Annotated in this window: 97 protein-coding genes (2 of these 97 only partly in view); 66 read left to right on the forward strand and 31 right to left on the reverse strand. The window is 68.8% G+C overall.

The window, feature by feature from the left end; translation table 11 throughout:
- Positions 1 to 694 carry the 5' portion of an FkbM family methyltransferase gene (locus CAL29_RS07730; RefSeq protein ID WP_094852311.1) on the reverse strand. 56 nt of this gene lie to the left of the window's left edge, so only the first 694 of its 750 coding nucleotides appear in the window; it begins with the start codon at positions 692 to 694; its stop codon lies beyond the left edge, outside the window.
- A 5-nt stretch (positions 695 to 699) separates the two neighbouring features.
- Positions 700 to 1113 (reverse strand): NUDIX domain-containing protein, encoded by a 414-nt coding sequence (locus CAL29_RS07735; protein WP_179283943.1) that lies wholly within the window; start codon positions 1111 to 1113, stop codon positions 700 to 702.
- A 349-nt stretch (positions 1114 to 1462) separates the two neighbouring features.
- Between CAL29_RS07735 and CAL29_RS07740 the strand changes: the two genes are divergently transcribed.
- Positions 1463 to 3127, forward strand: coding sequence for a rhodanese-like domain-containing protein (locus CAL29_RS07740; protein WP_094852313.1), 1665 nt, complete (start codon positions 1463 to 1465; stop codon positions 3125 to 3127).
- A gap of 8 nt (positions 3128 to 3135) precedes the next feature.
- On the opposite strand, the gene CAL29_RS07745 is transcribed toward CAL29_RS07740, so the two are convergent.
- Positions 3136 to 3519, reverse strand: a complete 384-nt coding sequence (locus CAL29_RS07745) for a GFA family protein (protein ID WP_256977253.1) — start codon at positions 3517 to 3519, stop codon at positions 3136 to 3138.
- Positions 3516 to 4451 carry a LysR family transcriptional regulator gene (locus CAL29_RS07750; RefSeq protein ID WP_094852314.1) on the reverse strand — a complete coding sequence of 312 codons (936 nt, stop codon included), beginning with the start codon at positions 4449 to 4451 and terminating at the stop codon, positions 3516 to 3518. The genes CAL29_RS07745 and CAL29_RS07750 overlap by 4 nt, the downstream gene beginning before the upstream one ends.
- Before the next feature lie 216 nt (positions 4452 to 4667).
- On the opposite strand from CAL29_RS07750, the gene CAL29_RS07755 reads away from it, so the two are divergent.
- From CAL29_RS07755 to CAL29_RS07815, 13 genes are all read left to right on the forward strand, one after another.
- Positions 4668 to 6137: an aldehyde dehydrogenase family protein gene (locus CAL29_RS07755; RefSeq protein ID WP_094852315.1), complete on the forward strand. Its 1470-nt coding sequence runs from the start codon at positions 4668 to 4670 to the stop codon at positions 6135 to 6137.
- Positions 6138 to 6257: 120 nt separating this feature from the next.
- Positions 6258 to 7241: a Bug family tripartite tricarboxylate transporter substrate binding protein gene (locus tag CAL29_RS07760; protein WP_094852316.1), complete on the forward strand. Its 984-nt coding sequence runs from the start codon at positions 6258 to 6260 to the stop codon at positions 7239 to 7241.
- Between the two features lie 42 nt (positions 7242 to 7283).
- A complete protein-coding gene (locus CAL29_RS07765) occupies positions 7284 to 10277 on the forward strand; it encodes a xanthine dehydrogenase family protein molybdopterin-binding subunit (RefSeq protein ID WP_094852317.1) in 2994 nt (997 codons plus the stop codon).
- A complete protein-coding gene (locus tag CAL29_RS07770) occupies positions 10274 to 11137 on the forward strand; it encodes an FAD binding domain-containing protein (protein WP_094852786.1) in 864 nt (287 codons plus the stop codon). The genes CAL29_RS07765 and CAL29_RS07770 overlap by 4 nt, the downstream gene beginning before the upstream one ends.
- Entirely contained in the window at positions 11134 to 11646 is a 513-nt protein-coding gene (locus CAL29_RS07775; protein ID WP_094852318.1) for a (2Fe-2S)-binding protein, read from the forward strand. The genes CAL29_RS07770 and CAL29_RS07775 overlap by 4 nt, the downstream gene beginning before the upstream one ends.
- Positions 11647 to 11648: 2 nt before the next feature.
- Positions 11649 to 13202, forward strand: coding sequence for an AMP-binding protein (locus CAL29_RS07780; RefSeq protein WP_094852319.1), 1554 nt, complete (start codon positions 11649 to 11651; stop codon positions 13200 to 13202).
- 22 nt (positions 13203 to 13224) lie between these two features.
- On the forward strand, positions 13225 to 14676 hold the full coding sequence (locus CAL29_RS07785; protein ID WP_094852320.1) for a UbiD family decarboxylase: 1452 nt from the start codon (positions 13225 to 13227) through the stop codon (positions 14674 to 14676).
- Positions 14673 to 15281: a UbiX family flavin prenyltransferase gene (locus CAL29_RS07790; protein ID WP_094852321.1), complete on the forward strand. Its 609-nt coding sequence runs from the start codon at positions 14673 to 14675 to the stop codon at positions 15279 to 15281. Before CAL29_RS07785 ends, CAL29_RS07790 begins: the two co-directional genes overlap by 4 nt.
- 16 nt (positions 15282 to 15297) lie before the next feature.
- Positions 15298 to 16104 carry an enoyl-CoA hydratase/isomerase family protein gene (locus tag CAL29_RS07795; protein ID WP_094852322.1) on the forward strand — a complete coding sequence of 269 codons (807 nt, stop codon included), beginning with the start codon at positions 15298 to 15300 and terminating at the stop codon, positions 16102 to 16104.
- 12 nt (positions 16105 to 16116) lie between these two features.
- Complete coding sequence (locus tag CAL29_RS07800; RefSeq protein ID WP_094852323.1) at positions 16117 to 17811, forward strand: GMC family oxidoreductase; 1695 nt, start codon at positions 16117 to 16119, stop codon at positions 17809 to 17811.
- A 63-nt stretch (positions 17812 to 17874) separates the two neighbouring features.
- Positions 17875 to 19251 carry an MFS transporter gene (locus CAL29_RS07805; RefSeq protein ID WP_094852787.1) on the forward strand — a complete coding sequence of 459 codons (1377 nt, stop codon included), beginning with the start codon at positions 17875 to 17877 and terminating at the stop codon, positions 19249 to 19251.
- 1 nt (position 19252) lies between these two features.
- Positions 19253 to 20449, forward strand: a complete 1197-nt coding sequence (locus CAL29_RS07810) for an alpha-hydroxy acid oxidase (RefSeq protein WP_094852324.1) — start codon at positions 19253 to 19255, stop codon at positions 20447 to 20449.
- Entirely contained in the window at positions 20446 to 22125 is a 1680-nt protein-coding gene (locus CAL29_RS07815) for a thiamine pyrophosphate-binding protein (protein WP_094852325.1), read from the forward strand. Before CAL29_RS07810 ends, CAL29_RS07815 begins: the two co-directional genes overlap by 4 nt.
- A 45-nt stretch (positions 22126 to 22170) precedes the next feature.
- Here the strand turns inward: CAL29_RS07815 and CAL29_RS07820 are convergent, their stop codons facing one another.
- Positions 22171 to 23049, reverse strand: a complete 879-nt coding sequence (locus CAL29_RS07820) for an NAD(P)-dependent oxidoreductase (protein WP_179283944.1) — start codon at positions 23047 to 23049, stop codon at positions 22171 to 22173.
- Between the two features lie 93 nt (positions 23050 to 23142).
- Here CAL29_RS07820 and CAL29_RS07825 point away from each other — a divergent pair, with 93 nt between their 5' ends.
- Complete coding sequence (locus CAL29_RS07825) at positions 23143 to 23679, forward strand: hypothetical protein (RefSeq protein ID WP_094852327.1); 537 nt, start codon at positions 23143 to 23145, stop codon at positions 23677 to 23679.
- An 11-nt stretch (positions 23680 to 23690) separates the two neighbouring features.
- On the opposite strand, the gene CAL29_RS07830 is transcribed toward CAL29_RS07825, so the two are convergent.
- Positions 23691 to 24584 carry a LysR family transcriptional regulator gene (locus CAL29_RS07830; protein ID WP_094852328.1) on the reverse strand — a complete coding sequence of 298 codons (894 nt, stop codon included), beginning with the start codon at positions 24582 to 24584 and terminating at the stop codon, positions 23691 to 23693.
- Positions 24585 to 24776: 192 nt separating this feature from the next.
- Here CAL29_RS07830 and CAL29_RS07835 point away from each other — a divergent pair, with 192 nt between their 5' ends.
- The 3 genes from CAL29_RS07835 (at position 24777) to CAL29_RS07845 (ending at position 27197) form a co-directional block, all read left to right on the forward strand.
- Positions 24777 to 26039 carry an alpha-hydroxy acid oxidase gene (locus CAL29_RS07835; RefSeq protein WP_094852329.1) on the forward strand — a complete coding sequence of 421 codons (1263 nt, stop codon included), beginning with the start codon at positions 24777 to 24779 and terminating at the stop codon, positions 26037 to 26039.
- A 73-nt stretch (positions 26040 to 26112) separates the two neighbouring features.
- Positions 26113 to 26607, forward strand: coding sequence for a DUF1090 domain-containing protein (locus CAL29_RS07840; RefSeq protein ID WP_094852330.1), 495 nt, complete (start codon positions 26113 to 26115; stop codon positions 26605 to 26607).
- A gap of 221 nt (positions 26608 to 26828) precedes the next feature.
- Positions 26829 to 27197 carry a response regulator gene (locus tag CAL29_RS07845; RefSeq protein WP_094852331.1) on the forward strand — a complete coding sequence of 123 codons (369 nt, stop codon included), beginning with the start codon at positions 26829 to 26831 and terminating at the stop codon, positions 27195 to 27197.
- 83 nt (positions 27198 to 27280) lie between these two features.
- Here the strand turns inward: CAL29_RS07845 and CAL29_RS07850 are convergent, their stop codons facing one another.
- Both CAL29_RS07850 and CAL29_RS07855 read right to left on the reverse strand, forming a co-directional pair.
- Positions 27281 to 29473 carry an ABC transporter permease subunit gene (locus CAL29_RS07850; RefSeq protein WP_094852332.1) on the reverse strand — a complete coding sequence of 731 codons (2193 nt, stop codon included), beginning with the start codon at positions 29471 to 29473 and terminating at the stop codon, positions 27281 to 27283.
- 2 nt (positions 29474 to 29475) lie between these two features.
- Complete coding sequence (locus CAL29_RS07855) at positions 29476 to 30501, reverse strand: amino acid ABC transporter substrate-binding protein (RefSeq protein WP_094852788.1); 1026 nt, start codon at positions 30499 to 30501, stop codon at positions 29476 to 29478.
- Positions 30502 to 30757: 256 nt separating this feature from the next.
- Here CAL29_RS07855 and CAL29_RS07860 point away from each other — a divergent pair, with 256 nt between their 5' ends.
- Positions 30758 to 31894 carry an aminotransferase class V-fold PLP-dependent enzyme gene (locus tag CAL29_RS07860; RefSeq protein ID WP_094852333.1) on the forward strand — a complete coding sequence of 379 codons (1137 nt, stop codon included), beginning with the start codon at positions 30758 to 30760 and terminating at the stop codon, positions 31892 to 31894.
- Positions 31895 to 31942: 48 nt separating this feature from the next.
- A complete protein-coding gene (locus CAL29_RS07865) occupies positions 31943 to 33268 on the forward strand; it encodes an O-acetylhomoserine aminocarboxypropyltransferase/cysteine synthase family protein (protein ID WP_094852334.1) in 1326 nt (441 codons plus the stop codon).
- Between the two features lie 68 nt (positions 33269 to 33336).
- Here the strand turns inward: CAL29_RS07865 and CAL29_RS07870 are convergent, their stop codons facing one another.
- From CAL29_RS07870 to CAL29_RS07885, 4 genes are all read right to left on the reverse strand, one after another.
- Positions 33337 to 34665, reverse strand: a complete 1329-nt coding sequence (locus CAL29_RS07870) for an LLM class flavin-dependent oxidoreductase (RefSeq protein WP_094852335.1) — start codon at positions 34663 to 34665, stop codon at positions 33337 to 33339.
- 71 nt (positions 34666 to 34736) lie between these two features.
- A complete protein-coding gene (locus tag CAL29_RS07875; protein ID WP_094852336.1) occupies positions 34737 to 35936 on the reverse strand; it encodes an acyl-CoA dehydrogenase family protein in 1200 nt (399 codons plus the stop codon).
- A gap of 24 nt (positions 35937 to 35960) precedes the next feature.
- Positions 35961 to 37187 carry an acyl-CoA dehydrogenase family protein gene (locus tag CAL29_RS07880; RefSeq protein WP_094852337.1) on the reverse strand — a complete coding sequence of 409 codons (1227 nt, stop codon included), beginning with the start codon at positions 37185 to 37187 and terminating at the stop codon, positions 35961 to 35963.
- A 22-nt stretch (positions 37188 to 37209) separates the two neighbouring features.
- Positions 37210 to 38649 carry an FAD/NAD(P)-binding protein gene (locus CAL29_RS07885; RefSeq protein ID WP_179283945.1) on the reverse strand — a complete coding sequence of 480 codons (1440 nt, stop codon included), beginning with the start codon at positions 38647 to 38649 and terminating at the stop codon, positions 37210 to 37212.
- Between the two features lie 312 nt (positions 38650 to 38961).
- Here CAL29_RS07885 and CAL29_RS07890 point away from each other — a divergent pair, with 312 nt between their 5' ends.
- From CAL29_RS07890 to CAL29_RS07905, 4 genes are all read left to right on the forward strand, one after another.
- Entirely contained in the window at positions 38962 to 40380 is a 1419-nt protein-coding gene (locus CAL29_RS07890; RefSeq protein WP_094852339.1) for an LLM class flavin-dependent oxidoreductase, read from the forward strand.
- Between the two features lie 220 nt (positions 40381 to 40600).
- Entirely contained in the window at positions 40601 to 41359 is a 759-nt protein-coding gene (locus tag CAL29_RS07895) for a MetQ/NlpA family ABC transporter substrate-binding protein (RefSeq protein WP_256977305.1), read from the forward strand.
- A gap of 3 nt (positions 41360 to 41362) precedes the next feature.
- Positions 41363 to 42451 carry a methionine ABC transporter ATP-binding protein gene (locus tag CAL29_RS07900; RefSeq protein ID WP_256977255.1) on the forward strand — a complete coding sequence of 363 codons (1089 nt, stop codon included), beginning with the start codon at positions 41363 to 41365 and terminating at the stop codon, positions 42449 to 42451.
- Positions 42432 to 43103, forward strand: coding sequence for a methionine ABC transporter permease (locus CAL29_RS07905; RefSeq protein ID WP_094852341.1), 672 nt, complete (start codon positions 42432 to 42434; stop codon positions 43101 to 43103). The genes CAL29_RS07900 and CAL29_RS07905 overlap by 20 nt, the downstream gene beginning before the upstream one ends.
- Positions 43104 to 43154: 51 nt before the next feature.
- On the opposite strand, the gene CAL29_RS07910 is transcribed toward CAL29_RS07905, so the two are convergent.
- Both CAL29_RS07910 and CAL29_RS07915 read right to left on the reverse strand, forming a co-directional pair.
- Positions 43155 to 44546 (reverse strand): GntT/GntP/DsdX family permease, encoded by a 1392-nt coding sequence (locus CAL29_RS07910; protein ID WP_094852342.1) that lies wholly within the window; start codon positions 44544 to 44546, stop codon positions 43155 to 43157.
- Complete coding sequence (locus CAL29_RS07915; protein ID WP_094852343.1) at positions 44543 to 45091, reverse strand: gluconokinase; 549 nt, start codon at positions 45089 to 45091, stop codon at positions 44543 to 44545. Before CAL29_RS07915 ends, CAL29_RS07910 begins: the two co-directional genes overlap by 4 nt.
- A gap of 282 nt (positions 45092 to 45373) precedes the next feature.
- Between CAL29_RS07915 and acnA the strand changes: the two genes are divergently transcribed.
- The 3 genes from acnA to CAL29_RS07930 are packed head-to-tail and all read left to right on the forward strand — an operon-like array spanning position 45374 to position 50414.
- Positions 45374 to 48181 (forward strand): aconitate hydratase AcnA, encoded by a 2808-nt coding sequence (gene acnA, locus CAL29_RS07920; protein WP_094852790.1) that lies wholly within the window; start codon positions 45374 to 45376, stop codon positions 48179 to 48181.
- A gap of 45 nt (positions 48182 to 48226) precedes the next feature.
- Positions 48227 to 49123: a GntR family transcriptional regulator gene (locus CAL29_RS07925; protein WP_094852344.1), complete on the forward strand. Its 897-nt coding sequence runs from the start codon at positions 48227 to 48229 to the stop codon at positions 49121 to 49123.
- 43 nt (positions 49124 to 49166) lie between these two features.
- The gene (locus CAL29_RS07930) at positions 49167 to 50414 is read left to right on the forward strand and encodes an MFS transporter (RefSeq protein ID WP_256977256.1); all 1248 of its coding nucleotides are present in this window, start codon (positions 49167 to 49169) and stop codon (positions 50412 to 50414) included.
- A gap of 4 nt (positions 50415 to 50418) precedes the next feature.
- On the opposite strand, the gene CAL29_RS07935 is transcribed toward CAL29_RS07930, so the two are convergent.
- Both CAL29_RS07935 and CAL29_RS07940 read right to left on the reverse strand, forming a co-directional pair.
- A complete protein-coding gene (locus CAL29_RS07935; RefSeq protein WP_094852346.1) occupies positions 50419 to 50763 on the reverse strand; it encodes a YnfA family protein in 345 nt (114 codons plus the stop codon).
- Positions 50764 to 50873: 110 nt separating this feature from the next.
- A complete protein-coding gene (locus tag CAL29_RS07940) occupies positions 50874 to 52562 on the reverse strand; it encodes a sigma-54 interaction domain-containing protein (protein ID WP_094852347.1) in 1689 nt (562 codons plus the stop codon).
- A 114-nt stretch (positions 52563 to 52676) separates the two neighbouring features.
- Here CAL29_RS07940 and CAL29_RS07945 point away from each other — a divergent pair, with 114 nt between their 5' ends.
- From CAL29_RS07945 to CAL29_RS07980, 8 genes are all read left to right on the forward strand, one after another.
- Positions 52677 to 53102 (forward strand): PaaI family thioesterase, encoded by a 426-nt coding sequence (locus CAL29_RS07945; RefSeq protein ID WP_094852348.1) that lies wholly within the window; start codon positions 52677 to 52679, stop codon positions 53100 to 53102.
- Between the two features lie 33 nt (positions 53103 to 53135).
- Positions 53136 to 56456 (forward strand): acetyl-CoA carboxylase family protein, encoded by a 3321-nt coding sequence (locus CAL29_RS07950; RefSeq protein WP_094852349.1) that lies wholly within the window; start codon positions 53136 to 53138, stop codon positions 56454 to 56456.
- A 5-nt stretch (positions 56457 to 56461) separates the two neighbouring features.
- The gene (locus CAL29_RS07955; protein ID WP_256977257.1) at positions 56462 to 58936 is read left to right on the forward strand and encodes a CoA transferase; all 2475 of its coding nucleotides are present in this window, start codon (positions 56462 to 56464) and stop codon (positions 58934 to 58936) included.
- Between the two features lie 31 nt (positions 58937 to 58967).
- Positions 58968 to 59987: a Bug family tripartite tricarboxylate transporter substrate binding protein gene (locus CAL29_RS07960; RefSeq protein ID WP_094852351.1), complete on the forward strand. Its 1020-nt coding sequence runs from the start codon at positions 58968 to 58970 to the stop codon at positions 59985 to 59987.
- Positions 59988 to 60253: 266 nt separating this feature from the next.
- A complete protein-coding gene (locus CAL29_RS07965) occupies positions 60254 to 61150 on the forward strand; it encodes a LysR family transcriptional regulator (protein ID WP_094852352.1) in 897 nt (298 codons plus the stop codon).
- 222 nt (positions 61151 to 61372) lie between these two features.
- Positions 61373 to 62401: a tripartite tricarboxylate transporter substrate binding protein gene (locus CAL29_RS07970; RefSeq protein WP_094852353.1), complete on the forward strand. Its 1029-nt coding sequence runs from the start codon at positions 61373 to 61375 to the stop codon at positions 62399 to 62401.
- Positions 62402 to 62438: 37 nt separating this feature from the next.
- Complete coding sequence (locus CAL29_RS07975; RefSeq protein ID WP_094852354.1) at positions 62439 to 63806, forward strand: acyclic terpene utilization AtuA family protein; 1368 nt, start codon at positions 62439 to 62441, stop codon at positions 63804 to 63806.
- A 2-nt stretch (positions 63807 to 63808) separates the two neighbouring features.
- The gene (locus CAL29_RS07980) at positions 63809 to 64147 is read left to right on the forward strand and encodes a DUF4387 domain-containing protein (protein WP_256977258.1); all 339 of its coding nucleotides are present in this window, start codon (positions 63809 to 63811) and stop codon (positions 64145 to 64147) included.
- On the opposite strand, the gene CAL29_RS07985 is transcribed toward CAL29_RS07980, so the two are convergent.
- Positions 64132 to 64659 (reverse strand): Rrf2 family transcriptional regulator, encoded by a 528-nt coding sequence (locus CAL29_RS07985; RefSeq protein ID WP_094852355.1) that lies wholly within the window; start codon positions 64657 to 64659, stop codon positions 64132 to 64134. The genes CAL29_RS07980 and CAL29_RS07985 overlap by 16 nt on opposite strands.
- 270 nt (positions 64660 to 64929) lie before the next feature.
- Between CAL29_RS07985 and CAL29_RS07990 the strand changes: the two genes are divergently transcribed.
- The gene (locus CAL29_RS07990; RefSeq protein ID WP_094852356.1) at positions 64930 to 66147 is read left to right on the forward strand and encodes a globin domain-containing protein; all 1218 of its coding nucleotides are present in this window, start codon (positions 64930 to 64932) and stop codon (positions 66145 to 66147) included.
- 102 nt (positions 66148 to 66249) lie between these two features.
- Positions 66250 to 68697, forward strand: coding sequence for a catalase (locus CAL29_RS07995; RefSeq protein ID WP_094852357.1), 2448 nt, complete (start codon positions 66250 to 66252; stop codon positions 68695 to 68697).
- Between the two features lie 96 nt (positions 68698 to 68793).
- On the opposite strand, the gene CAL29_RS08000 is transcribed toward CAL29_RS07995, so the two are convergent.
- Positions 68794 to 69696 carry a LysR family transcriptional regulator gene (locus tag CAL29_RS08000; RefSeq protein WP_094852358.1) on the reverse strand — a complete coding sequence of 301 codons (903 nt, stop codon included), beginning with the start codon at positions 69694 to 69696 and terminating at the stop codon, positions 68794 to 68796.
- Between the two features lie 134 nt (positions 69697 to 69830).
- On the opposite strand from CAL29_RS08000, the gene CAL29_RS08005 reads away from it, so the two are divergent.
- A complete protein-coding gene (locus CAL29_RS08005; RefSeq protein ID WP_094852792.1) occupies positions 69831 to 70700 on the forward strand; it encodes an HpcH/HpaI aldolase/citrate lyase family protein in 870 nt (289 codons plus the stop codon).
- Between the two features lie 34 nt (positions 70701 to 70734).
- Positions 70735 to 71943, forward strand: a complete 1209-nt coding sequence (locus tag CAL29_RS08010) for a CaiB/BaiF CoA transferase family protein (RefSeq protein ID WP_094852359.1) — start codon at positions 70735 to 70737, stop codon at positions 71941 to 71943.
- Between the two features lie 61 nt (positions 71944 to 72004).
- Here CAL29_RS08010 and CAL29_RS08015 read toward each other — a convergent pair whose 3' ends face one another.
- Both CAL29_RS08015 and CAL29_RS08020 read right to left on the reverse strand, forming a co-directional pair.
- Entirely contained in the window at positions 72005 to 73063 is a 1059-nt protein-coding gene (locus CAL29_RS08015) for an extracellular solute-binding protein (protein WP_094852360.1), read from the reverse strand.
- Between the two features lie 25 nt (positions 73064 to 73088).
- Entirely contained in the window at positions 73089 to 74018 is a 930-nt protein-coding gene (locus tag CAL29_RS08020) for a polysaccharide deacetylase family protein (protein ID WP_218831820.1), read from the reverse strand.
- Positions 74019 to 74462: 444 nt separating this feature from the next.
- Between CAL29_RS08020 and CAL29_RS08025 the strand changes: the two genes are divergently transcribed.
- The 8 genes from CAL29_RS08025 to sodC all read left to right on the forward strand — a co-directional run bounded on the left by CAL29_RS08025 (position 74463) and on the right by sodC (position 80993).
- Positions 74463 to 75533 (forward strand): ABC transporter ATP-binding protein, encoded by a 1071-nt coding sequence (locus tag CAL29_RS08025; protein ID WP_179283946.1) that lies wholly within the window; start codon positions 74463 to 74465, stop codon positions 75531 to 75533.
- Between the two features lie 57 nt (positions 75534 to 75590).
- On the forward strand, positions 75591 to 76517 hold the full coding sequence (locus CAL29_RS08030; protein ID WP_218831821.1) for an ABC transporter permease: 927 nt from the start codon (positions 75591 to 75593) through the stop codon (positions 76515 to 76517).
- Positions 76510 to 77358, forward strand: coding sequence for an ABC transporter permease (locus CAL29_RS08035; protein WP_094852361.1), 849 nt, complete (start codon positions 76510 to 76512; stop codon positions 77356 to 77358). The genes CAL29_RS08030 and CAL29_RS08035 overlap by 8 nt, the downstream gene beginning before the upstream one ends.
- Positions 77348 to 78703: a Zn-dependent hydrolase gene (locus tag CAL29_RS08040; protein WP_094852362.1), complete on the forward strand. Its 1356-nt coding sequence runs from the start codon at positions 77348 to 77350 to the stop codon at positions 78701 to 78703. The genes CAL29_RS08035 and CAL29_RS08040 overlap by 11 nt, the downstream gene beginning before the upstream one ends.
- The gene (locus CAL29_RS08045) at positions 78690 to 79481 is read left to right on the forward strand and encodes a GntR family transcriptional regulator (protein ID WP_094852363.1); all 792 of its coding nucleotides are present in this window, start codon (positions 78690 to 78692) and stop codon (positions 79479 to 79481) included. The genes CAL29_RS08040 and CAL29_RS08045 overlap by 14 nt, the downstream gene beginning before the upstream one ends.
- A gap of 4 nt (positions 79482 to 79485) precedes the next feature.
- Positions 79486 to 79956, forward strand: a complete 471-nt coding sequence (locus CAL29_RS08050; protein WP_094852364.1) for a RidA family protein — start codon at positions 79486 to 79488, stop codon at positions 79954 to 79956.
- A 44-nt stretch (positions 79957 to 80000) separates the two neighbouring features.
- The gene (gene hpxZ / locus CAL29_RS08055) at positions 80001 to 80378 is read left to right on the forward strand and encodes an oxalurate catabolism protein HpxZ (protein WP_373559704.1); all 378 of its coding nucleotides are present in this window, start codon (positions 80001 to 80003) and stop codon (positions 80376 to 80378) included.
- A 96-nt stretch (positions 80379 to 80474) separates the two neighbouring features.
- Positions 80475 to 80993, forward strand: a complete 519-nt coding sequence (gene sodC, locus CAL29_RS08060; RefSeq protein ID WP_094852365.1) for a superoxide dismutase family protein — start codon at positions 80475 to 80477, stop codon at positions 80991 to 80993.
- A gap of 63 nt (positions 80994 to 81056) precedes the next feature.
- Here the strand turns inward: sodC and CAL29_RS08065 are convergent, their stop codons facing one another.
- From CAL29_RS08065 to CAL29_RS08085, 5 genes are all read right to left on the reverse strand, one after another.
- Entirely contained in the window at positions 81057 to 82376 is a 1320-nt protein-coding gene (locus CAL29_RS08065; protein ID WP_094852366.1) for an NAD(P)/FAD-dependent oxidoreductase, read from the reverse strand.
- A gap of 87 nt (positions 82377 to 82463) precedes the next feature.
- Positions 82464 to 83855: an MmgE/PrpD family protein gene (locus CAL29_RS08070; RefSeq protein WP_094852367.1), complete on the reverse strand. Its 1392-nt coding sequence runs from the start codon at positions 83853 to 83855 to the stop codon at positions 82464 to 82466.
- A gap of 107 nt (positions 83856 to 83962) precedes the next feature.
- On the reverse strand, positions 83963 to 84643 hold the full coding sequence (locus CAL29_RS08075; protein ID WP_094852368.1) for an amino acid ABC transporter permease: 681 nt from the start codon (positions 84641 to 84643) through the stop codon (positions 83963 to 83965).
- Positions 84644 to 84660: 17 nt separating this feature from the next.
- Positions 84661 to 85455 (reverse strand): amino acid ABC transporter ATP-binding protein, encoded by a 795-nt coding sequence (locus CAL29_RS08080; protein ID WP_306430677.1) that lies wholly within the window; start codon positions 85453 to 85455, stop codon positions 84661 to 84663.
- A 93-nt stretch (positions 85456 to 85548) separates the two neighbouring features.
- Positions 85549 to 86346, reverse strand: a complete 798-nt coding sequence (locus CAL29_RS08085) for a transporter substrate-binding domain-containing protein (RefSeq protein ID WP_094852369.1) — start codon at positions 86344 to 86346, stop codon at positions 85549 to 85551.
- A gap of 176 nt (positions 86347 to 86522) precedes the next feature.
- Here CAL29_RS08085 and CAL29_RS08090 point away from each other — a divergent pair, with 176 nt between their 5' ends.
- Positions 86523 to 87443 carry a LysR substrate-binding domain-containing protein gene (locus tag CAL29_RS08090; RefSeq protein ID WP_094852370.1) on the forward strand — a complete coding sequence of 307 codons (921 nt, stop codon included), beginning with the start codon at positions 86523 to 86525 and terminating at the stop codon, positions 87441 to 87443.
- A gap of 44 nt (positions 87444 to 87487) precedes the next feature.
- Here CAL29_RS08090 and CAL29_RS31815 read toward each other — a convergent pair whose 3' ends face one another.
- From CAL29_RS31815 to CAL29_RS08115, 4 genes are all read right to left on the reverse strand, one after another.
- On the reverse strand, positions 87488 to 90814 hold the full coding sequence (locus CAL29_RS31815; RefSeq protein ID WP_218831822.1) for a mechanosensitive ion channel domain-containing protein: 3327 nt from the start codon (positions 90812 to 90814) through the stop codon (positions 87488 to 87490).
- Positions 90815 to 91302: 488 nt separating this feature from the next.
- A complete protein-coding gene (locus CAL29_RS08105; protein WP_094852372.1) occupies positions 91303 to 92499 on the reverse strand; it encodes a PQQ-dependent sugar dehydrogenase in 1197 nt (398 codons plus the stop codon).
- A 146-nt stretch (positions 92500 to 92645) separates the two neighbouring features.
- Positions 92646 to 93701 (reverse strand): hypothetical protein, encoded by a 1056-nt coding sequence (locus CAL29_RS08110; RefSeq protein WP_094852373.1) that lies wholly within the window; start codon positions 93699 to 93701, stop codon positions 92646 to 92648.
- A 113-nt stretch (positions 93702 to 93814) separates the two neighbouring features.
- Positions 93815 to 94804, reverse strand: a complete 990-nt coding sequence (locus CAL29_RS08115; RefSeq protein WP_094852374.1) for an acyl-CoA thioesterase domain-containing protein — start codon at positions 94802 to 94804, stop codon at positions 93815 to 93817.
- Between the two features lie 188 nt (positions 94805 to 94992).
- On the opposite strand from CAL29_RS08115, the gene CAL29_RS08120 reads away from it, so the two are divergent.
- Positions 94993 to 96495, forward strand: a complete 1503-nt coding sequence (locus tag CAL29_RS08120; RefSeq protein ID WP_094852375.1) for an ABC transporter substrate-binding protein — start codon at positions 94993 to 94995, stop codon at positions 96493 to 96495.
- A gap of 10 nt (positions 96496 to 96505) precedes the next feature.
- Here CAL29_RS08120 and CAL29_RS08125 read toward each other — a convergent pair whose 3' ends face one another.
- Together CAL29_RS08125 and CAL29_RS08130 are read right to left on the reverse strand one after the other, a co-directional pair.
- Positions 96506 to 96955: a PaaI family thioesterase gene (locus CAL29_RS08125; protein ID WP_094852376.1), complete on the reverse strand. Its 450-nt coding sequence runs from the start codon at positions 96953 to 96955 to the stop codon at positions 96506 to 96508.
- Positions 96952 to 97524 (reverse strand): TetR/AcrR family transcriptional regulator, encoded by a 573-nt coding sequence (locus tag CAL29_RS08130; protein WP_094852377.1) that lies wholly within the window; start codon positions 97522 to 97524, stop codon positions 96952 to 96954. The genes CAL29_RS08125 and CAL29_RS08130 overlap by 4 nt, the downstream gene beginning before the upstream one ends.
- Before the next feature lie 537 nt (positions 97525 to 98061).
- On the opposite strand from CAL29_RS08130, the gene CAL29_RS08135 reads away from it, so the two are divergent.
- The 17 genes from CAL29_RS08135 to CAL29_RS08215 all read left to right on the forward strand — a co-directional run.
- The gene (locus CAL29_RS08135; protein WP_094852378.1) at positions 98062 to 99225 is read left to right on the forward strand and encodes a porin; all 1164 of its coding nucleotides are present in this window, start codon (positions 98062 to 98064) and stop codon (positions 99223 to 99225) included.
- A gap of 483 nt (positions 99226 to 99708) precedes the next feature.
- A complete protein-coding gene (locus tag CAL29_RS08140) occupies positions 99709 to 100068 on the forward strand; it encodes an NADH-quinone oxidoreductase subunit A (protein WP_094852379.1) in 360 nt (119 codons plus the stop codon).
- A gap of 36 nt (positions 100069 to 100104) precedes the next feature.
- On the forward strand, positions 100105 to 100584 hold the full coding sequence (locus tag CAL29_RS08145; RefSeq protein ID WP_094852380.1) for a NuoB/complex I 20 kDa subunit family protein: 480 nt from the start codon (positions 100105 to 100107) through the stop codon (positions 100582 to 100584).
- Between the two features lie 51 nt (positions 100585 to 100635).
- On the forward strand, positions 100636 to 101262 hold the full coding sequence (locus tag CAL29_RS08150) for an NADH-quinone oxidoreductase subunit C (RefSeq protein ID WP_094852381.1): 627 nt from the start codon (positions 100636 to 100638) through the stop codon (positions 101260 to 101262).
- A 2-nt stretch (positions 101263 to 101264) separates the two neighbouring features.
- A complete protein-coding gene (locus CAL29_RS08155; protein ID WP_094852382.1) occupies positions 101265 to 102518 on the forward strand; it encodes an NADH-quinone oxidoreductase subunit D in 1254 nt (417 codons plus the stop codon).
- Between the two features lie 93 nt (positions 102519 to 102611).
- Entirely contained in the window at positions 102612 to 103106 is a 495-nt protein-coding gene (gene nuoE / locus CAL29_RS08160; RefSeq protein WP_094852383.1) for an NADH-quinone oxidoreductase subunit NuoE, read from the forward strand.
- The gene (nuoF, locus tag CAL29_RS08165; protein WP_094852384.1) at positions 103103 to 104470 is read left to right on the forward strand and encodes an NADH-quinone oxidoreductase subunit NuoF; all 1368 of its coding nucleotides are present in this window, start codon (positions 103103 to 103105) and stop codon (positions 104468 to 104470) included. The genes nuoE and nuoF overlap by 4 nt, the downstream gene beginning before the upstream one ends.
- 15 nt (positions 104471 to 104485) lie before the next feature.
- Positions 104486 to 106813 (forward strand): NADH-quinone oxidoreductase subunit NuoG, encoded by a 2328-nt coding sequence (nuoG, locus tag CAL29_RS08170; RefSeq protein ID WP_094852385.1) that lies wholly within the window; start codon positions 104486 to 104488, stop codon positions 106811 to 106813.
- Positions 106813 to 107886: an NADH-quinone oxidoreductase subunit NuoH gene (nuoH, locus tag CAL29_RS08175; protein WP_094852386.1), complete on the forward strand. Its 1074-nt coding sequence runs from the start codon at positions 106813 to 106815 to the stop codon at positions 107884 to 107886. Before nuoG ends, nuoH begins: the two co-directional genes overlap by 1 nt.
- Positions 107887 to 107906: 20 nt before the next feature.
- Entirely contained in the window at positions 107907 to 108395 is a 489-nt protein-coding gene (nuoI, locus tag CAL29_RS08180) for an NADH-quinone oxidoreductase subunit NuoI (RefSeq protein WP_094852387.1), read from the forward strand.
- A 16-nt stretch (positions 108396 to 108411) separates the two neighbouring features.
- On the forward strand, positions 108412 to 109056 hold the full coding sequence (locus CAL29_RS08185) for an NADH-quinone oxidoreductase subunit J (protein ID WP_094852388.1): 645 nt from the start codon (positions 108412 to 108414) through the stop codon (positions 109054 to 109056).
- On the forward strand, positions 109053 to 109361 hold the full coding sequence (gene nuoK / locus CAL29_RS08190; protein ID WP_094852389.1) for an NADH-quinone oxidoreductase subunit NuoK: 309 nt from the start codon (positions 109053 to 109055) through the stop codon (positions 109359 to 109361). The genes CAL29_RS08185 and nuoK overlap by 4 nt, the downstream gene beginning before the upstream one ends.
- Before the next feature lie 17 nt (positions 109362 to 109378).
- On the forward strand, positions 109379 to 111442 hold the full coding sequence (gene nuoL / locus CAL29_RS08195) for an NADH-quinone oxidoreductase subunit L (RefSeq protein ID WP_094852390.1): 2064 nt from the start codon (positions 109379 to 109381) through the stop codon (positions 111440 to 111442).
- On the forward strand, positions 111439 to 112941 hold the full coding sequence (locus CAL29_RS08200) for an NADH-quinone oxidoreductase subunit M (protein ID WP_094852798.1): 1503 nt from the start codon (positions 111439 to 111441) through the stop codon (positions 112939 to 112941). The genes nuoL and CAL29_RS08200 overlap by 4 nt, the downstream gene beginning before the upstream one ends.
- A 13-nt stretch (positions 112942 to 112954) precedes the next feature.
- Positions 112955 to 114433, forward strand: coding sequence for an NADH-quinone oxidoreductase subunit NuoN (gene nuoN, locus CAL29_RS08205; protein ID WP_094852391.1), 1479 nt, complete (start codon positions 112955 to 112957; stop codon positions 114431 to 114433).
- Positions 114434 to 114463: 30 nt separating this feature from the next.
- The gene (locus CAL29_RS08210) at positions 114464 to 114802 is read left to right on the forward strand and encodes a DUF2818 family protein (protein WP_094852392.1); all 339 of its coding nucleotides are present in this window, start codon (positions 114464 to 114466) and stop codon (positions 114800 to 114802) included.
- Positions 114803 to 115290: 488 nt separating this feature from the next.
- Positions 115291 to 115343: the 5' portion of a catecholate siderophore receptor Fiu gene (locus CAL29_RS08215; RefSeq protein WP_094852393.1), read on the forward strand. Its footprint extends 2257 nt past the window's final position; only the first 53 of its 2310 coding nucleotides appear in the window; the start codon lies at positions 115291 to 115293; its stop codon lies off the right edge, out of view.

Consider the following 115343-nt stretch of genomic DNA (forward strand, 5'->3'; position numbering starts at 1 on the left):
TGCCGACGTAGCGCAGCTTGTACATGGCGGGACGGAACAGCGCCAAGGGGCTGTTGTCCGCGATGCCGAGCCGCGGATACAGGTCCTGCCGGACGAAGAAGGCGTTGTTGCCCATGTCGTCGCAGCACGCCAGTTCATACCCCTTGGCCTTGCCCAGGCGATGGAGCGACGCCAGGCTGGCGCCGTAGTAGGTCGAACCGTCCCAGGCATGTTCGGGATTGAAGCGCATGACCCAGCGCTCGGGCGGCGCGTAGTAGGGGTTGTATTCGATGACGACGATGAGCGGACGGAAAGCCGTCAGCCCGCGCCAGACCCAGTAGTCGTTGCCGTCGATGTCGATGGAAAGCAGGTCGAAGTCCGCGGGGACGCCGGCCTCGGCCAGCAGCGCGTCGATGCGGTCGGGCTGGACCTGTTCCTGGCGCAAGCGGACGTTGGCGGCCGCGCCGTAATGGTCCCGCAGCTTGCCGTAGCGGTAGGCGCTGCCTTCGACCAGCAGGCCTTGCCAACCCTGTTCGCGCAGCAGCAGCGCCGTATTGCTGTTGCGCAGCCCGTCGCTGGCGCCGATGTCGACGCAATAGCGGTTGGCCGGCGCGATGCGTTCCATCAGGCGGGCGAGGATGCTTTCTTCCGTGCCCTGCGCGTACAGGCTTGGGGCGAGGCCGGACAGGTCCAGCGGGGGCGGCATCTCCTGCATGGAAATCAGCCGCCTTGGGAAGGGAGAAACACGTCGGCGCGATGGGCCAGGTACCAGGCCAGCGAACGGGTGACCGGTAGCTGCCGGATCTCCGGCAACGTGAAATAGCCGGCGCCCGCGCCCTCCAGGACGCGGAAGTCGCCCCATTCGACGGGGCGGGGGAGCAGCATCAAGGGCGCTTCCTGGCCGTCGCCGCCGGTGCGCCGGCCGATCTCGATGAACTCGGCCGGGCTGGCGGCGATGCCCAGTTCTTCTTCCAGCTCGCGCGACGCGGTGTGCGTGTGGTCCGCGTCCTCCGGCTCCACCGAGCCGCCCCAGAAGCTCCAGCACAGCGGGCCCAGGGTGGCCGCGCTGTCGCGCATTTGCAGGAGGGCGCGGCCGGCGCGGTCGCGGACGAGAATGCTGATGTTGGTGATCAAGGCTGCGGATCCTGGAAACGGGGCTCGACAGGGGAGGGGGCCGGACACGCGCGTCGCCGCGCCGGCGCCTCCCGCCGGGACACGCGCTAGTTTCGCCGGAATCCCGCGCGCGTTCAAATTCGCCTGAACCGGCTACCCGCCGGCGGCCTTGCCGGGCGGCCGCTTGCCGCCCCGGCGCCTCGAGCTTTGAACAGCACCTTGAACAAGCACCTTACACAGGCACCTTGAACAAGCACCTTGAACAGCGCCTTAAACATATGCGCAGTCGGTCTTTTGCGCGGGCGCGAAGGCTGCCTATCATCCTCGGACATCGTCATCCCCCTTGTCTGTCCGCCCTACGGAATCGCCCATGACCCAAGCCTCGCCGTCCTCTTCTTCCCCTGCCGTCCTCACGCCCAAGGACTTGCTCGGCCTGCTGGGCGCCGCCGACGAGCTGGCCGTCCTGGACGTCCGTCCCCATGGCGTCTATGCGCGCGGGCATCTGCTGTTGTCCGCCTCGGCGTCCTATTGGAGCCTGGAGCTGGAAATCGATCGCCTGGCGCCGCGCCGCGATACGCAACTGGTGCTGGTCGACGACGACGATGGACTGGCCGGGCGCGCGGCGCGCAAGCTGGCCGTGCTGGGCTATACGCGCGTGGCCCTGCTACAGGGCGGCATCGCGGGGTGGCAGGCGGCCGGCCAGCAATTGTTCAGCGGCACCAACGTCCTGAGCAAGGCCTTCGGCGAAGTGCTGGAGCACGAGCTGGGCACGCCGTGGATCGACGCCGCCGACCTCAAGCAGCGCCTGCGGCGAGGGGACAAGCTGGTGGTGGTCGACAGCCGCACCCCCGAGGAGTTCGCCAATTTCAGCATTCCCGGCGCGTACAGTCTGCCCGGCGCCGAACTGGTCTATCGCATCGGCGAAGTGGCCCCGGATCCCGACACGCTGGTGGTGGTCAACTGCGCCGGCCGCACGCGCAGCATCGTGGGCGCGCAGACCTTGATCAACGCGGGGATACCCAACGAAGTGGTGTCCCTGCGCGACGGCACGATGGCCTGGCTGCTGAACGGCGACACCCTGGACCACGGCAAGATCCGTCCGGCGCCCGCGCCCTCGGCGCGGACGCTGGCCGAGGCCCGGGCGCGCGCGGAACGAGTAGCCAGCCGCGCCGGCGTCGATCGCCTCGACGATGCCGGCTTGCAGCGCCTGTTGTCGCAGCCGGGGCGGACGGTGTATCGCTTCGACGTGCGCGACCGCCAGGAGTATCTGGCCGGTCATCTGCCGGGCTGGCGCTGGGCGCCGGGCGGCCAGTTGGTGCAGGCGACGGACGAATACGCGGCGACCCGGGGCGCGCACATCGTGCTGGCCGATTGGGATGGCGTGCGGGCGCTGACCACGGCGGCCTGGCTGGCGCAATTGGGCGCATTCCAGGTCCACATCTATCCCGTCACCTTGCGGCCGGGCGCGGCGCTGGAGACCGGCGAGGAGCCCGTGCGCGTGCTGCGCGCCCACGTGGAGGACGCGCCGGCCGTGGCGCCGACCGAATTGGCGAGGTGGCTGGAAGAGGGCGATACCGCCGTGTTCGACATCGAAAACAGCGTGGCCTATGCGCGCAGGCACATCGCCGGCGCGCGCTTCGTCGGCGCGCATGCGCTGGAGAGGACGCTCGCCGCGCTGCCCGCGGCGACGCGAGTCGTGCTGACCTCGGCCGACGGCCTGCTGGCCCACAGCGTGGCGCGGGAATTGCAATCCGAAGGACGGGCGGTGCATACGCTGCGCGGCGGCAACCGGGCCTGGTTCGACGCCGGCCTGGAAACCGGCGCCGGCCGCGAGGGCATCGAGACGGGCGAGGAGGACACCTGGTACGGCCCCTATGTCTACCGCGATCTCGCCGAGCGCGACGCCAAGTTCCGGGCCTATCTCGATTGGGAAATCGGCCTGGTGGCGCAACTGGAACGCGAGCCGCGCGTGGGGATCAACCTGAAGGGTTCGTTGCGCGCCGAGCCGCGGCAGTCCGGAGCCTCTGCTTCATAGCCCTTGCTTCATAGCCGGCTGCCGTGGATCTTCACCACCGGCACGCTGTCGGGATCGAAGCCGTCCAGGCAGCGGGTATTGACCGCCCAGCCCGGGAACGGCTGCATCCCCGCCGCGGCCTCCGCGGCGGTGGGATGGCTGGGCTTGCGGAAGGGCAGGATGCCGCAGGCCGGACAGAAATAATCCGCGCCGGTCATGCTACCCCAGCGGTAGACCGACAGGTTCTCCAGCGGCGTGAGCAGGCGGAACGCCTCCGGCGCCACGCGGAATATCAGCGCCCCGCGCCGGCGGCAGACGGAACAATCGCAGGCGCGCACGTGGTCGATGTCCGCGTCGATCTCGAAGCGGACGGCCTTGCAGTGACAGGAGCCTTGGTAGGTTTTCATGGTCATAGGGGGCGATCGGCAGGGGCCGCGTGCGGCCTGAGCGGCGCGGACAGGCCGCGGACATGGCGGGTCATCACTTCCATGAATGCCGCCGCTTCCGCGCTCAGCGCCCGCCGGGGATGCGTGACGCAGACGACCTGGCGGAACAGGTGCGGCGACGACACTTCATGCAGCCGCAGCCGGCCGCGCTGCACGCGGTTGCGCACGGCGACGCGCGGCAGCAGGGTGGCGTAGGCGGTGCGTTCGACCAGCTTGATGATGGAAACGATCGAATCCATTTCATAGGTCGGCGACAGGTCAATGTCCTCGGCCTGCGCGAAGCTTTCGAGGATGCCGCGCAGGCCGTGCCGGCGCGTCGGCAGCGCCAGGTCGAGCATGGCGGCCTCGCGCAGGGGCACGGTCTGGCCCAGCTCGTGCCCGTGCGCGCTGCCGGTCACCAGCACCAGGTCCTCGTCGACGATATGCTCGACCGCCAGGGACAGGGGACGGCGCGGCTTGTTGATGAAGGCGGCGTCGAGCTGGCCGCCGGCGACCAGGTCTCCCAGGGTGGCGCTGTACCCATCAGTGACCGTGATGGTGACCTTGGCGTGCTGGGCGGCGAACTCCTCGATGGCGTCCGACAGCACCCCTTGGGCGATGGACGCGATCATGCCGACGTTGACGTGGCCCTTGAGTTCGCCATCGGTGCGCAGGAGCTGGTCGCGGGCGTGCGTGAAGTCGCGCATGATGGGCAGGAAGGTGCGGTACATCTGCCGCGCCGCCGCCGTCGGCCGCATGCCCTGCTGGCTGCGCTCGAACAGCTTGCGGCCGATTTCCTCCTCCAGGCGCGCCATCTGCATGCTCAGCGCGGGCTGCACGATATTGAGCCGCCGCGCCGCGCGCGTCACGGTGCCCTCCTCGTACAGGCATATGAAGTACTGGATCTGTCGCAGTTCCATGGGTGTTGCCGGTCTCGTGGCGTGATGCGCCGGGAGGCGCCCCGCGTCCAGGGCCAGCCCCGGGGAGGCGCCTGGATCCGCGGTCGATATTATCAGTTTATGTGATGGAGCAGATAATTAAAGATTAACTGGCGTGATATTGGCGGCGTCCTCCCCTAGACTGGCGAACATCAAAAGAGCGGGCCCGCAGGCCCGTCGACCAGGAGACAGGTCCGCATGAACGCCGCCGATATTGCCTTGAATTCGATCGCGGGACAGTGGGCGCCCGCGCTCGGCGGCCGCGTCGGCGAACGGCGCGATCCCGCCACCGGCGAACTGGCGGGGCGCTACGCCGACAGCGGCGCGGAAGACGCCGAGGCCGCCATCGCGGCCGCGCGCCGGGCCTTCTTCGAGACGGCTTGGGCGCAGAGCCCGCGGGTGCGCCAGATGGCCATGTTGCGCTGGGCCGACCGGCTCGAACGGCGGGCCGCGCAACTGGCCGACCGGTTGACGCTCGAAAACGGCAAGGTGCTGGCTCAATCGCGCGGCGAGATCGCCGGCGCGATATCCGAGATCCGCTATTACGCCGGCTTGACCCGCCATATCCCCGGCCACGTCCTCGAAGTCGAGCCGGGCGCGTTCGCCACGCTGCTGAGGGAAGCCGCCGGCGTGGCCGGGCTCATCATTCCCTGGAACGCGCCCGCCGTGCTGCTGATCCGCGCCCTGGCGCCCGCGCTGGCCGCCGGCTGCACGGCGGTCATCAAGTCGGCCTGGCAGACGGCGGGGTTGAGCGCCGCCCTGGTGGCGCCCCTGGTCGAGGACGCGGACGTGCCGGCCGGCGCGGTCAACCTGCTGACCGAAAGCGGCAGCGCGGCGGCGCAGGCCCTGGTGGCGTCGGCCGACGTGGAGGTGATCAGCTTCACCGGCTCCAACGCGGTGGGGCAGCGCATCATGGCGGCGGCCGCGCCCACCATGAAGAAACTGTCCCTGGAGCTGGGCGGAAAATCCTGCTGCCTCGTGTTCGGCGACGTGGACGTGCAATGGGCCGCGCCGCGCCTGGCCGCGGCCGCCACCATCATCTCGGGCCAGCAGTGCACGGCGGCGCGCCGCGTTCTCGTCCATGGATCGCGCTACGAGGAAATGAAGACGGCCTTGCGGGACGCCCTGGCGGCCCTGCGCGTGGCGCCGGGGAATGCGCCGGGCGCGCAGATCGGACCGCTGATCGATCCCGCCGCGGCCGCGGCGGTGCAGGCGCGGATAGAAGCCGCGCAACAGGCGGCCGACGAAGTCGTGCTGGCCGGGCGCCGGCTGGACGGCGAGCTGGCCGCGGGCTGCTTCGTCTCGCCGACCCTGGTCGCGCATCGCGATACGCACGCCTTCTTCGTGCAGGAAGAAATCTTCGGCCCGCTGCTGGTGCTGGAGCGCTTCGAGGACGAAGCCGAAGCCGTGGCGCGCGCCAACCATACCGACTACGGCCTGTCGGCGAGCGTGTGGACGCACGACGGCGCGCGCGGCATGCGCGTCGCCCGCGCCTTGCGCAACGGCACGGTCTGGCTGAACGACCACAACAAGCTGTTCGCCGAGGCCGAGACCGGCGGCTACCGGCGCAGCGGCATCGGCCGCCTGCACGGCTACGACGCCCTGATCGATTTCATGGAAATCAAGCACATCTACCAGGAAGCGGGCGTGGTCCCGCGCACGACGTAGGCGCGGCGGGCGCCGCGGGGCGCGCAAATACGCGCAAACACGCCCAAACACGCACGAATACACAAGACAGACACAAGACAGGACCGCGGCGACGGTCCGCAATCGAGGAGACGAAGCGATATGAAGAAGCGCATGGAGAAGTTCTGGCTCGCGGGCCTTGCCGCCCTGATGGGCGTGGTGGCCTTGACGACGGCCGGCGCGGCCCGGGCGGCCTATCCGGACAAGGCCGTCCGCATCATCGTGCCGTACACGCCGGGCGGTTTCAACGACACCATGGCGCGGCTGTTCGCCAAGAAGCTGCAGGAAGCCTTCAAGCAGCCCTTCATCGTGGAGAACAAGCCGGGCGCGGGCACCATCGTGGGCACGGAGCAGGGCGCGCGCGCCGCGCCGGACGGCTATACGCTGACCATCGTCGGCTTCCCGCTGGTGGCCAACCAGTTTCTCTACAAGAAGCTGCCCTACGACGCGAAGGATTTCGCGCCCATCATCGTCGGCGCGCAGACGCCCAACTTCCTGGTGGTGAAGGCATCGTCGCCGATCAAGTCGCTGGCGGACTTCGTCAAGGAAGCCAAGGAGCGGCCCGGCAGGATGAACTATGCGACCGCCGGCACGGGCACGTCCAATCACCTGACCATGATCTATTTCGAACAGCAGGCCAAGGTGTCCCTGGTCCAGGTGCCCTACAAGGGCAGCGCGCCGATGGTGACCGACCTGCTCGGCGGCCAGGTCGACATCATGTTCGACAACAGTCCCAACGTCCTGCCTCACATCCTGGCGGGGAAGATGCGCGCGCTGGGGGTGACCAGCGAGAAGCGCTCGGCGCTGGCGCCCGACGTGCCGACGGTGGCCGAACAGGGCTATCCCGACTTCAGCGTGGCGGTGTGGTACGGGCTGGCCGCCCCGGCGGGCACGCCGCCGGCCATCGTCTCGGCATTGAACGAGGTGCTCAACAAGGCCCTGCAATCGCCCGACGTGAAGAAAGTGTTCGCCGACCAGGGCGTCGAACCCGTGGGCGGCTCCGTCCAGGACTTCCAGGCCTTCTTCGAGGGCCAGATCAGGAAGTGGGGCGCCGTGATACGCAACGCCGGGATCCAGGCGGAATAAGCCGGACGCGCTTATTCCCACGCATCGGCAGCGGCCATCGACATGGACACCGGCAATCGACCCCACCTTCCCGCGGCGGACATCGCGCCGCCCCGGCCGCACGTCGGCCAGGGGCGGGAACGCGTGGAAGACCAGGCTATCCTGACCGGCCGCGGGCGCTACGGCGACGACGCCGCCTTGCGTCCCGGCACGCTGCACGCGGCCATCGTCCGGTCGCCGCATGCGCATGCGCGCCTGACCGGCATCGACGTCGCCCAGGCGATGGCGCTGCCCGGCGTGCGCGCCGTGCTGGTGGGCGCGGACCTGGCCGCCTGGTCGCGCCCCTTCGTCGTGGGGGTCAAGCAGCCGATGGAGCAATGGTCCCTGGCCGTCGACAAGGTGCGCTACGTGGGCGAACCCGTCGCGGTGGTCGTCGCGGAAAACCGCTACCTGGCCGAGGACGGCGCCGACCTGGTGCAGGTGTCCTACGAGCCGCTGGCGGCCGTGGTCACGGTGGAGGACGCTTGCGCGGAGGGCGCGGCGGTGCTGCACGAGAAGGTGGGCAGCAACGTGGTCAGCGACCGCTCGTTCCGCTACGGCGATCCGGAGGCGGCCTTCGCCGCCGCGCCGCATCGCATCGGCCTGACCATCCGCTATCCGCGCAACTCGTGCACGCCCATCGAGTGCGCGGTGGTCGTGGCCGAGTACCTGTCGGCCCAGGACGGCTACGACGTGCAATCCAATTTCATGGGGCCGTTTTCGCTGCATACGGTGATGGCGCTGGCCTTGAAGGTGCCCGGCAACCGGCTGCGCCATCGCACCTTCCCGGATTCCGGCGGCAGCTTCGGCGTCAAGCAGGCGGTGTTCCCGTACGCGGTGCTGATGTGCCTGGCCGCGCGCAAGGCCGGCGCGCCGGTGAAATGGGTGGAGGACCGGCTGGAGCATCTGGCCGCGGCCACCTCCGCGACCGGCCGTCTTTCCCGTATCGAAGCCGCCGTCCAGGCCGACGGCCGGATCACGGCGCTGTCCTATGACCAGTACGACGATTGCGGCGGCTATCTGCGCGCGCCGGAGCCCGCGACCTTCTACCGCATGCATGGCTGCCTGACCGGTCCCTACGACATTCCCAATCTGGCGGTGCGCAACCGGGTGGTGCTGACCAACAAGACGCCGGCGGGCCTGGTGCGCGGCTTCGGCGGTCCGCAGGTGTATTTCGCGCTGGAACGCCTGATGCAGCGCATCGCGCGCGAGCTGGATATCGATCCGCTGGAACTGTACCGGCGCAACTTCATCGCGGCCGATGCCTTTCCCTACCGGGCGACGGCCGGCGCGCTGCTGGATTCCGGCAACTACCAGGGCGCGCTCGACCTGGCGCGGTCCCGCGGCGGCCTGGCGGAACTGCTGGCGCGGCGCGACGAAGTACGGGCCCGGGGCGGCCTGTACGGGATAGGCTACGCCGCCATCGTCGAGCCCTCGATTTCCAACATGGGCTACATCACCACCGTCCTGCCGCGCGAGGCGCGCGAGAAGGCGGGGCCCAAGAACGGCGCCATCGCGTCGGCGACCGTATCGGTGGATCCGCTGGGCGGCGTCAACGTCGTGGTGGCCTCGGCGCCCGCGGGACAGGGGCACAAGACGGTTTGCGCGCAGGTGGCCGCCGATGTCTTCGGCGTGGATCCGGCGGTGGTCTCGGTCAATATCGAATTCGACACCCAGAAAGACGGCTGGTCCGTGGCGGCGGGCAATTATTCCAGCCGCTTCGCCGGCGCGGTGGCGGGCACCGTGCACCTGGCGGCGACGAAGCTGCGCGACAAGCTGGCCGGCATCGCGGCGCACCAGTTCGGCTGCCCGGTGGACGACATCGTCTTCGGCGAGGGCAAGATAGGCCGGCGCGGTGAGCCCGACGCCGCGCAACCCTTCGCGCGCATCGCGGCCAATCCCCATTGGGCGCCCGCGCTGCTGCCGCCCGGCGTCGAGCCCGGCCTGCGCGAAACCGTGTTCTGGACGCCGCCGCAGCTCAGCGCGCCCGACGACGAGGACCGCGTGAATACGTCGGCCGCCTATGGCTTCGCCTTCGACGTGTGCGCGGTGGAGGTCGACCCCGCCACGGGGCGGGTGCGCATCGACCGCTACGTCACCACGCACGACGCGGGCCGGATACTCAACCCGGCGCTGGCCGACGGCCAGATCCGCGGCGCCTTCGCGCAGGGCCTGGGCGCGGCCCTGATGGAGGAATTCCGTTATGGCCAGGACGGCAGCTTCCAGTCCGGCACTTTCGCCGACTACCTGGTGCCGACCACCTGCGAGGTGCCGGAGCCCGTCATCCTGCACATGGAGACGCCCAGTCCGTTCACGCCGCTGGGCGCCAAGGGCCTGGGCGAGGGCAACAACATGAGCACGCCCGTTTGCGTGGCGAACGCGGTGGCGGACGCCCTGGGCGTGGACGACGTGACGCTGCCGCTGACGCCCGCCCGGGTGATGAGCCTGATCGGGATGGAAGACCCGCCGCCCTCGGCCGGCGCGGGCAGGCCGGCGCCGGCCGCGGGCAAGGCGGGCAAGTCGCTGTCCGCGCGCGGCGAGGTCAGGCTGGCCGCCGCGCCCGAGGCCGTGTTCGCGGTGCTGATGGATCCCGTCGCGCTGGCCAAGGTGATCCCGGGCTGCAATGCCTTGACCCCCGCCGGCGAGAACCGCTACCGGGCCGACGTCACCGTGGGCGTGGGCATGATCAAGGCGCGCTACGCCGCCGAGGTGGCGCTGTCCGACCTGGATCCGCCGCGCAGCCTGCGCCTGTCCGGCACCGGGATCTCCAGCGTCGGCACCGCCAAGGGCAGCGGCCTGGTGACGCTGGCGCCGCAGGACGGCGGCACCTTGCTCACCTACGACTACGAGGCCGAGGTGTCCGGCAAGGTGGCGGCGGTGGGCGGACGCATGCTCGAAGGCGCAGCCCGCATCGTGCTGCGCCAGTTGTTCGACCAACTGGGACGCCAGGCGGGCGGCGGCGCGGCGGCCGGTTCGTGGTGGCGGCGCCTGCTGGGCCGCTGGAGGCGCAAGTCGTGAAACCCCAGGCTTTCGACTACATCCGCGCGGAGTCGGCCCAGGATGCGCTGGACGCCCTGGCCGAACTGGGCGCCGACGGCCGCATCCTGGCCGGCGGCCAGTCCCTCATGGCCGTGCTGAACATGCGCCTGGCCCAGCCCACGGCGCTGATCGATATCTCGCGCACGGCCGACCTCGACTACGTGACGGTCGGGCAGGGCTGGATGACCATCGGCGCCGCGGCGACGCAGGCCAAGGTCGAGTGGCGGCCGGACCTGGCGGCCGAAGTGCCCATGCTGGCGCAGGCGATTCCCTTCATCTCGCATTTCCAGATCCGCAATCGCGGAACCGTATGCGGATCGGTGGCGCACGCGGATCCCAGCGCGGAACTGCCGCTGGCGCTCGCGGCGCTCGGCGGGGAGGTGGTGCTGCGCACGCGCCGCAAGCAGCGGACCGTGCCGGCGGAGGATTTCTTCCAGGGCATGTTGATGACGGCGCGCGCCCCGGACGAACTGGTGGCGGCCGTGCGCTATCCCCTGGCGGCGCCGGGCGCGCGCTACGCCTTCGACGAGTTCTCGTCCCGGCACGGCGATTTCGCCCTGGCGTCCGTCGCGGCCGTGGCGGACGACAAGCAGGTGACGCTGGCGGTCGGCGGCGTGGCCGATCGTCCCACGGTGCGGCGCTGGCCGCGCCTGCCGGCGGCGGACCTGGAGACGGCATTGAACGATCTCGCTTGGCAGCTCGATGCGCAGGACGACGCGCACGCCACGGCGGTGTTTCGCCGGCACCTGGTGCGCACGCTGGGCGCCCGCGCGCTGCGCAAGGTCATGGGCGCCGGCGCGCGGGGGAACGGAGAGCAGGGGAACGGGGAGCACGCATGAAACGGCTGAAACGCGACGAGGCCCATACGGTGTCCTTCATCCTCAACGGCGAACCGCGCCGCGCGGCGTGCGAGCCGCGCACCTTGCTGTCCGATCACCTGAGGCACGGCCTGGGCGCGACCGGCACGCACGTCGGCTGCGAACACGGCGTCTGCGGCGCCTGCACGGTCCTGATCGACGGCGTCGCCGGCCGCGCCTGCATGACGCTGGCCGTCCAGGTGGACGGGCGCAACGTCGACACGGTGGAAGGCCTGGCCGGCCGCGAGGGCGAACTGAACGATCTGCAACGCGCGTTCCGGCGCAACCACGCCTTGCAGTGCGGGTTCTGTACGGCCGGGATCCTGATGTCCTGCCAGGACTATCTGGGACGCAATCCCGACCCGAGCGAACAGGAAGTGCGCGACATGTTGTCCGGGCATCTGTGCCGGTGCACGGGCTATACCAATATCGTCAAGGCCGTGCTGGAAACCGCGGCCGAACGGCGGGCGGCGTTACGAGGAGCGGGGTAAGCATGCTGGACCTGGGAAAGACTTTCTTGCAAAGCGTCGAGCGCAGCCCCGGCGCGCCCGCCATCGTGGACGGCGAGCGGTCGCGCGGCTATGCCGACTGGCATGCCGACATCGCCGCGCTGGGCGGCGCGCTGGCGGAGATGGGATTGCGCAAGGGCGAGCGCGTGCTCGCCGTCTTGCAGAACCGCTATGAAATGGCGACGCTGCACTGGGCCTGCCAATTCCTCGGCCTGGTGATGACGCCCCTGAACTGGCGCGCCAAGCCGGAGGAAGTGGTCTATTGCATCGAGAACGCGGAAGCGCGCGCGGTGTTCTTCGAGCCGGCCAGCGCCGAGGCGGTGGTGGGCGCCGCGGCCCAGTGCGGCGTGCCGGCGGTGGCGGTGGGCGAGGCGCAGGGCGCGCTGCATTTCGACGCCTTGCTGGCGGCGCACCGTGGCGCGGACCTGGCGCCCGTGGCGCGGGCCGACGACTACTCGCTGATGCTCTATACCTCGGGCACCACCGGCAAGCCCAAGGGCGTGCCGCGCCGCCATCGCCATGAGCGCGCCGCCGCCCTGGCGCACGTGGCGCAGAATCTCTACGGCCGTGGCGAGCGCACGCTGGGCGTGATGCCGCTCTATCACACCATGGGCGTGCGTTCGCTATTGGCCATGGCGCTGATCGACGGGCTGTTCGTCTGCATGCCCAGATTCGATGCCGCCGGCGCCCTGGACGCGATCGCGCGCCATCGGCTCACCTGCCTTTACCTGGTGCCCACGCTCTACCACGACATGCTGGCCTGCCGGGAGCGGCTGGGCGGCGACGTTTCCTCGGTGACCAAGCTCGGTTTCGCCGGCGCGCCGATGCACGACGCCTTGCTCAAGCGGCTGGACCAGGTGTTCAAGCCCAGCCTTTTCGTCAACCACTACGGATCGTCGGAGATCTATACGGTGGCCATCGACGCCGACGCCATCCGCAAGCCGGGCAGCGCGGGCAAGGCCGGCCTGAACACGCGGCTGCGGGTGGTGCTGCTGGGCGCGGAAGATCCCGGCGCGCCCGCCGCGCTGGCCCCGCGCGGGCAGGAAGGCGAGATCGTGGCGGACCTGGCGGGCGACGAAGCCTTCGAAGGCTACTGGAAACGGCCGGACGCCGATGCCAAGTCGATACGCAATGGCTGGTATCGCACCGGCGACACCGGCTACGTGGACGAGGACGGTGACCTGTTCGTCACGGGCCGCGTGGACGACATGATCATCAGCGGCGGCGAGAACATTTCCCCCGTGGATATCGAGTCCGTGCTGTCGCTGCATCCGGCGGTGGACGAGGTGACCGTGGCGGGGATGCCGGACGAACGCTGGGGGCAGCGCGTCGTCGCCTTCGTCAAGCGCAAGGCGCCCGTCGACGCGGCCGAGCTGGACAACTATTGCCGCGGTTCGGACCTGCCGAATTTCAAGCGCCCGCGCGAGTACGTGTTCGTCAACGACATCCCCAAGTCCCCCGTCGGCAAGGTCTTGCGCCGCAAGCTGTCGGCCGGCGAGTACGAGCCGGACACGTCGGCCGGCGACCATTCCCTGTAACCCCCCATACGTCGAGCTGAATATGACGCAACTGGAATCCCGCAAGGCGCCTTACACCGATCTGCGCGGCTGGCTCAACCACCTGGCCGCGACGGACCGCCTGGCCGTGATCAAGCCGGGCGCGGCGCTGGAGCACGAAGTGGCGGCCATCGCCAAGCGCCTGGACGGCAGGCAGGCCGCCTATTTCCCCGCGCCCGGCGGCCATGCCGTGCCGGTGGTGTCCGGCTTCATGTCGCGCCGCGCCTGGATCGCGGAAGCCATGGGCGTGGCGGAGTCGGAACTGCTGGCGGCGTTTCGCGACGCCGCAGTCGCGCCCGTCCCGTCCACGGAGGTGCCCCAGGCCGATGCCCCATGCCAGCAGGTCGTGCACCGCGATCCCGACGTGCGCGCCATCCTGCCCATTCCCACCCATAGCGAACACGACAACGGTCCCTACATCACCGCGGGCATGGTGATCGCGCGCAATCCCGTCACCGGCGTGCAGAACGTTTCCATCAACCGCATCCAAGTGCACGCCGGGGACCGCATGGCCATCCTGATGCTGCCGCGCCATCTGCTCGCCTTCTACAAGGAGGCGGAGAAGCGCGGAGAGGACCTGCCGGTGGCCGTGGTGATCGGCGCCGACCCGCTCACCTTGCTGGCCTCGCAGGCGATCACGCCCATCGACAGCGACGAGCTGGAAGTCGCCGGCGCGCTGCACGGCAGTCCCCTGCGCGTGGCGCGTTGCCTGACGAACGGCGTCTGCGTGCCGGCCGACGCCGAGATCGTGATCGAGGGCCGCATCCTGCACGGCGAACGCGTGGCCGAAGGGCCGTTCGGCGAATTCCCGAAGTACTACAGCGCGCGCGAACAGCGCGAGGTCATCGCCGTCGATGCGATCACGCACCGCCGCTCGCCGATCTTCCATACCATCGTCCCCGCCGAGATGGAGCATCTGCTGCTCGGGTCCATCCCCCGCGAGGCGACCTTGCTGGCGCACCTGCAGCGCAGCTTTCCCAATGTGCTCGACGTGCATCTCTCCATCGGCGGCGTGGGCCGCTATCACCTGTACGTCAAGCTGCGCAAGACGCATGAGGGGCAGCCGAAGAATGTGATCCTGTGCGCCTTCGGCGCGCATTACGACATCAAGCAGGTCATCGTGGTCGACGACGACGTGGAAGTCCACGATGCGCAGCAGGTGGAATGGGCCGTGGCGACGCGCTTCCAGGCCGACCGGGACCTGGTGGTGATCAGCGGGGCCCAGGGCTCGGCGCTGGACCCGTCCACGACGCTGGGCGGCGCGCAGTCCGGCGAGGTCGCGCCCGCGCACGAACAGGGGATCAGCGCCAAGATGGGGCTGGACGCGACGCGGCCGGTCACGTACCACGAACACACCTTCACCAAGGTGCGCGTGCCCGGCGAGGATCGCGTGGACCTGGGCGCCTGGATCGACGCCGGCCGCCAGGTGGATTTCACGGCGGTGGAAGGATCATGAGCGCGGCCGGCCGCAAACGCCTGATCGTGGGGATCACCGGCGCCAGCGGGTCGATCTACGGCGTGCGCATCCTGCGGGAGCTGCGCCGCCATCCCGATTGGGAGAGCCACCTGGTGCTCTCGGCATCGGGCGCGCTGACGGCGGCCCAGGAGCTTGCCATGAAGCGGGCCGACATCGAGGCACTGGCCGACGTGGTGCACAACGTCAAGGACATCGGCGCGGCGATCTCCAGCGGCTCTTTCCAGACCGAGGGCATGGTGATCGCGCCGTGCTCGATGAAGACGCTGGCGGCCGTGGCGCTGGGCATGGCCGACAATCTGGTCAGCCGGGCCGCGGACGTGGCGCTCAAGGAGCGCCGGCGCGTCGTGCTGCTGGCGCGCGAGACGCCCTTGAATCTCGCGCACCTGCGCAATATGACCAGCGTGACCGAGATGGGCGGCATCGTCTTTCCGCCGGTCCCGGCGTTCTACAACCTGCCGTCCTCGCTCGACGACATGGTCAACCATACCGTCGGACGGGTCCTCGACCTGTTCGGCATCCATCACGAACATTTGCTGGAACGTTGGCAAGGCTTGCGCAAACCGCAAGCCGCGCCCGAGACTTGAACCGAGGAGCTGAAACGTGACTACCTTGCGCCATCCCGCCCAACACCTGCTGGAAAACCTCGACGGCTTCCGTGTCGAGGTCGACGCGGAAAAACAGCGTGCCGACATCATCCTGGCGCGCCCGCCTTTCAATATCATCTCCATGCCGGAGCGCGACCAGTTGCGCCTGGTGTTCGAGGCCCTGGACGAAGACGAGCGCGTGCGGGTGATCGTGCTGCGCGCCGAGGGCGAACATTTTTCCAGCGGGGGCGACATCAAGGGCTTCCTGGAGGCTTCTCCCGAGCACGTATCCAAGCTCGCCTGGAACGTGGCGGCGCCGGCCCGCTGCGCCAAGCCGGTGGTCGTCGCCAACCGGGGCTATACCTTCGGCGTGGGTTTCGAGATTTCCCTGGCCTGCGACTTCCGCATCGCCAGCGAGACCACGCAATACGCCTTGCCGGAACAGAAGCTGGGCCAGATCCCCGGTTCCGGCGGTTCGGCGCGCTTGCAGAAAATGGTGGGCATAACGCGCACCAAGGACGTGGTCATGCGCTCGCGCCGCATCAGCGGCAAGCAAGCCTACGACTGGGGCGTCGCCACGGAAGTGGTGCCGGACGCGGAACTGGAGAGCGCCACCGACAAGCTGGTGGCCGAATTGGTGGGCTTCTCGCCCATCGCCCAGCGCACCGCCAAGAAGCTGCTGAACGACACGGAAGATGCCTCCCTGTCGGCCTCGATCGAGCTGGAGGGCCATTGCTACAGCCGCCTGCGCAGCTCCGACGATTTCCGCGAAGGGGTGGAGGCTTTCCATGGCAAGCGCGCCCCGGTATTCCGTGGACGCTGAGGCCGGCGCGCGATGAGCGGCGCAGCGGCGCGTTCCTACGATTACGTCATCGTCGGCGGCGGTTCGGCGGGCTGCGTGCTGGCCCACCGGCTGTCCGCGCGCCCGGACTGCCGGGTCGCGCTGGTCGAGGCCGGCGAGGATACGCCGCCCGGCGCCGAGCCGGCGGAGATACTCGACAGCTATCCCATGCCGGTATTCTGCGGCGAACGCTGGATCTGGCCGCGGCTGACCGCAGCGGCCACGCGCGATTCGGCGCGCCGCGTCTACGAGCAGGGCCGGGTCATGGGGGGCGGCTCCAGCATCAACGTCCAGTCGGCGAACCGCGGCTTGCCGCGCGACTACGACGGTTGGGCCGCGGATGGGGCGGAGGGTTGGGCATGGGACGACGTGCTGCCCTATTTCCGCAAGCTGGAGCGCGATCTCGATTATCCCGGGCATCCGCTGCACGGCGCCGGCGGCCCCATCGCCATCCGCCGCATCGCGCCGGCGCAATGGCCGCCTTTCTGCACCGCCTTCGCCGCCGGCCTGCGCGCGCAAGGCCTGGCGGCCCTGGCGGACCAGAACGCGGAGTTCGGCGACGGTTATTTCCCCGCCGCCTTCTCCAACGAGAACGACCGCCGGGTGTCCGCGGCGGCGGGGTACCTGGATGCCGCCACGCGCCGGCGGCCGAATCTGGACATCTACGCGAATACGCGCGTCCAGCGGCTGTCGATGGACGGGACCGCGGCGCGGGGCGTGTCCGCGGTGGACGGCGCCGGCCAGGTTTTCGAACTGCATGCCGCGCGCGAGGTGCTGGTCTGCGCCGGCGCGTTGCAGTCGCCGCTGCTGCTGATGCACGCGGGGATCGGCGACGCGGCCGAATTGGCCCGCTTCGGCATTGCCAGCACTTTGCATCTGCCCGGGGTGGGGCGCGAACTGCAGGACCATCCCTCGCTGACCTTCTGCCACTACCTGGCGCCGCGCTGGCGCGTGCCGCTGGAGCGCCGCCGCGCCAGCATGACCGCGGCGCGCTTCAGTTCGGGCGTGGCCGATTGCGACGACGCCGACCTGTACCTGTCCAGCGCCACGCGCGCCGCCTGGCATGCGCTGGGCAGCCGGCTGGGCCTGTTCTTCCTGTGGTGCAACCGGCCGTATTCGCGCGGCCGCGTCGCCCTGGCCTCGCCCGATCCGCTGGCGCCGCCCCAGGTCGACCTGAACCTGCTGGACGACCCGCGCGACCTGGCGCGGTTGGCGCAAGGCGTGTGCGTGCTGGCGCGGGTGGTGCGCGACAGCGGCCTGGGGGACGACGAGCGGGATTTCTTCCCGGCGGCATTCTCGCCGCGCGTCAAGGCATTGAGCCGCTATACGCCCGGCAATGCGCGGCTGACGCGCATGCTGGGCGCGGCGCTGGATGCGCCGGCGCCGCTGCGGCGGGCCCTGATCGGCCGCTTCTTCAACGGCGGCCGCCGCATGTCGGCGCTGCTGGCCGACGAGACCGAACTGGCGGCTTTCATCCGCCGGCAGGTGTTCGGCGTCTGGCATGCCAGCGGCACCTGCCGCATGGGCGCGGCGGGGGATCCCCGCGCCGTGACCGACAGCCAGGGCCGGGTGCGCGGCGCGCGCGGGCTGCGGGTCGTGGACGCCTCGCTGATGCCGCGCCTGCCGTCGGCCAATACCAATATTCCGACGATCATGATCGCCGAGAAGATCGCCGACGCCATGGGGTGAACGGCGGCAGTGCGTGATGCTCCAGCGCAGCGCGGAGCAAACCTACCTGAGGGAGTGGACAACATGTCGATGAATATGCAACAGGCGGCGGCGCCCGGGAGGGCGGAGAGCCGTCAGGTGGCGGGGGCGGTCGTCGCCTCTTGCCTGGGATGGGCGCTGGATCTGTTCGATCTGTTCGTGCTCTTGTACGTGGCGCCGGTGGTCGGGCGGCTGTTTTTCCCCTCGCAGCACGCGATGCTGTCGCTGGCGGCCGTCTATGCCTCGTTCGCCGTCACGCTGCTGATGCGGCCGCTGGGTTCGGCCTTGTTCGGCTCCTACGCCGACCGCAAGGGCCGCAAGGGCGCGATGATCCTGGCGGTGGTGGGGGTGGGCATTTCGACCGCGGCTTTCGGGCTGTTGCCGACGGTGGGCCAGGTCGGCCTGCTGGCGCCGGCGCTGTTCATCCTCCTGCGCCTGGTCCAGGGCATCTTCGTCGGCGGCGTGGTGGCGTCGACGCACACCATCGGCACGGAGTCCGTGTCCCCGCGCTACCGGGGCGCCGTGTCCGGCCTGGTGGGCGGCGGCGGCGCGGGCATCGGCGCGCTGCTGGCCTCGCTGGTGTACATGGCCATGTCGGACCTGTTCCCGGGCGAGCGCTTCGATGTCTGGGGCTGGCGCTGCATGTTCTTCACCGGCCTGATCAGTTCAGTGCTGGGCTTGTTCATTTTCAACCGGCTGGAGGAATCGCCCTTGTGGAAGAAGGTCGCCGCCGAGAAGGCGGCGCGGGCCGAGCAGGCGCGCCGCGACCGGACGGTGACGGAATCGCGTTCGCCGCTGCGCACCCTGTTCGCCGGCGAGTACCGTTCGGTGCTGCTGGTCAACCTGTTGCTGACCATCGGCGGCGGTAGCGGGTACTACCTGACCTCGGGCTATCTCCCCACCTTCCTGAAGGTGGTCAACCAGGCGCCCAGCGGCGTCGCGGCGGACATCCTCATGGCGTGCTCGGTCGCGGTGATCGTGGTGGCGCTGGCGGTCGGCCACTTGAGCACCTTCATCGGCCGCAAGCGCACCTTCCTGCTGGTGGGCATCGTGCAGATCTTCGGCCTGCCCTTCCTGTACATGAGCCTGCAGCAGGCCCAGACGCCGATGCAGATCGGCATCCACGCCGTGCTGCTGGCCTCGCTGGGATGCGCCAGCTTCGCCCCCATCCTGATCTTCCTCAACGAACGCTTCCCCACCGCGATCCGCGCGACGGGCACGGGCCTGTCCTGGAACATCGGCTTCGCCATCGGCGGCATGATGCCCACCTTCGTGTCGCTGGCGGCGGCCACGCCGGCCGACCTGCCGTCGACGCTGTCGATCTTCGCCGGGGCGATCAGCGTGCTGTTCGTCATCGGCGCGCTCATCGTGCCGGAGACGCTGGGGCGCCTGGACGAACCGCAGGCCGGGGCGGACCGCTGACATGGACATGACGCGGGCGCTTTCCATCGCCGACCTGCAACGCGCCGCCCGGCGGCGCCTGCCGCCGGGCATCTACGGCTATGTGCACGGCGGCAGCGAGGACCAGGCTTCCGTGCGCGCCAACCGCGCGGCCTACGCCGGCTGGCGCTTCCTGCCGCGGCCGCTGGTCAACGTCGCGCAGCGGCGGCAGGCGGTGACGCTGTTCGGCCGCGAATACGCCTCGCCGCTGGGCATCAGCCCGATGGGCGTGGCGGGGCTCTGCGGCTATGAAGGCGATCTCGCCCTGGCGCGCGCCGCGCGGGCCGCCAACGTGCCCTTCGTGCTGAGCGCCGCGTCGACGACGCCGCTCGAACGGGTGGCCGAGGTCTATCCGGAGATGTGGTACCAGGGCTATCTGCCCGCGCGGACGGAGGTGGTCGCGCCGCTGCTGCGCCGGGTGGCGGCGGCCGGCGTCCAGGTCCTGGTGGTGACGGTGGACGTGCCCATCGCCTCGGCGCGGGAGAACGAGCTGCGCAACGGCTTCAGCATTCCGTTGCGGCTGTCGCCGCGGCTGGTCTGGGGCGGCTTGAGCCACCCGCGCTGGCTGGCGGGGACCTGCCTGCGGACGCTGCTGCGGCGCGGCATGCCGCATTTCGAGAATTTCACCGCCGAGCGGGGCGGCCCCATCGTCACGGCGGCGAAGGGCGATCACCGGGCGGGACGCGCGGCCATGACCTGGGACGAAATCGCCTGGATACGGGAGCGCTGGCACGGCCGCCTGCTGGTCAAGGGCGTGCTGCGGGCCGAGGACGCGGTGCGGGCCCATGCGCTGGGGCTGGACGGCGTCTTCGTCTCCAACCATGGTGGCCGCCAGCTCGACGGCGCGGTGGCGGCCCTGGATGCGCTGCCCGCGATCGCCGCGGCCGTGCCGGGCCTGACCGTATTGCTGGACGGCGGCGTGCGCCGGGGCACCGACGTGCTCAAGGCACTGGCGCTGGGCGCGCGGGCGGCCTTCATCGGCCGTCCGGCCATGTACGGCCTGGCCGCGGGCGGGACCGAGGGCGTGGCGCACGCGCTGTCCTTGCTGGCCCGCGAAATCGACGTGGACCTGGCCCTGCTGGGTTGCCCCGACGTCCGCGGCCTGGGGCCGCAGTACCTTTGCCGCGGCGGCGAGCCGGCGGCGCATTGCCGGAAAACCGAAATCGAGGAGATGCCATGAATCGAACCGCAACCGAAGCGCCTTCCCGCACAGGCGGCCAGATACTGGTCGACGCGCTGCGCATCCACGGCGTGGATACGGCTTTTTGCGTGCCGGGGGAAAGCTTCCTGGCGGCGATCGACGCGTTCTACGACGCCCGCGAGGCCATGCGGCTGATCGTCTGCCGGCAGGAGGGCGGCGCGGCGCACATGGCGGAGGCGCATGGCAAGCTGACCGGCCGTCCCGGCATCTGCTTCGTCACGCGCGGCCCGGGCGCCACCAATGCCAGCATCGGCATCCACACGGCGCGCCAGGATTCCACGCCGCTCATCGTCTTCGTCGGACAGGTGGCGCGCGACTGTTTCGGACGCGAAGCCTGGCAGGAGATCGACTACCGGCACATGTTCGGCCACATCGCCAAATGGGTGGACCAGATAGACGACCCGCGGCGCATTCCCGAATTCATCAGCCGGGCTTTCCACGTCGCCATGTCGGGGCGGCCCGGGCCTGTCGTGCTGGCCTTGCCGGAGGACATGCTGGCCGAGGAGGCCGTGGTGGCCGACGCGCCGGCCTACCGCCTGGCGCAGGCGGGGCCGACGCCGGAGGCGATGGCGGAGATCGCGGAAATGCTGGCGCGCAGCGAGCGGCCCTTGATGCTGCTGGGCGGCGGCGGCTGGACGCGCGAGGCCAGCCGCGACGTCGGCGCCTTCGCCTCGGCCCATGACGTGCCGGTGGCCTGCGCCTTCCGCCGCCAGGATCTGCTGGACAACCGGCACGACTGCTACGTGGGCGAGGCCGGCCTGGGCATGGATCCCCGGCTGGCGCAGCGCATCGTCGACGCCGACCTGATTCTGGCCGTCGGCCCGCGCATGGGAGAGACCACCACCAACGGCTATGCGCTGCTGGAGGTGCCGCGGCCGCGCCAGCGCCTGGTCCACGTGCATGCGGACCCCGAGGAACTGGGCCGCGTGTACCAGGCGGACCAGGGCGTCAATGCGAGCGTCGCCGCCTTCACGGCACAGTTGGCGCGCCTGCCGGCGCCGGCGGAACGTCCGTGGGGCGAATGGCGCAGGCAGGCCCGCGAGGACTACCTGCGCAATCTCGAACCGACGCCCATGCCGGGCGACGTGGACCTCGGCGCCATCGTCAGGCATTTGCGCGACGTCCTGCCGGCCGATTCGGTCATTACCAACGGCGCGGGCAACTACACCTTGTGGGTGCAGCGCTTCTACCAGTATCGCGGCATCCGCACGCAGTTGGCGCCGACCAGCGGCACCATGGGCTACGGCGTGCCCGCGGCCATCGCCGCCAAGCTGCAGGACCCGGCGCGCACGGTGGTCTGCTTCGCGGGCGACGGCTGCTTCCTGATGAATGGCCAGGAGATGGCGACGGCGGTGCAGTATGGCTTGAACGTCATCTTCATCGTCGTCAATAACGCGATGTACGGCAGCATACGCATGCACCAGGAACGCCACTATCCCGCCCGCGTCTGCGCCACCGACCTGCACAATCCCGATTTCGTCACGCTGGCGCAGGCCTACGGCGTGGCCGGCGAGCGCGTCCTGCACACCGGGGAATTCGCCGCGGCATTCGAACGCGCCCGCAACGCCGGCCGTCCCGCCCTGATCGAACTGCGCGTGAGCCAGGATGCGATCTCGCCGAGAACGACGATTTCGGCGCTGCGGGCGAAAGGGTAGGGCGCCGGCCGGGATCATGCCGGCGTGACGCTGCCCGGCGTGGCGTCAGATCTGGCCGGCCCGCCGCGCCGCGGTGAGGGCCAGCGCCGCCCAGTCGAGATGGCCTTCGCCATGCGCCATGCTTTCGATGTGCGCGTCGCGCAAGGCGCTGGCCATCGGCATGGGAACGCGGGCCTTTTCGCCGGCCTCCAGCGCGAGCCGCACGTCCTTCAGGCCCAGCGCCAGCTTGAAGCCGGCCGGCTCGAATTTGGACTGGGCGATGCTGGCGCCGTAACCCTGGTAGGCCGGCGCGGCGAAGACCGTCGAGGTGACCATCTCCACGAAACCGGCCTTGTCGACGTCGTGGCCCTGCGTCAGCGCGACCGCCTCGCCCAGGGTGCCGATGGCGCTGGCGAGCATGAAGTTCACCGCCAGCTTGACGGCGTTGGCCTGCTCCGGCCGCGAACCGAAGAACCAGGTCTTCTGGCCGAGGACGTCGAACAGCGGCTGCACGGTTGCCAGCGCCTTGGCGTCGCCCGCCGCGAGAATATTCAGCTTGCCGGCCTCGGCGACGTTGACGCGCCCGAGGACCGGCGCCGCCACGTATTCGACGCCGCGCGCGCGGTGCAGTTCGGCCAGCTCGGCGGCTAGCGCGACCGATATCGTGCCCATGTTCACGTGGACGGCGCCCGGCTTGAGCGCGGCCAGGGCCTGGCCGTCGAGCACGACGGCGCGGGTGGCCGCGTCGTCGGCCAGGATGGAAATCAGCACGTCGGCGCCGTCGGCCGCCGCGCGCGGATCGGCCGCGGCCGTGCCGCCCAGCGCGGCGATCTTCTCCGCCGGCGCCGGCGAGCGGTTCCAGGCGTGCACGGCGTAGCCCGCTTTGATCAGGTTGGCGGCCATCGGCATACCCATGGTGCCGAGGCCGAGAAAGGCGATGTTCATGAAAGGACTCCCTTGCTGTCGAGGTGGATGCCGCATGGCGCGTGCATCCGGAGATTGGCGCATCCAGTTTAAGCGCCGCCGGTTGACAGCCGCATGGCGGCGCAGGGAACCGAAGCGCCGCCGGCGCGAACCCAGGGGATCGTCGTCGATTCGCATGCGTGCCGCCGCTTGCCGGCCAGCGCATGTTTCCCGCAGTGCCTTTCCCTGGAGAGTTTCATCATGACCAGCATAGCCAGCCATCAGCCTCTTTACGCCGCGACCCGCGGCTTCTTCATGGACACCCGGCCGCTGGACGGCCGGGAGCGCGGTTTCATGGACATCGATTCGACCGTCCACGCGATCCTGGACCAGGCCAATCTCGGCAACGACAACAAGACGATGTACGGCGCGGACCTGCCCCGGTCCCTGTATAACCTGTTCAGGTCCGGCGGGAATGACGCCTCTGCCGCCGCTGCCGCCCAGGCCGCCGAGGTTCCGGAGACGATCCATGTCATCGGGCCCGATGCGCAGGTGGGCGACGCGCAGGCCCGGGCGCCCGACGTCCAGGCGTCCTTCCAGAAGAACCAAGGCCAGAGCTCAGGCCAGAACCAAGGCCAGAGCCAAGCCCGCGCGGCCAGGGACATGGCCTGACCGGCCTGCCTTCACAATAGCCGCACCGCCATGCCGAAATCCACCGTCCGCCGCGCCAGGGCATACATGGCGTCGATCAGCGGCCGGGTATCGTCGTCGCGGTGGCTGAAGGCGTAAGGCAAGGCCGCCAACGCGGGCCGCGCGCGCAGGATGCGCAGGGCGTCCCGCTGCGCCAGCGCCGTGGCCCAGCTTACCGGCAGGAAGCCGATGCCCATGCCTTCCAGAAGCAGGCCCGCCACCGCGCCCCAGCTATTGCAGGTCAGGGGCTGCGCCGCGGCCATGCCGCTGGCGCCCAGCCAGTCGTCCAGGATGCGGGTCGTCCCGGCCTCCTGGGGCAGGGTGACCAGCGGATGGCGCCGCAGCAGTTCGGGCGTGATGCGCGGCGTATCCCCCACCAACGCCGGCGCCGCGCACCAGGTATAGCGGGCCTCGCCCAACGGGCGGATCGACGGGGCGCTCGGATTGCCCGCGACGATGGCGAAGTCCAACGATCCGTTCCGCACGCGCCGCCGCAATTCCCCGCCGACGTCGACATAGGGTTCCATGCGCAGGCGCGGGTAGCGTTTGCGGGCGGCCGCCACCAGTTTCGGCAGCCAGGTCAGCGCCGTCAGCTCGCCCACGCCGAAACGGCACACGCCCTCGATTTCCGCCGGTTGCGCCATCGATGCGCGCAGGTCCTGGGCCTGTTGCAGCAAGGCCTGGGCGCGCGGCAGCAGTTTCTCGCCCGCCGGCGTCAGGCGAGCGCGCTGGGAACGCCGGTCGAACAGCGGCTGGCCCAGGACCGCCTCCAGTTCGCTGATGCGCTTGGATAGCGACGAGACCGAAAGATGCAGGCGCTCGGCGGCAATGGCGAAGCTGGCGCAGGTAGCGGCCCAATAGAAGGCTTCCAGTTGTTTGAGCGTCATGGGTGTCGGAGCGCCGGATGGAACGCGGCCATTTTCGATAAAAGCGAATCAACAGGTTTTAAATTATTCACTTTTTTCGTTTAATGGGTAGCGCTACGCTGTGGCGCGCCGTGTTTTTACGCCATCCTTGCCGTCACCCGCGCGCCATCGCCTACCCGCCTACCGTCATTCGCCCTCGATCCCTCGCCCGCCATGTCCACCTCCACGCCCACGCCCACGCCCGCCCGCGCCGCCTATGCGCCGCTGACCTCCCTCCCGCGCCGCCTGCGTCCGCTGCTGTGCCTGGACGATTTCGAGGCGGCGGCGCGGCGCCATCTGCCGCGCCCCTTGTTCGGCTATATCGTGGGCGCGGCGGAGACCAACCGCTCCTATCGCGACAACCGGCTGCAATACGACGATTACCGCTTCCGCCCGCAGGTGATGGTCGACGTCAGCGGACGTAGCACCGGCGTGACCCTGTTCGGGCAGGATTACCGTTCGCCCTTCGGCATCGCGCCGGTCGGCATCAGCGCGATCTCCGCCTATCGCGGCGACATCGTGCTGGCCCAGGCCGCGCAGGCCGCCGGCGTGCCGGCCATCATGAGCGGCACGTCCCTGATCCGCATGGAGGAGGTGCGCGAGGCGGCGCCCGCGACCTGGTTCCAGGCTTATCTGCCCGGCGACGCCTCGCGCATCGAGGGCCTGATCGCGCGCGTCGCGGCCGCCGGCTTCCAGACCCTGGTGCTGACCGTGGACCTGCCCGTGTGGGCGAACCGGGAGAACAACGTCCGCACCGGCTTTTCCATGCCCTTGCGGCCGAGCCTGCGCCTGGCCTGGGACGGCATGATCCGGCCGCGCTGGCTGCTGGGCACCTTCGCGCGCACCTTGCTGCGCCACGGCATGCCGCATTTCGAGAACTCCTTCGCCACGCGCGGCGCGCCCATGCTGTCGCTGAGCGCCCTACGCGACACGACCGGGCGCGAACACCTGAACTGGGAACACGTCCGGGCCATCCGCAAGCAGTGGCGCGGCAATCTGGTGATCAAGGGCCTGCTGCACGAGGGCGACGCCTTGAAGGCGCTGGACTGCGGCGCCGACGGCATCATCGTTTCCAACCATGGCGGACGCCAGCTCGACGGCGCGGTGGCGCCCTTGCGCGCGCTGCCGGGCATCGTCGACGCGGTGGGCGGCCGCATGACGGTGATGATGGACGGCGGCGTGCGGCGCGGCGGCGACGTGCTCAAGGCCCTGGCGCTGGGCGCCGCCTGCGTGTTCGCGGGCCGTCCCTTCATGTACGCGGCGGCGGTGGGCGGCCGCGAGGGCGTGGATCACGCCCTGACGCTGCTGCACGAGGAAGTGTCGCGCAACCTGGCGATGCTGGGCCTGAACAGCATCGCCGAGCTGGGGCCGGACAGCCTGTTCCGGCAATGGCCGGCGATGGAAGGCGGCGCCGGCTCGGCGGGAAGCGGCGGCTGACGTTGCCGGCGGGGCGGGGCGCGGCTATCCTCCTCGGATCGCCCGCGCCATGCGGGGCCAAGGAGGAGTCCGTATGTCCAAGTCCCCGGTTCTGAAGAACTTTGTTTCGCTGAGCACCGCTACGCCGAGGCGTTCGATCCCGACGCGTTCTCCGGGGACGGACGCTCGTTCGCGGGGCGCGATCCGCCATGTCCTGGCCCTCGCGGCCTTGCTCGCCTGGGCGCCCGCGCACGCCGCGGAGCCGCCGGTCCAGGAACGCCTGCAAGGCTGCGCCGGGAAGAAGCAGGACATCGAGCGCGAGCTGCGCTATGCCCGGGAAAGCGGCAACAAGGCCCGCGTGCAGGGCCTGCAGGCGGCGCTGGCGGGCGCTGACCAGTGCACCGACGCCGGCTTGCGGCAGGAACGCGAGGGCAAGGTGCGCGACGCCCAGGCCAAGGTCAAGGAGCGCGAGGACGAGCTCGCCGAAAAGCAGGCCAAGGGCAAGAAGAAGGACATCGCCAAGGCGCAGCGCAAGCTCGACGAGGCGCGCGCCGACCTCAGTGCCGCCCAGGCGGAACTCTATCGCTGACCCGCCGTCCGACCCTCTGGTCCCGCGCGCCGGCATGCGGCATGCGGGAGGCCGCAGCGCCGCGCCGGCGCCCTGGCGCGCCAGGCGCCGGCCTCCGGATGCCGGATGCCCGGGAACGATAGTTGCTGACGCCGCGCCTCGGCCGGGTCGTCCCGGGGTAGCGATGGACGGCCGCCTGAGGCTAGCATTAGGGTCGCGCGCGGCGCGATGGAGTTGTTGATATGGCAAAGATTATGGTGGTCGATGATGAGGCCGCCCTCGCAAGAATCGTACGTGATGCCCTGGCCAACGCGGGGCATCGCGTCTATATGGAAACCGATGGGCTGGCGGCGCTGTCGCGCATGGTCGAGCTGAAACCGGATCTGGTGATTTCCGACGTCATGATGCCCGGCATGGGCGGCGCGTCCCTCCTGACCGCCATGCGGGACAATGCCTACCTGCAGGAAGTGCCTTGCATCGTCATGAGCGGCCTGCCCGAGGACTCCGTGTCGGTCGCCTGCGGCGACAACTATTCGGCCTTCCTGGCCAAGCCCTTCGACCTGGATGACCTGGTGACGGTCGTGGGCCGGACCTTGAACGGCCACGCTTGAACCGGCGCTGTCGCCGAACCGGGCGAACCGCCGGCCCCGCGAATCCACGCTTGGCCACGCCTGGCCCCCCCGGCGCGGCCGCCTCAGGCCGCGCCGGCTTCCGCGCGCCGGGCGGCGCGCGACAACAGGGCGCAGACGCAGAAGTAGAACAGCGCCACGCTGGCATAGAGTTCGACGTGGTAGGGCCGCCAGACGGTATCCGCGACCACGGCCTTGGCCGCGCCCAGCAGGTCGAAGACCCCGATGATGCCCACCAGCGAGGTGTCCTTGACGGCGCCGACGAAGACGCCCAATGCGGCCGGCGTGCCGATGCGGCGGGCTTGCGGCCAGACGACGTGCCAATAGGCGGACGCCGTCGTCATGCCGAGGGCGCGCGCGGCACTCAGTTGTCCCGCCGGCACCGCCTGCAGGGCGCCGCGCAGCACTTCGGCCAGCAGGCAGGCGGTGTGCAGCGCCAGGGCCGCCAGCGCCATCCAGAACTTGGCGATGCCGCCGTCGAAAAGCAGCGGCAGCACGAAGGACGCGAACAGCAGTTGCGCCGGCAGGGGCACGCCGCGCGCGGCTTCGATGACGAGCGCCGCCGGCCAGGCCAGGAGGGCGCGCCGCGCGCGCCGGGCCAGCGCCAGCAGCATGGCCAGCGGCAGGGCGAGCAGCAGCGCGGCGACGGCCAGCAGCAGGGTGGCCAGCAGGCCGTTCCAGCGCGGCACGGGCAAGGCATGGCCCCAGGGCCAGCCGGCCAGGGCGGACAGCGCGACGACTCCCGCCAGGCCGGCCGCATACAGCCGTGCCCGCCAGGGCCAGCCGCCGGCCAGCGCGCCGCTCCACACGCCGGCGGCCAGGGCGACGATGGCCACGGTGGCCGCGGGCCGGTCCGCCGCCGGCATCGTGCCGTAGACCAGCAAGGGGAAGTTCAGCCGCACGGCCGCCCAGCAGGCGCCGGCGCCATCGGCGGCGCAGGCGGTCGGATCCCGCCATATGGCGTCCAGCAGTCCCCAGGACGACAGGCGCCACGCCAGCCACCCCAATAGCCCCGACGTCAGCAGCGTCACGACGACGCGCGCGGGCGTGCCCCACAGCGCGGCGGCGGCCAGGCGGGAAGACGGTAGCCGGGCGCCCCAGCGCGGACCGTGGAAACTGCCGGCGTCCTGCCGGCTCAGGCGCCGGTTCCAGGCCGCCAGTCCGGCGCCGAGCGACATGGCGAGCGCCAGGTATATCCCCGTCGCCAGCGTCATGCCTTCGAGCGCCAGGCCCGTCTGCGTGATCGCGGTGTTGATCACGGCCATGAGATCCTGGTAGCCGATGGCGATGGCCAGCGTGCTGTTCTTGATGACGGCCAGGCATTGGTTGGCGTAGGGCGGCAGGCCGGCGCGCGCGGCGTTGGGCAGGATGACGCGGCGCCACAGCCGGCCCGGCGTCAGGGCCAGCGCCTGGCCCGCCTCGACCAGGCCCAGCGGAACCGCGCGTACGGCGCCGCGCATGATGTCCGCGATGTACGCCGCATGGAAAACCGCCAGGCCCAGGATCAGCGCGGCGAACTCGACGCTGATCTGCCAGCCGCCGCGCAGGCCGAAGCCTTGCCTGCGGGGGAGGTCGAGCGTTGCCGCGGGGGCCTCCAACCATAGCCATGCGAGGAGGGCCAACGCCAGCGCCGCCAGTATCGACCAGCGCCGGGCGCCGGCCGCGCGCGCCGGCGCGCCGCCCGGCTTCCCGGTCCGTGGCTTCCCGGCGCCCGCGCTTCCGCGCCGCAGCGTCCAGGCGGCGCTCGCCCAGGCCGCCAGCGCCGCCGCATAAGGCCATGCGCCGTGCGGCGCGGGCAAGGCCAGGCCGCGATTGGACAGGAGCACGCCGGGCAGGGGCGTCCACGCATGGCGCACGTCGGGCAGGTTGAGCAGCAGGCCGTACCAGACGAACAACTGCAGCAGGACCGGCGTGTTGCGCAGGGGCTCGACCGCCAGGGCGCCGGCGCGCGCCAGCAGCGGGTGGCGCGACAGGCGCATCAGGCCCAGCACCCCGCCCAGCAAGGTCGCGCAAGGCAGGGCGATCGCCGCCACGGTCAGGGTGTTGACCAGGCCGGCGACGAGGGCCAGCCCGTAGGACTGCTCGGGCGCGACCGCGAACAGGCCTTCGGCCATGCGAAAGCCCGCGGCCTGTTCGAGGAAGCCGAAGCCGCCCCGCACCCCGCGCGCCGTCTGCGCATGCTGCAGATACGCCAGCAGGAACGCCGCCAGGGCGGCCAGGAGCAGACCGCCGCCGGCGGCGCCGAGCAGGCGTCGCACGGTTACTGGAAGGGCGGCGAATACAGCAGGCCGCCTTGCGTCCACAGCGCGTTGAGGCCGCGCTCCAGCTTGAGCGGCGTGGCCGGCCCGAGATTGCGGTCCCAGATCTCGCCGTAGTTGCCGACGGCGCGGATGACGTCGCGCAGCCAGGTTTCGCGCAGGCCGAAGCTCTTGCCCACGCCGGGGTCCAGGCCCAGCAGGCGCCGCACCTGCGCATCCTGGCTCTTGTCCTGCTGGTCGACGTTGCGCGAGGTCACGCCCAGTTCTTCCGCCGCCACCAGGCCATTCACGGTCCAGCGCACGATGGCGATCCATTGCGGGTCGTCCTGGCGCACGAAAGGTCCCAGCGGCGACTTGTTGATGCGTTCCGGCAGGATGACGAAATCGTCGGGCTTGCCGGCGCGCGCCGCGCGGCTGGCCGCCAGGGTGGAGACGTCGGACAGGTACACGTCGCAGCGGCCGGCGTAGAAAGCCTGCTCCAGTTCGACCAGGTTCTCGATGACCACGGGCCGATAGGCCAGCTTGTTCTTCCTGAAGTAGTCGACCAGGTTCTGTTCGTTGACCGTGCCCGGCTGCACGCACACCTGGGCGCCGTCCAGTTCCCTGGCGCTCTTCACGTTCAACCTGCGCGGCACGAGGAAACCCTGGCCGTCGTAGAAGACGATGCCGGCCGAGACGATGCCCAGCCCCGCGTCGCGGCCCGACGTGATGGTGGTATTGCGGTTGAGGACGTCGATCTCGCCCGATTGCAGCGCCGGAAAGCGCTGCTGCGAACTGAGCGGCACATAACGCACTTTCCCGGCGTCGCCGAGCACCGCCGCCGCGAGAGCGCGGCACAGGTCCGCGTCCAGGCCGGTCCACCGGCCCTGGCTGTCGGCGATGGACAGCCCCGCCGAGCCCTGGCTGACGCCGCACACCAGCTCGCCGCGCTTGGTAATGCGCTCGACCGTGGTCTCGGCCGAAGCGGCCTGCGCGACGGCCAGTTGCGCGGCCAGCGCCAGGGCGCCGGCCGCCAGAAATCGGAGCATCGGCTTGCGCCGCACGTTTGACAACGCCATTTCTCGTCCTTGGTTTCGATTGCCGCGAGGGGCGAATTCTTGGCCATGCGGCGGCCGGCAACAACGACGGTGTTTGTATTTGCAAATGAACAAACAACATTTATGGCGCGACAGCCGCCGCGCCTAGAATCGATGCGCGTACGCCGATGGCGGACGGCGGCGTGGCGCGCGGGCGCCATGCCTTCATGCGGCGTCGACGCCGGGCACAAAGAGAAGAGAGGCGGCGATGAGTTGGCAGCAGGCGTTTCGCGAACACTTTCCCGTCCTGCGGGAAAAGACCTATGCCAATATCGCCTATACCAGTCCGGTGGCGCCGGTGGTGACGCGGGCCGTGGCGGATTTCCTGGACGGCATTACGCATGCGCGCAGCGATAAGCCGCAATGGCTGGCCGATGCCGATGCGTTGCGCGCGCGGCTGGCCCGCCTGATCGGCGGCGAGGGGCGCCGTCTGGCGTTTACCAAGAACACCACCGAGGGCATCAACATCGTCGCCCAGGGCTTGGACTGGGAGGCCGGCGACAACGTGGTGGTGGACGACCAGGAGCATCCGACCAATGCCTTGCCGTGGCTGAACCTGCGCCGCAAGGGCGTGGAGCTGCGGGTGGCGCGGGCGCGCGACCATTATTTCGACGTGGACGACCTTTGGGCCCGCGTCGATGCGCGCACCCGCCTGGTCGCCGTGTCCTGGGTGCAGTACAGCACCGGCCTGCGCGTGGATATCGCCGAACTCGGCCGCCGCTGCGCGGCGCGAGGCATCTGGCTGGTGGTGGACGGCATCCAGGCCGCGGGCCTGCTGCGCGCGCAGGCCGACGCCTGGCATGTGGACGCTTTCGCGGCCGGCGCACACAAGGGCTTGCTGGGTCCGCTGGGCGTGGGGCTGCTGCATGTCTCCCCGCGCCTGCTGGATGCGCTGGCGCCGGCGCATGTCGGCCCCAACGGCGTCACCACCCTGGACAAGGCCGGCGCGCGGTGGGAGATCGCCGTGGCCGACGCGGGCGATGCCCGGCGCCTGGAAACCGGCAACCTGAACTTCCCGGCCATCGCCGGCTGGCGCGCGGCGGTGGACCTGATCGAGGCGGGCGATCCGGCGCGCATCGAACCCCATGTCCTGTCGCTGGCGGCGCAATTGGGCCATGGCCTGCGCGAGCTGGGGCTGGACGTGGTGTCGCCGCCTGCCGGTCCCGCTGCCAGCACCACGCAGGCGCTGCGCCTGCCGGATCCGCAAGCGGCGCTGGCGCGCCTGGCCCGGGCTGGTATCGTGGCGACGATCGTGGAGTATGGTTACCTGCGCCTGTCGGTGGGCGCCTACAACGACACGCGCGATATCGAGAATATCCTGCGCGCGGCGGCTTCCCTGCGCTGAAGCGGGCGCGGCGCCGATTCGCATTTTCATTTTTTTGGAGACGACCCGATGGCAGACCCCAAGACATCCACCCCGGACACGGCCGCTCCGGCCGCCCCCGACTGGAAATTCGAGACCCTGGCCGTGCACGGCGGCTATCGCCCCGATCCCACCACGCGCGCCGTGGCCGTGCCCATCTACCAGACGGTGGCCTTCGCCTTCGACGACACGCAGCACGGGGCGGACCTGTTCGACCTCAAGGTGCCGGGCAATATCTACACGCGCATCATGAATCCCACCCAGGACGTCCTGGAACAGCGCGTGGCCGCGCTGGAAGGCGGCATCGCCGCGTTGGCGCTGGCGTCCGGCCAGGCGGCCGTGACGTACGCCATCCTGACCCTGGCCGAGGCGGGCGACAACATCGTGTCGGCCAGCACGCTCTACGGCGGCACGTACAACCTGTTCGCGCACACGCTGCCGCAATACGGCATCCAGACCCGCTTCGCGGACCCGCGCGACGTCGCCTCCTTCGAACCGTTGATCGACGAACGCACCAAGGCGGTGTTCATCGAGTCGGTCGGCAATCCGCTGGGCAACGTCACGGACATCGGCGCGCTGGCGGCATTGGCGCATCGCCACGGCGTGCCCCTGATCGTGGACAACACGGTGGCGTCGCCCTATCTGCTGCGCCCCATCGAGCATGGCGCCGACATCGTGGTGCAGTCGCTGACCAAGTACCTGGGCGGCCATGGCACCAGCCTGGGAGGCGCCATCGTCGACAGCGGCAAGTTCCCGTGGGACCGGCACAAGGCCCGCTTCAAGCGCCTGAACGAGCCGGACGTCAGCTACCACGGCGTGGTGTACACCGAAGCCTTCGGCCCGGCCGCCTACATCGGCCGGGCGCGCGTGGTGCCGCTGCGCAATACCGGCGCGGCGATCTCGCCCTTCAATGCGTTCCAGATCCTGCAAGGCATCGAGACGCTGGCATTGCGGGTGGACCGCATCGTCGACAATGCCCAGAAGGCGGCGTCCTTCCTGCGCGGCCATCCCAAGGTCGAGTGGGTGAACTATGCCGGCTTCGAGGATCATCCGCAGCACGCGCTGGTGCAGAAGTACCTGGGCGGCCGCGCGCCGGGCCTGTTCACGTTCGGCATCAAGGGCGGCCGCGCCGCCGGCGCGGCGTTCCAGGATGCGCTGCGGCTGTTTACGCGCCTGGTGAACATCGGCGACGCCAAGTCGCTGGCCACGCATCCGGCCTCGACCACGCACCGCCAGCTCGATCCGGCCGAATTGGAAAAGGCCGGCGTGCGCGAGGAAACCGTGCGGCTGTCCATCGGCATCGAGCACATCGACGACCTGCTGGCCGACCTGGACCAGGCGCTGGCCAAGGTCTGACGCCGGGACCCAGGGATCAATGAGCCCGGGAAACAAGGAGCCCGGGAAACAAGCGGCCTGCGTCCGCCTCAATCGCGGCGCGCCGGCCGCGGCAATCCCAGGTGCTCGCGCAGCGTGCCGCCGCGATATTCCGTGCGGAATATCCCGCGCCGCTGCAGTATGGGCACCACGCCGTCGACGAAGGCGCGCAGGCCTTCCGGCAGCACGTCGGGCATCAGGTTGAAGCCGTCCGCGGCGCCTTCGCGGAACCAGTGCTCGATGTCGTCGGCGATCTGTTCGGGCGTGCCGACGATGACGCGGTGTCCGCCGCCGCCGGCTAGTTCGCGCACCAACTGGCGCGCCGTAAGGCCGGTGCGCCGGCCGGCGGCCAGCGTGGCGTGGAAGAAGGTATGGTTGCCGCGCCCGCCGTTGGGCAGCGGCAGGTCTTGCGGCAGGGGTTTGTCCGGATCGATGCGGTCCGGCGCGATGCCCAGCGTGCCCGCCAGCCGGTTCAGGCTGTATTCCCACGGGATCAGGTCGACCAGTTCGTCGCGCCGCCGCAGCGCCGCGGCCTCGGTATCGCCGATGATGGTGGTCAGGCCCGGCAGGACCTTGATGGCCCGCGGGCCGCGCCCATGGCGTTCGGCGCGTTCGTGCAGGTCGCGCCGGTAGGCGCGCGCTTCGTCCAGGGAAATGGACGCCGAGAATACGGCTTCGGCATGCCGGGCCGCCAGCTCGCGGCCGTCGCCGGAGGCGCCCGCCTGCACCAGCACGGGATGGCCCTGCGGAGGACGCGGCAGGTTCAGCGGGCCCTGGACCTTGAAGTATTCCCCTTCGTGCGCGATGGGGCGGATGCGGCGCGGATCGGTGAAACGGCCGGCGGCCTTGTCGCCCAGGAAGGCGTCGTCGGCCCAACTGTCCCACAAGTCCTTCACCACCCGGGTGAATTCGTCGCCGCGCGCGTAGCGGGCGCCGTGCTCCGGCACGTCGTCGCGGTTGAAGTTGCGGGCGGAGGGAAGGTCGGCCGTGGTGACGATATTCCAGCCGGCGCGGCCGCGGCTGACGTGGTCCAGCGTGGCGAAGCGGCGCGCGATGTTGTAGGGCTCGTTGTAGCTGGTCGAGGCGGTGCCGATCAGGCCGATGCGCGAGGTGCTGGCGGCCAGCACGGCCAGCAGCACGGTGGGTTCCAGGGCCGTGATCGAACGGTACTGGATCTGGTCGGCGATGGCGGCGTTGTCGGCGAGGAACACCGCGTCCAGCTTGGCGGCCTCGGCCATGCGGGCGATGGCCACGTAATGGCCGATGTCGGCGAAGGCATAAGGGTCGGCTTGCGGCACGCGCCAGGCCGAAGGCAGGAAGCCGGAATGCAGGACGTTGACGTTCAGGTGCAGCTCGCGCGGCGCGTCGGATGTGATCATTGGTGTGCCCTCCTGTCGCTGCGCGACCGCCTCCCCGGGGGAGGATGCGCGCTTGGGGCGGCCCGGCGCGCTCATTGGAAAGTCCCCGGCGCGGGATGGCCCAGGCCCAGCAGCCAGCGGCCGACGTTGCGCGTCTTGTATTCGGCGGGATTGTGCAGGGTGTGGATGCGCACGTTGCGCCAGTAGCGGTCGAAGCCGAGCGTGCGCGTGGCCGAGCGCGCGCCCATGACCTCGAACATTTCGCGGGTCACGCGCAGGGCGACGTCGCCGGCGAGCACGTTGGCGGCGGCCACCGCAAGCGCCGCTTCGCCGCGTTCGTCCGCGGACAGCGCTTCGCCGCGCGCCCAGGCGCGGTCCAGGGCCGCGGCGGCGCGATCGGCCAGCAGGGTGGCCGCGCGGGTCTGGGTCCACAGTTCGCCGTACTGGCGCTGTATCCAGGGATCGTCCGCGTGTTTCTGCAAGCCCGAATGGATCCAGGGACGGGAATGCGTCAACGTATAGTCGCGCGCGGCCAGCAGGGCGCCCTGCGCGCTGCCGACGAAGACGTTCAGCAGCACGCTCTGCTGGACCAGCGGTCCGAGGGTGCGGTAGGGGGCGGCGCCGCTGGCGGTGGGCTGGAAAGGCACCGGTCCGCCGAGGATTTCGTCCGCATGCACGCGCACGCCGTGGTAGCTGACGCGCCCGCTGCCCGTCTGGGTCTGGCCCAGTCCGTCCCAGTCATGCTCGATGACGACGCCTGCCCGGTCGGCCGGGATGGCGGCAAAGCGGCGTTCCGTGCCTTCCGGGTTCTCCCAGGCGATGGACAGGCGGTCGGCGATGTGGGCGCCGGAGGTGAAGGGCCGGAAGCCGTCGAGGATGTAGCCGTCGCCGTCCGGGCGGCCGAACAGGCTCCTGGAAAAGCTGTTGGCCGTATTGCCCCAGAACCAGTTGTTGCGCGCCGATTCGCGCCAGTAGTGCCGCGCCCGTTCGGGATCGCCGCGCAGGCCCAGGCCCAGCAGCGCGCTGAAATGATAGCCATAGAGATGGCCCATGGCGCCGTCCGCCTTGGCGAATTCGCGTCCGATGCGCAAGGCGGCCGACCAGGGCTGGCCGTCCCCGCCCAGGTCCGTGGGAAGCAGGAGTTTCAGCAGGCCGCTTTCCTTGAGCAGCGCAAGCTGCGCGAGGGGCCGTCCGCCCGCCTTGTCGTTGGCCGCCGCGTCCACGGCGTATCGTTCGCGCAGGCGCGCGGCCTTGGCGTACCAGGGATTGGAGGTGTCCAGATCGAAAGCCATGGGATTCCCGGTCAACATTTCCGGTCAACGGTAGGCGCCCAGCGGCGCATAGGGATGGCGCAGCAGCCAGGCGCCGATGGTCCGCTTCTTGTACTCGGCGGGGTTGTGCAGCGTATGCGTGCGCACGTTGCGCCAGAACCTGTCGTAGCCGCGCGCGCGGGTGGCGGAGCGCGCGCCCATCAGTTCGAAGATCTTCTCGGTCACGTCCAGCGCCGTCTCGCCGGCATAGACGTTGGCCGCGGCCAGGTCGATGGACAGGCGGCCGCGCGTTTTCGCGTCCAGCGAGTGGCCCAGGGCATAGGCGCGGTCCAGCCGCGCCGCGCCGTCGTCGGCCAGCTCGACGGCGGCCAGCGTGCGGATGGCCAGGTCGCCGTAGGCGCGTTGTATCCAGGGATCGTCGATGTGCCGCTGTACCCCTGAATGGATCCACGGGCGGGAGTGCGCGACGGTGTATGCGCGCGCTTCGTCCAGCGCGCCCTGGGCGCTGCCGATGAAGACGTTGGCGAGCACGGATTGCTGCAACAGCGAGACCAGGGATTCAAAGGGAGACAGGGGCGTACTCGCGTCGCCGAGAACCTCGTCGTCGCGGACCCGCACGCCATGGAAGCTGACCGTGCCGCTGCCGGTCTGGGTCTGTCCGATGCCGTCCCAGTCGTCCTCGACGACGACGCCGGCGCGGTCGGCCGGGATCAAGGCCGACCGGCGCGCGCCCGCCGCGTCTTCCCAGGCGATGTGGATCACGTCGGCGACGTGGCTGCCCGAGGAGAAGGGCCGGAAGCCGTCGACGATCCATCCCCCCGCGATCCGTTCGGCGGCGCTGGTCCTGGACATTGCGTTGCCGGCATTGCTCCACAGCCACTGTTCGCGCGCGGCCTGGCTGAACCAGCGTTGCCGTTGCTCGTCCGATCCCTTGGCGAGCACGGCGTGCATGGGCAGGTGCTGGTAGCCATAGAGATGGGCCAGCGATCCGTCGCTGCGCGCGAGCTCGCGCACCACGCGCAGGATGGACTGCCAGGATGCGCCGTCGCCGCCATGGCCGGGCGGGATGGCCGCCGCGTTCAGTTTCTGCCGCTTGAGCAGCGCGACCTGCGCGACGGGCCGTCCGCCCGCCTTGTCGCGCTGCACGGCGTCGGCCTGCAACAAGGGTCGCAGCGCGACGGCGCGCGCGAGCAGCGGGTCGTCCCCGGGGGGCGGGAAGGGGTCGAAATAGGGAGCGGGCGTGGATGTGGGCGTGGATGGGTTCAGCGGCATCTTCGGATTCCTCGTCCGTGCGTCAAGCCGCCGCGGCCAGCGCCGGTTGCAGGGAAAGGGCCAGCGCCTGCGCGGTGGCGGTGGCGCCGGCCACCTGTTCGCCGATGGCGTTGGACTCCCAGTTCACGCCGCGCAGGGGATGGCCGACGGCATAGAGTCCGGCGACGTCCAGGGTCCGGGAAAGCACGGCGCCGGTCTGGGGCACCGCTTCGATGCCGAAGCCGGTGGCGTGCGGCGTGACGTAGGCGCGCGCCACCAACTGGCGCAGCAGCGGATCGTCGATCCGCGTCCAGTCGAAATCGAACCCGCGGGAATTGAACACGCGGTCGACTTCGAACGTGCGGGTACGCGTCTCGCGGCGCGGCTGCCAGGTGACCGAGACGCGGCCGCCGGCGGCGCGCGCGATGCGGCGCACGCGTCCGGTGAGCTTGCTGTAGCGGCCGGCCCGCAGCAGGTCTTCCAGCCAGGCGGCGGATGCCGGGGCGGCCTTGTGCAGGCTGATTTCCCAATAGGCGCGCAGGTGGCGGATAAAGCGCTTGCGCTCCGCGTCGCTGGCCTGGCTCCACAGCGCCGGCACATGCGGCCGCACCGCGCCCGTCAGCCGTTGCCAGTCCTCGCCGGCGGCGCGGATGGCGGCATGCGCGGCCAGGACCTCGCGCACCAGTTGCCGCAGGGTGGCGGGCAGGGCCTGCGCATCCAGGAAAGCCGGCCACGGCGTGACGTCGTGGCGCGGCGCGACCAGCAGGCCGCGGCGCGAGATGCCGTGGAAATGGCCGCGAAAGCCCTGGGCATGCGCGCTGAGCATGGCGTCGAGCGCGGAGAGGCCGTTGCCGATGATGGCGGCATCGCGGGCGTCCGACAGGTCGGACGGGGCGGGGGCCCAGATGTCGTCGATCACCCGTCCCTCGGCGATGAGTTCGGGGTCGATCTCGACGTCGCCGCGGCCCAGCGTCGCGGTGAACAGGCCTGTGGCCAGCACCACGCGGTCGGCCCGCAGGGCGCGCCCGCCGGCCAGGCGCACGGTCCAGCTTCCGTCCGCGGCGCGTTCCAGGTCGATGGCGCGGTCGACGACGTGGCGGAATTCGATGGGGTGCGGCGCCTGCGCGAGCGCGGTCTCCAGTTCGGCCTGCACGTAATCGCCATAGACATAGCGCGGCGGAAACGCATCGGTCCAGGCCACGCCGGCCGGCGGCTCCCAACCGTCGCGCGCCGCCTGTTCCCGCAGCCAGTCGGCGAGATGCCCGGGCTGGTCGGCATACAGGGTGAAGTTCTTCGCAGGACCGTTCACCAGGTGCGTGGGCAGCCGCGTGCCGTAGGCAATCCCGCGGCCGATTTCAGCGCGGCTTTCGATGACGCTCAGGCGCAGCGGAACCGGGACCGCGCGCGCCAGCTTGATCGCGGTGACGGCGCCCGCGAATCCGCCGCCGATGATGACGACGTGCTGTGGTTGGAACGTGGACATGGGGCCTCTCGTGGGATGGGCTTGCGAGGACGTCTCGGGGCGATGGCGTCGAGCGGTCGATGGTAAGTCAGCGCGGCGCGGGGTCTCTATACGCATTTCTTTTTTTCTAATGGCTTTTTTCTAATGCCCCATACGCATGTAGCGGCACGGCGCCGGGCGCTATGCTGGCTGCGGCGCCGCCGCGTCTGTCTTCTTCCCACGCGGTCCGTATCCATTCACGTCGTTCGGGTGACGAGATCCGATCCCGCGTTACTACCTCGTGCGGCAGCTTGCGTATCGACGCTTCCCGAACGAGACGAGAGACAACCAGCGATGAACCAACCTCGAAAACAGATGCATATGGGCTATTTCCACCTGCCGGTGGGCCGCCACCCCGCCGCATGGCGCCGCGACGAGGCGCGCGGGCATCCGGAGGACCTGGCCTGGGCGGTGGAGGTCGCGCGCAAGGCGGAGGCCGGCCTGTTCGATATCTTTTTCCTGGCCGACAACCTGGTCGGTCCCACGCCGGAAGGCAATGGCCGGGGCGGCGGCTTCGAGCCGCTGACCCTGCTGGGCGCGCTGGCGGCCACCACGTCCTCCATCGGCCTGGCCGCCACGGTATCGACCTCCTTCAGCGAACCCTTCAACGTGGCGCGCATGCTGGCCTCGCTGGACCATCTCAGCGGCGGGCGCGTCGCCTGGAACGTGGTGACCTCGCAGGTCGATCGCGCGGCGCAGAATTTCGGCCAGGAAGCGCTGCCCGAGCATGACGAGCGCTATGCGCGCGCGGCCGAGTTCGTCGAGGTGGTGAAGGGCTTGTGGGATACCTGGGACGACGGCGCGCTGCGCCTGGACAAGGAAAGCGGCGTCTACGTCGACCTGGCCGGTGTGCGCGAGTTGAATCATCGCGGGCCGTACTACGCCGTGCGCGGGCCGCTGAATGTTTCGCGCCCGCCGCAGGGACGGCCGGTGATCATCCAGGCCGGCGCGTCGGAAGCGGGCATCGCCCTGGCGGGACGCATCGCGGAGGTGGCGTTCACCGCGCAGGACACCGTGGAGGACGGGTTGGCCTATCGCAGGCAATTGGAGGCGGCCGCCTCGGGCCGGACTGTGTTCGATGGGGCCACGTTGGATGAATCCGCGTCCGATGGGACCGCCTCCGGCCGCGCCGCCGCAGCCCGCGCCGCGTCGGACCCGACCGTCATCGACGGCGCCGGCGGCGCTCCCGCACGCCCGCTGATCCTGCCGGGCATCATGCCCATCATCGGCCGCACGCCGCGCGAAGCGCGCGAGAAGTTCGCCGCCTTGCAGGCGCGCACCGACGTGGCGGCCGGCATCCGGCAACTGTCCGGCCGCTGGGGCCGCGACCTGTCCGATTGCGACCTGGACGGCCCGGTGCCCGAGCCGGGACCGCGCGTGCACGGCGTCAGCCGCGTGCGCATGCTCCTGAACAAGGCCAGGTCGGAAAACTACACCCTGCGCGACCTGGCGACGCTGGCCGCCGCCTCGTACGGCCATCGCATCGTCGTCGGCTCGCCGGAAGAAATCGCCGATGACCTGGAGCACTGGTTCCGCGCCGGCGCGGCCGATGGCTTCAACCTGATTCCCGCCGGCATGCCGGACGGCCTGTACGATTTCGTCGACCTCGTGGTGCCCGAGTTGCAGCGGCGCGGCCTGTACCGCACGCGCTACGAAAGCGGCACCTTGCGCGGCCACCTGGGCCTGCCGCGGCCCGCGCCCGGGCAAGGCTGAAACGCCGGCGCGCCGCGGCGGACGGCGGCCCGCCTTATGCGCCGAGGTCATAAGCTGGCTTGCGCATAATCACCTAACGAGGAATTCGTTCTGGCGCGGCCGTCCTGGCCATAACCTGCGAGGTTTCCACTCGGAAGGAAGCCTTGCCATGTCCATCCTCTCGCGCCTGGCGCGCCTGTTGCGCCCGCTGCTGCTTTCCTCGGTCGCGCTGTTCGCGCTGATGCCGCCGCTGGCCCTGGCCGCCGATCTCCAGCCCCTGAAGGTCGGCGTGCGCGGCGGCGTCGACGAGGAAATATGGGAAGTGGTCGCCAAGGTCGCCAGGCAGAAAGGCCTGGACGTGAAGGTCATCGTGATCAGCGGCGCCGCCAGTCCCAACGAGGCGCTCAACAATGGCGACCTGGACGCCAATTCCTTCCAGCACATTCCCTTCCTGCGCGACCAGGTCAGGCAGCGCGGCTACAAGCTGGCCATTGCCGGCAACACGCTGATATCGCCCATCGCGTTCTACTCCAGGAAATACAAATCGCTGGAGGCCCTGCCGGAAGGCGCGCGCGTCGGCATTCCCAACGATCCCAGCAACCAGACCCGCGCGCTGGTGATCCTGCGCGACCACGGATTGATCGCGCTGCGTCCGGGCTTCGATCCGTATACGGGCACCGCGTCGCTGGAGGACGTCACGTCCAACCCGCGCAAGATCAAGTTCGTGGAAAGCGCTTCCCTGGTGCTGGCGAAATCGCTGGAGGACGTCGATGCCGCCGCCGTCATCAACACCTTCGCCTACCAGGCGGGCCTGATCGCGACGCGCGACGGCATCGCCGTGGAGAAAAAGGAAAACAACCCCTACGTCAACGTCATCGTGGTGCGCGAGCAGGACCGCGACGCGCCCTGGGTGCCGAGGCTGGTGGCGGCTTATCAGTCCGAGGAAGTGCGCCAGTTCATTCTCGGCAAATACCAGGGCTCGGTGCTACCGGTGTTCTGATCCATGGCCAGGCATCGTTTCGACATGGTCCGGGAAGGCGGCGGCGTCGCGCAGGGCGCGCCCCACATCGTTTTCGACGGACTGGCCAAGACCTACGCGTCGCGCGGCCGCCGCGTCGCGGCCCTGGAAGACGTGTCCTTCAGCATCGGGCGCGGCGAGATATTCGGCATCATCGGCCGCAGCGGCGCCGGCAAATCCACGTTGCTGCGCGCGATCAATATGCTGGAGCGGCCCAGCGGCGGGTCGGTCCGCATCGGCGGCGTGGATGCGGGTGCGCTGGACGAGGACGGCCTGGTGGCGCTGCGCCGCCGGGTCGGGATGATCTTCCAGCATTTCAATCTGCTGTCCGCGAAGACGGTGGCGGCCAACGTCGGGCTGCCGCTGCGCGTGGCGGGCCTGGGCCGCGACACGATCGCGCGGCGCGTGGACAAGCTGCTGGATCTGGTGGGCTTGCGCGACCAGGCCCAGGCGTATCCGGCGCAACTGTCCGGCGGCCAGAAACAGCGCGTCGGCATCGCGCGCGCCCTGGTGCATGAGCCGGAGATACTGCTGTGCGACGAGCCCACTTCCGCGCTCGATCCCGAAACCACGCAATCCATCCTCGGCCTGCTGCGCGACATCAATCGCCAGTTGGGACCGACCGTCGTGCTGATCACCCACGACATGGCCGTGATCCGGGAAATCTGCCACCGCGTGCTGGTGCTGGACCAGGGACGGGTCGTCGAGCATGGCGACGTGTGGCGCGTGTTCGGCGCGCCCGGCGCGGATGCGACGCGGGCGCTGCTGCGGCCGCTGCGCCAGGGCCTGCCGCCCGACATCGCGCGCCGGCTCGTCCCGGAACGGACGCCCGGGCGCGGCGACGTCATCCTGGCGCTGCGCTATACCGGCGCCGGCCGCCTCCAGGGCGTGCCGCTGGGTGTGCTGGCGGTGCTGGGGCCGCGCGCGCGGCTGCTGCAGGGCGGCGTCGAACGCATCGCGGGCCATGCGCAGGGCGAGCTGCTGGTGGCCTTGCCGGCCGAGGATTATGACGAGGCGGCGCTGGCCGTCGCCGACCACGTCGAGGTGATCGGCTATGTCCCCGTCGTTGCTTGATGCCGCCGGCCTCGGCCGTTACGGCCAGGCCTTGCTGGAAACCCTGCTCATGGTCGGCGCCTGCGCGGCGATCTCGGTAAGCCTGGGCCTGTTGCTGGCGCTGGTGTTGACGGTGACCGCGCCGGGCGGGCTCTATGCCCGGCCGGTGCTGCACAAGGTGCTGTCGGTGCTGGTGAATATTCTCCGCGCCGTGCCCTTCATCATCCTGCTGGTCGCGCTGCTGCCGGTGACGCGCTATATCGTCGGCACGACGCTGGGGACCTGGGCGGCGGTGGTGCCCTTGTCCTTCAGCCTGACGCCTTATTTCGCGCGCATCGCCCAGGTCAGCCTGAACGAGGTGGACGCGGGCTTGATCGAGGCGGCGCGCGCCATGGGTTGCCGGCGCCGGCATATCGTGCGCCACGTCCTGCTGCCGGAAGCCTTGCCGGGCATCGTCGGCGGCATCACGGTCAGCGTGATAGGCATGATCAACGCGTCCGCCATGGCCGGGGCGGTGGGCGCCGGCGGCCTGGGCGACATGGCCATACGCTATGGCTATGAGCGTTACGAGACGCGCGTGATGTTCGACGTCATCATCATCCTGGTGGTGCTGGTGACGCTGGTGCAACTGGCGGGGGAGTGGCTGGCGCGGTGCGCCAACCACAGGAAATAGAACGGGGCCCAAGGGCCCCGTCGCGTCTTGCGGCCGTGGCCAGGACGGCGGCTACACCACCTGCCACAGCCCGTAGGTGAGGATCAGGCCCATCACCGCCAGCACCGTTTCCATGAGCGACCACGACTTGATGGTCTGGCCTATGGTCAGGCCGAAATACTCCTTCACCAGCCAGAACCCGGCGTCGTTGACGTGCGAGAAGAACACCGAGCCGGCGCCGATGGCCAGCACCACCAGCGACAGGTGGGTCTGCGGCATGCCGACGGCGAGCTTCTCGATGATGCCGGCCGCCGTCACCGTGGCCACGGTGGCCGAGCCGGTCGCCAGGCGGATCAGCACCGCCACGATCCACGCCAGGACCAGGACCGACATGCCGGTGGCCAGGGCGATCTTGGCGATGGCCTGGCCGGCGCCGCCGTCCACCAGCGATTGCTTGAAGCCGCCGCCGGCGCCCACGATCAGCATCACGCCGACCACCGGCATCAGGCTGTTGCCGATCTTCTTCGCCAGCACCGGGACCGTGAAGCCGACCGCGGTGCCGAAGGTGATCATGGCCAGCAGCACGGCGAACAGCAGCGCGAAAACGGGATCGCCGATGAAGTCGAACAGGTGGCGCAGCGGCGAGGCCTTGTCGAGCCAGATGTCCGACGCCGCCTTGGCCAGCATCAGGATGATGGGCGAGAGCAGGGTGAGCAGGGTGGCGCCGAAGGACGGCTGCCGGGTGGGCTTGGGATCGTCCGCCTCGGCGGCGGCGACGGCCTTGTCCGACGCGGTGACGGCATAGGCGGCGCCGGCCGCGCCCACCGGCACCATGCGGGCCGCCAGCTTGCCGAACACCGGGCCGCCCACGATCACCGTGGGAATGGCGATGAGCAGGCCCAGCCCCAGCGTCAGGCCGACGTCGGCGTGCAGGATGGCGATGGCGGCCAGGGGGCCGGGGTGCGGCGGAATGAAGCCGTGCAGCACCGACAGGCCGGCCAGCGCCGGAATGCCGAGGCGCATGGCCGGGCCCTTGGAGCGGTGCACGGCCAGCATGACCACCGGGATCAGCAGCACCAGGCCGATTTCGAAGAACATCGGGATGCCGATGATGCTGGCGACCAGCGCCATCTTCCAGGGCAGCGTGGCGGGCCGCCCGCGCAGCATCCGGTCGACCACGATGTCGGCCCCGCCCGAGTCGGCCAGCAGTTTGCCCAGCATGGCCCCCAATGCGATCAGCACGCCGACGTAGCCCAGCACGCCGCCGACGCCGTTTTCATAGGAGGTGGTGACCTTCTCCAGCGGGATGCCGGAGCCGACGCCCACGAAAAGGGAGCCGATGGTCAACGCCAGGAAGGCGTGAAGTTTCAACCAGACGATAAGCAGGACGAGCAGGGCAATGCCGGCCGCCGCGACCACCAGTACCTGGATGTCGTGCGGATTCAGCTCCGTGGTCGGGTTCATGGAGACTCCTTTTTTCCCGTGTTGGCGTGCAATCCGAGCTTATGGATGATGTCGTTGGCGATGGCCGAGGGCGATCCGCCGATTTCCACGCGGACGGCGGGTTCGTCCGGCGCGGGTTCCTCCAGGGTGGCGAACTGGCTGTCGAGCAGGCTGGCCGGCATGAAATGGCCGTGGCGGGTCGCCAGGCGCTCGGCGATCAGTTCGCGCGAGCCGTGCAGGTAGACGAAGGTGACGCCGCGGCCGCGCCGGTTGATGAGTTCGCGGTAGGAGCGCTTCAGGGCCGAGCAGGTGATCAGTCCGTTGGAGCCGGCGTCGAGGCATTCCTCGACCCAGGTCGCCACGGTTTCCAGCCAGGGCTTGCGGTCGTTGTCGTCGAGCGGGTGGCCGGACCGCATTTTTTCCACGTTGGCCTGTGGATGCAGGGCGTCGCCTTCCTCGAAAGGCCAATCCAGCCGGCCCGACAGTATCGCCGCGACCGTCGTCTTGCCGCAGCCCGCGACGCCCATGAGCACCAGCACCTCCGGCTGTGTGCGGGGATGATCCATGCTTACCCTCCTTTTTTCCGTATTCTGTGCGCCCTGATGGGGGCGTGCGAATCGGCAGGCTGTACCAGCTTGGTCGTTTTGCATCCCTGCGGTCAGCTCGCCGTCAGCCGCGCGGGGCGGACTTACGAGAGTGTATCCCCATCCCTCGCGCCGCCGCCTGCCGGGAACGGGCGGCGAGACGAGGACAGGAACGGTCCGGCGCCGGGCGGCAGGGAAGACGCGGCAGGGAGGGCGCTTTCCATTAATTGCATTTACATAAATGAAAATGCAATAATGGCCGCCATGAACAGGATCCCTCGCACCCAGCCGATCGCCCGCGCGGACACGGCGCCCGACGCGCCGGCCGCGGGCCGCTTTCTGCCGGCGGTCTTGTCGGTCGCCGGCCAGGACTATCGCATCGTCGACCTGCCCGGCGTCTTCGGCGAGCAGGACTATCTCCGCCTGCCCGTGGTCCTGCGCCTGTTGCTGGAGAACGCCGTCCGCTGCATGCGCGGCGCCGAGCGCGAGGCCGCGGTGGCGGCCTTGCGGGCCTGGCTCGATGCCGGTACGAGCCAGGCGGAAATCGCTTTCCAGCCCGGCCGCGTCCTGATGCACGACACCACCAGCACGCCGGCCCTGGTGGATATCGCCGCCATGCGGGACGCGCTGGCGGAAGCGGGCGCCGATCCCGCCCTGTTGCATCCGGTGCTGCCGGTGGATGTCTCGGTCGACCATTCGCTGGCCGTCGAGGCCTATGCCTTGCCCGACGCCGCCGGGCGGAACATGGCGCACGAGATTCGCCGCAACCGCGAGCGCTATCGCTTCCTGCGCTGGGCCGCGCAGGCATTGCATGGCGTGCACATCAATCCGCCCGGCACGGGGATCATGCACACCATCAACCTGGAGCAACTGGCGACGGTGGTGCGGGTGGAAGGCGAGCAGGATTCGTCGGGTGCGCCGCCCTGGCTCGTGCCCGACATGATGATAGGCACGGACAGCCATACCCCCATGATCAATGGCATCGGCGTCCTGGGGTGGGGCGTGGGCGGGCTGGAGGCGCAGACCGTGATGTTCGGCCTGCCCACCATGCTGCGCATTCCGGACGTGGTGGGCGTCGAACTGACCGGCGCGCTGCGTCCCGGCGTGTTGGCCACCGACCTGGCGCTGGTGGCGACGCAGCGCCTGCGCGCCCTCGGCGTGGCGGGGGATTTCGTCGAGTTCTTCGGGCCCGGCGTGTCGACCCTGGCGGCGGGCGAACGCGCGGTGGTGGCCAATATGGCGCCGGAGTACGGCGCGACCACGGGTTACTTCCCTGTCGATGCGGCCGTCCTGGATTATCTGCGCGCCACGGGCCGCGCCGAGGATCACGTGGCGCGCGTGCGGGCGTATGCGCGGCGCGCCGGCATCTGGTTCGACCCGCAAGCCCGGCCGCGCTACAGCCGCGTCATCCGCATCGACCTCGATTCGGTGGGAATGCACGTTGCCGGACCGCGGCGTCCGCAGGATCTGCATGGCTATGGCGACGTGCCGGGATTGCTCGCGGCGCTGGACGGGGACCCGGACACCGCCGCGGACGGCGTTCAAGCGGCGCCTGTCGCGCAGGCATCCCGCGCGGCAGCGACATCCGCCACAACCGCGCCTGCCGCTCAGGTTCCGCAAGCCGCGTCCGCCCCGCAAGCCACGTCCGCCGCGCTGCCGCGTTTCCCCGTCGCCATTGCCGCCATCACCAGTTGCACCAACACGTCCGACCCGGGCCTGCTGATGGCCGCCGGCCTGCTGGCGCGCAAGGCGCGCGCACGCGGGCTGCGCGTGCCGCCGTGGGTCAAGACCTCGCTCGGGCCAGGCTCGCCCGCCGCCGCCAGCTACCTGCGCCGCGCCGGGCTGATGGACGATCTCTCCGCCGTCGGTTTCGACATCGTCGGCTATGGCTGCACCACCTGTATCGGCAATTCCGGCCCCTTGCCGGCCGCGGTCGCCGCCTCGGCGGCGGCGGGGCGCGCGCGTCCCGTGGCGATGCTGTCGGGCAACCGCAATTTTCCCGGCCGCATCCATCCCGACCTGGATCTCGGTTTCCTCATGTCGCCGCCGCTGGTGGTCGCCTACGCGCTGGCCGGCGATGCCGGCGTGGACTTGTCCACCGCCGCGCTGGGCCGCGATGCCGACGGACGCCCCGTGCGCCTGCGCGAACTGTGGCCGACCCGCGAGGAAGTCGCCGCCTGCCTGCGGCAGGGGCTCGACCCGGCGGACTACCGCCGCGACTTCGCCATTGCCCGGCGCAATCCGCTATGGCATGCCCTGGATGCGCCGGCGTCGCCGCGCTTTCCCTGGGATCCGGCGTCCACGCAGTTGCGCCGCCCGCCGTTCGCCGCCGCCGATGCCGGCAGCCAGTTGGGCCGCTACACCGCCTACCCCTTGCTGGTCCTGGGCGACGACATCACGACCGACCATATCTCGCCGGCCAGCGCCATTCCCCCCGACAGCCTGGTGGCCGATTTCCTGGTCGAACGCGGCGAGGACCGCCACGACCTCAACGTGTTCGCCTCGCGCCGCGGCAACTGGGAAGTGATGATGCGCGCCGCCTTCCATAGCAAGACGCTGGTCAACCGGCTCTGCCCGGAGGCGCCGGTCGCGCATACCCTGCACGTGCCGTCCGGCGAGATCCTGCCGATATGGGAGGCCGCGCGCCGTTACGAGCGCGAAGGCCATGCCGTGGTTCTGGTGGCGGGCGAGCGCTACGGCACCGGGTCTTCGCGGGATTGGGCCGCCAAGGGCCAGCGCCTGCTGGGCGTGCGCGCGGTGCTCGCTTCCAGCTTCGAGCGCATCCATCGCTCCAACCTGATCGGCATGGGCATCCTGCCCCTGATCCTGCCGCCGGACGCCTCGCCCGATGCGTTGGCGCTGGCCGCCGGCGACCGGCTGGAAATCGACGCGCCGCCCGGCAGCCTGCGTCCGCGCGCGGACGTGGAGGTCGTGCTGCACCGCGCCGATGGCCGCGCGCAACGCCATACGGCGCGCGCGGCGGTGGAGACCGGCCTGGAAATCCAACTGCTGGAGGACGGCGGGGTGATACCCATGATCCTGCGCCGGACGCTGGGGACGGCCGGGCGCTAGCGTCCGGCATCGGGCAGGGCGCCGTTTCGCGCTACAGTCTTCGCCATGAAGCCGACTACTCCCATCGCGGTCCAGATCGTCCAGTTGATCCAGGCCGAAGGCTGGGCGCCCGGCGCCCATCTGCCGGCGCAGATGCTGGCCGACCGCCTGCGCGTGTCGCGTTCGCCGGTCAACGACGCGCTCAGGCAACTGCACGAAAAGGGCATGCTGGCGCGCGAACCCAATCGCGGCTATTTCCTGGCCAGGCCGCTGCGGCTGGCGCCGGAGCAGGTGGCCGGCGCGCTGGGCATCGAGGGCCGCGACCATGCGACCGACGTCTATTTCCGCATCGCCGACGACCTGCTGCGCGGAGACCTGCCGCAGGCCTGCTCCGAGGCCCAACTGCGGGCGCGCTACGACCTGACGCCGACCCAGCTCAACGCCATACTCGGCCGCATCGCCGGCGAAGGGTGGGCCGAACGCCGGCCCGGCTACGGTTGGGAGTTCTCCGGCATGATGCGCACGCCGGAGGCCTTGCTGCAGTCCTATCGCCTGCGCCTGGCGCTGGAGCCGGCGGCCTTGCTGGAGCCCGGCTATCGCCTGGATCCCGCCGTCCTTGCCCGTTGCCGCGAGGCCGAATGGCATTTGCTCAATGGCGGCATCGAAACCGATACCGCCGACCAGTTGCACGACCGCGGCGTGCGTTTCCACGAGTCGCTGGTGGAGGCTTCAGGCAATCCCTTTTTCATCGACGCCATCCGCCGGGTCAATCGCGTGCGGCGCCTGCTTTCCTACCGCTCCATGCGCGACCGCAAGCGCTATCGCCAGCATTGCGAGCAGCACCTGGCCGTGCTGGCGCTGCTGGAGCAGGGGCGCAACCGGGAAGCCGCGGATGCGTTGCGGGCGCACCTGCAAAGCACCCTCGACAATATCGGCAAGCTCGCGGGGATGCTGGAGACGTAGTCCCGGCTACGTATAATCCAGCGACGCCTCCCACTGCCGCAGCATGTCCGCCACCGCCGCCTCCGAAAAGTCCCGTCTCTCCCAAGCCTGGGCCATGCTGCTCGCCCTGGCCTCCGGATACGCCTTGAGCAACGCCTACCGCACGGTGGCCGCGATCACGGCGCCGTCGCTGGCGCGGGACATGGGCCTGTCGCCGCAGCAACTGGGGACTTTCGCGGGCAGCTTCCATTTCATGTTCGGCGCGATGCAGTTGTTCATGGGCATAGGCATAGACCTGTGGGGCGTGCGCCGGACGATACTCATGGCGGCGCCGTTGACCATCGTCGGCGCGCTGCTGTCGGCCATGGCCCCGGGCTATGGCGCGCTGGTGGCGGGGCAGGCGCTGATCGGGGTAGGCTGCGCGCCGGCCTTCCTGGCCGCGACGGTCTTCATTTCCCGCCACTTTCCCGCCCACCGATTCGCTCCGGTCTCCGGAATCGCCATGGCCGTCGGCATCGTCGGCATGCTGTTCACCGGCACGCCGCTGGCCTGGCTGATCGAAAAGAGCACCTGGCGCATGGGGTTCTGGGTGCTGGCCGTCATGTCCCTGCTCGCCTGGCTCTGGGTATGGCGCAGCGTGCACGAGGAACGCCTGGCGGGCGGCCAGGGCGGCGCGGCCGGCGGCCCGCGCGAATCGGTGCGCGAGGCGCTGATGCGCTTCGGCGCGCTGCTGAAGATTCCCCACACCTGGGGCATCCTCACGCTGAGCTTTTTCTGCTACGCGGCCTTCATCACCTTGCGCGGCCTGTGGCTGGGGCCCATGCTGATCAGCCGCCACGGCTTCTCGCTGGTGCAGAGCGGCAACGTCGCCATTGCCCTGTCGCTGGCCGCGATGGCTGGCCCCATGGTGTTCGGCCGCCTGGATCCGGGCCCGCTGCGCCGGCGGCGCTGGCTGGTGGCGTGCGCCTTCGTCTTCGCCGCGCTCTTCGTCTGCATCGCCTTCGAAGCCGGCGCCTGGGGCGACGTGCTTGCCACGCTGGCGGTCGGTTTCCTGTCCGGCTTCATCATCCTGCAATACGCCGACGTTCGCGCCGCTTATCCGGCGGCCATCACCGGCCGCGCGATGGCGCTGTTCACCATGGCCATGTTCCTCGGCGTCGCCGCCATGCAATGGTTCACCGGGTGGGTCGCGACGCTGGCCCAGGCCCGGGGGCTGGAACCGTTCGGACCGGTCATGGGCAGCATCGCGGCCTTGCTGGCGCTGGCCACGCTCGCGTACCGCTTCCTGCCGAGCCCGCCGCGGCAGGATTGAGGCATCAGGCCGAGGGCTGGAAAGCGATCACCGCCATGCCCGCCAGCGCGATGATCGCGCCGACGACGTCCCAGCGGGTGAGCGCCACGCCGTCGACGACCCGCAGCCACACCAGGGCGATGGCGATATACATGCCGCCGTAAGCCGCGTAGGTCCGGCCCGCGGCGCTCGGATGCAGGGTCAGCAGCCACGCGAACAAGGCCAGCGAGACGGCGGCGGGCAGCAGCAGCAAGGGGCTGCGGCCCTGCCTGAGCACCAGCCAGGGCAGATAGCAGCCGACGATTTCGGCAAGAGCCGTCACGGCGTAGAGGGCGGCGGTAAGCAGTACGTTCACGGGGATTCGTGGCATCGAGGGGCGGGTCTGATTGTTGCGATCATAACCATGGCGTGCGCCATGCCATGCTGGACTCCACGCCTGCGCCACGCCGGGCGCTTGTCGCCATCGACGTCTCGACCTGTTCAAACGCCCGCGTCCTGTCCGATCAATTTGTATAAATAGGACCGGGAAATACCGAGCTGCCGCGCCGCGCGCTGTTTATTCCCCTCGCACTCGCGCAGGGCTTTTATCGCTGCCGCCCGCTGTTGCGCCCTGAGGCTTGCCGCGCCGGGCAGGCTGGCGGTTTCGGCCTGGGACGTCATGGCTACGGCGCGCGCATGGGGATCGCCGGCTTCCGTCGGCGCCGCCCCGGCGGCCGTGCGCGTCGCCTCGTTGCGCCTGAACGCATCCAGGGTCAGGGCGGCCGGACCGGAAAAAACCAGCGCTTCCTCCACACGGTGGCGCAGTTGGCGCAGGTTGCCCGGCCATTCCTGGTCGGCCAGATAGTGCGTTACCTGCGCCTCGATCGCCGGCAGGGCCCAGCCGTTGCGGGTGCAAAAAGACTGCACGAAGTGCTGGAGCAGCGCCGGCAGGTCTTCAAGGCGCTCGCGTAGCGGCGGCACCCGCAAGGTCACCCCGCTGATGCGGTAATAGAGGTCGTGCCGAAACGATCCGGCCCGAATCAGCTCGTCCATGTTGCGGTGCGTGGCCGCGACCAGCCGGAACGAACTGCGCTTGGCGGAATGGCTTCCCAGCCGCTCCACGACGTGGTCCTCCAGCACGCGCAGCAGCTTGATCTGGATATCCGCGGGGATGTCGCCAACCTCGTCCAGGAACAGCGTCCCGTCATTGGCCATCTCCAGCTTGCCGGCGCGGCCCTGGCGAGCGCTGCCGGTGAATGCGCCGGCCACGTGGCCAAACAGCTCCGACTCCACCAGGCTCTCGGGAATCGCCGCGAGATTCATGCTCACCAGCACATGCTCGGGGCGCCCGAGGCGGTGAATCGCGCGGGCGACCAGCTCCTTGCCCGTGCCGCTTTCGCCGATGATCAACACCGGGACGTCCAGCTTGGCGACTCGCGCGATGTCGTCGCGCAATCGTTGTACTGCCTGGCTTTCGCCCACCAGCTCGGCCATCGCTTCGCGCGCGACCCGCAGGTCATCCAGTTCCTGGCGGTAGAACGCCAGTTGCGAACGCAACTGCGTCATCTCGGCCGCCATCTGGGAGACCGCCTCGGCGTCCCGGAACATCACCTGGCCCACGGCGCCGACCACTTTGCCGTTCTTCCAGATGGGGCGCCGGCTCACGACGCGCGTCACATCGTTGTCCAGCTTCAAGGGCTTGCCTATCTCGGCCTTGCCCGATTGCGCGACGATGCCCAGCCGCGAGTTGGGTATCGCCCGGTCCGCCGGCCATCCGATGGCGCCGCCCCGCGGTAGCCCGAGATAGATCTCGTGGACGGGACTCATGTACAGCATCCTGGCTTCATGGTCGGCCACGGTGATGCCCGTGTAGGGGTCGTTCAGGATCTGTTCAAGAATGTCGGCGGCGAAGGGCACGGCGACGATGAAATCCAGCAATGCGGCGCGCGGCTGCGCCGGCCGCACCAGCACGACCTCGGCGTCGCCGAAGCGCAGATTCAGTCCCATCGCGGCGCCGTCGGCGAACTCGATGGAAAACAGGGGCCGGTCCCGGGCCTCGTCCATTGCGCGCATGACCCGCTCGCGGACGTTCGCGTCTTCCAGCAGCCCCAGGGCGATCAAGGGCTCGCCCGCGCGCCGGACCAGCAGGCCCGTGTTCGCTTCGAGCGTCACCGACTGTCCTTCATTCATACAACCCCCGTCCTCTGCGAGAGCGCGGAGTGTATTTGATGAGGACACATTTCTCAAGATCGCGGGTCGCTTGCTCGAACGACGACCTGGCATGCCCTTTGCATAAAGAAGAGCATGAATAACTTGTCTACCCCCATCGAGCTCCGGGGTTATTTCGGGGCGGAAGTCCCCTTCATGGAGCACATCGGCCTGGAGCCGATTTCGCTGGACGAGAACAGTTGCCTGACCCGCCTGAGCATCAGGCCCGACCTGGTCAACAGCCGCCGCGATTTGCACGGCGGCGCGCTGATGGCGGCGCTCGACTTCACCTTGAGCGCGGCGGCGCGCGGGCATGCGCCTTTGCGCTACGGCGTGATCACCATCGACATGACCACGCATTTCTACGAGGCGGCGCGCTCCGACCTTACGGTGATCGCGCGTTGTTCCCGCCGGGGACGATCCATCGCTTTCTGCGACGGAGAAATGGTGGACAACAGGGGCGCGGTCATCGCCGTGGGCCGCGCCACGTTCAAGCTGCTGGACCTCGCCAAGGCGTCATAGGCGTGCCGGGTCCTGAAGAAAAGAGGAGACATTTTGAAGAAAGTCCTGATTGCCAATCGTGGCGAGATCGCGCTGCGGATACATCGGGCGGCACACGACCTTGGCATCGCCACGGTCGCCGTCTACTCGGAAGACGACACCCATTCGCGCCATCGGTTTCTCGCTGACGAAGCTGTCGCGCTGGCCTCCAGCGGTCCCGCCGCCTATATCGACATCGAGGCCATTCTGGCGGCCGCGCGGGCGACCGGCTGCGACGCCGTTCATCCCGGGTACGGTTTCCTGAGCGAACGGCCGGACTTCGCCAGCGCCTGCGCGCGGGCAGGCCTGGTTTTCATCGGCCCCACGGCCGAGCAGTTGGCGCTGTTCGGCGACAAAGGCCAGGCGCTGGAGTTGGCCCGGCATTGCAAGGTGCCTGTCATGCCGGCGACGCCGGGCGGCGCCACGCTGGACGACATCGCCCGTTTTTTCGACGCCCAGGGCGCCTCCGGCATTGTCATCAAGGCGGTCGGCGGGGGCGGCGGCCGGGGCATGCGGGTCGTGCGCAAGCGCGAAGAGATCGCCGATGCGTACGCGCGCTGCCGCTCGGAGGCCGCCGGCGCCTTCGGGGTGGACGCGCTGTACGCCGAACGGCTGGTCGTTCGCGCCCGCCACATCGAAGTGCAGATCGCCGGCGACGGTGAACATGTCGTGGCGCTGGGTGAACGCGACTGCACGCTGCAACGGCGATTCCAGAAGCTGGTCGAGATCGCGCCCAGTCCGGTGCTCGCGCCCGACATGCGCGAACGGATACTGGAGGCGGCCATCCGGCTTGCGCAAAAGGTGCATTACCGCAGCCTCGGCACCTTCGAGTTCCTGGTCGAGGAAGACGAGGCCGGCGAACAGGAAAGCTTCGTCTTCATCGAGGCCAACCCGCGCCTGCAAGTCGAGCACACGATTACGGAGCAGGTGACCGGCGTGGACCTGGTCAGCCTGCAGATCGGCCTGGCGATGGGGCGTGGCTTGCGGGAGTCGGGCATCGATCCCGCCGCGCCGCCCAGGCCGCGCGGTTTCGCGATCCAGGCGCGGGTCAATGGCGAGTCCACCGATGCGCAGGGCCTGGCGCGTCCGGCGCAAGGCCGCCTGGAGCGCTTCGATCCGCCCACCGGTCCGGATGTGCGGGTCGACACCCATGGCTACAGCGGCTACGCGCCCTCGCCGCAGTTCGACACCTTGCTGGCCAAGGTCATCGTGACCAGCCCTTCGGACGATTTCCGCGACGCGGTGCGGCGCCTGCGGCGCAGCCTCGCGGAGTTCAGGGTGGTGGGCATGCCGACGAACCTGCGGTTGTTGCGCGCCCTGGCCGAACGGGAGGATTTCGTCAGCCAGAAGAACCATACGCGGTATTTCGAGGAGATATTGCAGGAGCTGCTGGCGGCCGCGCGGGTCATCGAGCAGAACGACAATGCGAAGTCGCTGGAAGACCTGGCGCCATCGCTGGCGTCGGATGCCTCGGCGCGCGCCGGCGAGGCGGCGGCGGAGGATGACCCGGAAGACGGCCTGGTCGCCATCCGCGCGCCGATGAGCGGCCTGCTCGTCGAGATGCCGGCCGGCGTGGACCAGGTGGTGGCCGAGGGCCAGACGGTCTGCGTGCTGGAGGCGATGAAAATGCAGCATTCGGTCGGCGCCGCCGTGACCGGGCGGATCGTCGATCGCCGGTGCGAGGCCGGCGTGCTCGTCAGGGAAGGGCAGGTCCTGCTCGTGATGGCGCCGGCCGACGCGGACGGACTCGCGGCCGATCAGGAGCAGGAGGCCGACCCGAACACGGTCCGCGCCGATCTGCAGCGCGTGCTGGATCGCCATGCCGTCCTCTACGACGCCGCGCGGCCTCAGGCCGTGGCGAAGCGGCGCGCGCGCGGCCAGCGCACCGCGCGCGAGAACGTGGCGGATCTTTGCGATGCCGGCAGTTTCGTCGAGTTCGGCGCCCTGGCGCTGGCTGCCCAGGCCAGCCGCCGCAGCCTGCCGGATCTGATCGCCAGTACCCCGGCCGATGGCGTTATCACGGGGATAGGCAGCGTCAACGGCGCATTGTTCGCGTCGTCCCGGGCCCAGACAGCGGTGATCGCCTATGACGCTACCGTCATGGCGGGGACGCAGGGCAAGCGCAACCATGTGAAGACGGACCGCATCGTGTCTGTCGCGCAGCGCGACCGCCTGCCGCTGGTCCTGTTCGCCGAAGGCGGCGGCGGCCGCCCCGGCGACGTCGATGTGCCGTCGGTCTCGGGCCTGTGGCAGCCGGGCTTTGCCGCCATGGCGGAGCTCAGCGGCGAGGTTCCCATGGTCGGTATCGTCTCGGGCCGCTGCTTCGCCGGCAATGCGGCTTTCCTGGGCTGCTGCGACGTGATCATCGCCGACCGGTCGGTCAACCTGGGCATGGCCGGCCCGGCGATGATCGAAGGCGGCGGCCTGGGCGTCTTCCGCCCCGAGGACGTCGGGCCGGCGGCGGTGCAGTACGCCAATGGCGTCATCGACGTCCTGGTCGACGACGAGGCGCAGGCGGTGCGGGCGGCCAGGCACTATCTGTCCATGTTCCAGGGGCGGACCGAAACGTGGACGGCGCCCGATGCGCTGGCGCTGAGGGGCGTGGTGCCCGAGAACCGCGCCCGCGTGTACGACTCGCGCAAGGCGATCGCGGGCATCGCCGACGTGGGCAGCGTCATTTACCTGCGGGCGGGTTTCGGCCTGGGCATCCACACGGCCCTGGCCCGGGTGGAAGGCCAGCCGGTCGGCATCATGGCCAACAATCCGCATCACCTCGGCGGCGCCATCGACGCCGATGCGGCCGACAAGGCGGCGCGCTTCCTGCAGCTTTGCGACGCGCATGGACTGCCCGTGGTCTCGCTCATCGACACCCCGGGATTCATGGTGGGCCCCGAGATGGAGGCGCGCGCCCAGGTGCGGCACGTCTCGCGTCTTTTCGTTGCAGCCGCCAAGCGCCGCGTGGCGCTGCTGGCGATCGCGTTGCGCAAGGGTTACGGGCTCGGCGCGATGGGCATGGCGGGCGGCGGATTCCGCGCGGCGGACATGACCTTGTCCTGGCCTACCGGCGAATTCGGTCCGATGGGGCTGGAGGGATCCATCCGGCTCGGCTTCAAGAAGGAGTTGGAAGCCGCCGGCGGCGAGGCAGAGCGCAAGGCGCTGTTCGACAAGCTTGTGGCCCAGGCGTACGAGAAGGGCAACGCCATCAGCACCGCGGCCGCGGTCGAGATCGATGCGGTCATCGATCCCGCCGAAACGCGGCGGTGGATCGTGAAGGGCATCGCATCGGCCGACGCGCGGGCGGGACGGGCGCGGCGTTCGTTCGTGGACACGTGGTGAGCGCGATGACGACAACGGATGCATCGATGGCGCCGTCCGACCCGGACCGGCTGGTCCTGAATGGCCTGCGGGTGCTGGAGATCGGCAGCGGACCGGCCGTGGCCTATGCCGGCAAGCTCTTCGCCGACTTCGGCGCCGAGGTGATAAAGGTCGAGCCGGCGCAAGGCGACGAGTGGCGCAAAATGCCGCCCTTGCTGAATCCGCGCGATCCGGATAGCGAAAGCGCGCTGTTCGCCTGGCTCAACACCAATAAGCGCAGTGTCAGGGCAGACCCCGGGCGCGATGCGCGGTGGCTGGCCGAACTGGCCATCGGCTGCGACGTGGTGCTGGACGGACGCGCGCTGAGCGCGGACGCGGCGCCCGGCCCGTTATGGACCAGGGACGACGCCGGCCGCGCCGGCGACCCGATTCGCATCGATTTCACCTGGTTTGGCGCGGATGGCCCCTATAGCGGGTTTGCCGGCGCCGAATCGGTGGTGCGCGCACTGTCCGGCGCGGTCCACGGCAGCGGTCCCGTCGCGGGGCCGCCGCACATGCCGCACGATCTCCAGGTCGGCATCGTGGGCGGACTGCAGGCCTTCTCCGCCGCCATCGCCGCGTGGATCGGCCGCGCGCAAGGCAGCCGCCATTACACCTTGAGCCTGCACGAGGCCGTCTTCGGGCTCGTCGAGATGGAAGCAGGCATGGTGCAGGATGGCCGCCATCCGCTGCGCCGGCTCGGCGTCAACCGGTTCTGCAATGCGCACCCCGCCGGTATCTATGAAACGGCCGATGGCTGGATAGGGCTATTCACGCATACCTTGCCGCAATGGTCGGCGCTGTGCGCGGAGATCGGCCGTCCCGAACTGGCGGCGGCGCCGGCCTACGCCACCGGGCCGGACCGGATAAACCATGCCGACGAGATCGACGCGTTCCTGATTCCGGCCATGCGCCGGCGCACGGCCCGGGAATGGTTCGAAAGACTGGGAGCGCGCAAGTACCCTGCCGTCCTGGTGCCATCCATGGAGGAACTGCTGCGGCAGCAGGTGCACAGGGAGCGTGGCGCGTTCGCCGTCGTCGCGGCTGGCGGCGTGCGCTTCGAGGGGCCCGTCGTTCCGTTTCGGCTGGGCGCCGAGGGGCCCTTGCCGGGCGGCGAGGCGCCGCGGTTCGGCGCGCACGGCGACCTCTATCGTTCGCTTCCCCATGCCCCGCGCGCCGCCGCGCGGCGGCAGCCCGCGCCGGCCGGCAGCCTGCCGCTGGCGGGCGTGCGCATCCTGGATCTGTCCATGGGCTGGGCCGGCCCGCTGGCCAGCCGGACGCTCGCCGACCTGGGCGCCGACGTGATCAAGGTCGAGAGCATCACCTATCCGGACTGGTGGCGCGGCACCAACTTCAACGAACCGTTCTACCGTGAACGCTTGTACGAGAAGGTCAGCAACTTCAACATGATGAACCGCAACAAGCTGGGCATCACGCTGGACCTCACTCAACCGCGGGGACGCGAGTTGCTGCTATCTCTGCTGAAGCTGTGCGACGCCTGCATCGAGAACTATTCGGCGGAAGTGCTCCCCAAGCTGGGCCTGGCTTACGACACGATGCGCGCCGTTCATCCGGGCATCGTCGTCCTGTCGATGCCGGCCTTCGGGCTCGGCAACGCATGGAGCGACACCCGCGCCTATGGCGGCACGCTGGAGCAGGCCAGCGGCCTGCCGTTGTACACGGGCCATGCGGCGCATCCGCCCGCGATGACGTCCTACGCCTTCGGCGACCCGGTCGGCGGCATGAACGCCGGCGCCGCGCTGCTGCTGGGCATCCTGGCACAGCGGGTGACGGGGAAAGGACGCCACATCAACTTCTCGCAGGTGGAGGCCATGCTGCCCATGACCGCGCCCTTCATGATCGAGCAATCGGTGGCGGGCCGCGTACCGACCCGCCAGGGCAATCGGCATCCGCTCAGGGCGCCGCACGGATGCTACCGCTGCGCGGGCGAGGATGCCTGGGTGGCGCTGAGCGTGGATACCGGCGCGGCATGGATCGCGCTATGCCGGTTGCTGGGCCGATTCGACTGGGAACAGGATGCGCGCCTGCGCGCGGCGTCCGGCCGGCAAGCCCGCTGCGAGGAGGTGGGCGCCGCGATCGCTGCCTGGACGGCGCGCCTGGATGCCGATGCGGCGATGGCCGCCTTGCAGGCCGCCGGCATTCCGGCCGGTGTCGTCCGTCCGATGCGCGAGGTGCTCGACGACGCCCATCTCAACGCGCGCGGTTTCTGGAAAACCGCCGAACGACCCTACGCCGGGCGCTACAAGTCGACAAGTCCGCCACTGCGCGAGGCCGGTGCGCCGCTGCCTGTCGCGCGGCCCGCGCCGACGCTGGGCCAGCATACGCGAGAGGTCTTCGCGGCCTTGCTGGATCTCGACGATGCGGCAGTCGATGCGCTGGAGGCGGCCGGCGTGTGCGGCACCCAAGCCAGACCCAAGGCCAGGCGACCCTCGGCCAATTGATCCACTACCAGGAAAAAAAAGGAAAATCAGGATGAGACAACTCTCGAAACCGCGCCGCCGCTTCCTGGCGGGCGCCTACCGGCAGGCCTTGGCGCTGGCCGCCGCGGCCGCTTTCATCTACCCGGCAGCCGCCGCCGCGCAGCCGGGCAACTGGCCCGGCAAGCCGATACGGCTGATCGTGCCGTTCCCGGCGGGGTCGTTCACCGACACGATAGGCCGCGTGGTCGCCGACGGTCTGTCCAAGGGACTGGGCCAGCCGGTGATCGTCGAGAACAAGGCGGGCGCCAACGGCATGCTGGGCGTGTCGGAGGTGGCGCGCGCCGATCCGGACGGCTATACCTTGCTGGTGACCAACTCCAGCAGCATCACGATCAATCCGCAGCTTTACAAGAAGATTCCCTACAAACCCAGCCAGCTCACGCCGATCACGACGCTCGTGGAGTCGCCGTTCATTCTGGTCATCAACCCGGAATGGGCGAAGAAGAACAAGATCGAAACCACGAAGGACCTGGTGGCCTACGCGCGTGCCAAGCCCGGTGAACTGACCTATGGTTCCGCCGGTCCGGGCAACGCGGCGCACTTGAGCTTCGCGATGATGGGCAATCACCAGAATTTCAAGGCTACCCACGTGCCGTACAAGGGCGCCTCGCTTGCCGAGGTCGCGGTGCTGAGCGGCGAAATCGATTCCGTCTTCGACGTCTGGTCGGCCATTCCGCAGATCCGGACGGGCAAGTTGAAGGCCTTGGCCGTCTCGTCCGACAAGCGGGTGGCGGCCTTGCCGGACGTGCCTTCCATCCAGGAAGGCAGCGTGCCGGATTTCAACGTCATCATCTGGGCGGGCCTGCTGGCGCCGGCCGGCACGCCGGAACCGATCAAGCGGAAGCTTTTCGAGTTGACCCGGCAAGCGCTCCAGGACCCCAAGGCGCAAGCCACGCTGAGCGTCCAGGGCGAGGTGGTCACCACGGGACCGGAGGCGTTCCAGCAGCGTATCGACAAGGAAATCCGGACCTGGGGCGAAGTCATCCGGCGGGAAAACATCACGCTCGACTGACAGCCGCAGGCGGGCGCGATCCGCTCGCGTGGCCTCGTGCATGTACAGCATGAACGCGTGCAACTACGGATCGCGGCGGCTGATCCTGGCGGAGGCGACGTATAGCTGGTAGCGCCGCGTCCGGCTGCCATCGGCCCGGGAATCCGATTATCGACAGGGGCGCGGCCGCATGGTGAACTCATGCGGCGCCGGCGCGGCCGGCGCGTCGGAACCGGCCGGACGAATGGCCGGGGCAGGGCGGGGCCGGAGGGCGCCGTGGGGTAACGATGAATCTGCGCCAGATCGAAGTCTTTCGCGCTGTCATGCTCGCCGGCTCGGTCAGCGGCGCCGCGCAACTCCTGCATGTCTCGCAGCCCGCCGTCAGCCGGTTGATTTCCTACACCGAGTCGCGGCTGGGCTTCGCGCTGTTCCAGCGCCTGCGCGGCCGGCTGCATCCGACGCCCGAGGCGCACCGGCTGTTCAACGAAGTCGAGGTGCTGTACCAGGGCGTGCAGCGCATCAACGGCCTGGCCAGCGACATGGCCAGCCAGACGGGCGGGGTGCTGCGGGTCGCCTGCAGTCCCAGCCTGGCCTATGCGCTGATGCCCATGGGCATCGCGGCCTTCTCGCGCCGTTTCCCGGACGCGCAGGTCATCCTGGAAGGCATGCTCGCCGAGCCGCTGATCGATTCGGTGCTGACGCAGCGCGCCGACGTGCTGGTGGCGATGGTGCCGGTGCAGCATCCCCGCATCCAGGTGCACAAGCTGTTCCGCAACCGGGTGGTGGCGGTGCTGCCGGCGGACCACCGGCTGGCCGAGCGCAAGCGGCTGCGCGTCACCGACCTGAAGAACGAACGCATCATCGGCTACGGGGCGGAGACCCCGCTGGCGCACGCCATCGGCCGCCTTTACGACGGCGCCCGCATCGCGCCGCGCTGGGTGGCGGAGGTCATGCAGACTCACGTGGCCTGCGCCCTGGCGCAGCAGGGCCTGGGCATCGCCCTGGTCGACGAGTTGGCGCAGATCGGCGGCGCATGGCCGGATCTCCAGGTGCGGGAACTGACGCCCACCATCGACCTGCAGGTGCGCATCGGCTATTCGCGCCATGAACCCCTCTCGGCCATGGTCCAGGCCTTCGTCGACGAAGTGCGGGCCTTGCGGCATCCGCTGTTGGTTCCCGCCTGACGACGGGGGAGTACCGGCCTTTTCGCGTCCGGGCGTAGCTCCGCGATTCGCCGGCCGCCTCCCGGCAGCGCCTGTATTCACGCGGTTCTTAACGTGACGTTATGGCGTTTTTCCATAACGGAATACGACTTTTCCCCGGCCTCTCCCTAGAATTTTTAAGCCGCCGGACAAGGCGGACGGGTCGCCCGCAGAGGCGTCCGCAACCAGACAAGGGGTCAGGTCATGAAGCTCGCATACACGTTCATCCGCCGGCGGCTGTCTCGCGCCGCCGCAATCGCCGCCGTTCCGATCGCCATGGCCGCCGTCGCCGCCGCGCTGGGGTCGGCCGCCGCGCCCGCCGTCGCCGCCGGCGCCTTCCCCGACCGCCCGATCACCGTCATCGTGCCGTATCCCGCCGGCGGATCGCTGGACACCGTGGGCCGGCCGCTGGCCCAACTGTTCGAGAAGGCGACCGGCCAGTCCATGATCCTCGAAAACGTCGGCGGCGCCGGCGGCCTGATCGGCGCGAACAAGGTGGTCAAGGCGCCCGCCGACGGCAACACCCTGCTGCTGGCCAGCAACGGCCAGGTGACCATCGCCCCGCTGATCTACAAGGACATGAGCTACGACCCGAAGACCGACCTGGTGCCTATCGTGCATCTGGTCGACCAGACGGCCGTCCTCTACGCGAGCGCCAAGTCGCCGTACAAGACCTTCGCCGACGTGGCGCAAGCCGCCAGGGGCGGGCACGAGGCCTTGCAGTTCGCCTCTTCCGGCACGGGCAGCATTTCCCACCTGGCGCTGGAGCTGCTGGCCCAGAAGATGGGCGCGCATTTCACCCACGTGCCGTACCGCGGCGCGGCGCCCGCGCTGCAAGACCTCGCCGGCGGCCAGGTGCCGCTGCTGTTCACTTTCGTGGGATCGGCCAAGCCGCTGACGCAATCCGGCATGGTGCGGCCGCTGGCGGTGGCCGCGAAGCAGCGGCTGGCCAGCCTGCCCGACGTGCCGACCTTCGCGGAGCTGGGTTATCCGGACGTGCAGGCGTCCGTATGGATCGGCCTGATGGCGCCCAAGGGCACGCCCGCCGATCGCGTGCGGAAACTGGCGAGCATTGTCGACGGCGTGTTGGCGAACGCGGAATTCAGGAAGCTCATGGCCGACAACAACATGGAAATCAAGGGCGGCTCGGCGGCGGCGTTCGAGGCCATGATGGCCGACGACGGCCAGCGCTGGGCGAACCTGGCCAAGTCCGTGAACCTGGCCACCAACTAGCCACCGAATCACCCCATACTCACCCAGGCAGGAAGAAATGATGAAGCAAGTAACCGGCGTGGCGCCATCGGGCTCGATGGGCAGCGGCTATAACCTGGCGTCGTTCAAGCGCGCCATGCAGGCCAATCCCGATTTCATCGGGCAGGACGCGGGCTCCACCGACATGGGGCCGTACTATCACGGCGCGGACAAGGCCTTCCTGCCCTTGTCCGCCTATCGGCGCGACCTGGCGGTGATGCTGGCGGCCGCCCGCGCGGCCAGGATACCGCTGCTGATCGGCTCGGCCATCACCAACGGCTCGAACGCCACGCTGGAGCTCATGGTCCGCATGGTGCGCGACGTCGCCGCGGAACAGAAGCACTCCTTCAAGCTGGCGGTCATCGGCGCGGAAATCGACAAGAAATACCTGAAGGAAAAAATCGCCGCCCACGGTCCGCTGGAGGCCCTCGGCCCCGACAGCGGCCTGACCGCGCGGATGGTCGACGCCGCCGGCCCCATCGTCGCGCAGATGGGCATGGAGCCCTTCATGCGCGCGCTGGAGGCGGGCGCCGAGGTCATCATCGCCGGACGGGCCTGCGACGACGCCGTGTTCGCCGCCATGCCGGTGCTGCGCGGCTTCGATCCGGGCCTGTCGCTGCATTGCGGCAAGATCCTGGAATGCGCCGGATTGTCCGCCGTGCCCTACGACCTGGGCGAGCCCATGATAGGCCGCGTGCGCGAGGATCACTTCGAAGTGGAGCCCGGCAATCCCGATAGCCGCTGCACTACGGTGTCGGTGGCCGGGCACTCGCTGTACGAGCGCAGCGATCCTTTCCTGCAGGCGGGGCCCGGCGGCATCAACGACCTGACGCACGCGACCTTCGAGCAGGTCGACAGGCGCATCGTGCAGGTGCGCGGCAGCCGCTACATCCAGGACGCCGATTACCGCGTCAAGCTGGAAGGCGCCGAGCAGTTGGGCTATCGCAGCATCGTGGTGGTCGGCATCCGCGACGCGGTCATGATCGAACAGTTGGATCACGTGCTGGCGCATGCCCGCGAGCGCGCCGAGGAACGCTTCGGCCTGAAGGAGAACGGCATCAGCCTGCTGTTCCGCCAATACGGCAAGAACGGCGTGATGGGCGCGCTGGAGCCGGACCTGGACCACGTGCCCAAGGAAATCGGCCTGGTCATCGACGCCGTGGCGCCGGACCAGGACACGGCGACGGCGGTCGCGATGTTCACGCGGGGCGTGCTGCAGCACGCGGACTACCCCGGCATCCTCACGACCGCGGGCAACATGGCCTATCCGTTCTCGCCTTTCGGCGTGCCGGTGGGGCCCGCCTACCGCTTCTCCGTCTATCACCTGATGCCGGTGGCCGACGCCACGGAGTGCTTCCCCATCCACTACGAGAACATCCGGAATTGATCATGGCAGAATCGACCTCCCAAAAGACCCGGCCGATGACGGCCTACGCCAAGGTCATCCGCAGCAAGAATTCGGGTCCCTTCGACCTGACGTTCGACATCATGTTCGACGCCGACGCGCCGTACCTGCACGTGAAGCACAGCGGCGTGATCAATGTCGAGAACGTGGCGCGGGCGTTTTCCATCGCCCCGGACCAGGTGCTGGTCTGCACGCCGTTCGACGCGGCGCGCGCCTTCAAGATCACCATCAAGCGGCCGGTCAGTTCCGGCGACCTTCAGGACCGCGATGTGTACGGCTGCCAGCAGCACGTGCCGCTGACCCGGATTCAGGTCCCGGCCTGACGCCGGCCGCCGCCCCGGCGGGGCGGCGCCGCGCGCTTGGACGCCGCCTGGCGCAATTCGTCCCGCACGTCGGCCAGCGCCAGGGCCTGGCTGAAGGCGCGGTTCAGCGTGGCCGGCCTGTCGACCAGGTCGAACAGGGTGACGCCGTCCAGCACCTGGAACCAGGCTTGCAGCGCGCGGTGCAGCACGCCCTTGAGCACGCAGGCGCGGGTGATGACGCAGTGGTCTTCCTCGTGGAAGCACTCGACCAGGGCGAAGTCGCTTTCCGTGGTGCGGACCACCTCGCCGATGTTGATCTCCCCGGCCGGGCGGCCCAGCCGCAGGCCGCCGGCGCGGCCGCGCGCCGTCCGCAGGAAGCCCGCCTGGCCCAGCTTCTGCACGATCTTGATCAGGTGATTGCGCGGGATGCCGTAGGCATCGGCGATGTGCTGGATGGTGACGGATTCGTCGGGATGCGACGCCACGTAGATCAGCGCGCGCAGGCTGTAGTCCGTGTAGTCGGTAAGTCGCATGGGGAGGGCGCTTGGAGGTCGATGGCGTAACCGGCCTGGGTGGCGCCTGGGGGCGGAGGCGGGCGGGTTTGACGTGGATCAAAAGTCTAGCATGCGGATCCGCGATAATTGTCTTTAAGTTGCATGTGAAATACAACTTAAATAGAATGACACCGCCTTCCCTCATCGGCGCGCCCTGGTCCGTACATGCGGCAGCGCGCCGGCGGCGCGCCGCGCCATGCCGGTCCGCCTTTAAAGTTGCATGGAAAATATATCTTTTAGGAGTTCACCATGTTGTCGCAGCAGTCCCGGCCCTACATCGACGCCAGCGTTCCCGTATTGCGCGAACATGGCTTGACGATCACCAAGACGTTCTACCGCAATATGTTCGCCGATCGTCCGGACCTGACCAACCTGTTCAACATGGGCAACCAGGCCAGCGGCGCGCAGCAGCAATCGCTGGCGTCGGCGGTGTTCGCCTACGCCGCCAATTACGACCGCGCGGATGTCCTCGCGCCCGTGCTCGACCGCATCGTGCACAAGCACGCCGCGGTCGGCATCAAGCCGTCGCACTACACCATCGTGGGCCGGCACCTGCTCGGCGCCATCAAGCAGGTGCTGGGCGACGCCGCCACGCCGGAACTGATGGCGGCCTGGGACGAAGCCTATTGGCTGCTGGCCGCCGAACTGATCGCGGCCGAAGGGCGCCTGTACGAACGCAGCAAGGCCGAGCCGGACCACCGCCTGCCGCTGCGCGTCACCGAGCGCTGTGCGCAAGGCAGCGAGATCGTCTCGCTGACCCTGGCGCCCGTGGACGGCACGCCCTTGCCGGATTTCCAGCCCGGCCAATACGTATCGGTGGTGGTCGAACTGCGCCCCGGCGTGTTCCAGCAGCGCCAGTACAGCCTGTCGGATGCGCCCAACGGCGCGAGCTGGCGCATTTCCGTCAAGCGCGAAGCCGCGGGCGAGGGCACTCCGGCGGGCGTGGTGTCGAACTGGCTGCACGACAACGCCAAGGTCGGCGACGTGCTGATGGTCAGCCGCCCCTACGGGGATTTCGCGCCCGTGCTGGACGGCAAGTCGCCCATCGTGCTGCTGTCGGCCGGCGTGGGCATCACGCCCATGATTTCCGTGCTGAACACCATGGCGCGGCGCAACCCCGGGCGGCCGGTGCTGTTCGCGCACGCGGCCCGCGACCGCGCCCGCTTGGCGCATCTGGACGACGTGGCGGACGCCGGCAAGCGGATGGCCTCGTTCAACGCGCACTATTTCCTGGAGTCGCTGCCGGCGGACAGCGAGGCGCCGGTGGCCGGCGCCACCACGCACGCCGGCCGCATGACCTTGCCGAGCGTGCTGGGCAAGCAGGCGCCGGCCGATGCGGACTACTACCTGTGCGGGCCGCTGCCTTTCATGCAGATCCAGCGCGCGGCCCTGCTGGAGGCGGGCGTGCCGGCCGGACGCGTGCACCGCGAGGTCTTCGGGCCGGACCTGCTGGACGACATCTTGTAACGCTTGCCAAGGCCGGGCCCGGCCTTCATGCCTGCCCTCGGAACGGGAATTGCTGATGCGAACCGCTTCGACATCCCCCACCCCGTTCAGGAGCAGACAGCCATGGCCAGCACGAAAAAAACTGCAAGCACGCCCGGTAAAAAGGTTGCCAGCAAGCCCGCCAAGAGCGCGGAAGGCAGTGGGAAGAAGGCCGCCGCCAAATCCGCCGCTCGCACGACGTCGACCGGTCCCGCCCAGGTCCTCGGCGCCGACGACGCCCTGGCGCGTCATGCCGCGGGCGTGCAGGCCTTATCCGCCGGGATGCCTTACAACGAGACCAAGGCGCTCGAACACGGCCGCGACAACGCCGTGGCGCCGCCCGCGGGCCAGACGGTGGAGCCCGCGGACCCCAGCATCACCGGCAGCACCCTCAGCGAAAGCAACGACGGCGGCAAGACGGGCGGCGCCGCGCCCGCGGGCGCCTGTCCGGTCACCGGCGCGCTGGACCGGGTGCGGGTCGACAACGCCGGCCAGGCGCTGACCACCAACCAGGGCGTGCTGGTGGCCGACAACCAGAACTCGCTCAAGGCCGGGCTGCGCGGCCCCACCTTGCTGGAAGACTTCATCCTGCGCGAGAAGATCACCCATTTCGACCACGAACGCATACCCGAGCGCATCGTGCACGCGCGCGGATCGGCCGCCCACGGCTATTTCGAGAACTACAAGCCGCTTACGCAATACACGCGCGCTGCGCCGTTCCAGGAGGCCGGCAAGATCACGCCCGTCTTCGTGCGCTTCTCGACGGTGGCCGGCGAACGCGGCTCCACCGACACGGCGCGCGACGTGCGCGGTTTCGCGGTCAAGTTCTATACCGACGAGGGCAACTGGGACCTGGTGGGCAACAACATGCCGGTGTTCTTCATCCAGGACGCGATGAAGTTTCCCGACCTGGTCCACGCGGTCAAGCCCGAGCCGCACCACGGCATGCCGCAGGCCGCCTCGGCCCACGACACCTTCTGGGACTTCGCCTCGCTGATGCCGGAGATCACGCACATGCTGATGTGGGCGATGTCCGATCGCGCCATTCCGCGCAGCTACCGCATGATGCAGGGCTTCGGCGTGCACACCTTCCGCCTGGTCAACGAGGCGGGCGAGTCGGTGTTCTGTAAATTCCACTGGAATCCCAAGGAAGGCACGCATTCCCTGGTATGGGACGAGGCGGTCAAGATCTCGGGCGCCGATTCCGACTTCCACCGCCGCGATTTGTGGGAAGCGATCGAGGCGGGCGCCTATCCGGAATGGGAACTGGGCTTGCAGATCTTCACCGAGGAGCAGGCCGAGGCCTTCAGCTTCGACATCCTCGATCCCACCAAGATCGTGCCGGAGGAGCTGGTGCCGGTGACGCCGGTGGGCCGCATGGTGCTCAATCGCAACCCCGACAACTTCTTCGCGGAAACCGAGCAGGTCGCCTTCTGCACCGCGCACGTGGTGCCGGGCATCGATTTTTCCAACGATCCGCTGCTGGCCGGGCGCATCCATTCCTATGTCGACACGCAGATCAGCCGGCTGGGCGGTCCCAATTTCCACGAAATTCCCATCAACTCGCCGCTGGCGCCGGTGCACAACAACCAGCGCGACGGCATGCACCGCCAGGCGGTGGCGCGCGGCCGCGTCGCCTACGAGCCCAATTCCCTGGGCGGCGGCTGTCCTTTCCAGGCGGGGACGCGGGGCTTCGTGTCCTTCCCGGAGCCGATGAAGGAGGACAAGCTGCGCGGCAAGCCGGAGAAGTTCGCCGACCACTACACCCAGGCCCGTCTTTTCTACGAAAGCCAGGCGCCCTTCGAAAAGCGGCATATCGTCGCCGGCTTCCGCTTCGAATTGAGCAAGGTGACGGTGCCCGCCATCCGCGAGCGCATGGTTTCCGGCCTGCGCAACGTGTCCGATGAATTGGCCCGCGCGGTGGCCGAGGGCCTGGGTATGGCGCTGCCGCAGCCCATGCCGCGCGCGCTGGAAAATCCCGCCAAGCCGGAAGTCACGAAATCGCCGACGCTGTCCTTGACCGCGCGGCCGGGCGCGGGCGGCATCCGCACGCGCAAGATCGCCATCATGATCGCGCCGGGCGTGGACGGCGCCGCCATCGAATCGCTGCAGCAGGCGCTGGTGGAGGAGGGCGCGGTGCCGCTGCTGGTCGCCGCCCGCATCGGTCCGGTGGAGACGGCCGGCGGCGGCACGCTGGACGCCCAGGCCTCCCTGGAGAATTCGCCCGCCGTGCTGTTCGACGCGCTGGCGCTGCCGCCGGGGGACACCGTGACCGATGAGCTGGCCGACGAAGGCCAGGCGCTGGAGTTCATCCGCAACATCTACCGGCACGGCAAGACCATCCTGGCGCTGGGCGCGGCGCAGGCGCTGCTGGACGAGGCGGGCATTCCCCTGCTGCTGCCTGACGGCGACCCCGATCCCGGGCTGGTGTTCGGCGGCGACGCCGACGCCACGCCCGCCCTGGGGGCGTTCGTGAAGGCGGTGGCCATGCATCGCCACCCGCAGCGGGAGACGGATCCGCCGCGCGTGTGAGCAGCGGCCGGGGCAGGGCGCGCGGGGAAGCGCGCCTCATCCGGCCTTCCACGGCGCCGTATCTGGCGCCTCTCGTGGTCCGCGCGATCCGGTACTTTACGTACCCTGCGCGGGCCGCGTGGGCGCCGCGGCTTCCGCCGGCTCCGGCCGCGCGCAGTCCAGCACGGCCTGCACCAGGCGATTGTCCTGGTCCGTGGCGCGGCAGGCGTAGGCGATCTGGCGATAGGGCGGGTTGCGGCCCAACGGGATCACCCGCACGGGGTGCGCGACGTAGAGATGCTCGCCCGGCTCGGGCAGGATGGACACGCCCAGTCCCCCGGAGACCAGCGCCGTCAGGGCGGCGAGCGAGGGCATGTCGACGCGGCTGCGCGCGTGCGGGGCATGCTCGGCCACGTAGCGGGCGGCGATGCGGCCGCCGATGGTGGACTTGTCGAAGCGCAGCCATTCGTGCTCGCGGAACAGTTCGGCGATGTCGGTCCCGGTCGAGGCGGGCGGCGCGATGAGCACCAGCTTTTCCCGGAACAGCGGGGTCCAGCTCAGGCGGCTGGAGCCGCCGCTTTCCGGCCGCACGATGATGGCGGCATCCAGCTCGCCGCTCTTCAGTTGATCCACCAGGTCCGCCCCGCGGCCGCGCACCGGCCGCACGTCCAGTTGCGGATAGCGCTGGCGGGCCTGGCGCAACAGGCGCGGCAGCAGGCTGACCTGCAACGGTTCGATCGTGCCCAGCCGCACGCGTCCCTCGATGCCCGGCGAACTGCGCCGGCGCAGGGTTTCCAGCCGGGTGAAGGCGTCCTGGAGGACGGCGTCGATCTCCGCCGCGAAGGCGTTGGGGCGCACCTGCAGGGCCGAACGGTCGAACAGGGGCTGGCCGAAGTACTCTTCCATCTGCTTCATCTGCAAGCTGATGGCGCTGGGGGACAGGTTCATGTCGGCGGCCGCCGCCGCGAAACTGCCCCCGCGCAGGACGGCGTTGAGCGTGCGGAAGGCGGACAGCTTCATGCGAATTTCTCACCTGGCGTATTAGGAAACATCGCTTTATATCATCAAAGGCGGCCCGGTAAGATGCGCGGTGGGCCGGCCGACGATACGGCGGGCCCCCAGGAAGAGACCAGGAAGGAGATCCAGAGATGTTGATGCGCAGCAAGCTATTCGTGCCCGGCTCGCGGCCGGAGTTGTTTCCCAAGGCGCTCGCCAGCGAGGCCGACGGCTTGTCCTTCGACCTGGAGGACTCCGTCTCCGAGAGCCGCAAGGACGAGGCGCGCCAGGAACTGGGCCGGCTGTTGGCCTCGGACGCCGCCGCCGGCAGCGGCAAGGTGCTGATCGCGCGAGTCAACGCCCAGGACACGCCGCATTTCCATGCCGACGTGCAGGCCGTGGTGCGCCCCGGCCTGCAACTGCTCAATGTGCCCAAGGTGGACAGCGTCGAACAGGTGGTCGCCGCCGCCGACGCGGTGATCCGGGCCGAGCGCGCCAACGGCGTCGCCGAGCCCGTGCGCCTGCTGCTGAATATCGAATCCCCGCGCGGCCTGCGCGTGGCGGCCGAGCTGGCCGCCGCCCATGAGCGCGTCGCCGGCCTGCAACTGGGCCTGGGCGACCTGTTCGAGCCGCTGAACATCGCGCGGCGCGACCCCGAGGCCGTGCGCCTGGCCATGTTCCAGCTACGGCTGGCCGCGGGCGAGGCCGGCGTGTTCGCCTACGACTCGGCCTTCGCCGACATCAAGGACCAGGACGGCTACCTGGCCGAAGCCGCGATGGCGCGCCGCCTGGGCTTTCTCGGCAAGAGCTGCATCCATCCCTCCCAGGTGGCGCTGGCCAACCAGGCCTTCCGTCCCAGCGACGAGGAAATCGCCCATGCGCAGCGTGTGGTCGAGGCCGCCGCCGATGCGCGGGCGCGCGGCGTCGGCGCCTACGTCGTCGACGGGAAAATGATAGACGGCCCCTTCGTGCGCCGCGCCGAAGCCGTCGTCGCGCTGGCCCGCCGCCTGGGCCTGCTGGCGCAGTGAGCGCCGCCGTATTCCATCATTCAGGAAGTCCCTCATGACATCTACCCATTCCGAATCCCTGCCCACGCTGGCCGGCGGCCCGCTGGCCGGCATCCGCGTCCTGGATCTCAGCGCCTACATCGCCGGCCCGTATGGCTGCACGCTGCTGGCCGACCAGGGCGCCGAAGTCATCAAGATCGAACCGCCCGCGGGCGACAACCTGCGCAAGTATCCGTCGACCCTGGCCGCCGAAAGCCGCGCCTTTCTCGGCGTCAACCGCAGCAAGCAGGGACTGGCGCTGGACCTCAAGCAGGAAGCCGCGCGCGAAGTGCTACGCGGGCTGGTGCGCCAGGCCGACGTGCTGGTGCACAACTTCCGGCCCAGCGTGCCGGACCGCCTGGGCATCGGCTACGAGCAATTGCGCGCCATCAACCCGCGGCTCGTCTACTGCGCCGTGACGGGATACGGCGAGACCGGCCCGCTGAAGGAAAAGGCGGGCTACGACCAGGTGCTGCAAACCCTCACCGGCATGTGCACGCTGCAAGGCAAGAGCGAAGGGCCGCCGGAAATCCTCTATGGCTCCATCGTCGATTACTACGCCGCCGCCATGGTGGCCAGCAGCGTGGCGTCCGCGCTGTACGAGCGCGAACGCAGCGGCGAGGGGCAGTATGTAGGAGTGTCGCTGCTGCGCAGCGCCATGGCCTTGCAGTCGGCGCGCCTGATCTGGGCCGAGGGCGAGCCGCGCGACGTGGGACGCGACATGCGTTCGGGCGGCATCACGGGCCTGCATCCGACGCGCGAGGGGTATCTCTACATCTCCGCCAACACGCCGCATTTCTGGCAGGCCTTGTGCGAGAAGACCGGCTTGCAGGAACTGGCCGCCAACGAACGCTATGACACCGTGCGCAAGCGCGCCCAGCACCGCGACGAAATCGTGCCGCGCCTGCACCAGGCGCTGGCCGCCCGCACCGCCCTCGAATGGGAAACGCTGTTCGGCGAGGAAGTCCCCTGCGCGGCGGCGCGCAGCGTGGAGGACATGTTCGATTTCGAGCAGGTCAGGTCCGAGGACCTGATCGCCGAATTCAAGCACCCGGTGGTGGGCAGCTACCGCGGCCTGCAGAAGCCGATCAAGTACGGCCGCACCCCTTGCGCCGCGCCCTACGCCGCGCCGACCTTCGGCCAGCACACAGACCAGGTACTGGCGCGCGCCGGCCTGTCGGCCGACACCATCGCCGCGCTGCGCAAGCAGGGGGCGGTGCTGTAGCGAGGGCCGGCCGGCCTTCCCGCGCTGGCCCGTTTCAACTCCCCCGCTTCAACCCCCCGTTTCAACCGCGCCGGAATTCGCGGTTGAAACGGTCGATCAGCTCGCGCCGCTGCGCCGCGATCGGCGCCCAGTCCATGTCGCGGGACTTCAGCAGCTCCGGCAGGTTGGGCGCCACGTTGGCCAGGGTACCGTTGAACGGCACGTCCAGGTTGCTGGGAATGCTGTAGTAGGGCGGCTTGGCGAGTTCGGCCTGCACGCCGGCGTCGAGCAGGGTATTGATGTAGGCCGCGCCCAGGTCCGCCAGCTTCGAGCCCGCGACCAGGTGCGCGATATTGCTGACCAGGCCCCAGCCCGTCTCCGGGCGGGCGATGGCGATGTCCACCCCGCGCGCGCGCAAGGGCTCCACCACGCCCAGGAACCCCACCGCGATATCGGCCTGGCCCTGCTGGAACAGCGGGCCCACCGCGCCCGGATTGGGCGGGATGGTGGCGATGTTCGGCTTCAGTTTCTCCAGCGCCTTCCAGGCCGGTTCCAGGTTGCGTTCGTCGCCGCCATGCATCTTGGCCAGCGCCACCATCCAGGTCATGCCGATGGTGGTGTCGGGGCCGCTGATCAACACGCGTCCCTTGTATTCCGGCCGCCACAGGTCTTCCCAGGACGTCGGCGCCTGCTTTACCGTGCGCGGGTTGTAGGCGATGCCGAAGGCCTGCAGGGCCGCCATGGCGCCATAGCCGCCGGCGCCCACCAGCGTCTTGGGCAGGCGCGCCAGGTTGGGCATCTTGTCCACGGGCAGGGGCGCCAGCAGGCCTTGCGCGCGGGCGGCGATCTCGCCGGGTTCGTCGATCATGATGACGTCGTAGGGCGGGGCGTTCTTCGACGCCGCCAGCTTGGCCAGCGCATCGACGATCACCGCCGGGCTGATGGTGGCGCCGCCCGGCGCCACCTTGCTGTAGGCCGGCACGACGATGGCGCGCGCGGCCTGCTCCCAGACGCCGGGAAACGTCTGCGCGACGATCTTGCCGCCGGACTGCGCGCGGGCCATGCCCGGCAGAATGCCGGCCGCGGCCAGGCCGCCGAGGCCGGCGAGCAGGCGCCGGCGGGTCAAACTGGAATCGTTCATGGGGACCTTCCTTGCGTGGGGACTGTCAGGGGTGGGAGGGAAACCGCTCGCGCCAGAAACCGGCCAGATCGATGCGGCGCGGCATCCAGATCCGGTCGCCGTAGCCGTCCAGGATTTCGAGGATGCGCTGCAGGGCCAGGAAGCGTCCGGGCCGGCCGACGATGCGCAGGTGCATGCCGATGTTCAGCAGCTTGGGCGCGCCGGCGCGGCCTTCCTCCAGCAGCACCTCGATGGCGTCGCGCACGTAGTCCACCATGTCCCCGGCCCGCACGAAGCCGTTGGGGTGGAAGAACTTCATGTCGTTGGTGTCGAAGGCGTAGGGGATGACCAGCAGCGGCTCGCCGCCGTGCCCGGCGGCGTCGCGGTCCCAATAGGGCAGGTCGTCGTCCAGGCCGTTGCTGGTGTAGGCGAAGCCCAGTTCGCGCAGCAGCCCGCGCGTCCACCGGCTTTCGCTGCCGCGGCAGAAGAAGCCGCGCGGACGCTGGCCGGTGGCGCGCTCCATGGCATCCAGGCAGCGCAGCAGGTCGGCCCGCTCGGCCTCGCGGCTGGCGTAGCCGGCGTGCGGCTGCCAGCGCCAGCCGTGGCACGCGGCCTCGTGGCCGGCCGCGACGATCGCGCGCGCGATATGCGGCGAGCGCTCGACCGCGCGGCCGCACATATAGAAGGTGACGTGGCGGCGGTGCTTTTCCAGCGCGCGCAGCACGCGCCACACGCCGGCGCGCATGCCGTAGGCGAATTGCTGCTCGGTGCCCTGGTCCCACTGGCCCGCGGGTATCACGCTGTGGATCTCGGCCATGCGCTCGCCGGCGGCGTCGCCGTCGGCCACCGACCATTCCGCGCCTTCCTCGAAGTTCACCACCAGCGACACGGCCAGGGCCGCGCCGTGGGGAAAACGCACGGCGGGCGGTGCGTTGCCGTAGCCGTGCAGGTCGCGTTCGATCAGCAGTTCACTCATGGTTCGTCCAGGTTCCGGGCCGCGGGCCCACGGACGAGTCAAAAGCAATAGCCATGCCAAATTTCCCGCGGCCGGCGGCGGCGCCGGCGCGACGCCCGCAAGGACGCCGTGCGCGCGGCCTTCATGGCGTTTCCGGCGCCGGCGCGGGCGCCGTGCGTGGCCTGCCGGGCTGCACCATCTGTGCACATCCGAACCTGGAATGTGCACATTTCGGACCGGATCGTGCACGGAAATGGGGCGCGCGCCATGGCTTCGCAACCGCCGCCCGGCAGGGAAATTTGGCATGGATATTGCATCGACCGGGTGGGGCGGTCCCGCGCACGCAGGGCCGCTCCGACGAATCCGACCGCCTGCCTGTCCGGCCGCCGGGCGCATCCATCGCCGGATGCGTTCAATGGCGCAGGGCCAGGTTCGCTTTCCGACTTTCTGAATCAGGATGCCCGCATGACGGACCCCCGCGCCGCGCTCGTACTCCAGGATATCGAAGTCCGCTACGGCGATACCGTGGCGGTCGACCGCATCGACCTGCGGATCGCCGCCGGCGAGTTCATCGCCCTGCTGGGCCCCAGCGGCTGCGGCAAGACCACGCTGCTGCGCGTCATCGCCGGTTTCGTCCAGCCCGATCGCGGCACGGTGCTGCTCGACGGCGTGGACATCTCCGCGCTGGCGCCGGCGCAGCGGCGCATCGGCATGGTCTTCCAGAACTATGCCTTGTTCCCGCACATGACGGTGGCCGAGAACGTGGCCTATGGACTGCGCTGCCACCGCGCGCCCAGGGCCTTGATCGCGCCGAAGGTGAGCGAAATGCTGGACGTCGTGCGCATGTCGGGCTATGCCCAGCGGCTGCCGCGCCAGTTGTCCGGCGGCCAGCAGCAGCGCATCGCGTTGGCGCGCGCGCTGGCGATTTCGCCGCGCCTGTTGCTGCTGGACGAGCCGCTCGGCGCGCTGGACAAGAACCTGCGCGAGGAGATGCAAGGCGAGTTGCTGCGCATCCAGCGCGAGCTGGGCATCACCACGGTCATGGTGACCCACGACCAGGAAGAGGCCATGGGCATGGCCGACCGCATCGCGGTGCTCAACGGCGGCCAGGTCGTGCAGTTCGGCACGGCCTCGGAAATCTACGATGCGCCCAGCACGCCCTTCGTCAGCGGCTTCGTCGGCAGCACGACCTTCGTGGACGGCGCGCTGAGCAAGGAAGCGGACGACGCCTGGTCGCTGCGCACGGCCGGCGGCGTCGAGTTCCGCTTCCAGTCGGCCGGTCCCTGCCGCCGCGCCGGCGCCGCGCGCCTGGCCTTGCGGCCGGAGCAGGTCGAATTGTGCGACGACGGCGTGCAGGCCACCGTGCGCCACGCCCGGCCCATGGGCCATACGACGCGCATCGCCTTGACGCTGGCCGACGGCAGCGCGTTGCAACTGGCCGCGCCGCGCGCGCCCGCCAGCGACGGCCTGGCGGCCGGCGCGCGGGTGCGCGTGCGCATCAAGCCCGGCGCGGCCTGCCCCGTGTTCTTGCCGTGACCCCGCCGCCGTGACCCTCCCGCCGTGATCCGCTTCCGCCCCGGACCCGTTCCCGCCATGCCCCAGCCCTACGCCCCCATGGTTGCCGCCGCTCCGCCCATCGCCGCCCCCGGCCTGCCGCCCGCCCGCGCGCGCAAGCGCCGGGGCCAGGGCCAGGATCTATCGGCGCTGTTGATCCTGCCCTTGCTGCTGTACTTCCTGGCCTTCGTCCTGGCACCGCAGATCGTGCTGCTGGTCATGAGCCTGCGCGGACTCGGGGACCGGCCGACCCTGGCGCACTTCGCCCGCGCCCTGGGCGACCCCATGACCTTCAGCGTGCTGTTCTCCACCTTGCGGCTGGGCGCCGTCACCACGCTGACCACGCTGGCGGCCGGCTTCCCCTACGCGCTGGCGATGGCCACCACGCGGCACGAGCGGCTGCGCCGGGCCATGCTGCTGCTGGCGACGCTGCCGCTGCTGGTCAGCGCGATCGTGCGCACCTTCGGCTGGCTGGTGACGCTGGGCAACCAGGGGCCGGTCAACGGCCTGCTGATGGCGCTGGGCGCCATCGATCGCCCGCTGCGCATCATGTTCACCGAGACCGCCGTCGTCATCGGCCTGACGCAGATCGAACTGCCCATGATGGTGCTGGCGCTGTATACGGTGCTGTCCCGGATCGACCCCAGCCTGGCGCTGGCCTCGCGCTCGCTGGGCGGCGGCCACTGGCGCACTTTCGCCCGGGTCATCCTGCCCCTGAGCGTGCCGGGCGTGATCGCGGGCGGCTCGCTGGTCTTCGCGTCGGCGGTCGGCGCCTTCGTCGCGCAGACCATCCTGGGCGGCGGCGGCCTGCTGTACATGCCCATGTACATCTACCAGCAATCGGTGCTCACGCAGCAATGGGCCTTCGCCGCCGCCCTGGCCGTGATCCTCATGGTGACCGTCAGCGCCATCATCTTCGCCGGGACCGCGTTGGCCCGGCGCTCGCAGGGGTACATCCATGGCTGATGCCGGCTTCGTCGCGCCGTCCCGCCGCGACACCTTCGCGCGCCGCCTCGATGCCTGGTCCTGGCATGCGGCCAGCGCCGGCATGGCCGTGCTGGCCGCGGCGCTGCTGCTGGTGCCAACGCTGGTCGCCCTGGCCGCCTCCTTCAATGGCGGCGAGTCGCTGCGCTTCCCGCCGCAAGACCCGTCCTGGCGCTGGTACGCGGCCTTGTGGAATGCGTCGGACGACATCTGGGATGCCTTCGCCGTCAGTGTCCGCGTGTCGCTGCTGGCGACGGCCGCGGCCGGCGTCATGGCCACCGGCGCCGCGCTCTACCTGGCGCGCCGGCGCGCCGCCTGGGCGCGCGCGCTGGAAACCTTCTTCCAGTCGCCTATGATGCTGCCCGGCATCAGCCTGGGCCTGGCCATGCTGGTGTGGCTGCAGTTGATCGGCGTGCCCCTGTCCTATTGGAGCCTCGTGATCGGCCACGTCGCGCTGTCCACGCCCTACATCCTGCGCACCGCGCTGATCGGCTTCGGCCAGATCGACCCCTCGCTGCTGGAGGCCTCGCGAAGCCTGGGCGGCTCGGGCATGCGCACCTTCGGCCGCATCACCTTGCCGCTGGCGCTGCCCGCCATCCTGGCCGGCTGCTTCATCGCCTTCATGTTCTCGTTCGACAACGTGCCCGTCTCGCTCTTCCTGTCCGACGCCCGCACCGAGGTGCTGCCGATCCGGCTGTGGAACCTGATCGAGAACCTGCTGGACGTGCGCGCGGCCGCGGTGGCCGGCGTATTGATCATGTTCACCATCGTCTTCGCGCTGATCATGGAGCGCGTCTTGGGAGTTAGCCGCTATGTCCGCTGATGTGCCGTCCGTCTCTGCCTTGCCCGCCTCCGTCCCGCCTTCATCTTCCGCGCCCGTCCCCGCCGGCGCGCTGTGCGTCGACCTCGGTCCCGAAACCGCGCTGGCCGCTTCGCTGTTCGACCGACTGCGCGCCGGTTCGCGCGGCGAACAGGGCGTGACGCGCGCTTCCTACGGCCAGGGCGAGCAGATGGCCCATGACCTGATGCGCGCCCTGGGCCGCGACCTGGCGCTGGAGGAACGCATCGACGCCGCCGGCAATCTCTACCTGACCCTGCCCGGGACGGACCGCGCGCTGCCGGCCATCATGACGGGCTCGCACCTGGACTCGGTGCCCGATGGCGGCAACTACGACGGCGCCGCGGGCGTGGTGGCCGGCATGGCGATGCTGGCGCGCTGGCGGCGCGCCGGCCGCCAGCCGCGGCGCGATATCACGGTGATGGGCGTGCGCGCCGAGGAGCTGTCCTGGTTCCCCGCCCCTTATATCGGCAGCCGCGCCGCCTGGGGCCTGCTGGAAGCCGAGGCGCTGGATCAATGCGTGCGCCCCGACACCGGCCGCACCCTGGCCGAACACATGGCCGAGGCCGGTTTCGAGCCCGACCGCATCCGCCGCGGCGAACCGCAACTGCGCGCCGCGGATATCGCCTGCTTCCTGGAGCTGCATATCGAGCAGGGGCCGATCCTGGTGCAGGAGGCCTTGCCGGTCGGCGTGGTCACGGGGATCCGCGGCAACCTGCGCTACAAGCATTGCCGTGTCATGGGCGTCTACGGCCACGCCGGCGCCGAGCCGCGCCGCTCGCGCCGGGACGCGGTGCTGGCCACCGCCGAATTCCTCAACCGCCTGGAGGCACTCTGGATCGCGTACGAGGAGCAGGGCCTGGACCTGGTCTGCACCATCGGACAGTGCTATACCGACAGCAAGGTCCACACCATGACCAAGATCCCGGGCGAGACCCGCTTCACCATGGACATCCGCAGCCAGGACAACGACCTGTTGCTGCGCATCGATCATGAGCTGCGGGCCCTGGCCGGCGAAATCGGCGGCCGGCGCAACGTGACGATAGACCTGGGCGGCTATACCAATGCCAAGCCGGGCCCGATCGCGCCGGCGCTGCGCGATCGCCTGGCGCGCCTGGCGGACCGGCACGGGATTGCCCACAAGCAGATGGCCAGCGGCGCGGGCCATGATTCCGCCGTGTTCGGCGTGAACGGCGTACCCACGGCGATGATCTTTGTCAGGAACGAGCACGGCAGCCATAATCCCCACGAAGCCATGGAAATGGAAGATTTCGCGCTGGGCCTGAAATTGCTGGTCGCGGCGGTGGAGGATATCGATGCCGATTCCTGAGGCGGCCGGAAAATCCGCCGCGGGCGACGCCGACGAGGCGGTCTACCATCTCATCCGGCGGGCCATTTTCTCGGGGCTGCTGCGTCCCGGCCTGAAACTGCGGGAGCCGCAACTGGCGCGCGTGCTCAACGTCAGCCGCGAGCGTGTGCGCAAGGCCCTGCATCGCCTGGCGCACGAGAAGTGGCTGGATGCCATTCCCAATCGCGGGACCTTCATTCCGGTGCCCACCGTCGAGGAGCTTCACGCCATCTATGACGCGCGCAAGATCCTCGAACTGGGCATCGCGCGCCAGGTCGCCGCGCGCAGCCGCCTGTTGGCGGTGGACCGGCTGGCCGACCATGTCCGGCGCGAGGCCCGCGCCGCGCTCGACGGCGACCGCGGCCTGGCCTTCAAGCTGTCGGCCGAATTCCATTCGCTGCTGGTGGCGCTGACCGGCAATCCCTTCCTGGTCGAGATGCACCATGGCCTGATGCTGCGTTCGTCGCTGCATTTCTCCCTGTTCGCGCCGGCGACCGTGCACGACTGCACCTCGCCCAATTGCGCCGGCCCGCACGAGCACCAGGCGATTGCCCAGGCCATCGCCGAAGGCAACGCCGCGCGCGCCGGGAAATTGATGGCGCGGCATCTCGACGCGCTGGAGAGCCTGCTGTCCTTGCGCCGCCAGAAATTCGATTTCCTGGACGTGGAAGAGGCTTTCGCGCGGTTGGCCGGGCAGGCGCCCGACGACGCGGGCGAGCAGCATGCCGGCCACGCCCATTTGCTTTCCACGGAGGTATGAACCCATGAGCAACACCGTCGCCGAACGCCTGCGCGCGCTCGACCTGCAATTGCCGCCCATTCCCGCGCCGGCCGCCAATTACCTGCCGTTCCGCCGTCACGGCGACATGGTCTTTCTCGCCGGCCAGACCAGTTCCCTGAATGGGGCGGCGAAATACACCGGGGCGCTGCAGGGGCCCGAGGACGTCCAGCGCGGCTATGATGCGGCGCGGCTGTGCGGGCTCAACCTGCTGTCGGCGCTGGCGTTGGCCTGCGAAGGCGACCTGGACCGCGTGGGCGGGTGCCTGAAGGTCAACGGGTACGTGCTGGCGGCGCCGGCTTTCGACGCGGTGCCGGCCGTGGTCAACGGCGCGTCCGACCTGTTGGTGCAGGTCCTGGGCGACGCCGGCCGGCATGCCCGCACGGCCATCGGCGTATCGGTGCTGCCGCGCAATGCCAGCGTCGAGGTCGAAGCGGTTTTCTTCCTGAAGTCCTGAAATTCCGAAATCCTGAAATCCTGAAACCGGGAGCCTTGCCCCTCATGTTGGAAGTCAACAAGCCAGCCGTCATGGCCGAAGTCGCCGAGCAGTTCGCCCGGTATGAAAAAGCCCTGGTCGGAAACGACGTCGCCGTCCTGGACGAACTCTTCTGGAATTCCCCGCTGACGCTGCGCTACGGCGCCGGCGAAAACCTCTACGGCTACGACGCCATCCGCGATTTCCGCGCCGGCCGGTCGCCGGCCGGCCTGGACCGCACGGTGCTGCGGACCCACATCGTCACCTTCGGCGACGACATGGCCACCACGCACATCGAATTCCAACGCGCCGGCTCGGACCGCATCGGCCGCCAGACGCAGACCTGGGTCCGCACGGACGAAGGCTGGCGCGTGGTCTCCGCCCATGTGAGCGTGATGGCGTAGATGGCGGAGACGCATCCCGTGTGAGAACTTTCTCCTGGCGACGCCGGAATCCGCGCGTTAGGGTTCGGCTTTCCCATTCGACCAAGGAAAGCCAGGATGAAAATTCCCCTGTTTATCGCGCTCATGACCGTGGCCGGCGTTGCCTGCGCCCAGACCGCCACGGTGCAGATGTCCTTCGTGGACGCCAACGGCGTGCAAGAATCCGCCGGCACCATCAAGGCGGAACAGAACAAGTACGGCCTGCTGCTGACGCCGGACCTGCATGGCCTGCCGCCGGGCGTGCATGGCTTCCACCTGCATGCGCATCCGTCCTGTGGGGTGGGGCCGGTGGACGGCAAGCCGGCGCCCGGCGGCGCCGCGGGCGGCCACTGGGATCCGTACAAGACGGGCGCCCACAAGGGCCCGTATGACGACAGCGGCCACAAGGGCGACCTGCCGGCCCTGTACGTGGGCGCCGACGGCACGGCGACCTATCCCGTCCTGGCGCCGCGCCTCACACTGTCGGATCTCTCCGGCCACGCCTTGATGATCCACGCCGGCGCCGACAACCACAGCGACCATCCCGCAAAACTCGGCGGCGGCGGCGCGCGCATCGTCTGCGGCGTGGCGAAGTGACAGCGGCCGCCGAGGCGGCCGCGCTCGCCCACGGCGCGCGCGTGTTGCCGTCCGCGGCGGCGTTCAGCGGCGTTCGCGTCCCGCCCAGGCGTCGCTGAGGTTGTACATGGCGGTGGCCGCGGGCACGAGCCAGCCCGGGTCGCCATGGTAATAAAAGGCCGACGGCAAGGCGCTGGCCGCGAAGGCCGATTGCGCCAGGTCGCCGTCGAGCAGTCCGCGCGCGCACCGGTAGCCCAGGTAGGTCATCAGCGCCACGCCGTTGCCATTGCAGCCTACCGCGTGATAGATGCCGTCGTGGCGGCCCAGGCGCCCTTGCTTGTCCAGGGTCATGCCGACATTGCCTTTCCACGAATGCGTGATCGGAATGCCTTGCAGTTCCGGGTAGACGCGCAGCATGTCGCGGTAGAGCCGGTTCGCGGCTTGCTCCTCGGGCACGTCGCGGCAGTACGGCCGCGACCCGAACAGGATGCGGGTGCCGTCCGGCGAAGGACGCGAATAATAGAGATTGCGCTGGGAATCGCTGATCATGCGGCGGCCGGGGTTGATGGCGTCCATCAATCCCGGCGGCAGCGGCGCCGTCGCTATCTGGTAGCTGGCGACCGGCACGATGCGCCTGTGCAGATACGGGGCGCTATCGTCGGTGTAGCCGTTGGTCGCCATGATGACGTCGCGGGCGCGTATGCTGCCGCGCTCCGTATGCACGACGTGCCCGGCGCCCTCGGGCGATAGGCGCAGCACGCCGGCATGGGAGTACAGTCCCGCGCCGGCCTGGCGCGCCAGCCGGCGCAGGCTGCGATGGTATTTGCCCACGTGCAGGCCGCCGTATTCGTCGACCACGATGCCGCCGTAATAGAAGTCCGAGCCGACGATCTTGCGCTGGTCCCGCCGCGCGACGGTGTGGACCGTCACGCCGGTTTTTTCACGCAGCAGGCGGCCATGGCGTTGCAGGGTTTCGAAATGGCTGGGGGTATAGGCGCCGAAGTAGCGGCCGCGGAGCTGCAGGTCGGCGTCGAGTTCGTTGTCCTCGATCAGGCGTTTCATGAATTCGAAGCTTTGCAGCGATTCGGCGAGCAGGCGCGAGAGGAACTCGGGCGACATGCCCTTGACCGCGCCGGTCACCACCAGCTTCTGGCCGCTGGACACCATGCCGCCGCTGCGCGTACTGCCGCCGTGCCCGATCGGCCCTTTGTCCAGCACGGCCACCTGCCTGCCGGCGCGCGCCAGCGCCACGGCGGCGGACAGGCCGCAATAGCCGCTGCCCACGATGACGACGTCGGCTTCGGCGGGCAACTCGTCCCGGGCTTCTTCCGGCGGCGCATCCTCCCACCAATAAGGCGTGGTCTTGAATTCAGGGGCCAACAGGGCTTGGATAGGCGATTTCATGGGACGGTCCTGGAAGAGGGCGAGGGCGGTGGGACGGGAATGCGTCGAGGCGCGGCCGGCGTCATCGCGCCTCGCGCCCCGGCGGGCTCAGGCGGCCACGCAGGCCTGGGCAATGGTTCTGAAGTCGGCCGTCGCGGGCAATGCCAGCAATCGGGTCCAGGTGTCGCGGGCCTGCGCCCGCGGCAGGCAGTCCGTGGCGCAGGCCAGGAATTTTTCCTGGAGCTGGTCGGCGGTGAAAGGCCGCTGGCGGCTGCCCGAAGGGTGGGCATACTGGCGCTGCAACACGTTGCCGTCGGCCAGCCGCAGCGTCACCTTGGCGTGGTCGGCCAAACCGACCGCCGGGCGCGGCGTGGCATGGTCGACCCGGATGTCGACGCGGTCCATGAAGGCCTGCACGCCGGCCTCGGCCACGCGGTCGTCCTCGAATTCCGCGATGCCCAGGCGGCCGTATCGGGCGGCAGCCGCCACGCAGTATTTCATGCTGAACTTGCCTTCCAGGCCGCTGCGCGGCCGGTCGTAGATAAGGATGGGCGGCAGGTCCACGCCGACGTCCACCTCCAGCGCCGCGATGCGGTCGGCCTCGATGTCATGCTCGCGCATCAAGCCCAGCACCGCATCGACCGCGGTATGCGTGGCCGTGCAGCAAGGGTAGCGCTTGATGGTCAGCCCCGGTTCCAGCAAGCCGCTGGGCGCCCCGAACGCGCGGATGGCGGCGGCGGGGTCCTGCGCGGAACCGCCGTACATCGCCGCGTAGCCTTGCTCGCCGAACAAGGTGCCGGCCGAGCAGCGCAGGCCGGCCCGCGCCACCCGCGCGGCCACGATGCCGTTGCGCGCGGCCAGGCCCAGTTGCAGGGCTTTGCCGTCGGAGCCGAAACTGGCGCGTATGCCGGCGGACATCGACGTCGCGAATCGCAAGGCGTGCAGCAGGGCTTCCTCGTCCAATCCCTGGAGGATGGCGGCGGCGACGGCGGCGCCGAACACGCCCAGCGTCGCCGAGGAGTGCCAACCGTCGCGGTAGTGCCGCGGGTTGACGATCTGTCCCAGGCGCATCATGGTCTCGACGCCGCAGATATAGGCGGCGACGACTTGCCTGCCGCTTGCGCCCAGGGCGTCGGCCAGCGTCCAGGCCGCGGCCATCACCGGCACGGTGGTGTGGGCGATCGACAGCAGGACTTCGTCGTCATCGAAATCGTGGATGTGGCCGGCCATCGCGTTGAGCATCACCGCGGTGTCCAGTTCGGTCCGCTCGCCGCTGCCGATCAGCCGCCCTCCCGCCGTCCCGCCGGACAGCGGCCCGGCCAGCGTCCCGGCCGCCAATCTCACGCGGGGATGGACGCTGCCGGCCAGCGCGACGCCGGCGAAGTCGATGATGTGGCGGCAGGCCGTCTCCTGCGCGGCGGGCGTGACGTTCCGCGAGGCCGCCAGGATGGCGCGGGCGAATTCCGCCTCGAGAGCGGCGGCGTTGACTACGGTAGACATGAGGATGGTTCGTCCGGGAAAAAGGCGATAAGGGGCCTTGCCGCGGGTCCGGCGGGACGCCGCGGCGGTCTGGAAATGAAAGAGGAAGAAGGGTATGGGTAAGGGGCTTAGCGGGCGTACTTGGCGCGCAGGCGTTTCTCCATCAAGCCGGCTGCCGCCGACAAGGGCACGATGACGACGATGAACACCGCGGCGACGACGGTCAGCACCTCGATGGGGCGGAACGTGGCGTTGCTCACGCGCTGTCCGACGTACAGGATGTCATTGACGGCGATGTAGCCGGCCAGCGAGGTGTTCTTCACCACCAGCACGCACTGGCTGATGAACGGGGGAAATACCCGTTGGAAGGCCAGCGGCCCCGCGATGCGGCGCAGGATCTGCCAACGGCTCATGCCCACGGCCAGGCCCGCTTCGTTCAAGCCATGCTCGACGGACTGCAACCCGGCGCGGAAGATCTCCGCGTAGAAGGCGGCCGAGTACACGGCCAGGGCCAGTACGGTGGTCCAGAAGCCCGATGTCTGTATGCCCAGCAGGATAGGCATGCAGTAATAGATCCAGACCAGCAGCACCAGCGGCGGCAAGGCGCGGACCAGCTCGACGAAGGCCGTGGTGAGCCAGACCAGCGGCGCGAAGCCGGTGCGCCGCAGGGCCACCAGCGCGGCGCCGAACAGGACGCCGGCCGCAATGGTGGCCAGCGCCAGGTAGACCGTGGTTCCCAGGGCGCTGAGGAACAGCTCCCGGTATTGCCAGAGAATGCCGAAGTTCCATTCGTAGGTGGATGGGTTCATGGGAATGTGCCTGCCGGTTATTTGAGCGAGCGCGACAGGAATCGGCGCAGTCCGGGGTGTCGCGGTTCATCGAGGATGCGCGAGGGCGGCCCTTGTTCGGCGACCACGCCGTCCTCCAGGTAGAGCACTTCGTCGCACACTTCCCTGGCAAAACCCATTTCGTGGGTGACGACGATCATGGTCATGCCGTCGGCCGCCAGGCGGCGCATGACGTCCAGCACTTCGCCCACGCGCTCCGGATCCAGGGCGGAGGTGGGTTCGTCGAACAGCATGACGGCGGGCTCGGTGGCCAGGGCCCGCGCAATGCCGACGCGCTGCTGCTGGCCGCCGGAAAGCTGGGCCGGGTAGCTGGCGGCCTTGTCGGCCATTCCCACCGTTTCGAGCAGCGCCATGCCGCGCGCCTCGGCCGCGCGGCGCGGCTGGCGCTTCACCACGACCAGGGCCTCCATGACGTTTTCCAGGGCGGTGCGGTGGGGCCACAGGTTGAAACCCTGGAACACCATGCCGGTATCGCGCCGCATGGCGCAGAGGTCGGCGTCGCCTTGCCGGCGGCGTATGCCGGGTTGAAAACTGGCGTTGCGTCCGCCCAGCGCGATCTCGCCGGCGGTGGGAATTTCGAGGAAGTTCAGGCAGCGCAGGAAGGTTGATTTACCGGAGCCGCTGGCGCCGATGAAACCCATGACCTGGCCTTGCCGGACGTCCAGGTCGACGCCCTTGAGCACTTCGAGCTGCCGGTAGTGTTTACGCAAGCCGCGCACGCGCAGCAGAGCGGATGTGGAGGTGGGCGTGGGTGTAGGTGTAGATGTAGGCACGTTGATCCCCTTGGCGCGGACAAACCCGTGTGGAATGCTGCGTTCGCAGCGCGGGCCCGCGCCGGCGCGCGACGCAGGCCCTTCGATGGGGGATCAATTGCCCGCGGGCAAGTACTTTTCCCAGATCTTCTGCACGACGCCGTCGGCCTTGGCGTATTGCAGCGTGGTGTCCAGCCAATTGCGCAACTGCGGATTGGCTTCCTTGCGCAGGGCGAAAGGCGCGGTGGTGCCGCGCGCGGGGACGGGCAGGGAAATATTGCCCTTCTTCTTCGCCGCGACGTATTGCAGCAGGGTGGGCTGGTTGGAAATCGCCACGTCGGCGCGCCCGCTCTCCAGTTCCAGCAGCATGGCGTCGTTGGTCTTGACCAGCGTCCAACTGGCCTTGGGCAGCAGGCCTTCCACCCCACGGGTGGTCGCGGCCCCGTCCACGGCGGCGATCTTGACTTCCGGCTTGTTCAGCGCCGACCATTCCTTGACGCCGGCCAGCTCCGGCTTGAGGCTGACAACCCCGGTCGGCACGAAGCCCACGGATTGGGAAAAGTCGACGGCCAGCGCGCGCGCCGGCGTGGCGGTGAACGCGCCCACCAGGTCGAACTTGTTCGATTGCAGCCCGGCCACCGCGGTCCCCCAGTCGGTGGGCACGTACTCGACCTTCACGCCGATATAGCCGAACAGCGCTTCGGCCGTTTCCGGGACGATGCCCGTCCATTTGTTGGTCAGTAGATCCTGGTGGTACCAGGGCGGCGCCTCGATCGCGCCGACGCGCACGACCTTGGCGTCGACGATGCGTTGAAGATCGCCCGCGCTTTGCGCCTGCGCGGGCGCGTTGGCGAACACGGCGGCCAGGCAGAGCGAGGCCACGGCGCCGGTACGGCGGATTGCTTTGTACATTGGATTTTCCCCTTGTCAGTCAGTGCGTATCGGTACAGGAATCGTGCTTTCCCTGGGCCTTGCCCTGCGTCGCCGCGTGGGCGTGAAGAGACTGTAGTGAAGGGCCATTATGTGGTCAAATGCCGATTTTTCTGGGCATTATTCATACCGGATATGGGGTGCCGCGGAGTGATGACGTGAACTTGAGACTGGTGGACACCTTCAGGCAGGTCATCTTGCGCGGCAGCATGACGGCGGCGGCCGCGCATCTGCATACTTCCCAGCCCAGCGTCAGCCGCGCCGTCGCGGATCTGGAGCGCAGCACCGGCCTGACGCTGTTCCGGCGCCATGCGGGCCGCGTGGTGCCGACCGAGGCCGGCATGGCGTTTTTTCGCGAGGTGGAGCGCAGCTTCCGCGGGCTCGACAGCCTGGCGCAATCGGCGCGCGAAATCCGCTTGCTGGGTTCCGGCCGCCTGCGCGTGGCGTGCATTCCGGCGCTGGCCACGACCTTGCTGCCCATCGTCATCGCCGAGTTTTGCCGCCGCTGGCCCGAGGCGGCCGTCAGCCTGGAAATGCGCAGCGAATCGACCATCGCGCGGTGGGCGTCGGCGGCCTATTGCGACGTGGGTTTCGCCAGCCTCAGGCCGGACGCCTTCGGCGTGCGCATCGAAGACCTCTACCGGGGCGCCGGCGTGTGCGCGGTGCCCCAGGCGCACAAGCTCGCCAGGCGCCGCGCGATGACGACGGCCGACCTGGCCGGCGAGCAATTGATCATCCCCTCCAGCGCGGACGTGACGCGCATCCAGTTGGACGCCATCCTGCACGCCGCCACCTCGACCCGCGTCCCGCGCATCGAGACGCCGTACGGCATGACCATCTGCGGCCTGGTGGCCGAGGGGCTGGGCGTGGGCATCGTCAATCCCTTGATCGCGGCGTACCGTCCGCCGGCCGGCGTGCGCTTCGTGCCGTTCGAGCCGGCCATCGTTTATCGCGGCTACGTCGTCCGGCCCGAGGTGGCGGACGAGAACCCGCTGGCGGACCGTTTCGTCGCGCTGGCCAGGCAGGTGCTGGCCGAGCGCTTCGACCACGTGGTCGACGTCGTGCCGGCCCGCGCCTAGGCGCGTAGCCCGGCGTTTCGCGCGGGGCGTCGCGCCGGCGATCGTCAGGCGCGCGGCGGCGGATTTTTCCCCGGGGCGGCCGGCGGCCCCGCAGGGGCCGGCATCTCCGCCGGCGCTTCGTCCGCCGTCAACAGCAGGCTGGCGCGCGGGTTGGCGATGGCGATGCCCAATTCGCGGAAGCGATCGAGGATGCGCCGGTTCATCTCGCGCTGCACGCCCCAGCGGCCGGAGTCCTTGCAGCGGATCTGGCCCGCCACGGTGACCATGGAGCCGTCCACCGCGTCCACGCCCCACACTTCGATGTCGTTGAGGATGACGTTGCGGTAGGTGGGGTCCTCGCGCATTTCGGCGCCCAGCTTCTTCAGTTCCGCGATCACCTGTTCGACGTCGGTGTCGTAGGCCACGCTGACGCGCACGGCAGCGTTGCCCAGGCCGCGGTTCGTGTTGTTCACCGTCGATACCGAACTGAACGGCACGATGTACAGCGAACCGTCGCCGCCGCGCAGCCGCACCGTGCGGATGGACAGGTATTCCACGCTGCCGGACACGCCGGCGACGGTCACCCAGTCGCCCACCTGCATCGCGTTTTCCATCAGCAGGAAGATGCCGGTGATGAAATCCTGCACCAGCTTCTGCGAGCCGAAACCCACGGCCACGCCTATGATGCTGGCGCCCGCCAGCAACGGCGTGGTGTTGATGCCGATTTCGTTCAACGCCGTCAGGCCGACCACCAGTATCACGGCGATCATCAGCAGCGTGCGCAGCATCGGCAGCAGGGTGCGCAGGCGCGCCGCGCGCAGCACGTCGCCCTGGTCCTTCCAGCGCCGCAGGCGTTGTTCGATGGCGTAGTGCACGGCCTCCCACACCAGGATGGCGATGACGATGGAGGCCACGATGGTCGACAGCGCCGAGGCGATGCTGCGGCCCAGCGTGCCGCTGGCGAACCAGTCCGTCACGTCGGCGCCCCAGACTTGCAGCAGGGCCAGCACGGTGGCGATGAAGACCAGCCCCGTCACCAGCCCGCGCACGATCGGAAAGTAGCGGCCGGCCAGGCGTTCCTCGGCCGGCGTGCGGGCCGCGTCGTCCTTGCCGTCGCTTTTCGTCGCGTGCGGCTGGAACAGGCGGCCCAGCGCGCCCAGCAGCAGCATGGCGACGACGCGTCCGGCGATGAGGATGCCGCCGCTGACCACCACGAAGTGCATCAGCTTGGGAAAGCCGTCCTGCACGCCCAGGGCCCAGACGACCCAGGCGCCGGCGACCACCACGATGGCGATGACGTACCAGGCGTGCGCCAGCCATTGCCGCAGCAAGGCCAGGGGGCCGGCTTTCTTCGGCTCGCCGGCCAGGATGCGTTCTATCGGACGGCGCATGCGGAAGATGAGGATGATGATCCAGGCGTGCACGAGCAGGGAAATGCCCTTGAGCAGGATGAGGCGCGCTTGCGCGCCCACGCCCAGGGCCTGGCCCGCGTCGGCCAGCGCCAGGCCGAACAGCGCCAGCACGATGATGCGGCGCAGCCCGGATTGCAGCCGGTGCGAAACCGTCTCGGACACGTGCAGGATGCGCAGGCCGTGGCCCACCGGCGAGACCAGCAGGCGCAGCACGGCCATGCTGCCGCGGGTGGTCGCGTAGGCATGGATGAAGCCGCTGACCGCCTCATGGACGCGGGGATCGTCGCCGTCCAGCCAGCGCAGCATCAAGCCCGCGGCGACGAAGAACAGCGCCAGGGGCAGCAGGTCCAGCACCAGCGCGGCCAGCGCGTAGGGCAGGCGGCGGATCGTGCGCCAATGGCGGCCGGCGTTGCGGGTGGCTTCCTCGGCGGTCTTGTCGCGCTCCTCCGCGGTCTTGTCGCGGTCCGGCGCGGCATCGCGCGCGGCGACCGTCGCGCCGCCATCGGCCGCGCCGCCGGTCGTTGCCGCTGTGCCGCTGCGTGTCACCGTCGTGCTGCCGGCAGGCGTGTCGCCGCTCGTTGCCGTCGTGCGGCTGTTTGTCGCGGGCATACCGCTCGCGGGAGGTGTGGCGGCTGTGGAGGCGGTGTCGCGGCCTACGCTTGCGGCCGCGGATTTGGTGGGGCTTGCGGCCGGGCCCGTATCCGTACGGAGGTTGGCGCCGGCGTTCGCCGCCGCTGCCTCTGCCGTCGTCTCTGCTGTCCTCTCTGCCGTCACCCCCGCTGGCGTGCCAGGGGCGGCGGCCGGCGCCGTGGCGGCGATTGCGTCATCGCCCGTCCGTGCCTGGAGATCCGCCGAGGTCTCCGCGATCTCCGGCGGCGCCGCGCCATCCTCCAGCGGCACCGGCACGGCCTCGACGCGTGCAATGCCGTCGCGCGTCGTCTGCACCAAGGCCACGCCGGGCGGCGCCGAGCGCAGGCTGGCGTCCTCGGCGTCCTGCCGGTCGCGGGCCTGTTCGTCGGCGGCTTCCCGCTGCTGCCGTTCTGCCTGCAGGCGCCGTCGTTCTTCCTCGTGCTGCAGGCGCCGTTCGGCGGCTTCTTCCTCGTCCGCGTGCTGGGCAAGCGCATGGCGGGGTTGCCGCAGGGCGCGTTGCAGCAACCACTCCAACAGCAGCCCGACCGCGAATACGGCGATCAGCGTGATCAGCACCTGCCGCAGCAACCGTTGGCCGGCCTCCGTGGCCAGGCCGCGGTTGGCGCGCGCCATCATGTCCGGCACGGCTTTCATGCCTTCGCGGATCTGGGCCACCTGGGCGCCGACGCTGTCCACCCAATCGGAGATGCTGCGCAGCATGCGCGCCGTCAGGCCGTTCGCTTCCAGGGGGACGATGGCGGTGGATGAGGCATCGGCGGCGGGAGCAGCGGCTGGAGTGGTGGCGGCCGGGGCGGCAGCACCCGCCGCCGCGGCGCCTGCCGCCGGCGTCCCCGGCGTGGCCGCGCCCGTCCTTGCCGCGCCCGAGGCCGTCGTCCCTGTAGCCGCTGCGCCTGCCGTTGCCGTTCCTGCCGGCGTTGCCCCCGTCGCCGCTCCGCCCGTCGTCGCTGCCGTCGTTCCCGATCCTGCTGTGGTTGCCCCTGTCGCAGCGGGCCCTGTCGCCGCCGCGCCGGCCACGGACGCGCCGGGGGCCGTGTCGGCAATGGCCTTGAGCGCCCGTATCGTCTGCGCCCGCGCCGCGTCGTCGTCCTGCAACAACTGGATCGCACGCTGCGCATCGGCGGGCGTGATGCCGCTGGCGACGGGCGCGATGCCTGCGCCCGCTGCGGTTGCATTCCCTGCCGTTGCACCGTTCAACGGTTCCGCCGCCCGCGCCAGCAGCGGCGCGCCGGCCAGGACGGCGAGCGACAGGATCATCCGGCCGGCCGCGCGTCCCATGCGCCTGCGCAGGCCGGGGCGTGAGGAGGGGAGGACGATGACGGGTGAAATCATGGGTACATCCTTTGGCCGCAAGTGCAACCTTGACCGCAAGTAAAACGGAATAATTAACATGCGCCGCTTGAAAGAGACGTGTCGGCCGCATGGCGCCGACACCCGCGCCGGACCCGGCGGCCGAGCGACGGCCAGCGACGAGCGCGATTCCCGCCTCTCCGCGGCGAGTAAAAAATGCCCCCCCGCCGCACGGCTCACGCCGCTTGCTGCCCCCCAAGGGGGCTTTTTGCCTTGGAGCGGTCCGAGGGCAAAAAAATTTCTGCGGATGAGCAAGCCTCGTTCCCGCGAGCCGTCATTGGAATCGGCGAGACAGGTCGCCATTAAAATCAGCGCTGGAAAGCAAGCGCGGGCATCCGACGCCCGCAATGTTCAATCCAACGCGGCCGGCGTGATTGCGGATTTACGGATGCCGATATTGCCTTCGACATCGACACCGTCAGTACCGATGCCGATGCCAGCGCCATTTGCTGGCGCCGATGCCTGTATCACTACTCCCGCCTCGGCGTCAGCCGCAGCAGCCGCCCCTCGCTGCTGTCCTCCAGCAGCCACAGGGCCCCGTCGGGCCCTTCTGCCACGGCGCGGATGCGCGCGCCCATGTTCCAGCGGTTCTCCTCGCGGGCCCCGCCGTGCCCGTCGAAGGCGACGCGCACCAGGGCCTGCGCGCGCAGGCCGCCGATGAAGGCCGAGCCCCGCCATTGCGGAAACATGGCGCCCTTGTAGAAGATCATGCCCGCCGGCGCGATGACCGGCGTCCAGTACAACACCGGTTCCTGGAATTCGGGATGCGTGGGAGGACGCGGAATGGGCGTGCCGTTGTAGTTGTCGCCATACGAAACCACCGGCCATCCATAGTTCTTGCCCGCTTCCTCCAGATTCAGTTCGTCGCCGCCCATGGGCCCCATCTCGTGCAGCCAGAGGCGGCCGTCCGGCGCATACGCCAGGCCGTAGGGATTGCGATGCCCCAGGCTCCACGTCAAGGCGCGCGCGCCGCCTTCCTTGGCCCAGGGGTTGTCCGGCGGCACGCGGCCGTCCGGGAACATGCGCAGCACCTTGCCCAATGGCAGGTCGGGATCCTGCGCGGTGCGCGGCCGCATGCGGTCGCCGGAGGTCAGGAACAGATAGCGGCCGTCGGGCGAGAACGTGATGATGCCGCCCGGCTGGCCGCCCGCGCCGCCGCCGCGCTTGTCGCCGTCCGGCGTGGCGCGCCAGATCACGCGCAGGTCGCGCAGGGCCGCGCCGTCCAGGTCCAGCCGCGCGCGCGCCAGCGCGAGATTGGCGCCGGGGCCCGCTTCGACGTAGCTCAGGTAGATGGTCTTGTCGTCCTGCCATGTGGGACTCAACACCACGTCCAGCAGCCCGTTCTGTCCGCTGTAGGTCACCGCCGGCACGCCCGCGATGCGCTGCTTCGCGCCCTGCGCCGTCACCACGTACAGATGGCCGGTCTTCTCCGTGACCAGCATGCGGCCGTCCGGCAGGAAGGCGAGCGCCCACGGCATGTCGAAAGTCGCGACCGGCTGCACCGCGAAGGGAGTTTCGCGGTCATAAGGGCGTTCGCCTTCGTTGCGCGGCGCGGCGGCATGGCTGGCCTGGATGGATAGGACGGCCGTGGCGGCCACTAGCGCAAGGGCGCGCAGATGCTTGCGCCAGGAAGCGGCCCGAGACCGGCGTCGGATGGGTATGGACATGACGGCTCCATGAAAGGGCGGGCCCCATCCGTCGATCGTCGAACGCCGGGACCGCCCGACCTTTATACGCCTATCCGCGCCCGGCGTAATCCGCCACTGCGACTACCCGGGTCACCGCTACGGTCACCGCCACCGCCCATGGCACCCTACGGCGCCGCCGTGCAGGTGGACGTGTCGAACAGCGCCGCCCGTCCGCAAGGCGAGGCATACATCCGCGCGCTGCCATGCCCCACGCCCTGTACCGCCAGGATGCGCTGCTTCGTCTCGGGATGGTGCTGGCGCAGGTAGGCAAGGAAATTCTGCCCGCGCGCATAGCGCGACGCGCCTTCCATCTCGGCGGCGCATGAACGGGCCAGCCCGTCCGCGTTGGGATCGATATCCGCGGTGCCGAGCAGGTAGACCACGTCCTGCGCCGCGTAATGCTGTTCGACGGCCGCGGCCGGTTCCGATGGATCGGCGTAGGGCGGCAAGATACCCGCCAGGCCGTAGGGCCAGCGGTTGAACCCGGCGCAAGTGCCCCGGCCCAGCGTCTGCGCGTCGCGCTCGGAAACGGGGCGCTGCGCGTTGAAGTACAGATAGGAGGAGGGATTGGCGACGACGTAGCGCAAGTGGATGCCGCTGGCGGCCAGCCGCGCCGGCCCTTTCCCTATTGCCGCATACCGCTGCACGAACTGGCCGCCCGCCGAATGGCCGGCCAGGACGATGTCGCGCAGGTTGGGGAAGAGCGTCCGGTCGGCCAGGCGTTGCAGGATGTCGTCCACCACGGCGTATGAGCCGACCGGCGCGGGCCCCTTGGCCGGCCAGCCCAGGGGCCACGCGTCCGCGCCCCAACGCAAGGTGTCCGGCGGCAGCTTGTGCGCGTCGACGTCGGCGGCGGTGAGGAATTGCGGCGTCACGATCAACGTATCGCGCGCCGCGTCGCCGGCCGCCTTGGCGGCGCGTTCGCCCGATTGCAGGTCGCGCCGCGGCCAGCCGGGAATCACGATGACCGCGCGGGTAATGGCGGGATCGGGCCGGGTCCAGTCCCGCGACAGGCCGATGGGCATCGCGCCATGCGCGTCGCCGTCGGCCGCCGGCATGCGATCCGGCTGCACCGTGGGCACGGCGGTGTTGACCACGTCCCGTTCCGCGGCGGCCGCCATGCCGCAGGCGAGCAGACAGGACAGGAGGGACAGCGTGAAGCGGGACACGGCCTGGCGCATCGGGAATCTCGAAAGCGATCCCTGGGGATCGGGACGCCCGTAGCGTAGCGCAGCGGCCCGTCGCCGCGGGCCGCGCGTAACGCGCTGAAATGAGCGCGCTGAAATGTCCGGATTCAGCCTTGGGCCGTCTCGCGCTTGCGCAGCGAATGCGTCGTCATCACTTCCAGCACGCGGCGCCGGTCCACGCCGGTGATTTCCGTGCGCACGACCGCCGTGGTGCGGCCCCGGTGCATGATGCGGGAGCGCGCCCGCAGTTGCTCGCCTTCGCCCGGGCTGACGAAGCCCGCCGTCACGCTGCTGACGGGCCAGTCGCCCGGCAGCGCCGCTTGCGCGGTGGCCTGGGCGAAGGCCAGCAGGACGCCGCCCTGCACGTGGCCGACGCGGTTGCCCAGGTGGGCGCCGTTGCGCAGCGTGCCGCTGGCGCCTCGCGCGGACGCCCGCGTGCGAAAGCCCCAGAAGGCTTCCGAAAAATTCTCCATGCCGCCCGTGCGCAAGGCCTTGAGCGCCTGGGCGTAGATGGCCGCCTCGCTCTCCTCCAGCCCGCCGGGCGCGGGCAGCGCCAGGCCGGCCCAGTCCGCCTCGGCCGGCGGTTCGATCGCGGACAGCACCGGCACGCGGGCGCCGGGAGGCAGGTCCAGGACCATGAAGGTCCCGCTGCCCAGGGCGATTTCGCGCTCGCCGCTGCGCACGCTGACGCTGGCGACGGCCTGCTGGCCGGCCGTGTCGCGCAGGAAGCCATGGAAATGGCTGACCGCGCGCAAGGGGCCGTCACAGGCCGCGCCGGTGAATTGCAGTTGCAGGTTGACCGTGGCCAGGCGGACGGCCTGCTGCAGGGCGGAGCGCACGCTGGCCGCCAGCGCCAGGTCGGCCAGCACGTCGAGCCCCACCGGGTCGACGCCGCCGTCCGCGCGCAGCGGCGCGCCCTTGAGCGTGGTCACGCTGCCGGCCGGCGCCACGTGGTCGAAGGAGATGGCGAGGAAGTTGCTGGGAAAATGGAAACCCTGCGCGCGCCCCAGGTGGATGGCGTGCAGCACCCGGCGCAGGATGGGATGGTCGGCGGGGCGGTCGGAGGCGAGGGCGGCGGCGGGAACGGTCGAGGTCATGGACAACGGGGCGGCGTGGCGGCAAAACCGCGATTATCCAATGGGCGGCCCCGCCATGGCGAATCGGCCCGGCATGGCTCCCTCCGATACAATCCCCGCGAATCGCCGGCCGGCCTCAAAAAGGGGGCGCCAAGCAGGCGCAGGGATGTGTTCGCGCGCCGCCGGCATCGCTTTCGAGGAGAAGCATCATGCGTAAACTCTGCCTGGCCGTGGCGCTCGCCGGCCTGTTCGCCACCGGCGCCGCCGTGGCCCAATCCACCCTGCGCATCGGCCTGCAGGACGATCCCGACGTGCTCGACCCGGTGCGGGCCCGCACCTTCGTCGGCCGCATCGTGTTCGCCTCCCTGTGCGACAAGCTGATCGATATCACGCCCGACCTGAAGTTCGTGCCGCAACTGGCCGAGTCCTGGGAGACCAGCGCGGACGGCAAGACCGTCACCATGAAGCTGCGCAAGGGCGCCGTCTACCACGACGGGACGCCCATCGACGCCGCTTCGGTCAAGGCCAACCTGGACCGCGGCCGCACCTTGCCCGACAGCAACCGCAAGACCGAACTGGCCACGGTGGCCAGCGTCGACGCGCCCGATGCGCAGACGGTGGTGATCCACCTGACCGAGCCGGACGCCTCGCTGCTGTCGCAGTTGTCGGACCGCGCCGGCATGATGATGTCGCCGGCCTCCTTCGACAAGGACCCGGGCGCCAAGCCCGTCTGTTCCGGCCCCTACCGCTTCAAGGAGCGGGTGCAGAACGACCGCATCGTGCTGGAGAAATTCCCCCAATACTGGGACGCCGCCGACTACCACTTCGACCGCGTCGTCTTCACGCCCATCCCGGACACCACCGTGCGCGTGAACAACCTGCGCGCGGGCGACCTCGACATCATCGAGCGCATGGCGCCCTCGGACGTCAAGGCCGTGAAGAACGACAAGAACCTGGTGCTGGCGCAGGTCGTCGGCCTGGGCTACCAGTCGTTCTCGATCAACATCGCCAACGGCGCGCGCGCCAACCAGCCCGCCGGCAAGGACAAGCGCGTGCGCCAGGCGCTGGACCTGGCCATCGACCGCGACGCCATCAACGAAGTGGTCGGCGAAGGCATATTCCAGCCGGCCTTCCAGGGTTTCCCGCCCGCCAGCTTCGCCTACGACAAGAAGTTCGAGCGCAAGGGCCGCGACGCGAACAAGGCCAGGGCGCTGCTGAAGGCGGCCGGCTACGACCGCGTGAAGCTGGAAATCACCTACGGCAACAACACCACCAACCAGCAGGTCTACGAGCTGATCCAGGCCATGGGCGCCGAGGCGGGCTTCGACATCTCGCTGAAGCCGGTGGAGTTCGCCTCGCTGCAGTCGGCGCTGTCGCGCGGCGATTTCGAGGCCGGCCAAAGCGGCTGGTCGGGCCGCGTGGATCCCAGCGGCAACATCCTCCAGTACGTCTCGACCAAGGGCAACCTGAACGACGGCCGCTACAGCAACGCCGAGGTCGACAAGCTGCTGACCGAGGCGCGCGGCGAATCCGATACGGCCAAGCGCAAGGCCCTGTACGGCCAGGCCCAGGCCATCCTGCGCGAGGACGACCCCATCATCTACCTGTACTACCTGCCGTGGACCTTCGCCCACAAGAAGACGGTGCAGGGCTTCGTGCCGTATCCGGACGGGCTGATCCGCCTGAAGGGCGTGACGATGGCCGGCAAGTAATTCCCGGGGCCTAAGCCGCGGGACGCCGGGCGGGCGGCACGGCCCAGGTGCTCACCGCCTGGGCCACCGGCTCGCCGCCGCGCGGCGCCAGCAATACGTCGCCGGCGCACAGGCGGCCGGTCTTCAGCAGGCGCGCTTCGGCCACCACCTCTCCGGCGGGGCATTTGCGCAGGAAGTTGATGGTCAGGCTGGCGGTCACCGCGTGGCTGTCGCCGGTGGCGCCGACCACCGCCGCATACAGCGCCACGTCGGCCAGCGCCATCAGCATGGGACCGGCCACGATGCCGCCCAGGCGCTGGTGCGCTGGATTCTCCGGCAGGACGGCGCGCGCCGTGCCGTGGCCGATGGTTTCGATGCGGATGCCCAGCAGCGTCGCGAAAGGATGCTGCGCCTCCATCATGCGCAGGAAATCGGGCAGGGCGATGGCGGCGGGACGATCCGCGGCGCGGGCGTCGTTCATGGCAAGGTCTCCAGGGTGCGGCAGTAGGCGTCGAGCAGATCCTGCGCGTCTTGCGCGAGGGATTTCAGCCGGCCGGTATGGCGCAGCAGCAACAGGCCGCTCAGGTAGGCGAACATCTGCATGCTGCCCAGCGCGGCGTCGGCGTCCGGCCGCGTGCGCGCCAATCCCTCGCCCAGCAAGCCCACGCAGGCGGCCAGGCGCGCGTTCAACTTCCGGTCAAGGTCCGGTCCCAGCCCGCGCGGCGCCAGCCCCTGGAACAGATAGAAGCCCAACGACAGGTCGGCCGGCCGCTGCGCGTAGTAGCCGTAGAAGGCCCGCGCCGCCGCGCGCGCGGCCTGGGCGTCCCCGGCGCGCGCCAGGTGTTCCGCCAGATGCCGGTGCAGGGTGTCCAGGGATTCTTCCAGCAGGGCGGCATACAGGGCCTCCTTGCTGCCGAACCAGGGATAGATGGCGCCGGTGGTGCATCCGGCCTCGCGGGCGATGGCGCGCAGGCTGGCCTGGGCCAGTCCCGTCTGGGCGAACACGCGCCGCGCCGCCTCCAGGATCAGCGCGCGCCGGGCCGCGCCCATGCGTTGGGCATGGGGGGAGGGCTCGGGACCCGGGGAGGGCGGCGCGGCGGAGTCGGAATCTGGCAAGGGCACGGGGGCAGGGGTGGATCGGGGCGTTGGGCGCACAGGAACGTGAGAAGCCAGCCGCCGGATAACGACAACGGCAAAACAGACGAGAACAAACGCCAGGATCAGGCCGCTCAAGAATAACAGTGAAATCAAAAAATAACAGCGTTATGTTGCGCGGGCTGAGGCGGGCATCGACCGTCCCGGCCCCGCCTTCGCCAGGGAGTTCCGGCGTTCCGCTGCTCAGTAATTGAGCACTCCCATCCCTGGCGCGCCGGCGTTTCCCCCTGGGAGACGCCGGCCGGCGGGAGGCGGTTGTTGTATGAGCCCAACATCGTGTCGGGCAAACCCGTCGTTTTTCGGGGGTGAGCGTAGCCAGCCCCTCGGATTTTTGATGCAATAGCGTCAACTTCCCTTCGCGGAGTTAGGGGGGCGGCAGGCTGGTTTGCTGGATTGCTGCTCTTGTCACTCAAATCAACGGAGATTTCTCAAATGAAAAAGACTCTGCTCGCTGCCGCCCTGCTCGCCGGTTTCGCCGGTGTTGCCCAGGCAGAAACGTCGGTGACCCTGTACGGGATCGTCGACCTCGGTGTTGCCTATCAACAAATCAAGGGTCTGAGCGGCACGGGTTCGGACAAGGCTTCGCGCTTCGGTCTGAGCAACGGTGGGCAAAGCGGCTCGCGCTGGGGTCTGCGTGGTAGCGAAGATCTGGGTGATGGCCTGCGCGCTGTTTTCACCCTGGAATCGGGTTTCACCGCCGGTAACGGCCAAATGGCGCAGAACAGCCGTCTGTTCGGCCGTCAAGCCACCCTGGGTCTGGCCAGCAACTCCTGGGGCCAACTGGACTTCGGTCGCCAAACCAACGTCGCGTCGAAGTTCTTCAGCGCGATCGATCCCTTCCAGGAAGGTTTCAACCTGGCGAACATCGGTACGGCCTTCAGCTCGGCTAACACGACCCGCTACGACAACATGGTGCTGTACCAAACCCCCGTGTTTGGCGGCTTCCAGGCTGGCGCCGGCTACTCGTTCAACGTGGACGACACGAACTCGGCTCAAAGCGGCTTCAACACCGACCACAACCAGCGCGGCATCACCGCCGGTCTGCGTTACGTCAACGGCCCGATCAACCTGGCCGCTGGCTATGACCAGTTGAACCGCAGCAACACCGACACCACCGGCGGCAACAGCGGCGACAAGATCCGCGCTTGGCTGGTTGGCGGTTCGTATGACTTCGAAGTGCTGAAGCTGTCCTTGGCCTACGGCCAGACCCGCGGCGGCTGGATCCAAGCTTCGTCGATCAACGGCGCCCCCATGACCAACGGTTCGCTGACCGACGGCCAAACCCTGCCGGGTAACCTGTCGACGAACGTCTACCGTTCGGGCCTGCGCGTCAACTCGTACATGGTTGGCCTGAGCGCTCCGATCGGCGGCTCGACCAGCGTCTTCGGTTCGTGGCAGCGTCTGGACCCGAACAACGGCAACTACTACACCTCGGGCAACAACGACGAAACGACCAACGTGTTCTCGGTTGGCGCTACGTACAACCTGTCCAAGCGTACCAACCTGTACGCCGTGGCTTCCTACGCCAAGGACTACGCGTTCGTGGACGGTCTGAAGACCACCGTGGTCGCGCTGGGTGTGCGTCACATGTTCTAATCGGATGCGGGACGGGTAACCGTCCTGCCCCGAGGCGCGCCGGCTTGTCCGGCGTGCCGAATGCAATACCGGGCACGGCGCAAGCCTTGTCTTTGAAAGCCATCCATTACGGATGGCTTTTTTCTTTTTTCTTTTTTCTTTTTTTGTTTTCGCGCGCCATTTTCCCGGGTGATTCCCGTCCCGGATTTTTATCCGGGTCGCGGCGCGGGACGCGCGTCCCTCTCCGCGCATCCGTCTCTTTCGCGCCCCATGTTTTTGGCGAACTCTTTTCCGCGCGCCGCACTGCCCGGCGCGGGGCGCCAGGCATGCGCGGCGCGCGTGGCAGGGTACAATGCGGCAGCTACAAATACGCAGCGGGGGCGGCGCGTTTGCGGCGTGGTGGCTGGCTCGCATCCTTGTATAAGAGGGGCAACAGAGTTCAGCCGGAAGTAACGGTCAAAATGCTACAATCCAAAGGTTTGTGCATATGACGGACGCGCCAGAATGAACCTGCAAGAATATTTCCCCGTTCTGCTTTTTATCGTCGTGGCGACGGGTATAGGCTTTGCGCTGCTGACGGCGGGCTCGCTGCTCGGGCCCCGGCGCCCCTACGCGGAAAAACTCGCTCCCTACGAGTGCGGCTTCGAGGCTTTCGAGGACGCCCGCATGAAGTTCGACGTGCGTTACTACCTCGTCGCCATCCTTTTCATCCTGTTCGACCTCGAGATCGCCTTCCTGTTTCCCTGGGCCATCGCGCATGGCGCGGTCGGCATGGTGGGTTTCTGGACAGTCATGATTTTCCTGGCCGTGCTGACGGTGGGTTTCATCTACGAATGGAAGAAGGGCGCGCTCGACTGGGAGTAATCCTCCACGGTTCCGATCACGCTAGCTGAGACGAATATGGCTATTGAAGAAGGCTTACACAAGCAAGGCTTTATCACCACCAGCGCCGACAAGTTCATCAACTGGGCGAAGACCGGTTCGATGTGGCCCATGACCTTCGGTCTGGCCTGTTGCGCGGTGGAGATGATGCACGCGGGCGCCGCCCGTTACGACTTGGACCAGTTCGGGATCATCTTCCGTCCGAGTCCCCGTCAGTCGGACCTGATGATCGTCGCGGGCACCCTGTGCAACAAGATGGCGCCGGCGCTGCGCAAGGTCTACGACCAGATGCCGGAACCGCGCTGGGTCGTGTCGATGGGCTCCTGTGCGAACGGTGGCGGCTACTACCACTACTCGTATTCGGTCGTGCGCGGTTGCGATCGTATCGTGCCGGTCGATGTCTATGTGCCGGGTTGCCCGCCGACGGCGGAGGCGCTGGTCTACGGTCTTCTGCAGATGCAGGACAAGATCCGTCGGACCAACACCATCGCGCGCTGAGCGCTGCCCTGGCCGCGCACCGGTGTTGCGTGGCTCACCTACTCGTTGAAGATGATGACCAGGCTCGAAACCCTGAAAAACAACCTGCTGGCCGCGTTTGGCGATGCAATCGTGCTGAACGAGGCCTTGGGTGAACTGACCCTCGAAGTTCCGCCGGCGCAATGGGTGTCGGCCTGCAACAAGCTGCGCACCGAACCCACGCTGCGCTTCGAATCCTGTATCGACCTTTGCGGCGTCGATTACCTGACGTGGGGCAACGGCTCGCGCCAGCAGGCCGAGGAAAAGGCCGGCCGCGCGCAGGGCAGCCGCTACGCGGTGGTCGTGCACCTGCTCTCGGTCGAGCACAACTGGCGCCTGCGCGTGCGCACCTGGGCCCCCCAGGACGACTTCCCCATGGTGTCGTCGCTGGTCGAGTGCTGGCCCGGCGTGAACTGGTACGAGCGCGAAGCCTTCGACCTCTACGGCATCGTCTTCGAAGGCCACCCCGACCTGCGCCGCATCCTGACGGACTATGGCTTCATCGGCCATCCCTTCCGCAAGGACTTCCCGCTCTCCGGCAACGTGGAAATGCGCTACGACCCCGAGCAGCGCCGCGTCATCTACCAGCCGGTCACCATCGATCCGCGTGAAATCACGCCGCGCGTCGTGCGCGAAGATACTTACGGAGCCGGTCGCTGATCATGGCTGAAATCAAGAACTACACGCTGAACTTCGGTCCGCAGCACCCGGCCGCGCACGGCGTGCTGCGCCTGGTGCTGGAACTGGACGGCGAAGTGATCCAGCGCGCCGACCCGCACATCGGCCTGCTGCACCGCGCGACCGAAAAGCTCGCCGAGCACAAGACCTTCATCCAGGCGCTGCCCTACATGGACCGCCTGGACTACGTGTCCATGATGTGCAACGAGCACGCCTACGTCATGGCCATCGAGAAGCTGCTGGGCGTCGAGGCGCCGCTGCGCGCGCAATACATCCGGGTGATGTTCGACGAAATCACCCGGATCCTGAACCACCTGATGTCGCTGGGTTCGCACGCGCTGGACGTGGGCGCCATGGCGGTCTTCCTGTACGCCTTCCGCGAGCGCGAAGACCTGATGGACTGCTACGAAGCCGTGTCGGGCGCGCGCATGCACGCGGCCTACTACCGTCCGGGCGGCGTCTACCGCGACCTGCCGGACACCATGCCGCAGCAGGCCGGCAGCAAGTACCGCAGCGAAAAGGAAATGCGCCAGTGGAACGAGGCGCGTTCGGGCTCGCTGCTCGATTTCATCGAGGACTTCACCAACCGCTTCCCGGCCTGCGTCGACGAGTACGAAACCCTGCTCACCGACAACCGCATCTGGAAGCAGCGGCTGGTGGGCATCGGCGTCGTCGATCCGGACCGCGCCAAGGCGCTGGGCTTCACCGGCCCGATGCTGCGCGGCTCGGGCGTGGCCTGGGACCTGCGCAAGACGCAGCCGTATGAAGTCTACGACCTGCTGGACTTCGACATCCCCGTCGGCGTGAACGGTGACTGCTACGACCGCTACCTGGTGCGCGTGAACGAACTGCGCCAGAGCAACCGCATCATCCGCCAGTGTGTCGAGTGGCTGCGCAACAACCCCGGCCCGGTGATGATCGACAACCACAAGGTGGCGCCGCCCAAGCGCACCGCCATGAAGACCAACATGGAAGAGCTGATCCACCACTTCAAGCTCTTCACCGAAGGTTTCCATGTGCCGCCGGGCGAGGCGTACAGCTCGGTCGAACACCCGAAAGGCGAATTCGGCATCTACCTGGTGTCCGACGGCGCCAACAAGCCTTACCGCCTGAAGATCCGCGCGCCCGGTTTCCCCCATTTGCACGCGCTGGACGAAATGTCGCGCGGCCACATGATCGCCGACGCCGTCACGATCATCGGCACGCAGGACATCGTGTTCGGCGAGATCGACCGCTAAGGGCGCCGCCAGGACTTGGAAGAAAGACCCGAACCGAGAGACCCGTCCACGCCGTCGTCGTACGGGCCTCCCGCTCAATCCGGATTCAAACTTATGCTGCTTTCCGAACAGGCTTACCAGAAAATCGACCGGGAACTGACCAAGTTCCCGGCCGATCAGAAGCAGTCGGCCATCATGGCTTCCCTGGCGATCGCCCAGGACGAGCAGGGTTGGTTGTCGACCGAGATCATCGAGGACGTGGCCAATTACCTTGGTGTGCCGCCCATCGCCGTGCAGGAGGTCGCGACCTTCTACAACATGTTCGACGTCAACAAGGTCGGCAAGCACAAGATCAGCGTCTGTACCAACCTGCCTTGCGCGCTGCGCGACGGCGAACGGGCCGGCGACTACCTCAAGCGCAAGCTGGGCGTGGACTATCGCGGCACCACCGCCGACGGCCTGTTCACCCTGGTCGAGGGCGAATGCATGGGCGCCTGTGGCGACGCCCCGGTGCTGATCGTGAACAACAAGCACATGTGCGTGCGCATGTCGGAAGAAAAGCTGGATGCGCTGGTGGCCAGCTTGAAGGCACAAGGAGAGTCGGCATGAACGCGCCGGACCTGTACCGTCAATTTTCGCAGGGCCTGGAGCCCAATCCCCTGCACGATCTGTCGCAGTCGATGTGCCTGCACGGCCGCCATATCGGCGCGCAGATCCTGGATGGCCTGGACGGCCAGAACTGGCGCCTGGAAGAGTACGTCAAGCGCGGCGGCTACGAGGCCCTGCGCAAGATCCTGACCACCGGCATGAAGCCGGAGGACGTCATCGCCGAGGTCAAGGCCTCGGGCCTGCGCGGCCGCGGCGGCGCGGGCTTCCCGACCGGCCTGAAGTGGAGCTTCATGCCGCGCACCTTCCCGGGCCAGAAGTATCTCGTCTGCAATTCGGACGAAGGCGAGCCGGGCACGTTCAAGGACCGCGACATCCTGCGCTTCAACCCGCACATCGTCATCGAGGGCATGGCCATCGCCGCCTACGCGATGGGCATCTCGGTCGGCTACAACTACATCCACGGCGAAATCTTCGAAGTCTACGAACGTTTCGAGGAAGCGCTGGAAGAGGCGCGCGCCGCCGGCTTCCTGGGCGACAAGCTGCTGGGCTCGGAGTTCAGCTTCCAGTTGCACGCCTTCCATGGCTACGGCGCCTACATCTGCGGCGAGGAAACCGCGCTGCTCGAATCGCTGGAAGGCAAGAAGGGCCAGCCGCGCTTCAAGCCGCCGTTCCCCGCCAGCTTCGGCCTGTACGGCAAGCCCACCACGATCAACAACACCGAAACCTTCGCGGCGGTGCCCTGGATCATCCGCAACGGCGGCCAGCAGTACCTGGAAGTGGGCAAGCCCAACAACGGCGGCACCAAGATCTTCTCGATCACCGGCGACGTCGAGCGTCCCGGCAACTACGAGATCCCGCTGGGCACGCCGTTCTCCAAGCTGCTCGAGCTGGCCGGCGGCATGCGCGCCGGCCGCCAGTTGAAGGCGGTCATCCCCGGCGGCTCCAGCGCGCCGGTGCTGCCGGCGAACATCATGATGGAAACCACCATGGACTACGACGCCATCGCCAAGGCGGGCTCCATGCTGGGTTCGGGCGCGGTCATCGTCATGGACGATACGCGCTGCATGGTCAAGTCGCTGCTGCGCCTGTCCTATTTCTACTTCGAGGAAAGCTGCGGCCAGTGCACGCCGTGCCGCGAAGGCACCGGCTGGCTCTACCGCATGGTCCATCGCATCGAGCACGGCCATGGCCGCCCGGAAGACCTGGACCTGCTGGACAACGTCGCCGGCAACATCATGGGCCGCACCATCTGCGCCCTGGGCGACGCGGCCGCCATGCCGGTCAGAGGCTTTCTGAAGCATTTTCGTGACGAATTCGCGCACCACATCGAGCACAAGTCGTGTGTGGTCCCGCAATATCTGTAGGTCTCAGGAACAGCAATGGTTGAACTAACCGTCGACGGCAACAAGGTAGAAGTGCCCGAAGGCAGCATGGTGATGCATGCGGCCCAGAAAGTCGGGCAGTACGTGCCGCATTTCTGCTACCACAAGAAGCTCTCCATCGCGGCCAACTGCCGCATGTGCCTGGTCGAAGTGGAGAAGGCGCCCAAGGCCCTGCCGGCCTGCGCCACGCCCGTGACCAACGGCATGGTGGTCTTCACCAACTCGGAAAAAGCCAAGGCCGCACAGAAGTCGGTCATGGAATTCCTGTTGATCAACCACCCGCTGGATTGCCCGATCTGCGACCAGGGCGGCGAATGCCAGTTGCAGGACCTGGCCGTCGGCTACGGCGGCTCGGCCTCGCGCTACCACGAAGAAAAGCGCGTGGTGTTCCACAAGGATCTCGGCCCGCTGGTGTCGGCCGAGGAAATGGCGCGCTGCATCCACTGCACCCGCTGCGTGCGCTTCGGCCAGGAAATCGCCGGCGTCATGGAGCTGGGCATGCTCAATCGCGGCGAGCATTCCGAAATCACGACCTTCGTCGGCCGTTCCATCGAGTCGGAACTGTCCGGCAACATGATCGACCTCTGTCCCGTCGGCGCGCTGACCTCCAAGCCGTTCCGCTACAGCGCCCGCACCTGGGAACTGGCGCGCCGCCGCTCGGTCAGCCCGCACGACAGCGTGGGCGCCAACCTGGTGGTGCAGGTCAAGGGCGAGCACGTCATGCGCGTGGTGCCCTTCGAGAACGAAGCCGTCAACGAGTGCTGGATCAGCGACCGCGACCGCTTCTCGTACGAAGGCCTGAACAGCGAGGACCGCCTGGGCGTGCCCATGATCCGCAACGCCGACGGCACCTGGCGCGAAGCCTCCTGGGCCGACGCGCTGCAGGCCGTGGGCCAGGGCCTGGCGCGCGTGCGCGACAGCTTCGGCGCCGGCCAGATCGGCGCCCTGGCGACGGAATACGCGACCACCGAGGAATACGCGCTGCTGGGCCGCCTGGTGCGCGCCCTGGGTTCGGAGAACATCGACTTCCGCCTGCGCCAGACCGATCCGGCCTTCGACGCCGCCCTGACCGGCGCGCCGTGGCTGGGCATGCCGATCGCCGATCTCGATACGCTGGACCGCGTGCTGGTGGTCGGTTCCTTCCTGCGCAAGGACCACCCCCTGTTCGCGCAACGCCTGCGCCAGGCCGCCAAGCGCGGCACGCAGGTGCTGCTGGTCGACAGCGCCGCCGACGATCCGCTGCTGCCGGTCGCCGGCCGCCTGACCGTGGCGCCCTCGGAGCTGCCGCGCGCGCTGGCCGAAGTTGCCGTCGCGCTGGCCCAGTTGAAGGGCCAGGCCGTGCCGGCCGGCTTCGCCTCGGTGACGCCGGGCGAAAACGCCAAGCTGATCGCCGCCAGCCTGACCTCCGGCGCCAACGCCGGCGTGTTCCTGGGCAACCTGGCCGTCGCGTCGGCGCAGGCCTCGGTCCTCGCCGCCAACGCCCAGGCCATCGCCGAACTGGCGGGCGCCCGCCTCGGTTTCCTGACCTCGGGCGGCAACACCGTCGGCGGCTACCTGGCCGGCGCCGTGCCGGGCAAGGGCGGCAAGACCGCCGCCGCCATGCTGGCCGATCCGCTCAAGGCCTACATCGTGCTGCACGCCGAGCCGCTGCTGGACGCCGACAACGGCCCGCAGGCCGTGGCCGCGCTGCGCGACGCGCAATTCACCGTGGCCCTGACCTCGTACCGCTCGGCCGCCGCCGACTGGGCCGACGTCATGCTGCCGGTGGCGCCGTTCACCGAAACCTCGGGCACCTTCATCAACGCCCAGGGCCTGGCCCAGAGCTTCAAGGGCACCGTGGCCCCGCACGGCGAAAGCCGCCCGGGCTGGAAGGTGCTGCGCGTGCTGGGCAATGTGCTGCACCTGCCCGGCTTCGACGACGAAACCTCGGAATCGGTGCGCGACGCCGCGCTGTCCGGCGGCATCGAAGGCCGCCTGTCGAACCGCATCGCCGCCGCCGTCGGCGTGGGCCAGGCGCTGTCCGGCCTGGAACGCGTCGCCGACGTGCCGATCTACCGCACCGACGCCATCGTGCGCCGCTCGGAACCGCTGCAAGCCGCGCCCGCCTCGCGCGCGCCGGCCGCCCGCATGAACGGCCGCACCCTGGCCGGCCTGGGCCTGACCGCCGGTGTCAAGGTGAAGGTCGCCACCGCCGCGGGCAGCGTGGAGCTGGAGACCGTGCAGGATGACGCGGTCGCCGATCGCGCCGTGCGCGTCGCCGCCGCTTTCGAGAAAACCGCCGCCCTCGGCGGCGCCTTTGGTCAAATTAGCGTGGAGCGTGCCTGATGGAATGGCTCAACACCCTGGAAGCGCAGGGACAGGCCTTGTTGGGCGCGACGCCCTGGCTGATCATCTGGACCCTGGTCAAGATCGTCGTCATCGCGGTGCCCATCATTCTTTGCGTGGCCTATCTCACCTTGTGGGAACGCAAGATGATCGGCTTCATGCACATCCGTCTCGGCCCCAACCGCGTCGGCTTCAAGGGCCTGGCGCAGCCGTTCGCGGACGTGTTCAAGCTGCTGACCAAGGAAGTGGTGCTGCCGACGGAGGCCAACCGCATCCTCTTCATCCTGGCGCCGGTGGTCACGCTGATGCCGGCCCTGGCCGCCTGGGCCGTGGTGCCCTTCGGCCCGCAGGTGGTGCTGGCCAACGTCAACGCCGGCCTGCTGTACGTCATGGCTATCACCTCGGTGGGCGTGTACGGCGTGATCGTGGCCGGCTGGGCGTCGAACTCCAAGTACGCCTTCCTGGGCGCGCTGCGCGCCTCGGCGCAGATGGTGTCGTATGAACTGGCCATCGGTTTCGTGCTGGTGACGGTGCTGCTGGTGTCGGGCAGCCTGAACATGAGCGAGATCGTGCTGGGGCAGGGCAGGGGCTGGTTCGCCTCGCACGGCGTGAACTTCCTGTCCTGGAACTGGCTGCCGCTGCTGCCGTTGTTCGTCATCTACGTGATCTCGGCGGTGGCCGAGACCAACCGCCACCCCTTCGACGTGGTGGAAGGCGAATCGGAAATCGTGGCCGGCCACATGGTCGAATACTCGGGCATGGCCTTCGCCCTGTTCTTCCTGGGCGAATACGCCAACATGATCCTGTTGTCGGCCCTGGCGTCCATCATGTTCCTGGGCGGCTGGATGCCCCCGATCGAGGTCGCGCCGCTGACCTGGATCCCGGGCTGGCTCTGGCTGGGCCTGAAGACCTTCGTCGTGGTCTCGATGTTCGTGTGGTTCCGCGCGTCGTTCCCGCGTTACCGCTATGACCAGATCATGCGTCTGGGCTGGAAAATTTTCATCCCGCTGACCGGCGTGTGGCTGCTGGTGGTGGCGATCTGGATGCAGACGCCCTGGAATATTTGGCGCTGAGCATTAGGAAAAGGCTGGATATGGAAGCGATCAAGGATTTCTTCGGCAGTCTGTTGCTGACCGAATTGCTCAAGGGCCTGCGCCTGACGGGTAAGTATTTCTTCAAGCGCAAGGTGACCTTGCGCTACCCCTACGAGAAGACGCCGGCGTCGCCGCGCTTCCGTGGCCTGCACGCGCTGCGCCGCTATCCCAACGGGGAAGAGCGCTGCATCGCCTGCAAGCTGTGCGAAGCGGTGTGCCCGGCGCTGGCCATCACCATCGAGTCGGAAGTGCGCGACGACGGCACGCGCCGCACCTCGCGCTACGACATCGACCTGACCAAGTGCATCTTCTGCGGCTTCTGCGAAGAAAGCTGTCCGGTGGACTCCATCGTGGAAACGCACATCCACGAATATCACGGCGAAAAACGCGGCGACCTGTACTTCACCAAGGACATGCTGCTCGCGGTGGGTGACCAGTTCGAAACCGAAATCGCCCGCCGTCGCGCCGAAGACGCGCCATACCGTTGATGCCTGGTACGACTCCATGACTTTCACGACCGTTCTCTTCTACCTGCTGGCCATCGTCCTGGTGGTGGCCGCCTTCCGCGTGATCACGGCGCGCAGTCCGGTTACCGCCGTGCTGCACCTGATCCTCGCCTTCTTCAACGCCGCCATGCTGTGGATGCTGCTGGGCGCCGAATTCCTGGCGCTGCTGCTGGTCCTGGTCTACGTCGGCGCGGTGATGGTGCTGTTCCTGTTCGTGGTGATGATGCTGGACATCCGCATGGGCGACCTGCGCGCGGGCCTGAAAAAGTACCTGCCGATCGGCCTGGTCGTCGGCCTGGTCCTGGTGCTGGAAATGGCCTTCGTGCTGGGTTCCACCTGGAACCAGCCGGGCGGCCCGGCCGCCATGGCCGCGGACTACAACAACGCCCGCGCCCTGGGCGCCGCCATGTACACGCACTACGTGTACGCCGTCGAGGTCGGCGCGGTGATCCTGCTGGTCGGCATGGTCTCGGCCATCGCGCTGACCCTGCGCCGCCGCCGCGACGTCAAGTACTTCAGCCCCAGCGCCGCCGTCAAGGTGCGCGCCCAGGACCGCTTCCGCATCGTCAAGATGCCGGCGCAGAGCGAGCGCGCCCAGGCCGGCCAGGCCGCGGCCGCCCCCGCACAAGGAGAACAACAATGACGCTGTCGCTGGCCCATTACCTGATACTGGGGGCGATCCTGTTCGCCATCGGCATCTTCGGCATCTTCCTGAACCGCCGCAACCTGATCATCCTGTTGATGTCCATCGAGCTGGTGCTGCTGGCCGTCAACATGAACTTCGTGGCGTTTTCGACGTGGAGCGGCGACCTCGCCGGCCAGGTCTTCGTGTTCTTCATCCTCACGGTCGCAGCCGCGGAAGCGGCCATCGGCCTGGCGATTCTGGTGCTGCTGTTCCGCAACCTGAACACGATCAACGTTGACGAACTCGATCGCCTGAAGGGCTGACGGAGTCCGGGAAAAAAATGTCTAGCTCACCCAATCTGTACCTGCTCATCGCGCTGGCGCCATTGGCAGGCGCCATCCTGGCCGGCCTGTTCGGCACCGGTTTCCTGGGCCGTTTCGTCGGCCGCAGCGGCGCGCACCTGATCACCATCCTCGGTGTCCTGATCTCCACCATCGGCGCCTTCGTGGTGCTGGGCGACGTCCTGAACGGCGCCCGCTTCGACGGCGTGGTCTACACCTGGAGCCTGATCGGCAGCACCCCGCTGAACATCGGCTTCCTGATCGATCCGCTGTCGGCCATGATGATGGTCGTGGTGACGTCGGTGTCGCTGATGGTGCACATCTACACCATCGGCTACATGGCCGACGATCCCGGCTACCAGCGCTTCTTCGCCTACATCTCGCTGTTCACGTTCTCCATGCTGATGCTGGTGATGTCGAACAACATGGTGCAGTTGTTCTTCGGCTGGGAAGCCGTGGGCCTGGTGTCCTACCTGCTGATCGGCTTCTGGTACACCCGCAAGACCGCCATCTTCGCCAACATGAAGGCCTTCCTGATCAACCGGGTGGGCGACTTCGGTTTCGTGCTGGGCATCGGCCTGCTGTTCCACTACGCCGGCTCCATGCAGTACGGCGACGTGTTCTCGCAAGCCGACAAGCTGGCCGGCCTGACCTTCCCCGGCACCGACTGGATGATGATCACGGTGGCGTGCATCTGCCTGTTCATCGGCGCCATGGGCAAGTCGGCGCAGGTGCCCCTGCACGCCTGGCTGCCGGACTCGATGGAAGGCCCGACCCCGATCTCGGCGCTGATCCACGCGGCGACCATGGTGACCGCGGGCATCTTCATGGTGGCGCGCTTCTCGCCGCTGTTCGAGCACTCGGACACCGCGCTCTCCTTCATCATCGTGATCGGCGCCATCGGCGCGCTGTTCCTGGGCATCCTGGGCATCATCCAGAACGACATCAAGCGCGTGGTCGCGTACTCGACGCTGTCGCAGCTCGGCTACATGACGGTCGCGCTGGGCGCCTCGGCCTACTCGGTGGCGATCTTCCACCTGATGACCCACGCCTTCTTCAAGGCGCTGCTGTTCCTGGGCGCCGGCTCGGTCATCATCGGCATGCACCACGACCAGGACATCCGCAACATGGGCGGCCTGCGCAAGTACATGCCCATCACCTGGATCACCTTCCTGATCGGCACGCTGGCCCTGGTCGGCACGCCGTTCTTCTCCGGCTTCTACTCGAAGGAACACATCATCGAGGCCGCCGGCGCCGCCCACGTGTGGGGCGCGCGTTTCGCCTACTACAGCACGCTGATCGGCGTGTTCGTCACCTCGCTGTATTCCTTCCGTGTCTACTTCCTGGTCTTCCACGGCAAGGAGCGCTTCGACGTGCATGGCCACGCGCATGGACACCATGACGACGCCGCCATCACCGCCCACGAAGAGCCCGGCCACGACGACCATGGCCATGACGACCACGGCCACGGCCATCACGGCGGCCCCCCGCACGAGTCGCCCTGGGTCGTGACCCTGCCGCTGGTGCTGCTGGCCATCCCGTCGGTGATCATCGGCGCGCTGGTGATCGATCCGCTGCTGTTCGGCAAGTACTTCAACGGCGCCATCACCGTGCTGCCGCAGCATCCGGCCTTGCACGAGCTGACCGAGGAATGGAAGGGCTGGGTCGAGTTCGGCACGCACGCCTTCACCACGCTGCCGTTCTGGCTGGTGGTGGCCGGCGCGGTCATCGCCTGGTACTGCTACCTGATCAACCCCAAGGTGCCGGCCGCGATCAAGTCCAGCCTGTCGGGCCTGAATACCATTCTCGACAACAAGTACTACGTCGACTGGTTCAACGAGCAGGTGATCGCGCGCGGCGCGCGCTGCCTGGGCCGCGGCTTGTGGCAGGCGGGCGACCGCGGCCTGATCGATGGCGTGATCATCAACGGCAGCGCCAAGCTGGTGGGCTGGGTGGCGGGCATCAGCCGCTACCTGCAGTCCGGCTTCATCTACCACTACGCCTTCGCCATGATCATCGGCATCCTGGCCCTGGTGACCTTCTTCGTACTGATTCCCCAATAATGGCTAGCGAGATGGCATCCCAAACTTTCCCCTGGCTTACGCTCGCGGTCTTTGTGCCCATCGTCTTCGGCCTGCTGGTGCTGGCCGTGGGCGGCGACAACAAGCGCGGCCTGACGCTCGGACTGTCGCTGATCGGCGCGATCGTCGGCTTCCTGGTGACGATCCCGCTGTACACCGGCTTCGAAACGTCGTCGGCGGCCATGCAGTTCGTCGAGAAGGCGTCCTGGATCTCCTCCTTCAACGTCAACTACCACCTGGGCGTCGACGGCATCTCGCTGTGGTTCGTGCTGCTGACCGCCTTCATCACCATCATCGTGGTGCTGGCCGGCTGGGAAGTGATCACCAGCCGCGTGGCGCAGTACATGGGGGCCTTCCTGATCCTCTCGGGCCTGATGATCGGCGTGTTCGTCGCGCTCGACGGCCTGCTGTTCTACGTGTTCTTCGAAGCCACGCTGATCCCGATGTACATCATCGTCGGCGTGTGGGGCGGTCCCAACCGCGTCTACGCGGCCTTCAAGTTCTTCCTGTACACGCTGCTGGGCTCGCTGCTGACCCTGATCGCCTTCATCTACCTGTGGAACGTCTCGGGCGGCTCGTTCGACATCGCCACCTGGCAGAACCTGAAGCTGGGCATGACCCCGCAGATCCTGATCTTCGTGGCGCTGCTGGCGGCGTTCGCGGTCAAGGTGCCGATGTGGCCGGTGCACACCTGGCTGCCGGACGCCCACGTGGAAGCGCCGACCGGCGGCTCCATCGTGCTGGCGGCCATCATGCTGAAGCTGGGCGCGTACGGTTTCCTGCGCTTCTCGCTGCCCATCGCGCCGGACGCCTCGCATAGCCTGTCCGGCCTGATGATCGCGCTGTCGCTGATCGCGGTGATCTACATCGGCCTGGTCGCCATCGTCCAGGAAGACATGAAGAAGCTGGTGGCCTACTCGTCCGTGGCGCACATGGGCTTCGTCACCCTGGGCTTCTTCATCTTCAACACCGCCGGCATCGAAGGCGCGATCGTGCAGATGATCTCGCACGGCTTCGTCTCGGGCGCCATGTTCATGTGTATCGGCGTGCTGTACGACCGCGTGCACAGCCGCCGCATCGCCGACTACGGCGGCGTGGTCAACACCATGCCCCGTTTCGTGACCTTCTTCGTCCTGTTCTCGATGGCCAACAGCGGCCTGCCGGCCACCAGCGGTTTCGTCGGCGAGTTCATGGTGATCATGGGCGCGGTCGAGCACAACTTCTGGATCGGCCTGCTCGCCGCTACCGCGCTGATCCTGGGCGCGTCGTACTCGCTGTGGATGGTCAAGCGCGTGGCCTTCGGCGAGATCGCCAACGATCACGTGCGCGCGCTGACGGATATCAACCGCCGCGAATTCCTGATCCTGGGCTTGATGGCCATCACCGTGTTGTACATGGGTATCTATCCCAAGCCCTTTACCGACGTCATGCACGCTTCGGTACAGGCCCTGATGCAACACGTCGCCGTGTCGAAACTGTAAGACTTAGACCCCTATGCAAACCTCTATCGACTTTGCCTTGGCGGCACCCGAGATCATCCTGCTGGTGATGGGTGCGGTCGTTCTGCTGATCGATGCGGTCAGCGACCACCCGACGCGCTTCGTGACCTACCTGCTGTCGCTGGCGACGCTGGTGGTGCTGACCATCGTGTCGGCGGTCCAGTGGAGCAACGGCGTGACCGGCCGCACCTTCGACGGCCTGTTCGTCATCGACGGCCTGGGCCATCTGTTGAAGATCGCCTCCTACATCGCCGTCGGCGTCACGCTGGTCTACGGCCGCGTCTATTCGCAAAGCCGCGACATGCTGCGCGGCGGCGAGCTCTACGTGCTGGCGCTGTTCGCGCTGCTGGGCCAGATGGTGATGATCTCGGCGGGCAACCTGCTGTCCATCTACCTGGGCCTGGAACTGATGTCGCTGGCCCTGTATGCCCTGATCGCCCTGCGCCGCGACGACAGCACGGCCACCGAGGCCGCGATGAAGTATTTCGTGCTGGGCGCGCTGGCTTCCGGCTTCCTGCTGTACGGCATCTCGATGATCTACGGCGCCACCGGCCACCTGGACCTGCAGCAGGTCGGCGCGACCATCGCCGCGGGCCAGGCCCACAGGCTGGCGCTGGTGTTCGGCGTGGTCTTCATCGTCGCCGGCCTGGCGTTCAAGCTGGGCGCCGCGCCTTTCCATATGTGGGTGCCCGACGTCTACCACGGTTCGCCGACCGCCGTGACGCTGCTGCTGGGCGCCGGCCCCAAGCTGGCCGCCTTCGCCATGACCCTGCGCGTGCTGGTCGAGGCCATGCACGGCCTGGCCACGGACTGGCAGCCCATGCTGCTGATCCTGGCGGTGCTGTCGCTGGCCATCGGCAACATCACCGCCATCGCCCAGTCCAACTTCAAGCGCATGCTCGCGTACTCGACCATTTCGCACATGGGCTTCGTCCTGCTGGGCCTGAGCGCCGGCGTGGTCGCGGGCCGCGAAGGCTCGGCCGGCGCCTACGGCGCTTCGCTGTTCTACATGGTCACCTACGTGCTGACCACGCTGGCCAGCTTCGGCATCGTGCTGCTGCTCGCGCGCGACGGCTTCGAGTGCGAGAACATCGACGACCTGAAGGGCCTGAACCGCCGCAGCCCGTGGCATGCCTTCATCGTGCTGCTGGTGATGGTGTCCCTGACCGGCCTGCCGCCCACCGTCGGTTTCTATGCCAAGCTGGCCGTGCTGCAGCCGCTGGTCCAGGCGGGCCACGTGACGATCGCCGTCATCGCGGTGATGTTCTCGCTGATCGGCGCGTTCTACTACCTGCGCGTGGTCAAGGTCGTGTACTTCGACGAGCCCGTGGGCGAAGCCCAGCCGCTGCGCGCCACCTGCGCCCAGCGCGGCCTGATGTCCATCAACGGCGCGCTGCTGTTGATCCTGGGCCTGGTGCCCGGCGGCCTGATGGCAGCCTGCATCCGCGCGGTCCAGGTCTCGTTGGGCCTGTAAGGCGGCGCCCGCCGCCCAGTCCGGTCGCCGATGAACCAGACCCTGGCCGTATGGCTGCTGATCGCGCTCGCCGCGATCAGCGCTAATCTTCCCTTCCTCAATGAGCGCGTGTTCGCCCTGTTTGCCTGGCGCAAAGGCGGGGCGCCGGCCGTCAAGCCGATCTGGCTGCGCATGGTCGAGGTGCTGGTGTTCTACGTCATCGTGGGCCTCATCGGCTTCGCCTTCGAATCGGCGCTGGGCAATCCCTTCCCGCAAGGGTGGCAGTTCTACGTGATCGGCCTTTGCCTGTTCCTGGTGCTGGGCTATCCCGGATTCGTGATCCGCTACCTGCACAAGAACAGGAAGCACGACGGGCCGTCGCGCGATTGAGGCTTGCCGGCCGGACAGGCGCCGGCGCGAACAGAACCTGAGTGATGTGATGGCGGAATTCCCTCCGGGGGAATTCCGCCATTTTTCATGGTCCGGTGCTTCATGGAGTCGGGACGTTCCCGGCGCATGAACGGACGCGTGGCTTTTTGCCGACAAAAGTTCCTGTCGGCGCTGTGTTCATAAATATGAAGATTGTGGAAATAGTTCGCGATATGTATGATTCGTGAACACATCCAAACAAGAATCATTTTTGTTCTCGTTGTTAAACACCTTGGCGTTCGAGATGCCATCCGCCCGGGGGGAAGCAGGGGTCCGGGCCGATTCTTGGTTGGATTCCCCATAAAAACCGGAAATCCAATGAGCACGCGCGTTCGCAGCATCGATACCTGTCTGTAAAGGTCTCCAGGCGAGGGGAAGGGCACGGCCGTTCGCAGTCCGCGTGGCCCTTTCGAAGAAAAACATCGGACTTTCGTTCAGGTATTCATTTCATGTCATACATCAAGAATCGCAAGGGCGCGCCGGCAAGGGCGCTGGCCCAAGG

The organism is Bordetella genomosp. 10, assembly GCF_002261225.1.
Classification (GTDB): Bacteria; Pseudomonadota; Gammaproteobacteria; order Burkholderiales; family Burkholderiaceae_B; genus Bordetella_C.

Bases quoted from the DNA above. Each gene is read 5' to 3' on its own strand.
- CAL29_RS07740 (WP_094852313.1), top strand. From the start codon at position 1,463: ATGACCCAAGCCTCGCCGTCCTCTTCTTCCCCTGCCGTCCTCACGCCC.
- CAL29_RS07745 (WP_256977253.1), bottom strand. From the start codon at position 3,519: ATGACCATGAAAACCTACCAAGGCTCCTGTCACTGCAAGGCCGTCCGC.
- CAL29_RS07750 (WP_094852314.1), bottom strand. From the start codon at position 4,451: ATGGAACTGCGACAGATCCAGTACTTCATATGCCTGTACGAGGAGGGC.
- CAL29_RS07755 (WP_094852315.1), top strand. From the start codon at position 4,668: ATGAACGCCGCCGATATTGCCTTGAATTCGATCGCGGGACAGTGGGCG.
- CAL29_RS07760 (WP_094852316.1), top strand. From the start codon at position 6,258: ATGAAGAAGCGCATGGAGAAGTTCTGGCTCGCGGGCCTTGCCGCCCTG.
- CAL29_RS07765 (WP_094852317.1), top strand. From the start codon at position 7,284: ATGGACACCGGCAATCGACCCCACCTTCCCGCGGCGGACATCGCGCCG.
- CAL29_RS07775 (WP_094852318.1), top strand. From the start codon at position 11,134: ATGAAACGGCTGAAACGCGACGAGGCCCATACGGTGTCCTTCATCCTC.
- CAL29_RS07780 (WP_094852319.1), top strand. From the start codon at position 11,649: ATGCTGGACCTGGGAAAGACTTTCTTGCAAAGCGTCGAGCGCAGCCCC.
- CAL29_RS07785 (WP_094852320.1), top strand. From the start codon at position 13,225: ATGACGCAACTGGAATCCCGCAAGGCGCCTTACACCGATCTGCGCGGC.
- CAL29_RS07790 (WP_094852321.1), top strand. From the start codon at position 14,673: ATGAGCGCGGCCGGCCGCAAACGCCTGATCGTGGGGATCACCGGCGCC.
- CAL29_RS07800 (WP_094852323.1), top strand. From the start codon at position 16,117: ATGAGCGGCGCAGCGGCGCGTTCCTACGATTACGTCATCGTCGGCGGC.
- CAL29_RS07805 (WP_094852787.1), top strand. From the start codon at position 17,875: ATGTCGATGAATATGCAACAGGCGGCGGCGCCCGGGAGGGCGGAGAGC.
- CAL29_RS07810 (WP_094852324.1), top strand. From the start codon at position 19,253: ATGGACATGACGCGGGCGCTTTCCATCGCCGACCTGCAACGCGCCGCC.
- CAL29_RS07815 (WP_094852325.1), top strand. From the start codon at position 20,446: ATGAATCGAACCGCAACCGAAGCGCCTTCCCGCACAGGCGGCCAGATA.
- CAL29_RS07820 (WP_179283944.1), bottom strand. From the start codon at position 23,049: ATGAACATCGCCTTTCTCGGCCTCGGCACCATGGGTATGCCGATGGCC.
- CAL29_RS07825 (WP_094852327.1), top strand. From the start codon at position 23,143: ATGGCGGCGCAGGGAACCGAAGCGCCGCCGGCGCGAACCCAGGGGATC.
- CAL29_RS07830 (WP_094852328.1), bottom strand. From the start codon at position 24,584: ATGACGCTCAAACAACTGGAAGCCTTCTATTGGGCCGCTACCTGCGCC.
- CAL29_RS07835 (WP_094852329.1), top strand. From the start codon at position 24,777: ATGTCCACCTCCACGCCCACGCCCACGCCCGCCCGCGCCGCCTATGCG.
- CAL29_RS07840 (WP_094852330.1), top strand. From the start codon at position 26,113: ATGTCCAAGTCCCCGGTTCTGAAGAACTTTGTTTCGCTGAGCACCGCT.
- CAL29_RS07845 (WP_094852331.1), top strand. From the start codon at position 26,829: ATGGCAAAGATTATGGTGGTCGATGATGAGGCCGCCCTCGCAAGAATC.
- CAL29_RS07855 (WP_094852788.1), bottom strand. From the start codon at position 30,501: ATGCTCCGATTTCTGGCGGCCGGCGCCCTGGCGCTGGCCGCGCAACTG.
- CAL29_RS07860 (WP_094852333.1), top strand. From the start codon at position 30,758: ATGAGTTGGCAGCAGGCGTTTCGCGAACACTTTCCCGTCCTGCGGGAA.
- CAL29_RS07865 (WP_094852334.1), top strand. From the start codon at position 31,943: ATGGCAGACCCCAAGACATCCACCCCGGACACGGCCGCTCCGGCCGCC.
- CAL29_RS07870 (WP_094852335.1), bottom strand. From the start codon at position 34,665: ATGATCACATCCGACGCGCCGCGCGAGCTGCACCTGAACGTCAACGTC.
- CAL29_RS07875 (WP_094852336.1), bottom strand. From the start codon at position 35,936: ATGGCTTTCGATCTGGACACCTCCAATCCCTGGTACGCCAAGGCCGCG.
- CAL29_RS07880 (WP_094852337.1), bottom strand. From the start codon at position 37,187: ATGCCGCTGAACCCATCCACGCCCACATCCACGCCCGCTCCCTATTTC.
- CAL29_RS07885 (WP_179283945.1), bottom strand. From the start codon at position 38,649: ATGTCCACGTTCCAACCACAGCACGTCGTCATCATCGGCGGCGGATTC.
- CAL29_RS07890 (WP_094852339.1), top strand. From the start codon at position 38,962: ATGAACCAACCTCGAAAACAGATGCATATGGGCTATTTCCACCTGCCG.
- CAL29_RS07895 (WP_256977305.1), top strand. From the start codon at position 40,601: ATGCCGCCGCTGGCCCTGGCCGCCGATCTCCAGCCCCTGAAGGTCGGC.
- CAL29_RS07900 (WP_256977255.1), top strand. From the start codon at position 41,363: ATGGCCAGGCATCGTTTCGACATGGTCCGGGAAGGCGGCGGCGTCGCG.
- CAL29_RS07905 (WP_094852341.1), top strand. From the start codon at position 42,432: ATGTCCCCGTCGTTGCTTGATGCCGCCGGCCTCGGCCGTTACGGCCAG.
- CAL29_RS07910 (WP_094852342.1), bottom strand. From the start codon at position 44,546: ATGAACCCGACCACGGAGCTGAATCCGCACGACATCCAGGTACTGGTG.
- CAL29_RS07915 (WP_094852343.1), bottom strand. From the start codon at position 45,091: ATGGATCATCCCCGCACACAGCCGGAGGTGCTGGTGCTCATGGGCGTC.
- acnA (WP_094852790.1), top strand. From the start codon at position 45,374: ATGAACAGGATCCCTCGCACCCAGCCGATCGCCCGCGCGGACACGGCG.
- CAL29_RS07925 (WP_094852344.1), top strand. From the start codon at position 48,227: ATGAAGCCGACTACTCCCATCGCGGTCCAGATCGTCCAGTTGATCCAG.
- CAL29_RS07930 (WP_256977256.1), top strand. From the start codon at position 49,167: ATGTCCGCCACCGCCGCCTCCGAAAAGTCCCGTCTCTCCCAAGCCTGG.
- CAL29_RS07935 (WP_094852346.1), bottom strand. From the start codon at position 50,763: ATGCCACGAATCCCCGTGAACGTACTGCTTACCGCCGCCCTCTACGCC.
- CAL29_RS07940 (WP_094852347.1), bottom strand. From the start codon at position 52,562: ATGAATGAAGGACAGTCGGTGACGCTCGAAGCGAACACGGGCCTGCTG.
- CAL29_RS07945 (WP_094852348.1), top strand. From the start codon at position 52,677: ATGAATAACTTGTCTACCCCCATCGAGCTCCGGGGTTATTTCGGGGCG.
- CAL29_RS07955 (WP_256977257.1), top strand. From the start codon at position 56,462: ATGACGACAACGGATGCATCGATGGCGCCGTCCGACCCGGACCGGCTG.
- CAL29_RS07960 (WP_094852351.1), top strand. From the start codon at position 58,968: ATGAGACAACTCTCGAAACCGCGCCGCCGCTTCCTGGCGGGCGCCTAC.
- CAL29_RS07965 (WP_094852352.1), top strand. From the start codon at position 60,254: ATGAATCTGCGCCAGATCGAAGTCTTTCGCGCTGTCATGCTCGCCGGC.
- CAL29_RS07970 (WP_094852353.1), top strand. From the start codon at position 61,373: ATGAAGCTCGCATACACGTTCATCCGCCGGCGGCTGTCTCGCGCCGCC.
- CAL29_RS07975 (WP_094852354.1), top strand. From the start codon at position 62,439: ATGATGAAGCAAGTAACCGGCGTGGCGCCATCGGGCTCGATGGGCAGC.
- CAL29_RS07980 (WP_256977258.1), top strand. From the start codon at position 63,809: ATGGCAGAATCGACCTCCCAAAAGACCCGGCCGATGACGGCCTACGCC.
- CAL29_RS07985 (WP_094852355.1), bottom strand. From the start codon at position 64,659: ATGCGACTTACCGACTACACGGACTACAGCCTGCGCGCGCTGATCTAC.
- CAL29_RS07990 (WP_094852356.1), top strand. From the start codon at position 64,930: ATGTTGTCGCAGCAGTCCCGGCCCTACATCGACGCCAGCGTTCCCGTA.
- CAL29_RS07995 (WP_094852357.1), top strand. From the start codon at position 66,250: ATGGCCAGCACGAAAAAAACTGCAAGCACGCCCGGTAAAAAGGTTGCC.
- CAL29_RS08000 (WP_094852358.1), bottom strand. From the start codon at position 69,696: ATGAAGCTGTCCGCCTTCCGCACGCTCAACGCCGTCCTGCGCGGGGGC.
- CAL29_RS08005 (WP_094852792.1), top strand. From the start codon at position 69,831: ATGCGCAGCAAGCTATTCGTGCCCGGCTCGCGGCCGGAGTTGTTTCCC.
- CAL29_RS08010 (WP_094852359.1), top strand. From the start codon at position 70,735: ATGACATCTACCCATTCCGAATCCCTGCCCACGCTGGCCGGCGGCCCG.
- CAL29_RS08015 (WP_094852360.1), bottom strand. From the start codon at position 73,063: ATGAACGATTCCAGTTTGACCCGCCGGCGCCTGCTCGCCGGCCTCGGC.
- CAL29_RS08020 (WP_218831820.1), bottom strand. From the start codon at position 74,018: ATGAGTGAACTGCTGATCGAACGCGACCTGCACGGCTACGGCAACGCA.
- CAL29_RS08025 (WP_179283946.1), top strand. From the start codon at position 74,463: ATGACGGACCCCCGCGCCGCGCTCGTACTCCAGGATATCGAAGTCCGC.
- CAL29_RS08030 (WP_218831821.1), top strand. From the start codon at position 75,591: ATGCCCCAGCCCTACGCCCCCATGGTTGCCGCCGCTCCGCCCATCGCC.
- CAL29_RS08035 (WP_094852361.1), top strand. From the start codon at position 76,510: ATGGCTGATGCCGGCTTCGTCGCGCCGTCCCGCCGCGACACCTTCGCG.
- CAL29_RS08040 (WP_094852362.1), top strand. From the start codon at position 77,348: ATGTCCGCTGATGTGCCGTCCGTCTCTGCCTTGCCCGCCTCCGTCCCG.
- CAL29_RS08045 (WP_094852363.1), top strand. From the start codon at position 78,690: ATGCCGATTCCTGAGGCGGCCGGAAAATCCGCCGCGGGCGACGCCGAC.
- CAL29_RS08050 (WP_094852364.1), top strand. From the start codon at position 79,486: ATGAGCAACACCGTCGCCGAACGCCTGCGCGCGCTCGACCTGCAATTG.
- hpxZ (WP_373559704.1), top strand. From the start codon at position 80,001: ATGTTGGAAGTCAACAAGCCAGCCGTCATGGCCGAAGTCGCCGAGCAG.
- sodC (WP_094852365.1), top strand. From the start codon at position 80,475: ATGAAAATTCCCCTGTTTATCGCGCTCATGACCGTGGCCGGCGTTGCC.
- CAL29_RS08065 (WP_094852366.1), bottom strand. From the start codon at position 82,376: ATGAAATCGCCTATCCAAGCCCTGTTGGCCCCTGAATTCAAGACCACG.
- CAL29_RS08070 (WP_094852367.1), bottom strand. From the start codon at position 83,855: ATGTCTACCGTAGTCAACGCCGCCGCTCTCGAGGCGGAATTCGCCCGC.
- CAL29_RS08075 (WP_094852368.1), bottom strand. From the start codon at position 84,643: ATGAACCCATCCACCTACGAATGGAACTTCGGCATTCTCTGGCAATAC.
- CAL29_RS08085 (WP_094852369.1), bottom strand. From the start codon at position 86,346: ATGTACAAAGCAATCCGCCGTACCGGCGCCGTGGCCTCGCTCTGCCTG.
- CAL29_RS31815 (WP_218831822.1), bottom strand. From the start codon at position 90,814: ATGATTTCACCCGTCATCGTCCTCCCCTCCTCACGCCCCGGCCTGCGC.
- CAL29_RS08105 (WP_094852372.1), bottom strand. From the start codon at position 92,499: ATGTCCATACCCATCCGACGCCGGTCTCGGGCCGCTTCCTGGCGCAAG.
- CAL29_RS08110 (WP_094852373.1), bottom strand. From the start codon at position 93,701: ATGCGCCAGGCCGTGTCCCGCTTCACGCTGTCCCTCCTGTCCTGTCTG.
- CAL29_RS08115 (WP_094852374.1), bottom strand. From the start codon at position 94,804: ATGACCTCGACCGTTCCCGCCGCCGCCCTCGCCTCCGACCGCCCCGCC.
- CAL29_RS08120 (WP_094852375.1), top strand. From the start codon at position 94,993: ATGCGTAAACTCTGCCTGGCCGTGGCGCTCGCCGGCCTGTTCGCCACC.
- CAL29_RS08125 (WP_094852376.1), bottom strand. From the start codon at position 96,955: ATGAACGACGCCCGCGCCGCGGATCGTCCCGCCGCCATCGCCCTGCCC.
- CAL29_RS08130 (WP_094852377.1), bottom strand. From the start codon at position 97,524: ATGGGCGCGGCCCGGCGCGCGCTGATCCTGGAGGCGGCGCGGCGCGTG.
- CAL29_RS08135 (WP_094852378.1), top strand. From the start codon at position 98,062: ATGAAAAAGACTCTGCTCGCTGCCGCCCTGCTCGCCGGTTTCGCCGGT.
- CAL29_RS08140 (WP_094852379.1), top strand. From the start codon at position 99,709: ATGAACCTGCAAGAATATTTCCCCGTTCTGCTTTTTATCGTCGTGGCG.
- CAL29_RS08145 (WP_094852380.1), top strand. From the start codon at position 100,105: ATGGCTATTGAAGAAGGCTTACACAAGCAAGGCTTTATCACCACCAGC.
- CAL29_RS08150 (WP_094852381.1), top strand. From the start codon at position 100,636: ATGATGACCAGGCTCGAAACCCTGAAAAACAACCTGCTGGCCGCGTTT.
- CAL29_RS08155 (WP_094852382.1), top strand. From the start codon at position 101,265: ATGGCTGAAATCAAGAACTACACGCTGAACTTCGGTCCGCAGCACCCG.
- nuoE (WP_094852383.1), top strand. From the start codon at position 102,612: ATGCTGCTTTCCGAACAGGCTTACCAGAAAATCGACCGGGAACTGACC.
- nuoF (WP_094852384.1), top strand. From the start codon at position 103,103: ATGAACGCGCCGGACCTGTACCGTCAATTTTCGCAGGGCCTGGAGCCC.
- nuoG (WP_094852385.1), top strand. From the start codon at position 104,486: ATGGTTGAACTAACCGTCGACGGCAACAAGGTAGAAGTGCCCGAAGGC.
- nuoH (WP_094852386.1), top strand. From the start codon at position 106,813: ATGGAATGGCTCAACACCCTGGAAGCGCAGGGACAGGCCTTGTTGGGC.
- nuoI (WP_094852387.1), top strand. From the start codon at position 107,907: ATGGAAGCGATCAAGGATTTCTTCGGCAGTCTGTTGCTGACCGAATTG.
- CAL29_RS08185 (WP_094852388.1), top strand. From the start codon at position 108,412: ATGACTTTCACGACCGTTCTCTTCTACCTGCTGGCCATCGTCCTGGTG.
- nuoK (WP_094852389.1), top strand. From the start codon at position 109,053: ATGACGCTGTCGCTGGCCCATTACCTGATACTGGGGGCGATCCTGTTC.
- nuoL (WP_094852390.1), top strand. From the start codon at position 109,379: ATGTCTAGCTCACCCAATCTGTACCTGCTCATCGCGCTGGCGCCATTG.
- nuoN (WP_094852391.1), top strand. From the start codon at position 112,955: ATGCAAACCTCTATCGACTTTGCCTTGGCGGCACCCGAGATCATCCTG.
- CAL29_RS08210 (WP_094852392.1), top strand. From the start codon at position 114,464: ATGAACCAGACCCTGGCCGTATGGCTGCTGATCGCGCTCGCCGCGATC.